A 95,088-nucleotide genomic window follows, 5' to 3' on the forward strand; every position below is an offset into this window, starting at 1 on the left:
CCCCGCCCGTCTGCGTTTGGGCTTTCGTCATTGCCGCGCCGGGTTGGTGCAACTGTGTGCGCTACTGCCATCTTCGTCGAAGGCGAGCGCCGTCCAGGCCCCGCCTTCGGTGGGGTTGGGGTTTGGCGTCCGATTCCGATTCCGATTCCGGGTCTGGGTCTGGGCCAGGGCCAGGGCCAGGGCCAGGGCTGGGGCTGGGGCTGGGGCTGGGGCTGGGGCTGGGGCCAGGGCTGGGGAGGCCTGTTGCGCCTGGGGGAACTACAAATTCGGCATACGGACGCGGTGCTCGCAGATGTCAGGGCGGCGGTGGGGTAGCGGGGCGGGCTAGGCTAGGGCCGCTCAGCGCCCGGATCTCCTGCGCCGCGCGGACGCCGGCCCCGCCATTCGCGGTTGCCCGAGCGGTGCCTGAGCGAAACATGGCCGGTCGTTTCCTGTCCGCCGCGGCCTGCGCCCGCAGCTGACCCGGATGCCAGTCGTGCCCACGCCTGGCCGGGAGCGCCCGCGCCGGTGCCACGCGATGACCAATGGCTGCCAGGAAACTGCGATCCATGTCGTGTCATGTCCGTTTGTGCCAGCTTGTCACGTTTTGGCAACAAAACGGCCCTATGGTGTTAAACTCACGTTAACCCTTGCGGGGGATCCAGCAAGGGGGCATGAACCCACATTCCGCTGCCGTGCGCGCACCAGGACGGCTAGCTATGCGCATTTCGCCAAACTCCATCGAGGCTATTGCAATGACTCAACCCCGCCGTCTCCGGATGTCCAAGCTCACCCTTGGCCTCGTTGCTGCGCTCGCCGCCGCCCCCGTGTTCGCCCAGAGCACCTCCGCCGGCGTCGGCGGTCTGGTCACCCACGACGGCCAGCCGGTGATGGGCGCCGACGTGACCATCACCCACGTCGAATCGGGAACGGTCAGCCGCGCCACCACGGACGCCAGCGGTCGCTACAACGCGCGCGGCCTGCGCGTCGGTGGCCCGTACACCATCACCATCACCAAGCCCGGCGAAGGCACCAAGACCGAAGACGGCGTCTTCCTGGGCGTCAACCAGACCGCCAGCGTCAATGCGGCGCTGACCGGCGACTTGACCACCCTGGAGACGGTCAATGCCGTTGCCGTGGCCGGCGGTTCGGAAGTGTTCCGCGCCACCAACACCGGCTCGGGTACCCAGATCAGCCAGGAAACGATCACGGCGCTGCCGTCGATCAACGGCAACATCCAGGATTACATGCGCCTCGATCCGCGCGTGGCCTTCGTTGACCGCGCCTCGGGCTCCATCTCCGCCGGCGGCCTGAACCCGCGCTACAACTCGATCAACATCGACGGCGTGGCCGCGAGCGACACCTTCGGCCTGGAAGGCAACAACATGGCGACCCGTCGCCAGCCGGTGTCGATGGAAGCCATCGAAGCCCTCGACATCAACCTGTCGAACTACGACGTCAGCATCGCCAGCGCCGCCGGCGCCACCGTCAATGCCGTGACCAAGTCCGGTACCAACGAATTCCACGGTTCGGTGTATGGCAGCTATCGCGACGGCGACTGGTTCGGCGACAACCCGGACGGTACCCCGTTCAACGGCTTCACCAAGGAAAAGACCTACGGCATGACCCTGGGTGGTCCGGTCATCAAGGACAAACTGTTCTTCTTCGCCAACTACGAGAAGTTCGAGCAGGGCGCTCCGGGCGCCGACCTGGCCAGCACCGCGTACGGCAAGGCCAATGCGGTCATCAATGACGCCTACATCGCCCGCGCCCAGCAGATCGCCCAGAACTACGGCATCGACGCCGGCTCGCTGAACAGCAACGGCAACACCGACCTCGAAGAGTACGCGCTGAAGCTGGACTGGAACATCAACGACCAGCACCGCGCCAGCCTCCGTTACAGCAAGCTCGACCAGAGCAAGCTGCGCATCAACGGCATGGCCAGCAGCTCGGTTTCGCTGAGCTCGTACTGGTACCAGCACGACAAGTCGATCGAAAGCTACGTCGGCCAGCTGTTCTCCGACTGGAGCGACAACTTCTCTACCGAGTTTAAGGTGTCCTACCGCGACTACTCGGCCATTCGCAACACTCCGACCACCGCGCCAAGCATCCAGATCCAGCAGGGCACCGACTCGTTGTATCTCGGTACCGAGCTGAGCTCGCAGAACAACATCCTGACGACCAAGACCTGGAACTACTACGGTGCCGGTACCTGGACGCTGGGCGACCACGACCTGAAGTTCGGTGTGGATTACAGCACCAACGAGATCTACAACTACTTTGCCCAGAACGGCTGGGGCAGCTATGTCTTCCAGGGCCTGGACAACTTTGCCGCCGGCACCTGGTCCAGTTACCGCCTGGCTGCCGAGACCTCGCCTGGCTCGATCCCCGCCGACTACAAGTACAACAGCCTCGGCCTGTTCGTGCAGGACACGTGGTACGTCAACAGCAACCTGACCCTGACCCTGGGCCTGCGCGGTGACCGTCCGGATACCACCCCGTCGCCGACCTACAACGCCGCCGCGTCGAGCACCTTCGGCTACAACAACAGCAAGCTCTTCAACGGCGACTTCCTGATCCAGCCGCGCGTCGGCTTCAACTACACCTTCGACAGCGAGCGCCCGATGCAGCTGCGCGGTGGCGTGGGCCTGTTCCAGGGCGACTCGCCGCAGGTGTGGATCGGCAACAGCTACTCCAACACCGGCCTGAACTACACCTCGTACAACCAGCCCACCTACAACGCCGCCGTGCAGTTCTCGCCGGATGGCCTGAACCAGCCGATCCCGACCGTGGCGGGTTCGCGGCTGCAGAACGTCAACTTCGTCGGCAACGACTTCAAGCAGCCCTCGCTGTGGAAGGCGAACCTGGCCATCGATGGCGAACTGCCGTGGTACGGCATCGTCGCGTCGGCCGAACTGCTGATGACCAAGGTCAAGGATGGCCTGTACTACCAAGCGCTGAACCTGGGTCCTGGCTACACCGGTCCGGACGGCCGCACCCTGTACTGGACCCCGGGCAAGGTCAGCTGGACTTCGTCGGAAACCGGCAGCAACTCGGCCGCCAGCCGCTCCGGCCGTTACAGCAACTATGACGCCGTCTACCTGATCGACAATACCGACAAGGGCAAGACCTCGCAGTTCACCGTGTCGTTGACCAAGCCGTTCAGCGAAAGCAGCGACTGGTCCTGGACCCTGGGCTACACCTACACGCATGCGACCGAAGTCGGCCCGTTGACCAGTTCCACCGCCAGTTCGGGCTGGGCGTACCAGTACGCCTTCGACGTGAACTCGAACACCGAAACCACCTCGCGCTACGAGATCAAGGATCGCATCAGCGGTTCGCTGGACTGGAAGCACAAGTTCTTCGGTGACTACGAAACCCGCATCGGCCTGGTCTACGAAGGCCGCAGCGGCCGTCCGTTCAGCTACGTCTTCGCCAACGACTTCAATGGCGACGGCCGTACCTACAACGACCTGTTCTACGTTCCCAACGGCGACGTGCTGTTCGGCAGCGTGAGCAGCGCCGGCCGCTTCACCCCGGACGCCGCGATGGCCGCCAACTTCAATGCATGGCTCGCCGCGCATCCGGAAGTGGCGAAGTACGCGGGCAGCTACGCTCCGGCCAACGGCTTCCGCTCCGGCTTCGTGAACACCTTCGACGTGCGCATCAGCCAGGAGCTCCCGGGCTTCTACAAGGGGCACAAGTCGCAGATCTGGCTGGACATCCAGAATGTGGGCAACCTGATCAACAAGGATTGGGGCCACATCGTGGACTACGGCTTCTACGCCGACGCCTCGGTGGCACGCCTGGCCGGCATCTACAACGGCCAGTATGTGTACAACTACACCGGCACCAGCCAGCCGACCGCTGCCAACTCGGACGCCGACGGCTTCAACGTGGGCGTGTCGCAGTGGTCGCTGCAAGTGGGCTTCCGCTACCAGTTCTGATTCGCCGGAACACAGCTGCAACAAGAGACGGCCGGGGCAACCCGGCCGTTTTCTTTTGCGGAGGCTGACGCTAAAGTCGCCGTTGACGACAACGACAAGAATTCCGATATGACGACGAGCAATACGGCGGCGCGGGCGCTGCCGGTAGTGGACGCGCGGATCTACCCGCGCGGCGGCCTGGACATCCTTTCGCGCGCCGAAGTGGCGCGCCTGCGCGATGCCTCCAGCGGCGGCCTGCACGAACTGCTGCGGCGCTGCGCGCTGGCGGTGCTGACCAGCGGCAGCGCCTCCGACGACCCGCGCGCCGCGCGCGACCTGTACCCCGACTTCGACATCCAGGTCGCGCAGCGCGACCGCGGCGTGCGCATCGACCTGCTCAACGCGCCGGCGATGGCGTTCGTGGATGGGGAGATCATCAACGGCGTGGCCGAACTGCTGTTCGCCGTGATCCGCGACCTGGCCTACATGGCCATCGAGCTCGGCCCGGACTCCGCCGCCGATCTCGACTCCAGCGAAGGCATCACCAGCGCCGTGTTCGGGCAACTGCGCAACGCGCGCATCCTGCAGCCGGCCGATCCGAACCTGGTGGTGTGCTGGGGCGGCCATTCCATTTCGCGCGACGAGTACCTGTACACCAAGCAGGTCGGCTACGAGCTGGGCCTGCGCGGGCTGGACATCTGCACCGGCTGCGGCCCGGGCGCGATGAAGGGGCCGATGAAGGGCGCCACCATCGCCCATGCCAAGCAGCGCAAGCGCGACAACCGCTACATCGGCATCACCGAGCCGGGCATCATCGCCGCCGAGTCGCCGAACCCGATCGTCAACCATCTGGTGATCATGCCGGACATCGAGAAGCGCCTGGAGGCCTTCGTCCGCATCGGCCACGGCATCATCGTGTTTCCCGGTGGTGTCGGCACCGCCGAGGAGATCCTGTACCTGCTCGGCATCCTGCTGCGCGAGGAGAACCGTGGCCTGCCGTTCCCGCTGATCCTGACCGGCCCGACCATCGCCGCGCCGTACTTCGAGCAGATCGACCGGTTCCTGCGCCTGACCCTGGGCGAGGCGGCCACCTCCCGCTACCAGATCATCGTCGGCGACCCGGTCGCGGTGGCGCGCAAGATGGCCGAGGGCATTCAGCAGGTGCGTCTGTACCGCAAGGACCAGAAGGACGCGTTCTACTTCAACTGGTCGGTGGACATCCCGCTGGAGTACCAGCGTCCGTTCGTGCCAAGCCACGAGGCGATGGCCGCGCTCGACCTGCATCACGGGCGCCCGCCGCACGCGTTGGCGGCGGACCTGCGCCGCGCCTTCTCCGGCATCGTCGCCGGCAACGTCAAGGAAGACGGCATGCGCCGCATCGAGGAGTACGGCCCGTTCGAGATCCACGGCGACGCGGACATGATGCAGGCCCTGGACGAACTGCTGCGCGCCTTCGTCGAGCAGCGCCGGATGAAGATTTCCGGTGAGTACCGGCCTTGTTATCGGGTTATGGCCTGAGCGCGGAGCGGTGCGGCCGGTCTTGGGCTGTCGGTGTCATCAGGGCGGGGTGGGCAGTTCAAGCAGGCTGACGAAGGTGTCGGTCCCCTGTTGGGTGCTCAAGTGCCCGCTGCTCATGCTTTCCACGCGGGCACGGACCGCATCCAGGCCGATCCTGTGGCCGCTGCCGGCGGCCGCCTCGCCGTTCGCCGGCAGGGAATTGACGATCTCGATCCTGACCCAATGCGCGTCCTGTTCGACCCGAAGGCGGACATAGCCGCCGCTGGTGCTGGGTTCGATGCCATGCCGGATCGCGTTCTCCACCAAGGGCTGGATCGAAAGCGTGGGGACGTCGATCGCCGGAAGAGGATCGGGAAGTTGCCAATCCACGCGCAGGCGTTCGCCCAGGCGCATCTGCTCGATTCCGAGATAGCGCCGGGCAAGCGACAGTTCTTCTTCCAGGCTCAGCCGATCCGGTCCGGCCAACGCTGCTCTGAACAGATCTGCAAGATCCAGCAACAGGTGCTCCGCCTGTTCCGGCCGGAAGCGCGCCAGCGCCGCGCCGGTGTTGAGCGTGTTGAACAGGAAGTGGGGCTGGATGCGCGCGCGCAGCGCTTCGAGCTGGGCTTGCTTGGCTTGCACCGCCAGCTGTTGGACGCGCCAGTGGTTCTGGAATGCCAGCAGCGCCATCAGGCCCAGGGTGAGGGCGATGGCCGCCACTTTGAGCAGGAACGTGTGCCAGCCTCCCTGCAATAGCGACAGCTCTTTCAATGCCGCCCATGCGATCGCGTGCACGGCGACGGCGACGATCACCAGCAGCGCCACTGCCAGATAGGCGACCTGCTGCGGGCGGCAGCGTTCGAGGTAGCCGCGCAGCAGGTACAGCAAGGCCAGCGTGGTCAACGCCGTCCACTGCAGCAGCAGCGAGGCCAGGCCGAAATGGACCCAGCCGCTCGTAGACTGTCCCGGCGCCAGGGTCAGGATGACCGCGACTGCCTCGCCGGCCAGCAGCACCCAGATCAGGGTCGTGGGCTGCCACAGGATGTCGAGCGGCAGGGCGGGATTGGGGGCTGGGCGCATGGGATCGGGCAGGGGACGCTGGGCGCATGATGCCTCGGAATTCCGGTCCGATGTCGCCGGGCCTGCCGTTCAGCTACGATCTGCCACCGCCCATCGGACCCTGCTGGCATTGGTTCGAAGCGGGTTCTAGCTTAGCCTCGGGAAAAAGGGGATACGACATGCAGCGCTTTCACGCCGAGCGACCGCGCTACTCCGGGCGGTGCCGACGGATCGGTGGTTTCAGCTTGATCGAGTTGATGGTGACGGTCGTCGTGCTGGCGGTGGCGATGAGCATCGCCATCCCCAGCTATACCTACCTGGTCAATACCAGCCGGCTGACCTCCGCCTCCAATGAGATGGTGGCATCGCTTCAGCTCGCGCGTTCGGAGGCGATCCGGCTCAACCGGAACGTGGCGGTGTGCCGCAGCGACAATGGCACCAGTTGCGCGGCCGGCAGTGCGTGGAACCAGTGGATCACCATCGTGGTGACCGGCTCGACCGTCCTGCGCGTCAGTGCGGTGAAGGCTCCGGTCCAACTGAGCGTGAGCACCGCGGTCAGCGGCAACAACGATCGCATCGTCTTCAGCCCCGACGGGTTCGCTCGCAGCAGCGCCGGAACCTTGCTCAATGCGGGGTTTTCCAGCTGCATCGCGACCACGCGCCCGAGCGACAACCTGCGGGTCGTGTACATCGTCGGCGGCAGCCGGGTGGGCTTCGTCACTACTCCCGGCAATGTGGCATGCCCTGCGCCATCAGACTCTCCACCTCAGTGAACGCCATGCATATCCTTTTTCCGCGGCCAGCCTCGATCGCATCGCAACGCGGGGTCAGCCTGATCGAAGTGATGATCTCGGTGCTGATCATGGGCATCGGCATGCTGGGCGTGGCCGCCTTGCAAGCCACTGCGCTGCGCAACAACCAGAGCTCCTTCGAGCGCAGCCAGGTGGTGGTGGGCACCACCGGCATCTTCGATGCGATGCGCGCCAACGTGACCGCTGCCCGCAACGGCAACTACAACATGGGCATGACCTGTACCGCGCCGACCGGCACGTCTCAGGTAGTCGTCGACCAGCGCAATTTCCTCAACTCGCTGCAGGCGATCATGGGCGCTTCGGCCTGCGGTGCGATCAGCTGCAACGCCACGGCTTGCCGAGTGACGGTGCAGTGGGACGACAGCAGGGCCAGCCACGCGGCTGCAGATGCGACCGCCGCGCAAACCCAGCAGTTCCAGACGGTGACCAGGCTATGAGCCGCATGCGACGGAGCGGGGCGCCCGCCAGGCGCCGCAGTGCGGGCCTGAGTCTGATCGAGTTGATGATCTCCCTTGTGTTGGGGTTGCTCGTCGTGGGCGCGGCCATCGGTATCTTCCTCACCAACCGGCGCACCTACGCCGCCACCGAGAACCTGGGGCGCGTGCAGGAAAATGTGCGCACCGCGTTCGAGCTGATGACGCGCGACATCCGCGAGGCGAGCGGGAACCAGTGCAACAGCAGCGACAACATGGGCATGTCGAACGTCATCAATAACCCGACGTCGCGATGGTGGACAAACTGGTCGGGCAACCGCTTGGTGGGCGTATCGGCCAGCGGCAGCTTTCCGGATGCCGTGTCCAATCGCGTCGCCAATACCGAAGGCCTGATGCTGCTGTCCTCGGGCGACGCGACCGCGATCGTCACCGCGCATACCCCGGCCTCTGCGCAGTTCACGGTGAACGCGAATACCCACGGCTTCAGGAACGGTGATTTCCTGATCGCTTGCGGCCCAAATTCCGAAGCCACGGGGGTGTTGCGCATCGGCGCGCTGTTCCAGATGAGCAGCGGCCAGGGCAGTACGACCATCGGCCACGCCGCATCGGGTTCGCCAGGGAATTCCAGCAGCAACCTGGGCATCAACGGTGCCGTCTTCACCTACGGGCCGAACACGATGCTCAGCCGGCTCAACGCATCGCGCTGGTTCATCGGCACCAATCCCAGGGGCGGGCGTTCGCTGTACCAGGGTGTGTTGACCAATACAGGCGGTACTCCGGCGATCGTCAATCAGGAAGTAGCCGAGAACGTGCAGAACATGGCGATCACCTACCTGATTCCCAGCGACGGCGGCTACGTCAGTGCCGCGACCGTCGGGACGCGCTGGGACCAGGTCACCGCCATCAATCTGTCCTTGACCTTCCAGACCCAGGACGCGATCGGAACGAACGGCCTGCCGGTGACGCGCACGATCAGCAATGTCATCACCTTGCGGAATCGCAACGAATGAGCACAACTTCATATTCATATCCGGCGCCAGTCGCGCGCCAGGCTGGCGTCTCCCTGATCGTGGTGCTGATGCTGCTGCTGGTGATGACATTGCTGGGGCTGGCGGTCGTGCGTGGAACGCTGATGCAGGAGCGGATGAGCGGCAACCTGCTCGATCGCAGCGTGAACTTCCAGGCTGCCGAGTCGGCCTTGCGCGAGGGCGAGGCGTTGGCGGCGGCGCAAACGGTCGTGCCGACGGGCAACGGGTGCAGCGCTGGCGTGTGCGGTCAACCGGTGGCCACTCAGACCGAGCGCTGGCGCGATCCCAGCTTCAACGGCTGGGTGAACGCCAGCAACACCAGCCGTAGCGCTTCAGCCTCCGCAACGCGTTTCTATATCGAATACATGGGCACGTCCGAAGCCTGGTTCGAATGCAACAGCGACGAGAAATACACGGGGCAGCCGATCTGCGTGCGGCCGATGTACCGGATCGTGGCGCGCAGCCAAGATCCAGGCCGTGCCAGCGTCATCCTTCAATCAAGCTATATCGCGCCGTAAGATGGAGTCACCACCATGAGTCAGTTCCACGACGATCGTCTGCGCAAGCGCGGCTTCTTGCCTCGTCTCAATGCCTTCGCAGCGGCCTTTGCCTGCACCATGCTCGCGCTGCCGGCCAGCGCTGGTGTCGTGGTTCCCAGCTATCCGCTGCAGTCCGGCGGACGCATCGCCCCCAACGTGCTGTTCATCCTGGACGACTCCGGCTCCATGGAAGGCACGGCCATGCCGGATGTAGTGCCGCAAACCACGGTCGATGGCACTAATTACAACATCAGCAACTCCGCCTACACGCGCAACACCATCTATTACAACCCTGCCGTGGATTATGAGCCCTGGGTGGATGCGACGGGTGCATTGATGACGGGGGGCAGGGATTACACGAGCGTCTACAACGACACGCATAATCTGACCAACAATGCGGATCTCTCCACCGCTGTCAGGCAATTTTTCGTTCCAAAGGATCTGCGCAATACGACGGAAGCCTATCTTTCCAATACCGCCAACTACTACCGTTACCAGATCCGGACGGATGGCACGATCATTCGCAGCGAGCTGTTGAATAACGTTGTCAATCAGCAGGGCCTCACCGGCCAGGGTTGCACCAATAGCAGCAATGGGTGGCAGTGGAAGAACTGTACGCGGGCAACGCCGACCGGTCGCAGCGAAGCGGCCGAGCGCACCAACTTCGCTACCTGGTGGTCCTACAGCCGCACCCGCATCAAGGTGGCCAAAGGTAGTGCCGGGCATGCGTTCAGCGATCTCGGCACCAATGTGCGCGTCGGCTTCCGGACGATCTGGCAAAGAGAAAATGCCGGCAACGCCATCACCCAGGCCAAGCCCATTCCGGTGGACCAGAACGATGGCCTGTTCGACAATCCAAACGGCGTCAATGGAAGCAACAATAATCGTAAGCTTTGGTACGATCGCTTGTATGCGGCGTATGGTTCCGGGGCTACCCCATTGCATGGCGCGCTCAACGACGCTGGCCGGTACTTCAGCAGTGCCTCTGCGACTGGTCCGTACGGTCCGCAAACCGGTGCTGCTCAGCTTGCATGCCGGCAGAACTTCACCATCCTCACGACGGATGGTTACTGGAACGGCAAAGACAATTACCCGTCTAGCGCAGGGGGAGGAGTGGCAGGCGAGCAAGACAACGTGGCGGGATCCGTCATTTCAGGGCCGACCCGCAATACGTACACCTATACGCCGACACGGCCTTATGCGAGTTCCGACCCCGATACGCTCGCCGACGTGGCAATGCGTTATTGGAAATCGGATCTGCGCACGGATCTTCCCAATTCCGTTCCAACCAATTCATCCGATCCGGCCTTCTGGCAGCACATGACCACGTTCGCGATTTCCATCGGCGCGAAGGGGACGCTGGATCCGGCGACGGATCTGCCTGCCATCACATCGGGCGCGAAGAACTGGCCGACTCCGGTCAACAACACGATCTACAATATCGACGATCTCTGGCACGCTGCGGTCAATGGCCGCGGTAGCTTCATCGTGGCCAGCAACCCCAACGAATTCACCCAGGGCCTGAAGTCGGCGCTCGGGTCGATCGTGGAGCGCACCGGAACCGCCGGCAATCTTGCCGCCAATTCCAGCAGCCTCACCAGCAGCACGCACGTCTATCAGGCCAGTTTCGTGTCGGGTACATGGACGGGCGCACTGAAGGCGATTCCCGTCACCAGCACCGGTGTGGATGCGACCAATCCCAGTTGGGTAGCGAGCCTCCCGAGCACGGGCCGCAACATTCGCACGTGGGACGGCACTGCCGGTGCCGCTTTTCCCACCTCCGCGCAGCAGACGGCATTGGCGCGCGCGGCGACACCGACCGCTGCCGCGGTGACGGGGGCCAACAATGCGGCCTACATCGCGGGAACCCAGGACCTCGAGCTGAACCGCCCCAACGGTTATCTGCGCACCCGCAGCACCTTGATCGGCGACATCGTCAATTCCTCTCCGGCCTACGACAGCGTCAGCGGGACGATTTTCGTAGGTTCCAACGACGGCATGATGCATGCGTTCAATGCCGGCACCGGCGTCGAGCGCTTCGCGTATGTGCCGGGCGGCCTCAACTTCACCGACTTGGCCACCCTCAGTGCGCCCGACTACGACCATCGCTTCTTCGTGGATGGTCCGATTAGCCTTTCCCGTAGCGATCAGTTGAGCAGCCAGACGATCCTGGTGGGCACCCTTGGGCGAGGAGGCAAGGGGCTCTATGCGCTGGACGTCACCAATCCTGACGGTTTTTCCAACAGCAATGTGCTCTGGGAAAAGGTGGGCGACAATCAAGTGTCCACCACCGCCGACAACAACATGGGCCTGAATCTGGGCGCTCCGGTCATCGCCAAGCTCAACAATGGCGAGCTTGGGGTGATCGTGGCCAATGGACCCAACAGTACAAATGAGCACGCGGTTCTGTTCGTGTACCGGCTCAGCGATGGTGCTTTGCTCTCCGAAATCGACACGGGCGTCGGCTCTTCCGCCTCTCCGAATGGACTGTTCGCGCCGGCTGTGCGCGACGTCGACGGCAACGGTACCATCGACTACGTCTACGCTGGCGACATGCAGGGAAACCTCTGGCGCTTCAATCTTTCCGCCGCGACTCCCTCCAGCTGGAACACCGCGAGCAACCGCCTGCGCATGTTCACTGCGACCAACTCTGCCGGTACTGCGCAGCCCATCACGTCGGCGCCGGCGATCGCGCGTGACCCGGCGACCTTCTCTCTGTGGATCTTCTTCGGTACCGGCCGCTTCCTGACCACCGACGACGTGACCAACACGACCGTGCAGACTGTCTATGGCATCAAGGACTCCACGACGACCGTCGCCAAGTCCGACCTGCAGCGACGGAAGTTCGCGGCCAGCGGCGTGGTCAACAATCAGAACGTGCGGGTCATGGAGGCCAACAGCCCGCTGGGAGCCGGCAAGCAGGGCTGGTATCTGGATTTGATCGATCCGCCTGTGGCCGATCCGGCGCCTGCGACCGCCAGCGGCGAGCGCGTTTATACCGGGGTGAATGTCATTTCCGGCGTGTTGACCTTCACCAGCAACATTCCCGACGACGATCCATGCCTGCCAGGCGGCAAGGGTCAGGATAACGCCATCGACGCTTTCACCGGCTCCAGTCTTGGCCAGTCGTTCTTCGATCTCAATCAGGATGGATCGTATGTCGACGAAACGCTGACGGTGAATGGGGTGAAGATTCCTGTCGCTTCGGTCGCCTTGGGTGGCTTGGGCAGCGCGAGCAACTACTTCACCGGCGGGTCGGGCGGTAGTGGAGGTCTGGCTTGCCTCAACATCAACGATGGCAGTGCGGTGTGTAAGAAGATCCGCGAGATTCGCAAGGTAGGACGTGTGCAGTGGAGAGAGGTGATCCAGGAATGAGTACGCCCACGTCAACCGTCCCCCATATCCAACGGAGCCATGGCATGCGTAGTCGTCGTCGATTTTCAAGTCAGCGCGGTTTTAGCCTGATCGAGATCATGATCACGGTGGTAATCATCGCGATCCTCGCCGGTATCGCCATGGCCAGCTACAGCTGGGCGATGATCAAGGCGCGACGTTCGGCTGCAGCGGGGTGCGTGCAGGAGGCCGCGCAATACATGGAGCGTTTCCACACCACGAACATGAGCTACGTGAATGCGGACAGTAGCGCTCCCACACTCCCGGCATGTAGTGCCGACGTGACCAGCTTTTACACGGTCAGCCTGGCGTCCAGCAATGCGACAAGCTTCAGCATCACGGCAGCGCCGATTGCCGGAAAGCCGCAGGCCAGTGACACGGAATGCGCGACGCTTCAGATCAATCAGCTGGGTACGCGCACGGCTAGCGGTAGCTTGTCCGCCACTCCGGAAAAGTGCTGGTGACGCAAAAAAAAACCGCCGATCAATGGCGGTTTTTTTTCTTTGTATGGCGCCCGAAGTTGGACTCGAACCAACGACCCCCTGATTAACAGTCAAGTGCTCTAACCGGCTGAGCTATTCGGGCGAGGCGCGTATTGTAGGCACATCTTTCCTGGCTGGCAAGCGCTCGGTGTCCGCTGCTCACGGCGTGCAGGGCGGCCCGTCATTTGGGCGTATTGCGCGTGCCCGCCCGGTGGCGCTGACCACCACCTCGGCCACGACAGTCTGGCGGCCGCAGAGCCGGAACGTGAGGTTGTTGCCCGAACCTCTGCCGTCGGGGAGATAGCGCATCTGCGGGCGTCCGGAGGACGACAGTATGCGCAGGCTTGGGCTTCCGGGCGCTGGCGATGCGGTCAGGATGTCGCTGTCGCGGTCCGGTTGCCGATTTCCGTCCGGATCGGCGTAGATGATCCATTCGCCGCTCCACTCGATGCGGCGATCGCATTGTTGGCGGTTGGTGGACGGGCACAGGGCGACCGGCTGTCCCCTGGAGATCGCCCAACTCCGAGCGAGCGCCAGTTGCGCGAGCATCTCGTTGGTGGCGGCAAGCTGCCGGTGCCTGTCCAGCATCTGGCCGAGGCTGGGCAGGCCGATGCAAAGCGCGACCGCGGCGACCGCCATGGCGGTCAGTATCTCCATCAATGTGAAGCCTCGTGTCCTTGCGTTCATGGCGCCTCCTCGATTGGCAAGGCCAGCCTGGACTTGGGCGCGGGGCAAGGACATCGCCAGGATGCCGGCCGGCTTGTAGGAATTTTCCAGACGCGGCTGTCATCCGGTGCTGGCTATACTCATCTGTCGACTCAAGGTGATGATCCATGTCCGACCGTTTCCAACTCGTATCGCCGTATTCCCCGGCCGGCGACCAGCCGCAGGCGATCGAGAAGCTGGTGACCGGCTTCGAGGCCGGACTGGCCAAGCAGACCCTGCTCGGGGTGACCGGTTCGGGCAAGACCTACACCATCGCCAACGTGGTCGAGGCGATCCAGAAGCCGACCCTGGTGATGGCGCCGAACAAGACCCTGGCGGCGCAGCTGTACGGCGAGTTCAAGGCGTTCTTCCCGAACAACGCGGTCGAGTACTTCGTCAGCTATTACGACTACTACCAGCCGGAGGCCTACGTGCCGTCGTCGGACACCTTCATCGAGAAGGACAGTTCGATCAACGAGCACATCGAGCAGATGCGCCTTGCCGCGACCAAGACGCTGCTGTCGCGCCGCGACGCGCTGGTGGTGGCCACGGTGTCGGCGATCTACGGCCTGGGCGCGCCGGAGGACTACCTGTCGCTGCGCCTGATCCTGTCGATCGGCGAGCACATCGAGCAGCGCCAGCTGATCAAGCACCTGACCGACCTGCAGTACACCCGCAACGAATACGAGCTGCACCGCGGCACGTTTCGCGTGCGTGGCGAAGTCATCGACGTGTTTCCTGCCGAGTCGGACAGCGAGGCGCTGCGCATCGAGCTGTTCGACGGCGACGTCGAGCAGCTGACCCTGTTCGATCCGCTGACCGGCGAGACCCTGCGCAAGCTGCAGCGTTACACGGTCTATCCGAAGACCCACTACGCCACCACCCGCGAGCGCACGCTCAGCGCCGTGGACACGATCAAGATCGAGCTGAAGGAGCGGCTGGAGCAGCTGTACGCGCAGAACAAGCTGGTCGAGGCGCAGCGGCTGGCGCAGCGCACCCAGTTCGACCTGGAGATGATGGCCGAGGTCGGCTACTGCAACGGCATCGAAAACTACTCGCGGCATCTCACCGGCAAGGCCGCGGGCGAGCCGCCGCCGACCCTGTTCGACTATCTGCCGGCCGATGCGCTGCTGGTCGTCGACGAATCGCATGTCACCGTCCCGCAGATCGGTGCGATGTACAAGGGCGACCGCTCGCGCAAGGAGACGCTCGTGGAATTCGGCTTCCGTCTGCCTTCGGCGCTGGACAACCGGCCGCTGCGCTTCGAGGAATGGGAGGCGCGTTCGCCACGCAGCATCTATGTCTCGGCCACGCCCGGTCCGTACGAGCTGCGCGAGTCGGCCGGCGAGATCACCGAACTGGTGGTGCGCCCGACCGGACTGATCGATCCGGAAGTGGAGATCCGACCGGTCGGCACCCAGGTCGACGACCTGCTGTCGGAGATCGGGCTGCGCGTGGCGTTGGGCGATCGCGTGCTGGTCACCACGCTGACCAAGCGCATGGCCGAGAACCTCACTGAGTACCTGGGCGAACACGGCGTCAAGGTGCGCTACCTGCACTCGGACATCGACACGGTCGAGCGCGTGGAGATCATCCGCGACCTGCGCCTGGGCAAGTTCGACGTACTGGTCGGCATCAACCTGCTGCGCGAGGGCCTGGACATGCCCGAGGTGTCGCTGGTGGCGATCCTGGATGCGGACAAGGAAGGCTTCCTGCGTTCCACCGGTTCGCTGATCCAGACCATCGGCCGAGCCGCCCGCAACCTGCGCGGCAAGGCGATCCTGTACGCGGACCGGATGACCCGCTCGATGCAGGCGGCGATCGACGAGACCGGACGTCGCCGCGAGAAGCAGGTGGAGTACAACCTCGAGCACGGCATCACCCCGAAGTCGGTGGCGCGGCCGATCGTCGACATCCTGGAGGGCGCGCGCGCCGACGGCGCGGTCGAGGCCAAGTCCGGCAAGGGCAAGGGACGCCGGGTGGCGGAGGAGCCGGCCGACTACCGGATGCTGGAACCGGCCGAGGTGGCGTCCCGGCTCAAGGCGCTGGAACAGAAGATGTACCAGCACGCCCGCGACCTGGAGTTCGAGGACGCGGCGCGGGTGCGCGACCAGATCAAGAAGCTGCGCGACGCCAGCCTGGTCAGCTAGCCGCACGACAGCTGGCCTCGTCCTCGCGGCTATTGTTCTTGGCCGCAAGGTGGGCTAAGATTCGCGCCCCTGCAGCGGTATGTCCGCAGCAGCGATGGGCGGTTAGCTCAGCGGTAGAGCACTACCTTGACATGGTAGGGGTCACAGGTTCGAACCCTGTACCGCCCACCACGACATGCAGGCGATGCACTCGTGGAGCACAACAGGCCGGCGCTCGCCGGCTTTTTTGTTGCCTATCGTCCAGCGCAGGGCAGGGCGATCGCGCGCTGGCGGCGGGTGGCCCTGGCGCCCGGCTTGCTTTAGCATCAGGCCGACGATCAGGCGAGGAGGCCGTACGCATGATGGAATATCATCATACGATTCAAGTCAAAGGACGTTACCAGCTGGTGGCGTTGACGCGCGAACCGGAATACAGCCCCGCCAACGTGGTCGGCTATACCGTCACCACCGCGGGTGGCGCGCGCCTGGACTCGCACGACATGTCCTGGGACGAGGCGCGGGTCTGGATGGATACCCTGGTCGAGCAGGACGGCGGCGGCGTCAGCGTCGAAAAAAAGCCGTCGAAGAGCAAGTCGAGCACCCGGCGCCGAAGCTAGAATAGCCGCCAAGGTGCATCAGGGAGGATAGGGGCTTGTCGAATCGTAAGATCGTTGCGGCTGTGGTCGTCGTCGCACTCACTGCCGTTGTCGGCTATTTCCTGTCCGGCTACCTGGTGCTGCTGCTGCTCAAGCTGGATACGCGCCTGTTCGGACTGGGCACCTATTACGAATACGTGCATGCCATCGGCTTGCCGCAGGTCGCGCCCTTCGTCGGCAAGATCAAGTGGGCCGGCTACCTGGGCTTCGGCTTGCCCGGGTTGCTGTGCCTGCTGACGCTTGTACTGATGTTCAAGCCGCGCAAGCAGGCCTTGCACGGCGACGCCCGTTTCGCCGGTGCCGCCGACCTGGCCAAGCACGGCCTGTTCAAGCAGAGCGGCAACGGCATCGTGGTCGGCAAGTTCCGCGGCAAGCTGGTGCGCCTGAGCGGTCAGCAGTTCGTCATCCTGGCCGCGCCCACCCGTTCGGGCAAGGGCGTCGGCGTGGTGATCCCGAACCTGCTCGAATATCAGGAATCGGTGGTGGTCCTGGACATCAAGCAGGAAAACTTCGACCTCACCAGCGGTTGGCGCGCCAGTCAGGGGCAGGAGGTGTTCCTGTTCAACCCGTTCGCCGAGGACCGACGCACGCATCGATGGAATCCGCTCAGCTACGTGTCCGACGACCCCGCGTTCCGCGTCTCGGACCTGATGAGCATCGCCGCGATGCTGTATCCGGATGGATCGGACGACCAGAAATTCTGGGTCAGCCAGGCGCGCAACGCGTTCATGGCCTTCGCGCTGTACCTGTTCGAGAACTGGGACGACGAACGCAACATCGGCTTCCCGGGCGGCCTGGGCACCCCGACGCTGGGGGCGATCTACCGCCTGTCCTCGGGCGATGGCAGCGACCTGAAGAAATACCTGAAATCGCTGTCGGAACGGCGCTTCCTCAGCAGCAACGCCAAGTCGGCGTTCTCCAACATGCTGTCGCAGGCCGAGGAGACCTTCGCATCGATCCTGGGCACGCTGAAGGAGCCGCTCAATGCCTGGATCAACCCGGTGCTCGACGCGGCCACCAGCGACAACGACTTCCTGCTGACCGACCTGCGCAAGAAGAAGATGACCATCTACATCGGCATCCAGCCCAACAAGCTGGCCGAGAGCCGCCTGATCATCAACCTGTTCTTCAGCCAGATCATCAACCTCAACACCAAGGAACTGCCCAAGAGCAATCCGGCGTTGAAGTACCAATGCCTGCTGCTGATGGACGAGTTCACCGCGATCGGCAAGGTCGACATCATCGCCTCGGCGGTGTCATACATGGCCGGCTACAATGTCCGGCTTCTGCCGATCATCCAGAGCATGGCGCAGCTGGACGCAACCTATGGCAAGGACGTGTCGCGGACCATCATCACGAACCATGCACTGCAGATCCTCTACGCTCCGCGCGAGCAGCAGGACGCCAACGACTACTCGGAGATGCTCGGGTACACCACCTTCCGCAAACAGAATGTGACGCGCGGCAAGGACGTGACCCGCAGCGTGTCGGAAGAGAGGAGGGCGCTGATGCTGCCGCAGGAACTGAAGGCGATGGGGAACGATCACGAGGTGTTCCTGTACGAGGGCATCCCGCATCCGGTGAAGTGCGACAAGATCAAGTACTACAAGGACAGGCACTTCACCGCAAGGCTGAAGCCGAAGGTCAATGTGCCGACACTTTCCTTGTGACATAGGGTGACGTGGTTCGCAAAATTATTGGCAATCTGGCTGGATTGAACGCTTTTTTGCCAAAAGCTTGACGTGAGCATGGCCCTGCGGCACATTCTCGCGATGCTGGTGCGGGGCAATTGGCAATAGGAACAGGGGCGTGGGTTCCCAGGACGCACGCGAGGGTGACATGGAAAGTTTTCTGACAAATTCCGTTTTTCTCGGCGCTGAAAGCCTGTCCTCGGACGTCCTTCGTCTGCAGGAGCGCGTGCGTGCGCCGGATTTACGCGATCCCCGACGCTGTCATCGGGCTCTTGCGCCGACTGTGCCTCGCGCCGTGCCGTCCCTGTGGCGAAACCTGCAGTTCTCAGACCGTCGGCCGTTTGCCGGCCGTCCATCAAAAAACGTTTCCGCAATTTAGAGGCTCGCGTGAAAAGAACGCATATGTTTCGGATGATCGCCACTCTGAGCGCCGTTGCGCTGCTGAGCGCCTGTGCCACCAGGCCGGCGCCTGATTTCCGCGGCAGGTGGAAGCCGGTCAACCGGTTCTCCGAGTCGACGATGGAGATCCCGCTGTACTCCTCGTACGTGTATCAGGCGGTGCCGATGGACGGCACCCTGAAGACGATGCTCGAGCGCTGGGCCAAGGACTCGAACATGCAGTTGAGCTACAGCATCCAGTCCGACTACACGCTCTATGCGCCGGTGGCCAAGATCAACACCACGAGCATCCAGCAGGCGGTCGCCGAACTCAGCGTGGTCTATGCGCAGGAAGGCGTCACCGTCTCCGCTGCGGGCAACCGCATTCTCGTGCAGCCATCTTCTTCGCTGAGCGGGACTGCGGCGCCGGCCGGCGACGGCAACGCGAAGTGACTTTACTTTCGGAGGCCGTCCATGTGCCTCCGCAGCCACATTACGTAACTTGGTGAAGTCTGATGTTCGGTAAAAAACCAGTTGAGAGCGAAAGCGTCAACAAGGCGGTTGCAAAGGCTGTCAACTACGAGATCAGCATCGCTGATCTGGCGCGGCGCAGCGAGCGCCGCGCGTGGTGGGTCGCGTTCGGCGCGATCGTCATGTGCCTGCTGTTGGGCGGCGGCTATTACTACATGCTGCCGTTGAAGGAGAAGACTCCCTACCTAGTGATGGCCGATGCCTACACCGGCACTGCAACGGTCGCCGTTCTGCAGAACACCGGCGATGTGCGCAACATCACTGCAAGCGAGGCGCTGGCCAGAAGCAATGTGTCGCGCTTCATCACTGCTCGCGAATCCTACGATTTCGAGATGATGGGGCTCAACGACTGGAACACCGTCTTTGCGATGTCGGAGAAAGATGGCGCAGTTGCCAACGAGTATCGGGCGCTGCATGCGCCGAACAATCCATCTGCGCCTTATTTCATCTATGGCAAGGTCAGGTCCATCCGCGTCAATATCCTGAGCATCACCTTGCTGGGTGGTGCCGGCAAGCCCTATACCGGCGCCAATGTCCGCTTCCAGCGCAGCATATACGACAAGAAGTCGGGGCAGACCACGCTGCTGGACAATCGGTTCGCGATCATGGGCTTTCGCTACAACGGCAATCTGGCCATGTCCGATAACCTGCGAGTAGAGAATCCGCTGGGTTTTCAGGTGACTGATTACCGCGTCGACACGGACTATGCCTCGATTCCTGCACCGCCGCCGGCAGCGTTGCAGGCACCGGCAGTGCAGGCGGCACCCGTCGACCAGGCCATGCCGGCAGGCCAGCAACAGGTCATGCCGGGTCAGGTGCCGGGCCAGCCGATGGCGCAACCTGGTGCGCCGGGTGTCAATGGAACGGTCCCCGCTCAGCAGCAGGCTCCGGTAATGAACGCTGCCGGCGTGCCTGTGTATCCGGGCGCACAGCCCGCCCAAGCAGCGCCCGTGCCCAACGCTGCACCTCAGAACAATGGCAATGGAGCGAACGTTAGATGAGTTTCATGACTAAAAACGGCTCGGCGCGTCTGGCGTTGGCGGCCCTGGCTTTGGTTGCGCCGCTCGCGTCCGCTCAAGTTGTCCAGCAATACGAGTACGAAGCGGACAAGATCTACCAGGTGCGTACCGGACTCGGCATTACTACGCAGGTCGAGCTGAGCCCGAACGAAAAGATCCTCGATTACAGCACTGGTTTCACCAGTGGTTGGGAGTTGAGCCGTCGCGAGAACGTCTTCTATCTGAAGCCGAAGAACGTCGACGTCGACACCAATATGATGATCCGCACCGCGACCCATTCCTACATTCTGGAATTGAAGGTCGTGGCGACCGATTGGCAGCGGCTTGAGCAAGCCAAGCAGGCCGGCGTCCAGTACAAGGTGACCTTCGTCTATCCCAAGGACACCAGCTTCGCGGCTGCCAGCGAAGAGGTGAAGGACGAGTCGCAGATCGATACCAGGCTGTCCAAGGACAGGCACTACTACTTCGATTACGACTACTCGACGCGCTCGAAGCAGACCTGGATCGTGCCCAACAGTGTGTATGACGACGGCAAGTTCACCTATATCAAGATGGATCTCACCAGGTTCCCCACCGGCAATTTCCCGGCTGTGTTTGCGCGCGAAAAGGAAAATGACGAGGACTTCTTGGTCAACACGACGGTCGAGGGCAATACGCTGATCGTCCACGGGACCTATCCTTTCCTGGTTGTTCGCCACGGCAAGAACGTTGTCGGCTTGCGTAGGAATAAGCAAAAGTGAACTCAAACATACCTCCGTCTGACGAAAATAACGGCCACAACGAGGGCCAGCTTCCTCGTTCTCCGCAAGGCGGAGATGTGGGCAAGGAAAATCCCTACTTCGCCCGGCAACAGCAAACAGCGGATCCCGACCTCGATGCCAACGAACCGGTTCTGAGGTCCAGCGACCTGCAGAAGCTCAACCGGAAGGCGTTGCTGTTCCTGGGCGGCATCGCGTTGCTGCTGATCGTGGCCATTTTCTGGCTGGTTGGCGGAAGCGACTCGAAAGAGCCGCCGCCGAAGCCGCGCCAGGAGGCCGTGGTGGCGCCTGCGCTTCCGCAGACGGCACCATTGCCGACGCAACCCGCCGAGCCTGTGCCGTTGGCGCAGGAGCAGAGCCTGCCGCCGCTGCCACCAATGCCCACCGACAGCGATATCCGTAACGCGCCTGCTGCGCAGCAGGAGCGCGGTCCGTCGCTGCTCGAGCGGCGCATGGCGGGGATGCAGGATCCGGCTCAGGTAGGCGGCGGGCAGCAAGGGTTTGGCGGGATCCTGCCTCCTGGCGCGCAGCAGCCCGGCGCCGGCCAGGGACAGGACCAGGAAACCTCGGCGAAGCCGATCGCCAATCCTGACGGCCTGCTGGTGCGTGGCACCTATATCCGCTGCGTGCTCGAGACACGCATCATCAGCGATTTTGCGGGCTTCACCTCCTGCATCATCACCGAGCCGGTGTACTCCATCAACGGCAGGCGTTTGCTGTTGCCGAAGGGCTCCAAGCTGTTGGGTAAATACGATTCGGTCGAACCGACCGGGCCGCGCATGGAGGTCATCTGGGATCGGATCACCACGCCCACCGGTATCGATGTGTCGCTGATGGGGCCTGGTATCGACAACCTCGGCAGCTCAGGCCATCCGGGCCAGTACAACGCGCATTGGGCCAGCCGTATCTCTTCCGCCCTGATGATCAGCATGCTCAGCGATGCGTTCAAATGGGCGGCAGCCGAGCACGGTCCGCAGACCACGACGGTCGGTCTCAACTCCGGCCTGGTGACCGAGCAGCCGTTCGAGAGCAACACGGCGCGCGCGGTGCAGCGCATGGCCGACCAGGCGCTGGAGCGCTCGGGGCGCCGTCCTGCGACGGTGACGATCAACCAAGGCACCGTGGTCAGCGTCTATGTCGCCAAAGACGTGGATTTCACTGCCGTGCTCGCCCGCTGACAGCGAAGAGACAATCACGTGACGCTCGACGATTCACCAACCGCGCAGATATCTTCGGATTTCCTGGATTACCAGTACTCGGTGCTGGGCATCCTGGATTATCTGAATTCGCCGGAAGTGACGGAAATCTGCATCAACCGTCCCGGTGAGCTGTATCTGGAAACGCTGCGCGGTTGGCAGAAACTGGATATTCCGTCGCTGACCTTCGATCGTGCGCGCCAGTTCTGCACCGCGGTAGTCAACGAGAGCAACACGGGGCAGCGCATTACCGATACCGATCCGGTCGTGTCGCTTACGTTTCCGACCGGGCAGCGTGCGCAGTTCGTTATTCCGCCTGCGTGCGACGCGGGCAAGGTGTCGATCACGATCCGGTTGCCGTCCAAGCACACCAAGACCCTGGAGCAGTATCAGGAAGACGGCTTTTTCAAGGAGATCCTCGAGCAGGAAGCGGGTATCGGCGAGCAGGATCACGAACTGCTGGAACTGCGCAGGCAGCGCAATTATTCGGAGTTCTTCAAGAAGGCTGTGCTGTTCAAGAAGAACGTCGTCGTCGCCGGCGCCACCGGTAGCGGCAAGACCACATTCATGAAGTCGCTGGTGAATCATATTCCCAACGAAGAGCGCCTAGTCACGATCGAAGACGCGCGCGAGTTGTTCATCAGTCAGCCCAATACCGTGCATTTGCTCTACTCGAAAGGTGGACAAAGTGCGAGTAACGTGACGGCGAAAAGCTGCATGGAGGCTTGCCTGCGTATGAAGCCCGATCGCATCATCCTGGCGGAGTTGCGCGGCGACGAATCGTTCTACTTCATCAGAAATTGCGCATCCGGCCATCCGGGGTCGATCACCAGCTGTCACGCAGGCAGCATCGGCCAGACCTGGGACCAGCTCGCGTTGATGGTCAAGGCGTCGGCAGAGGGCTCGGGGCTGGAGTTCTCGGTCATCAAGCGCTTGCTGATGATGACGATCGATATCGTGGTGCATATTAAGTCGCATGCGGGTCGTCGCTATATCACGGGTATCGATTTTGATCCGGAGCGCACCCTTCATGGAAGCAAGTGAATTTGTTCACGAAAGTGATTGCTGAATCCTTGTCGGATTGACTTTGATTTTCTCTTCAGACACTATTAATTTGCGTGATCTGCGGCTGTATGGTTCTCAGGCCAATAGTCGACGGATATAGGAGGAATGACGGCATGTTGCCAGGCATGGAACTACTGAGCTGTCCCGAAATGGCAGTTCCGGCTGAAGTGATGCAGCACGTCGTGCGCGTCGAGTCGTCGCACAATCCGTTCGCGATCGGTGTCGTCGGGGGCCGCCTGGTGCGCCAGCCGCAGAATCTCTCCGAGGCCGTCGCCACGGCACGGATGCTCGAAGACAAGGGTTACAATTTTTCTCTCGGCCTGGGCCAGGTCAACCGCTACAACCTGCTCAAGTATGGGCTCGATTCGTACGAGAAGGCGTTCAAGACCTGCCCCAACCTGCAGGCGGCCTCACGGATTCTGGCCGAGTGCTATGGCCGCTCCGGCGGCAACTGGGGCAAGTCCTTCAGTTGCTATTACTCGGGCAATTTCGAGACCGGCTACAAGCACGGCTATGTGCAGAAGGTCTACGCATCCATCAATCAGGGCAGGGCGCTCGCCGTCGCGTCCGCCGAAGCCATCGCCGTCGTGCCGAACGGCGTTCACCGCCCGGCCCAGGCCGCCAAGGCCTCCGTCGTCCGCGAAATCGATTCGGTCGTCTCGCGTCGCATCGCAGGCGCCAACCAGCTTGCCAACGGTCTGGCTGCCCAGGTCCAGCCTTCTCCAGCCGCGGCTGCAGCGCCTGCCCAAGTGCATCCAGCAGCGCAGCTTTCCAATGCAGCACCGAATGCCGCCGCAGTGCGAATGGGTCAAGCGGCCGGCACCGATGCGGAACTATATGTAATACGCCCGACAAGCGCCGGCAAAGGAGTGGCGGTGCCTGCTGGTGGCGGAGCCGATCCAGCTTCGCAAGCATCTGTGGCCAGGGGTTCGGCCCTTGGTGGTTCCGCAGAGCCGGCCGTCCCGAGCTTGAATTCGCCACCGCTGGCCCCCGGCGATGGCGCCTTTGTCTTCTAGCGTAGGGAAGCAGCACCGCCATGGGAATGGCGTTTCCATCACCACCCCTCTGTTCCAATCAGGAGATACACCATGATGTCCAAGAAGAGCGAAATGACCACGGGCGCCAAGATGGCCGGCATGGCCGCGCTGAAGGCCGCCATTTTCGTAGGTTCGTTGCTGGTCGCCGGTGCGGCGATGGCGACGGGCGCGACCGATTACGCCGGTACCGACGGCAAGGTCTGTGGCTTCCTCACCAAGACCAACAATCTGCTCAACATGGGCTCGATCGCGGTCGTGACCATCGCCGTCATCGTCGCCGGCTACCAGATCGCGTTCGCACACAAGCGCATCTCGGATGTTTCGTCGATCCTGATCGGTGGCGTATTGATCGGAGCCGCGGGACAGCTGGCCAAGATGCTGATCGGCGACACCGGTTCCACCTGCTCGGCCACGACCATGAATCTCGTCCAGCAGGCGCTGCAGCACTATGCATAAAAACGTACTTTTCCGTGGCTGCACGCGCCCCGCCATGTTCATGGGGGTGCCCTACATCCCCTTTTTCATCGGCGCAGGTGGCGGCTTGCTGGCGGGAATGTACTTCGATCTTTGGTATCTGTTGTCGATCCCGGTGATTATCTTTGGGTTGCAGCAGATGACCAAGCGTGACGAGATGATATTCAGGATGCTTGGGCTGCGTTGGTTGTTCAGGATGCGCGTGCGCAACCTGCAGCGCTACTCCGGCGCCTGGGTGTTTTCCCCTAACGAATATCGGAGAAACGTGCCTGGCGCCAAGCCGTAAGTTCGGCATTGTGTCGGTGCCTGAACCCCATGCACGAACGAGTCGTTTCGTGCGTGGGGTTGTTCGGTTTTACCGTGTTGCATAAATTTTGTAGTAGGTACGCGTTCGACTACTCCCGGTTCGTCCGAATCGGGCCTTGGCAAGACGAAATGGATTCAGAGTAATTCCCTATGTTCATCCCAGACAGTTCGATCAGCGAGTTCATTCCCATCTCTACGCATGTAGCGCCATCGGTGCTCAAGACGACGGGTGGGGACTACATGTTGACCTGGCATTTGGGCGGGCTGCCTTTCGTCGGCCGCGAAGAGTGGGAAATCGAGCACCGCCACAACACCTTCAACCGCATGCTTCAGACCTTGCGCGCTCCCGACTTCGCCAACGTGGCCTTTTGGGTGCACGACGTGCGGCGTCGCCGCCGCATCAAGTCCCGCGGCAAGTTCCAGCAGACGTTCAATCAGGAATTGTCGGATCAGTACTACAGCGCGCTCTCATCGCAGAAGATCATGCAGAACGAGCTGTATCTGACCATGCTGTATCGCCCGGTCGTCACCGGGAAGCGCTTGATGGAAAAGTCGGCCAACCTGGCGCAGCTGCAGTCGGAGCAGGATCAGTCCATTGCCAAGATCGTGGAGCTGGCCGGCAACGTCGAGGCCGTGCTCAAGGACTACTCGCCGTATCGGCTGAGCATGTACGAGGCCAGCAACGGCGTCGTCTTTTCCGAAGCGCTGGAATTCTTCGGCTATCTGATCAACCGGATCGACGAGCCGGTGCCGGTCCTGCAGGCGCCGGTGCCTGCATACCTGCCGGTGAGCAAGCATATGTTTGCGAACAAGACCGGCGACTTCGTCATCAAGACACCCGAAGGCACCAATCATTTCGGCGCCATCCTGAATATCAAGGAATACACCGACGGTACGTATCCGGGCATTCTGAACGGGCTGAAGTACCTCGATTTCGAATACGTGGTAACGCATTCCTTCAGCCCGATGGGGCGTCACGATGCGCTGAAGGTGCTGGATCGGACCAAGGGCATGATGATCTCGTCCGGCGACAAGGCGGTCAGCCAGATCCATGAGCTGGACCTGGCGATGGATCAGCTGTCCTCGGGCAATTTCGTGCTCGGCGAGTACCACTTCACCATTGCGGTCTACGCCGACACCCAGGAAAAGCTTTCGCAACAGATCGCGACCACGCGCGCCGAACTGTCCAATGCCGGCTTCGTCTCTTCGAAGGAAGACCTGGCCATCGCCTCGTCGTTCTATTCGCAGCTTCCCGGCAACTGGCGCTATCGCACCCGTCTGGCAAACGTGAGTTCGCTGAACTTCCTGGGCCTGTCGCCGTTGCACAACTTCGCGCAGGGCAAGCGCGACAACAATCCGTGGGGCGAATGCGTCACCACTCTGCAGACCACCAACGGCCAGCCGTACTACTTCAATTTCCATGCGACGCACCCTGCGGAGAATTCGCTGGGCGAAAAGGCGATCGCCAATACGATGGTCATCGGCAAGTCCGGTACCGGTAAGACGGCATTGATCAACTTCCTGCTCAGTCAGGTGCAGAAGTTCGATCCGATCCCGACGATCTTCTTCTTCGACAAGGATCGCGGCGCCGAGATCTTCGTTCGCGCCTGCGGCGGCAATTATCTCGCGCTGGAGAATGGTCGCCCCACCGGCTTCAATCCGTTCCAGTGCGAGCGCAGCGAAGCCAACGTGCAGTTCCTGGCGGACCTGATCAAGGTGCTTGCCGGCAAGGCCGAGTACAGCTCGCGCGACGACGAGGACATCTTCCGTGCCGTCGAGGGCATGCTGGATACGCCGATGCAGCTGCGCAGCATGACCAATTTCCGCAAGAGCCTGCCCAACATGGGCGACGACGGCCTCTATGCGCGCATGCGCAAATGGACCGCGGGCAACTCGCTGGGTTGGGTATTCGACAATCCGGTCGATACCATCAATCTGGAAAAGGCCAGCATCATCGGCTTCGACTACACCGACGTCATCGATAACCCGGAAGTGCGCGTACCGGTCATCAACTACCTGTTGCACCGGCTCGAGGCTTTGATCGACGGGCGTCCGTTGATCTACGTGATGGACGAGTTCTGGAAGATCCTGGACGGCAAGGGCGGCCTCAAGGAATTCGCCAAGAACAAGCAGAAGACCATTCGTAAGCAGAACGGCCTGGGCATCTTCGCCACGCAGAGTCCGGAAGATGCATTGGCCAGCGACATTTCCGCGGCGCTGGTCGAGCAGACCGCCACGATGATCCTGCTGCCCAATCCGAACGCGAGCAAGGAAGACTACATGGAGGGCCTCAAACTGACCGAGGCCGAGTACCAGGTGGTCGTCAATCTGGACGAGCGCTCGCGCTGTTTCCTGGTCAAGCAGGGCCACGGCTCGTCCGTCTGCCAGCTCAACCTGAGGGGCATGGACGACGCGCTGTCGGTCATTTCGGCATCCACCGACAACATCGAAATCATGCACCAGGTGCTCGAGCAGAAAGCGGCCGAGCACGGGGTGGCGCAGAATGACTTGCGGCCCGAGCAATGGCTAAGCGAGTTCTATGCCAAGCGGAAGGGGTCGGGCAAGTCTGCGAATAGGCCCTCGGCATCCGACAGCAAGGGCGCCGCGGCGCTCGCCTGATCGATGCATTCCCCGAAAAATCGTTTCGTTCTACATGACTGGCTGTGAGGTCTATATGGACAACAATATGAAATCCTTCGCTCGATTCCGTCTGCTGACGATTGCTTGCGTTCTGTGTGCTTCGGCGCCGTCGACCGCGTTCGCGCAGTGGTGGGTGCAAGACGACAAGCAGATCGAGGAGAACAAGACCAACACGGATACACTCGACAAGAAGCTCGACAAGATCCGCGAAGACAACCAGATCGGCGCCAAGCCCTCTGGGGATAAGCCCAGCGGCGAGGAGGTTGAGGCGTTGAAAGATGGCGACACGAAGCCGAAAAAGGTCGAGGAGGACTACGGCATCGCCAACTGTGCAGGAGCCCAGGGCACACCAGTCTCAGACGAGCAAAAGACCAACTGCGAGCTGATGCAGAAGACTAGGAACGCTCAGTACAACTACATGGTTGCCATGTACGAGATCACGACCAAGCGGCTGCAGCGCCTCCGCGATCTGGAGAAAGAGCGCAACAACATCGCAGAGAACGAGATCGGCAAGCTGGAGGACAACACCAACAAGCTGATCGCGCTTAAGACCTTGATGGATATCGATCGTCAGCAGATGGAATCTGCGATGTTCGCGTACGAGATCCGGCTCAAGTATCTGCAGAAAGAGCAGGCCGACCAGACCGATGCCGCGATGAAGGGCAAGAAGAAGAGCCCCAATGGTTGGTTCGAGGACTTGCCTGGTCCGATCGCCGATCTGGCCAAGGCATCTGTGGCCGGTATGGTGATGAAGGGAGCGCTCGAAGGTGTCAAGAGCAGCAAGCCGTCCGGGATGCAAACGCTGAGCTTCGAAAAGTGAAGCGAAACCGCTTGAAATATGTCGCTCGCTCATTGTGCATGGATGTGCCGCCCAAGCCCATCTCCGAATTGAACAAAGGTTCGGGTGCTACCTCGCCCGCATGGAAGATCCAACATGTTTAACACGACCACTGGTTTTATGGATGCCGCACTTGGTGGGGCGCTCAGCTCCTTTCTTGGCAACATGGCCAACTATGCGTTCTTTTCGCTGATCAACGATTATTTGCGCGACGAGATCGACATCTTCCAATGGGCGCTTCTGCAGCGCACCACGATGTGGATGGGTGCCATCGCATTGACCGTGCTGACCTTGTGGATCCTGTTGCAGGGGTATCGGATTGTCACAGGCCAGGCGCGCGATTCGGCGATGGCGATGGTGGTGACAGCGCTGCGCGCCACGTTGATCATCGCCTTGGCAACCAGCATGGCAACTGGCTCCTCCAAGCTGTACTGGACGCTGACCGATGGACTGAGCAAGGAGATCACCCAGGTAGTCACCGGTGATGACGACAGTCCTTACGACAAGATCGACCAGAACCTTCTGCTCATGCAGACGGCATTGGCGAGTATCGATGCGTTGCAAGCGGCCGGCAACAAGGAGCAGGAGGACGACAAGACCCGGGCGCGCTGGTTCATGGGTCTGGGCATCGCCGGACCGGGCGTGGTCGCCGGCTCGATGCTGCTGCTGAACAAGATCGCGATGGCGCTGTTCATTGGTTTTGGGCCGCTGTTCATCATGTGTCTGCTATTCAATGCCACGAAGCAGCTCTTCAGCAAATGGCTGTATTACGGAATCGGTACGGTTTTTTCGTTGTCGGTATTGAGCGTGATGGTCGCGATCACCACCAAAGTGGTGGGGGCAGTGGCTTTGGCATTCGTTACCAAATGGGCTGCAAATGGTTGGAGTCTTTCCGGCGAGGGCATCAGCAGCATGTCGCTGCAGCAAGGAGGGTTGGGCTTGGTGATGACGACACTGGTTGTGACTGCGCCCCCGATGGCGGCTGCATTCTTCCAAGGCGTGCTGGGCCAGTTCAGTCCGTACTCGGCGATGGGTGCTGGTGGTGGTGCGGCTGCTGTGCCGGCTGGGCCTGGAGGTTCGTTCGTCCCTCGGACTCCTCAGGCTCAAAATAACAACCTTTCAGAATTGAATTCTGGGCAACAGCCGCAAGGGCAAGGTGCGCGAGTCGCCATGAATACTTCTACGCCCGATTCAGGTTCTACTGGAGTTATGGGGGCTGCAAATCGACCTCGGAATCAAGATTTAGGTTAATTGTATGAATAGGTTATGCTTTTTTTCAAATGCATGTTTATTGGTGATAATTTCGTCATTTAGTTTTTTTGCCAATGCCCAAACAGCTTGTCCCACGGGAGTAGCTCCTGGTAGTGCTCTCTGTGGACCTGGTCCTGGCGCAAGCTATGTAGAACCGCCGCCTCCTACGCCATCTGGTGAGTGGGAGACGAAATGGGGAGCTGTTGCTAGTGATACGACTGGAACAGGCAACATCGGAGTTGCGGAAAAAAAGGAATCGAAAGAGGAGGCGCTAAAAGAGGCGCTGGCCCAATGCAAGTCTCTTGGTGGAGGTCAGTGCAAGGTTGACATGTGGTACGCAAATCAGTGCGCAGCTATCGCTTCTCCATACCATAATGGTTCGCCTGCCAAGGGAAATCCGGCTTCGAGGTCTGGAAAGGACAGTTCTGTCGCGCAACAAGCGGCAAAATCTGCATGCATGAAATATAATTCTTCTAATGTGGATAGTTGTGTAATTATATATTCTGGATGCAGTCAGGCTGTTTTTCATAAATACTGATTTAGGTGGTGTCTTATTTGTTGTGTTGCTGTGTTGCTGTGTTGCAGTTTGCTGGGTGCAAGGAATTGTTTGATAGCCTGTTAAATATTTCTCGCATTTTGATTTTTGGCGGAAAATGGCTATTAAGTTAAATTTTTATGTTTTATCCTTTTTGTCGCCTTCATTCCGTTATGGGCGTTCGCGCAAACTGCGTGTCCTGTTGGTGTCGCTGTGGGTTCGGCGCAATGTGGCCCTTCGTCAATCCTCGGGAGTGAAATTGTGCAACCTCCTCCCTCCCCTAGTGGTGAGTGGATTAAAACCTGGGGTGCAATCGCCACGGCTCCTAATGGCGACACTGGGGTCAGTTCCAAGATGCTTTCAAAGGAGGATGCGGAATCAAAGGTATTGAATAACTGCATTACTGGTTGTGCTGCGCCCCCGATGGCGGCTGCATTCTTCCAAGGCGTGCTGGGCCAGTTCAGCCCGTATTCGGCGATGGGTGCTGGTGGTGGTGCGGTGCCGGCTGGGCCGGGAGGGGCTTATGTACCTCGCCAAACGCAAGGTGCCTCGGATCTGGGGCAGGCGCAAGTTCAAAATAATGGCGTGGGTACTAATCCAGTCAATACTTATGGAAGCCGAGTAGCGGGCTCCGATGGTCCGGATCTCAATTATAATAATAGAAACATGGGGTTGGCTGGAAAGAAGCCAGGTGGTGATGTTGGGTAATGGCGTTTTTCTGAGGTGATTTATATGAAAAATTTTCTTGCGGTTTTTTTATTTGCCTCAGGTTATTTTGCCGGAAGTGCACTAGCACAAACTGCCTGCCCGGTTGGTACGACAGCAGGCAGTGCAACATGTGGGCCTTCGGTTAGCTATGTGGATCCACCGCCCCCTCAGCCTGCTGGAGAATGGGACAGTAGATTCGGTGCTGTTGCTGCCGATATGTCTACTTCGGGAAATACAGGAGTGGCAGCCAACAAGACTTCGAAAGAAGACGCCATCAATGATGCTTTGGAAAAATGCCGGTCTTTGGGTAGCGCGAACTGCGGCATTGTGATGTCGTATTCTAATCAGTGTGTCGCCATACTTGCGCCTTCGGTGAATGGGGTGGAGCGTGGTGGCGCTCCTGTGACTCGACCAGGAAAAAATGTAAAAGTCGCAACTGCAATAGCTGAAAAGGATTGTAAGAAAGCCAATAAATCTTCAGAATGTTCCGTGATTTATTCGGCTTGTAGTATGCCTGTGTTTCGTCGCTATTAGGTGATGCCAATTGGGTTGGTAAATTAAATTGGTTAACTGCGGCGACCATGGAAATTGCATCACAGAGAGCGATGGATAAATGCGGGGTCGAGACGGCGGGTAAGTATTGCAAGGTTACCGTTTCAGAGTGTTCAAATCCTGTTTTTAGAAGCTATTGATTTTTGGTGCTATGCCTGATTGAGGCTGCGGTAGAGATCAGCAGCTGAACCAGAAGCTATGATTTTTGATCCGCTCGCCCAATCCGTAACGACTGCTAGCGGCTGCGTTGAATTTTTTGCATCGGCGCCGACATCGTAGGCGCTAGCATGTTGTCCTTGCCGCCGATTGGGCCAAAGGACGATGGCCTTACGCACCAGCCATCGATACGCTGAATACGTATGCAAGCACCTTTGCAATTCGCACATCGACGTTACCCTAACGCAGCTTTCCGCGTGCCCACTGCGCGCGCGATCTCTGCCCGAAGGGGGGCGTTGCATGACTCAGGCTCCATGGTGGCGCGGTGCCGTCATCTATCAGATCTATCCGCGTAGCTTTCTCGATGCGAACGGCGATGGTATCGGCGATCTGCCCGGCATCGTTCGCAAGTTGGACTACATCGCATCGCTTGGCGTTGACGCGATCTGGATCTCGCCGTTCTTCAAGTCGCCGATGGCCGATTTCGGCTACGACATCGCCGACTATCGCGAGGTCGATCCGCTGTTCGGCACGATGGACGACTTCGATCGCTTGCTGGCCAAGGCGCATGCGCTGGGCTTGAAGGTGATGATCGATCAGGTGCTCAGCCACACGTCGGTGGAGCATGCGTGGTTCAAGGAAAGCCGCCAGAGCCGCGACAATCCCAAGGCCGACTGGTACGTCTGGGCGGACGCGCGCGAGGATGGCACCCCGCCGAACAACTGGATGTCGATCTTCGGCGGCGTCGCCTGGCAGTGGGAGCCGCGTCGTGGCCAGTACTACCTGCACAACTTCCTGTCGTCGCAGCCGGACCTCAACTTCCACAATCCCGAGGTGCAGCAGGCCACGTTGGACAATGTCGAGTTCTGGCTTGCGCGCGGGGTGGATGGGTTCCGGCTGGATGCGATCAATTTCTGCTTCCACGATCCGTTGCTGCGGGACAATCCGCCAAAGCCCCCGGAAAAGCGCGTGGGGCGGGGCTTCAGTCCCGACAATCCGTATGCGTTCCAGTACCACTACTACAACAACACGCAGGCGGAGAACCTGCCGTTCCTGCAGAAGCTGCGCGGTCTGCTCGATCGCTATCCCGGGACGGTGAGCCTGGGCGAGATCTCGTCCGAGGACTCGCTCGCCACCACCGCCGAATATACGCGGGCCGGGCATCTGCACATGGGCTACAGCTTCGAGCTGTTGACCGACGATTTCAGCGCACGCTACATCCGCGAGACGGTGTCGAGTCTCGAAGTGGCGATGACCGAAGGTTGGCCGTGTTGGGCGATTTCCAACCACGATGTGCAGCGTGCGGTAACGCGCTGGGGGCAGGGCGCGCAGACGCCTGCGTTCGCGCGGCTGCTGATCGCGTTGCTGTGCTCGTTGCGCGGTTCGGTGTGCGTCTATCAGGGCGAGGAGTTGGGCCTGGGCGAGGCCGAGGTCCCGTTCGAGGCGCTGCAGGACCCGTATGGCATCGCATTTTGGCCGAGCTTCAAGGGGCGCGATGGATGCCGTACGCCGATGCCGTGGGACGACAGCGCACAAGCCGGCTTCAGCACCGGGAAGCCATGGCTACCGGTGGCGCCAGCGCATCGCGCGCAGTCGGTGGCGGCGCAACTGGCCGATCCGCATTCGGTGTTGATCGCGTTCCAGCAGTTCCAGGCCTGGCGCAAACGGCATGCAGCTTTGCGCGAAGGCGATATCGCGTTCGTCGAGACCGCCGAGCCGGTGTTGATGTTTCAGCGCCGGCATGCGCGGCAGACGCTGCTGTTGGCGTTCAATCTGTCGGCACAAGCCACCGAAGTGGCGCTGCCCGCGGGGCAATGGCGACAGCTGGCAGTGCCTGGCATCGACCCAGGCAAGGTCGAGGGTGGCCTGCAGCTGCCCGGTTACGCGATGGTGTGTCTGGAAGGCGTGTAGCCACCGCGCAGTCCGCTGGTTCGGCTGCCTGCGTGACAGGCAGCCGAAAGCGGCATGGATGCCAACGTCGGGCCATGGGAGTGTAGATTTCCTCCCTGGCACAGGACGTTCGCCTGTCTCCTGGATGTCACCGCATTGGATGTACACGAACCGCTTGCTACTCGCGGTTCCATATCCAAATCCCGCATGTTGCCGCCATTGGGGCGCCTAGAGCGCGACCAGGTTGCAAATCATCGGCTCGCGTTGCCCTACAGTGCACAAAAGCCGTTGCCCTGATTGAAGCGCGCGTGTCCATGATCCATGGGTGAAAGCGTTTCTTGCGGCACCTATGGCCGTTTCGTTGCGAACGACACCGGCACTGGTACTGACACAACCCTGGGCATTGGTGCGTGTGGCATGGGCAACGCATGCGCGCCACTCGCTACGTCATTCAGTGTTCGTGCGTGGGCATTGCCGTTTGCGCAGTTGGGCTGGCAGGCCGATGCGTTTCGCCGGGCGCTGCTGCGCAGCGTACTGGGCACAAAAAAGCCCGCCGGCATCACGCCGACGGGCTTGCTGCAGGCACGGAGGGTTGGCCTAGAACTTGTAGTTCACCCCGAGCACATAGGTGCGGCCCCACTCGATGTATTCCAGCGGGCGATCCTTGGTCTCGGCATAGGTGCGGTAGGGCGAGTTGCTCAGGTTGCTCGCCTGCAGCAGCAGGCTCAGGCCTTTCAGGCTGCTCAGATCGCCGAAGGTATAACTGATCTGCGCGTCGGTGATGTTCTCGCCGACCACGTAGCGCAGGGTGCGGTTGCCGTTGAAGTTGCCGATCTCGCCGATGAAGTCCGAGCGCCGGCGCTGGCTGACGCGTGCTTCGAAGCCGTTGCGCTCGTAGTAGGCGGTGAGGTTGTAGACGCGCTTGGACAAGCCCGGCAGGCTGATCTCGCCGTCGCCCACGCTTGATGCGCTTTCCGGGTCGCGGATCTTGACGTCGCTGTCGTTGAAGGTGGCGCTGGCCTGGATGCCGAATCCTTCCAACGGGGCGAACAGCATGTCCAGTGGCAGCGAGGCGGTCAGTTCCAGGCCGCGAAGGGTGCCGCCCTTGCCGTTGAACGGCGCGCTGAAGGTGCCGGTGGTCTGCACCGGCGCCGAGCCCGGCGGCGGCACGTAGCCGGCGACCAGGGCGGAGAAGTCGTAGTCGTCGCGGGTCTGGGTGTAGATGTAGCTCTTCAGGTCCTTGTAGAAGAACGCGGCCGCGACATAGGCCTTGGCGCCGAAGTACTTCTCGTAGGAGATGTCCAGGGCGTTGGCGCGCCACGGATCGAGGGTTGGGTTGCCGCCGCTGGCGCCGGGCTTGCCGGTGGCGTTGTCCACGCCGAATTCCAGCGAGGCGCGCAGCTGGTCCACGCGCGGACGCGCGACCTGCTTGGCCAGCGCGAAGCGCAGGGTCTGCTCGTGCGGGAACTGGAAGGCCAGATTCAAGCTCGGCAGCCAGTCGTTGTAGGTCTTGCCTTCGTCGATCGGCCGCACTTCGCTGCCGACGGGCTGCGAGGCATCCCAGTAATTCGCCTGCGACGACTGGTCTGCGTGCTGCAGCTGTACGCCGATGTTGCCGCGCACGCCTACCGCGCCCCATTCGGTGTCGATGTTGGCGCGCATCCAGGCAGTGGTGATTTTTTCCTGCACAGTCCAGGCCTTGGAGACCAGGTACGAGGCATCCTCGCTGGGATCGAACACCATGTAGCGCGAGACCGCGCCCGGCACGTTCCAGGCGGGGATGTAGCCGATGCCGGCGAAGCCCAGGTTCACCGGCGCGTACTGCAGGTCGGAGGCGATGGTGGTGTCGCCTTGCGCGCCCAGGGTGATGTTGCCTTCGGGCTGGTGCTTTTCCTTCTCGCGGTTGGCGTAGTTCACGCCCACGTCCAGATCGGAGAACCAGCGCAGCGCTTCGGGCATCGGGAAGCTTGCCTGCAGGCGCGCGCCCTTCAGCACGTCCTCCACGCGCGGCGCCTTGCCGTAGCCGGAGCCGTAGATGGTGTTGGTGATGTACAGCGCATCCGGGTTGGAATAGTCCAGCCCGGGCGAAAGCTGCGAGAAGCCGTTGTTGCGGTAGGTAAGGCCGACCGTGTCCAGCTGCGGCATCGGCGTCAGCTGCAGGTTGTTCTCGAGATTGAGCTCCTTGCGCGTAGCCTTGGAGTAGTTCACGTCGGTGATGATCCGCACGGCGCCGGCGTTGATTTCGTTGTTCCAGCCGAACGCGTCGATCTTGTCCTCGCGCTTGTTGTACATGCCGCGTACCAACGGATAGACACCGCTGGCGGTGCCGCCGGTGAAGGTGCCGTTGCCGTTGACCTGGGTGCCGGCGATGGCCAGACCCGGGGTGTAGCCGCCGTTGTAGTTGCTGAGGTTGAGCTCGAACTGGTTGGCGGTGTCGATCTGCTCGGCTTCGGTGTGGAAGGCATCGAGCGTGCTGGTCCAGGCATTGGAAGGGCGGTACTGCAAGGTCGCCATCACGCCGTCGCGCTTGGAGTCGCCGGTGCGGCGCAGCGCCTTGATGCCGTCGGAGAAGTAGGTGCCGGCGGCCACACCCGGGCGCGCGCCGCTATCGGTGTTCTGTGTGCTCCAGGGTTCGTACAGGCCCACCTGGTTCTCCTGAATGGGCGTGTCGGTATGCGCGTAACCGATCGCCAGGCCGATGGTGCGATCGGCGAACTGGTCGATGTAGCTGGCGCTGAAACGGTTGCCATAAGGATCGGTATCGGCGGCCTTGCCCAGCGAATTGCGCTGGTAGCGGCCGCCGATCGCGATCACCCGCTCGCCGAAGCTGAGCGGGCGCGCGGTCTGCATGTCCACCGTACCCGACAGGCCCTGGCCGACCAGGCCGGCATCGGGGGTCTTGTAGACGGTGACGCCGCTGACCAGTTCGGACGGGTACTGGTCGAATTCGACGCTGCGGTTGTCGCCGGTGCTGACCACCTCGCGACCGTTCAGCAGGGTGGTGGAGAAGTCCGGCGACAGGCCGCGCACACTGATGACCTGGGCGCGGCCGGCCACGCGCTGTGCGGCCAGGCCGGGTAGGCGCGCCAGCGATTCGGCGATGCTGACGTCGGGCAGCTTGCCGATGTCCTCGGCCGAGATCGCCTCGACGATGGACGTGGAATCCTTCTTGATCGCGATCGCGTTCTCGATGCCGCGGCGGATGCCGGTCACCTCGACCTTGTCCAGATCGGTGACCTGACCGTCGGCGGCTGCGGTGGCGGACTGCGTCTCGGACTGTGCGGCGGCCAGCATCGGTGTCATGGCGATGGCTACGGCCAGCGTCAGCGCATTGCGCTTGTGGTTCAACATTTTCCCCTCCCAGGCAATGTTGTCGTGCAAATTTTCTGATCCGGAAGATCGGCCGGATGTAGGGATCGCGCTGCCGATGTTCGGTAACGCGACTGCGACGTATGGTAGACACGGCAATCCGCCGCGAACGCGGCCTGCATACGTATTCACTGGGTTTCATCGCATTGGAATCGATTCCACGGTGGCGATGGCGTACGGCGATAAAGCGTGGGCGCGTCGTGATCGCAAAGGCGGTGTGCGGGAATGTGCGGCGCAGCGCGCTGCGAAGTGCGTGGATGCGGGGCATGCAGGCAGTCGCGGCAGTCCGACGCATGCCGATGGGGAGAGCAGATGCCTGGGAGACAGATGCGGATACCAGGCGCGACGAGCGTTATGGGCCAGGGCGGCACGCGTTCGCGCGCAGCATGCGCGGGGAACGGAAAAGGCGGCGCTGCATGGATGCGTCAGTCATCCGTCCGAAGCAGACCGTTGCCGATCGCCTGAGCCATTGCAGGTTGTCTGGCGACTTGGGTCGTGGCGGGCCTTGTCGGTGAAGTCCGTCGCGGCCGAGGCCGCTCCTGCAGGTAACGTCATCCAGCGATCCGGTCCGGAGCGGGAATGGGCTAGCGCCGTGCCGCTGGATCGCCGTCGGCGGCGGCCGCCGCCGCGTCCAGCGGCGTGAAGCGGATCGCCTGGCCGCCGCCCGGCGCCAGCTTCAGTTCCAGGGAATCGGCGCTGCCGACCTCGCGTTGCTCGCGTACGAAGTCGAACGGGTTGTGCCGGTAGTCGGCGGCGTCGCCGTCGCGGTAGATCTCGGCGCGGTAGCGCACGCCCGGCTCCAGGAACGACAGCGACACCGGCAGCACCCGGCCGTGTTCGTCGGTGATGCTGCCCAGGTACCAGTCGCGGCTGTGGCGGTCCTTGCGCGCGATGGTCACGTAGTCGCCGACCTCGCCGTCGAGGACGCGGCTGTCGTCCCAGTCCACCGCCACGTCCTCGATGAAGCGGAACGCGTCGCGGTGCTGCAGGTAGTGCTCGGGCAGGTCGGCGGCCATCTGGATCGGGCTGTAGATCGCCACGTACAGCGCCAGCTGCCGCGCCAGCGTGCTCGGGATCGGCTGGCCGTCGCGGCCTTTCAGGCTGAGGATGCCCGGGGTGTAGTCCATCGGACCGGCTAGCATGCGGGTGAAGACCAGGTTGACCTCGTGTTCGGGCGGGTTCGGCGGCTGTCCCCAGGCGTTGTATTCCATGCCGCGCGCGCCTTCGCGCGACAGCCAGTTGGGATAGGTGCGGCGCAGGCCGGTGTCCTTGATCGGCTCGTGCGCGTTGACCGACAGGTGCCGCGCCGCGGCTTCGCGCACCACCTTCAGGTGATGCTGCGCCATGAACTGGCCGTCGTGCCATTCGCGCCACAGCGGCCTGCCGGCCGGATTGCGCCGGTCCACCTGGCCGTCGTCGCAGACGTAGCCGGTCTTGAAGGTGTCCACGCCCAGGCGTGCGTACAGGTCCAGGGCGGCATCGAGCTGGTCTTCGTAGTGCTGCACCGCGCAGCCGGTCTCGTGATGGCCGATCAGGTGCACGCCGCGCTTGGCGGCATAGGCGCTGAGCGCTTCGAGGTCGAAATCCGGGGTGGGCCGGGTGAAGTCGAAGCCGCCGCCGTTGCCGAACCATTCGCCGTTCCAGCCGGGATTCCAGCCTTCCACCAGCACGCCACGGAAGCCGTGCGCGGCGGCGAAGTCGATGTAGCGGCGGGTGTTGGCGGTGGTCGCGCCGTGCTTCGGCCCGGTCGCCCAGGTTTCCTGGTTCAAATGCATCGACCACCACACGCCCACGTACTTGGCCGGGTGCACCCAGCTCACGTCGCCCAGCGCATTGGGCTCGTTGAGGTTGAGGATCAGATTGGAGTCGACCAGGCCGCCGGCGTGGTCGGCGATCTGCACGGTGCGCCACGGCGTGTCGAACGGCAGGCGGCGCTTGACCTTCCAGCCTTGCGCCGACGGCGACAGCTGCGCGTGCAGGCGCTGGCCGTCGCCGCGGCGCAGCCACATCCCGGCGTAGTCGACCAGGGCGGCCTCGTGCAGGGCGATGTGCAGTCCGTCGCGGCTGCGCATCGTGATCGGCGTATGCGCCAGCGCGACCTGGTTCAGCGGCGTCTGCCGGTACAGGTATTCGTAGTGGATCGGCTCGCCGGCCGGGATCCACCAGGCGGACGCCTCCGGCACGATGTCGAATTCGGTCAGTTCCTCATCGATGATCGCCTCGCGCAGGCCCGCTTGCTGCGGGAAGCTGTAGCGGAAGCCCAGGCCGTCGTCGTAGACCCGGAACAGCATCGTGAAGCGGCGCCGCTGGCCGCCGCGCTCGCCCAGCTCCACGCGCAGTTCGTTGTAGTGGTTGCGCACATAGCGGCGTTCGCCCCACGGTTGCTCCCAGGTCTCGTCCACGCTGCGCGTGGCCTGCCCCAGCACCGCCAGATCGCGATCCAGGCGCCCGTCGCGCAACTGGAAGCCCAGCCTGGACTCGCCGATCACGGTGTCGCCCAGGCGCTGCACGCGGTAGCTCGGCTTGCCGTCGTCCAGTAGCAACGCGACCTGCAGTACCTTGCCCGGCGAGTCCACGCTGGCCACGGTCTTCGGTTCCGCGCGCAGCAGCGGTGCGGTGCACAACAGCGCGGCCGCGAACAGCAGCGGCAGGCGCAGGGTCCGGCGCGCGCGTGGCATGGCATGAAACTGCGGCATGTCCCCTCCCAAGGCGGCCGTTGCAGCTGCGGCGACTATAGCGAGGCGCTGCGGCGCCGCTGCGGCCTGCGCGATGAATACGTATGCAGATGCGCGCGATGCGGTGCGGCGCGTCTACCATGTCGGCAGCGCTTCTCGAAGAAGAGGCCGCGACCGCGGTGCCGGCATGCCGGTGCGGCGAACCCACAATGCAGGCAAAGAGGGAGGGAGGCCGACGGGCGCGAGCCGGTCCGCCGCTTCGATGCTGAAGATGATCTGCTTGGCCGCCACCTTGGGTGCTGCGGTGTCGGCGTCTGCGTGGCAGACGTCGTTGCAATGGCGCGGCCAGACCGCGCAGGCCGCGGCCACCGCCGACGGCGGCTTCGTGCTGCGTTCGGCGCAGGGCACGCGCACGCTGGCGGCGCAGCCGCTGCGCAGCGACACCGCCAGCCCGCTGTTCGATGCGCTGTTCGCGCTGGCGCAGCAGGAGTTGCGCGACGACCAGGTCGACGCGATCCGCGATCCTGCCTTCGACCACGGCAAGCCGCTGCCCTGCGACTGCTACCAGACCGGCGAACGCTGGCCCTACGTGTGGACCCGCGACGTCAGCTATGCCGCCGATTTGGCGCTGGCGCGGCTGGACCCGCAGCGCACGCGGCGCTCGCTGCGCTTCAAGCTGTCGGCGATGCGCGGCGCGGATGCGCTGCCGGGCCTGTTCGTGGCCCAGGACACCGGCTCGGGCGGCAGCTGGCCGGTGAGCAGCGACCGCGTGGTCTGGTTCCTGGCTGCGCGGCATCTGCTCGACGATGCGCAGTTCGCCGCCGACACCCGCGCCGCGCTCGATGCGACCCTGGCGCAGGATCGCGCATTCGCGTTCGACCCGCGCATCGGCCTGTACCGCGGCGAGACCTCGTTCCTGGACTGGCGCGAGCAGACCTATCCGGCCTGGACCCGCAACGACGTGCGCTTCATCGCCGAGTCGTTCGCGCTGTCCACCAATGTGCTGCATTACCAGGCGTTGCGCCTGGGCGAGCGGCTGGCGCGCGAGCACGGCGACACCGCGGTGGCGGCGCGCTATGCCGGTTGGGCGGATGCGCTGCAGCAGGCGATTGCGCAGCGCTTCTGGCGCGAGGACCGTGGCACCTACGTCAGCTATCTCGGCAGCGCTGCGCATCCGGTGGCCTACGAAAGCTATGACCTGCTGGGGCTGTCGCTGGCGGTGCTGGCCGACGTGCTGCCGCGCGAACGCGCGCGCCAGGCGCTGGCGCGCTATCCGGCGGTCGAGGCCGGCAGCCCGGTGGTCTGGCCGCAGCAGCGAGATGTGCCGATCTACCACAACCGCGCGATCTGGCCATTCGTCAGCGCCTATGCGCTGCGCGCGGCGCGGCATACCGACGACAGCGCGCGCATCGCCTTCGAAGTGCGCTCGCTGCTGCGCGGCGCCGCGCTGGCCGGCTCGAACATGGAGAACTACGAATTCCTGAGCCAGGCCGCGCATGTGGACGATGGCCCGCTCAGCGGGCCGGTGGTCAATTCGCCGCGGCAGCTGTGGTCGGTGGCCGGCTACCTGGCGATGGTGATCGAAGGCGTGTTCGGGGTGGAGGACGACGGAACGGTGGCACCGAAGTTGCCGGTGGGCCTGGTGCCGATGTTGTTCGGCGAGCGCGACGAGATCGCGCTGCAGCTGCGCGAGCGGCGCATCGTGCTGCGGCGGCCTGCGCAGCTGCATGGCGACCTGCTGGTGGCCGGCGACACGCGCACCCATGATGGCGTGACCACCGTGCAATTGGTCGCGCGCGACACGGCGAGCACGCCGGTGCCGCTGCTCGCGGCCGCCGATGCGTTCGCCCCGCTCGCGCCGCCAGCGCCGCGTGTCGAGCGCGATGCGCAGGGCTGGCGCGTCGCGGCGGCCGCCGACGCGGTGCTGTACGTCGATGGACAGCGCCGGCCAGGCGCCGCCGACGGCGTGCGCCTGCCGTTGCGCGAGGACGTGCAGTGCCTGAGCCTGACCCGCCGCGATGCGCATTGGGAGTCGCTGCACAGCCCCACGGTCTGCATCGGCGACGTGATCCGCCTGCGCGGACCCGACGACTGGCGTTGGACCGCGCCGCGCGATGGCGAGTACCGGCTGAGCCTGCGCTACGTCAACGCGCACGGCCCGATCAATACCGGTGTCACCGCCGCGGTGAAACAGCTGCAACTGCAATGCGGCGATGCCGCGCCGCAACGCATGCCGGTGGTGATGCCGCACAGCGTCGGCGAACAGGAGTCCACTGCCGCCGTGTTCGCGCTCAAGGCCGGGCAGGCCTGCCGCATCCGCCTGGCGCCTGCGGCCAACATGAGCGCGTTGCAGCACTTCGCGCGCTATACCGGCGGCCAGGGTGGCGCCGACGGCGTGGTCAATGCGGCCGATGTCGCCGCGCTGCTGATCGCGCCGGCCGGCGCCGCGAAGGTGAGCCGATGAGGACCGCGCCGCGCGCCAAGCCGGCGCTGTCGTTCTGGCAGATCTGGAACATGTGCTTCGGCTTCCTTGGCATCCAGTTCGGTTTCGCGCTGCAGAACGCCAATGCCAGCCGCATCTTCCAGACCCTGGGCGCGGACATGGAGCAGGTGCCGGGGCTGTGGATCGCCGCGCCGCTGACCGGGCTGATCGTGCAGCCGATCGTCGGCTATCTGTCCGACCGCACCTGGAACCGCTTCGGCCGGCGCCGCCCGTATTTCATGGTCGGCGCGCTGTTCACGACACTGGCGCTGCTGGTGATGCCGAACTCGCCGGCACTGTGGGTGGCGGCCGGCACGCTGTGGATCCTGGATGCGTCGATCAACATCTCGATGGAGCCGTTCCGCGCCTTCGTCGGCGACCAGTTGCCGCAACGCCAGCGCGCCAGCGGCTATGCGATGCAGAGTTTCTTCATCGGCGTCGGCGCGGTGGTGGCGAGCATGCTGCCTTGGCTGTTGGCGCAGTGGGGCGTGAGCAATACCGCCGCGCCCGGCCACGTGCCGGCGACGGTGCGCTACGCGTTCTACCTCGGCGGCGCGGTGCTGTTCCTGTCCATCGGCTGGACCGTGCTGCGCACGCGCGAGTATCCGCCCGAAACGCTGCAGGAGTTCGACGACGCGCCGCCGTCGCACGCCGCCGAACACGCGACAGCCATGCCGCGTTCGGATGCCGCCGCGGCGATCTGGCTGCTGCTGGGCCTTGCCGGCGCGGCGGCGATCTTCTGGAGCCGCGGCGACCGCATGCTGTACGTGTTGGCCGGCCTGGTCGCCGGCTATGGACTGTTGCAATGGCTGGCGCCGCGACTGAGGCCGCACCACATGCTGGCGGCGATCATGCGCGACGTGCAGGCGATGCCGCAGGCGATGCGACGCCTGGCCTGGGTGCAGTTCTTCTCCTGGTTCGCGCTGTTCGCGATGTGGATCTACACCACCGCGGCGGTGACGCAGACGCACTACGGCGCCACCGACACCGCCTCGGCGGCGTACAACGACGGCGCAAACTGGGTGGGCGTGCTGTTCGGTGCGTACAACGGCTTCGCCGCGCTCGCGGCGATCGCCATTCCGCTGCTGGTGCGCGCGGTCGGCCTGCGCGTCAGCCATCTGCTCAACCTGTGCCTGGGTGCGATAGGGCTGCTGTCGTTCCTGTGGATCCGCGATCCGCAGTGGCTGCTGTTGTCGATGCTGGGCGTCGGCTTCGCCTGGGCCTCGATCCTGTCGCTGCCGTACGCCTTGCTGTCCGACAGCGTGCCGGCGGCGAAGATGGGCGTGTACATGGGCATCTTCAATTTCTTCATCGTGATCCCGCAGCTGGTCGCGGTCAGCGTGCTGGGTTTCGTGCTCACGCACTGGCTCGGCGGCCGGCCGCTGTACGCGCTGGGCATCGGCGGCGCCAGCCTGCTGCTGGCGGCGCTGTGCGTGCTGCGGGTTCCCGCCGAACACGGAGCAACGCAATGACGTATCGGATTTCGCTGCTGGCGCTGGCCTTGTTGGGTGCCGTTGCGCCACCGGCGCGTGCGCAGGCAGCGGCGGAGTACTACGGCACGCTGGAACCGTTCGCCAGCGAGGCGGTGTATTTCGTGGTCACCGATCGCTTTGTCAACGGCGATCCCGGCAACGATCATCGCGACCAGGGGGGCGCGCACCGCACCTTCGACATCCCGCTGCCGGCGCCGCCGGGCGAGAGCGACAACATCGGCTACCTGGGCGGCGACTTCAAGGGCGTGGTCGACAACGCCGGCTATATCCGCGGGCTGGGCTTCGGCGCGGTGTGGATCACCCCGATCGTCGACAATCCGGACGAAGCGTTCACCGGCGGCAAGCCGATCAGTTGGGGCAGCAACCTGAGCGATCGCGGCAAGACCGGCTATCACGGCTATTGGGGCGTCAATTTCTACAAGCTGGACGAACACCTGCCCAGCCCGGGCCTGGATTTCGCCGGCTTCACCCAGGCGATGCATGCGCAGCGGCTGAAGGTGGTGCTGGACATCGTCGGCAACCATGGCTCGCCGGCGTACACGATGCCGAAGCGGCAACCGATGTTCGGCCAGGTGTTCGATCGCGACGGCAAGCTCGTCGCCGATCACCAGAACCTGCCGCCGGCCAGGCTGGATCCGGCGCACAACCCGCTGCATGCGTTCTACAACACCGGCGGCGGCCTGGCCGAGCTGTCGGATTTCAACGAGCGCAATCCGGCGGTGATGGAGTATCTGGTCGGCGCCTATTCGCAATGGCTGGGGCAGGGCGCGGACGCCTTCCGCATCGACACCATCGGCTGGATGCCGGACAGCTTCTGGCACGAGTTCGTGCGCCGCATCCGCGCGCAGCGGCCGGGCATGTTCATGTTCGGCGAGGCCTTCGACTACGACGCGCGCAAGATCGCCGGGCACACCTGGGCGCGCAACGCCGGGGTCAGCGTGCTGGATTTCCCGCTGAAGCAGGCGCTGTCCACGGTGTTCGGGCATGCGCGCGGCGGCTTCGAGCAATTGCAGGCGCCGCTGTACCTGGAGCGCGGCCCGTACGCCAACCCGTACGAATTGATGACCTTCTACGACAACCACGACATGGCGCGGCTGGACGCCAGCGACGCCGGCTTCATCGATGCGCACAACTGGCTGTTCACGGCGCGCGGCATCCCGGTGATCTATTACGGCTCGGAAACCGGCTTCATGCGCGGCCGCGCCGAGCATGCCGGCAACCGCAACTATTTCGGCCAGGCGCGGGTGGACGCGGCGCCGCAGAGCCCGATCTTCGCGCCGTTGCAGCGCATCGCGCTGCTGCGGCAACGCACGCCGGCGCTGCAGCGCGGGCTGCAGCTCGACCTGCGCCTGTCCGGCGACGAGGCGGTGTTCTATCGCGTGTTCCAGTATGCCGGCGGCACCCAGACCGCGCTGGTGCTGCTGAACAAGGGCGACGCGCCGAAGACACTGGAAGTGCGCCGTTACCTGCAGCCGGGTACCTGGCGCGACGGTTTCGACGGCAGCGCGGTCGAGGTCGCGGACAGCTTGCGCGCCGAGGTGCCGGCGCACGGCGTGCGCGTGTTCCTGTCCGATGCGCCGATCGTTCGCTCGGATCTGCGCGCGCGGCTGGATTGGCTGATGGCGGCGAAGGATGGCGTGGAGCCGCCACTGTAGGAGCGGCTTCAGCCACGACCGGGCGTTATCGGTAATACCTGGTCGCGGCTGAAGCCGCTCCTACAAGAAGCTGGCAGTGTTCACGCGACCGACGGCTGCGGCTCGGCCCACACGCTGTTCGGTTCGCCATGCCGGGCGCGGCGCGCAGTTGCGCGTGCCAGCGCGGCGAAGCCCACTGCCATCGCCACGGCCATGCCGTCGACCCAGAACAATGGCCATTGCCCGGCGGCGGCGGCGCTCCACATCCACCAGCCGCTGGCCAGGCCGTGCGCCAGCGGGATCGCCGCGGTCACCGCGGCGGCGGCCCACAACAGCTCGCGCGCGGCCTGCGCCGGCGCGCGCAGCGCCGCCCACAGCGCGCACAGCGCCCAGCTGCCGAAGCAGGTCCAGCGCATGCCGGCATCCACCGCGTCCGGCGCGATCCGTTCCAGCACCTGCACCGCGACGAATGCCGCCGAGATCGCCACGCACAGGCCGATGCACACGCCGACCGTGGCCCGCGCCATGTTGATCTGCGCGCGGCCTTGCTGCGCCTGGCGGCGCTTGCGCCGCGATTCGATCCACAGCAGGTTGCCCGAGTAGAACAGGAACGCGCCGCCGATGCCGAGCAGGAAGTACAGCCACGGCACCAGCGCATTGCCGTATTCGCCGAAATGCAGCGCATAGGCCGAGGTCAGCGTGGCATGGTTGGCGTCGCGGCGGCCGGGCAGCTGGGTGGCGATCACCTTGCCGCTGGCCGCGTCCAGCGCCACCGTCCCGGTCGGTCCCAGCGTGCCGGGCGACTCGCCGCTGATTTCCACCGTCGCGTTGCGGTCGCCGGCGTGCTGCAGCTTCATGTACACCGGCGCGAAATCGTGCAGTCCTTGCCGCCGCGCCTCGGCGACGGCACGCGTGCTCCAGTCGGCCAGCGTGCCCACCGGCGCCGGCGTGCCGCTGGCGCTGCGCACCGGCGCGGTGTCCATCGCCACCGGCACCGCGTCCTGCACCTTGCCGTCGAAGACCAGCGGATTCAGCGCCGCCATCAGGACCAGCGACAGACACAATATCGCGCCGGTCACCGCGAACATCAGGTGCAGCGGCAGGCTCAGCACCCCGACCACGTTGTGCGCATCCAGCCAGAACTGCTTGAGATTGCGGCCCGGGCGCAGCGCGAACAGGTCCTTGAGCAGCTTCGGCAGATGGATGATCACCCCGGACACGATCGCCACCGCATACAACAGGCTGACGATGCCCATCAGATAGACGCCGGCCACCGGCAGGCCCAGCGTGTAGTGCAGTTCGTTGACCAGGGTGGCCAGACCCGCCTGCGGCAGTTCCGGCCCGCCCTCCAGGTCGTCGAGCGTGGCCATCTGCCACACGCCCTCGGCATCGGGCCAGTAGATCAGCGCCTTGGGAAATTCGCTGCTGGGGAACAGCATGCCGAGCATCGGCTTGGCTTGCGGATGCCGCGCCAACGTCGCGTCGAGCAGGCGCTGCGCATCGTCCACGGTCTGCACCGGCACCACCTGTTGCGATTGCCAGCGCGGCAGGTCGTGGTGGAACACGGTGATCGCGCCGGCATAGAAGGCGACGAACAAGGCGAAGCCGGCGACCAGGCCCATCCAGGTGTGCAGGGCGGTGAAGGTCCGCAGCGTGGCGGCTTGCAGTTTCATGCGGATGTCCTCATTGCGCCCAGCCCAGCGCCTTCAGCGCCCACAGCAGGGCGAAGCCGGCCACTGCCAGCGCGCTCAACCAACTCCAGGCGCGGCGCCCGCTGGCGCAGCAATAGGCGCCGATCGCCACGCCCACCCACAGCGGCACGAACGCGATCAGCGCGGGGACCAGCGCCTGCTGCCACGGCCCCGGCGGCAGCCAGCAGACCAGGCCGGTCAGCGCGGCGGCCAGGAAGAAGCCGGGAATCAGCCCGGCCAGCCCGCGGCTCCACATCATCGCGGCCGGCTCCGTGTGGTATCGCCCGTCTCGCCGCGCAGGGCGCCGACGGTCGGTACCAGCATCAGCGCCAGCATCCAGCTGGCGAGCATCGCGCACAGCCCGGCGCCGACGCCCAACTGCGCGATCCACGCCGCCAGCGAGGCACCGGCCAGCGCCAGGCCCAGCCCGTTGCCGAACCGGCGCAGGCGCCGCAGCGGTGCCAGGCGGCAGTTCGGCGAGCCGGCGTACAGCGCCAGCGCGGACAGCGCCGCGCATACGGCGGCCAGGACAATCCCGGCAATGGCCGTACTCATCGGGTGCCGCTCCATGCTGCCGATCGCGGCGGCCTGCCGCCTGCGGCGGTTGCCGGCGGGAGGGCGGAGGTCGGGTGGGACGCGGGACGGGCAGGGGGCATCGGCATTCCAGGCGGCGGCGTGCAGCCGCGGCGATCCGCGGCACTCTCTCGCGGATGATAATCATTCTGCTTTCGTAAGGAAAACGCGGCGGATGCGCGTGGCGTGTCTGCCCGGCGCGAATGGAGCGTCTGCGGCTGCGTCCGCGCGCCGGTGAGGGATCAGCTGCGCAGCGACGAACCGCGCAACGCCAGCGTCACCGGCAGGGTGCGGCTCTCGACCGGTCGGCCGGCGATCTGCGCCAGCAGGGTCTCGACCAGCACCGCGCCGGCCAGCTTGGTGTCCTGTTGCACGGTCGACAGCGCCGGCGCCACACAGGCGGCGATCGGGATGTCGTCGAAGCCGGCCAGGGCCACGTCCTCGGGCACGCGCAGGCCGTGTTCGCGCAATGCCTTCAGCGCGCCGATCGCGATCAGGTCGCTGGCGGCGAACACCGCGTCGAAGCGCTCCCCGCCGCGCAGCAGCGCCTGCGCCGCTTCGTAGCCGGACTGCTCGGTGGTGATCGCGTCCACCTGCAGGCCGGGCGCGAGCTCCGATCCGGCCGCATGCAGCGCCTGGGCATGGCCGCGGTAGCGCTCGAGAAACTCGGGGTAGTGGTTCGAGGCGTCGCCAAGGAACGCGATGCGCCGGCAGCCCTGTTGCAGCAGATGCGCGGTGATGTCGTGGCCGCCCTGGAAGTTGTCGCTGCCGATCGACACCCCCGGCTGCCCGGGCAGCACCGCGCCCCAGCGCACGAAGTGGGTGCCTTGCTCGACCAGATGCTGCAGCCGCTGCTGCGCCTGCAGATAGTCGCCATAGCCGAGCAGGATCAGGCCGTCGGCCTTCTGGCTGTCGCCGTAGTCGGCGCGCCAGTTGTCCGACAGCTGCTGGAACGACACCAGTAGGTCGTAGCCGTGGCGCGCGCAGGCGCGGGTGATCGAGCCCAGCATCGAGTGGAAGAACGGGTTGATCAGCGAGTCGTCGGTGGTCGGGTCTTCGAAGAACAGCAGCGCCAGCGTGCCGGCATTGCGCAGGCGCAGGCTGGAGGCGTGCTTGTCGACCTTGTAGTTCAACTCGTTGGCGATCGCCAGGATCTTGCGCCGGGTCTGCTCGTTGACCGCCGGGCTGCCGCGCAGTGCGCGCGAGACGGTGGGCTGCGATACGCCCGCCAGGTAGGCGATATCGAGCGATGTGGCCTTGCCTTTGATGACGGGCGCTCGCAGTGCAGGGGAAACAGGCCGAAGCATGCCATGGCGTACGGGATAGCACTTGCTGCGGCGCAGCGTGGGGTGGGGCGCGGGACTCGGGACCGGGGACCCGGAAGAGCACAGCCCGTGCAGCTTCGTTGCCACCGCGCTGCAGGCCTTGACCGTCGATTGCCACGCACACCATCAACGCCAGCCAAGCGCCTTTCCGAGTCCCCGGTTCCGGGTCCCGAGTCCCGCGCTTCCACCCCCTTCAAATCCACAAACCACCCAAATGCGTTACCATTTGGTCTCTCTTCAATGCGGAACTACGGGTGGCCCGCGGCAACGCCGGCCGAGCGTGCGACATGAGCACTACCACCGCCCCAGCATGAAACCCCGTCCAAGGCTGTCCGAGCAGGCGCCCTTGTGGCGCCTTCTTTGTATCCCGCGCCTTGTGCCGCCGGCTTCCGGCGCGCCGCGGGAAACGCCCAGCCCGCCTCGCTTTCCTTCTTGCCGACTCCCATGATCACGATCACGCTCCCCGACGGCAGCCGCCGCGAATTCGAACATCCCGTCAGCCCCATGGACGTGGCCCAGTCCATCGGCCCGGGCCTGGCCAAGGCGACCATCGCCGGCCAGGTCGACGGCCGCCTGGTCGACGCCTGCGACCTCATCGAGCACGACGCCAGCCTGCGCCTCATCACCGCCAAGGACGCCGAGGGCGTGGAGATCATCCGCCACTCCTGCGCGCACCTGGTCGGCCATGCGGTCAAGCAGCTGTATCCCGAGGTCAAGATGGTGATCGGCCCGGTCATCGCCGAGGGCTTCTACTACGACATCTACAGCGAGCGCCCGTTCACCCCCGAGGACATGGCGGCGATCGAAAAGCGCATGCAGGAGCTGATCGCGCAGGACTACGACGTGGTCAAGAAGGTCACCCCGCGCGCCGAGGTGATCGAGCTGTTCCGCCAGCGCGGCGAGGACTACAAGCTGCGCCTGATCGAGGACATGGCCGACGACGTCACCGCGATGGGCCTGTACTACCACCAGGAATACGTGGACATGTGCCGCGGCCCGCACGTGCCCAACACGCGCTTCCTCAAGGCGTTCAAGCTGACCCGCATCTCCGGCGCCTACTGGCGCGGCGATGCCAAGAACGAGCAGCTGCAGCGCATCTACGGCACCGCCTGGGCCGACAAGAAGCAGCTGGACGCCTACATCCTGCGCATGGAGGAAGCGGACAAGCGCGACCATCGCAAGATCGGCAAGCAGCAGGGCCTGTTCCATCTGCAGGAGGAGGGCCCGGGCCTGGTGTTCTGGCATCCGAAGGGCTGGTCGATCTGGCAGGTGGTCGAGCAATACATGCGCCGCGTGTACCGCGACAGCGGCTACGGCGAGGTGCGCTGCCCGCAGATCCTGGACGTGTCGCTGTGGCAGAAGTCCGGCCACTGGGACAACTACCAGGACAACATGTTCTTCACCGAGTCGGAGAAGCGCACCTACGCGGTCAAGCCGATGAACTGTCCCGGCCACGTGCAGGTGTTCAACCAGGGCCTGCACAGCTACCGCGACCTGCCGATCCGCTACGGCGAGTTCGGCGCCTGTCACCGCAACGAGCCGTCCGGCGCGCTGCACGGCATCCTGCGCGTGCGCGGTTTCACCCAGGACGACGGCCACATCTTCTGCACCGAGCAGCAGATCGAGGCCGAGGTCACCGCGTTCCACCAGCAGGCGCTGAAGGTGTATGCCGACTTCGGGTTCGACGACATCCAGATCAAGATCGCGCTGCGCCCGGAAAAGCGCCTGGGCGACGACGCGACCTGGGACAAGGCCGAGGCCGCGCTGCGCGCCGCGCTCGGCGCCTGCGGCGTGGAATGGCAGGAGCTTCCGGGCGAGGGCGCGTTCTACGGCCCCAAGATCGAGTACCACCTGAAGGACGCGATCGGCCGCACCTGGCAGCTGGGCACGATGCAGGTCGACTTCATGATGCCCGGCCGCCTCGGCGCCGAGTACGTGGACGAGAACAGCCAGAAGCAGCACCCGGTCATGCTGCACCGGGCCATCGTCGGCTCGATGGAGCGGTTCATCGGCATCCTGATCGAACACCATGCCGGCGCGTTCCCGGCCTGGCTGTCGCCGGTGCAGGCAATGGTGATGAACATCACCGATGCCCAGGCCGACTATGTAGACAGCGTGCGGAAACTCCTTGCAAATCAAGGCTTCCGCATCGAGGCCGATTTGCGGAACGAAAAAATCGGCTATAAGATTCGCGAACACACGCTGCAGCGGGTGCCGTACCTGCTGGTGGCGGGCGACCGCGAGAAGGAAAACGGCGCCATTGCAGTCCGCACGCGATCGGGGGAGGATCTGGGAACCATGTCGGTTGCCGCCTTCGCCGAACGGCTGCGCGCCGAGCAACTGGCGTAAGACAACCCCGATGCGGGCGGAGCCTCCGCCCGCGTCGGTCCGATTCCCCTGGGAGATTGCAACATCAGTACCCCTGACAACAAACAGAACCGCAAGAACCAAGAGATCCGTGTCCCGCGCGTTCGCGTGATCGGCAAGGACGGCGAGATGGTCGGCGTGTTGACCCGCGACGAAGCGTTGGCGCTGGCCGAAGAGGATGGGCTCGACCTGGTCGAGATCCAGCCGCAGGCCGATCCGCCGGTCTGCAAGATCATGGACTTCGGCAAGTTCAAGTTCGAGCAGCAGAAGAAGGCGAACGAAGCCAAGAAGAAGACCAAGCAGGTCGAGATCAAGGAAATCAAGTTCCGTCCGGTCACGGACGAGGGCGATTACCAGATCAAGCTGCGCAACATGCGTCGCTTCCTCGAAGAGGGCGACAAGGTCAAGGTCAACATCCGTTTCCGTGGCCGCGAGATGAGCCACCAGGAACTCGGGCGCGAAATGGCGTCGCGGATCGAAGCCGACCTCGGCGAAGACATCGTCATCGAATCGCGTCCGCGCCTGGAAGGCCGGCAGATGGTGATGATGATCGCGCCGAAGAAGCGCTGACCAGCAGTTCAGGATCGCGCCCCCGCCCATGTGCGGGAGCGCGGCCGCTGCCGGGCGCCTGCTGGCGCCCTTCGTGTTTTCCGATCGTCGCTTGCTGCCGCCGCCTGGCGGTGGCAGCGCGTGGATGCGCGCTGTCCGGGGGCAAGTCGCCCGCCATGCGTCCGGTGCCCATGCATGGCGGGGCCGGCATCCGTTCGAGGCAGCAGCGCACTGCGAGCGCGTCCCCGTCTGATGGCGCAAGCACCCGCGATGCCGCAGCCTTTTCGATTCCCGATTCCCGATTCCCGATTCCCGATTCCCGATTCCCGGCGCCCGGGAAATCCATGATTTGCAAGGCATTCCAAGCCCTGGCATAATGCGCGGCCCAGTACATCGGGTTTGCCGTCAACGCGGCAATAGGACCCGCCCTGATTCTTTGAGGATCAAGGGCTTACAAGCCGGTACGGGCACGGACGGAAAGCGTGGCGCAGCCACCGCCCTGACCAGTGACAAAACACCATCAAGGACATTGCAATGCCCAAGATCAAGACCAACCGGGCGGCGGCCAAGCGTTTCCGCAAGACCGCCTCCGGCAAGTACAAGTGCGGCCACGCCAACCGTAGCCATATCCTCACCAAGAAAGCGACCAAGCGGAAGCGCAACCTGCGGCAGACGAACCATGTTCGTGCCGAGGACGCTGGCCGTCTTGACCGTATGCTGCCTTACCTCTGAGGACTGAACCATGGCTCGAGTAAAACGTGGCGTCCAGGCACGCCGTCGTCACAAGAAAGTTCTGAACCTGGCCAAGGGCTACTACAACGCCCGTCGCAAGGTCTTCCGCGTCGCCAAGCAGGCGGTGATCAAGGCGCAGCAGTACGCCTACATCGGCCGCAAGCAGAAGAAGCGCGTGTTCCGTTCGCTGTGGATCACCCGCATCAACGCGGCGGCCCGCATCAATGGCCTGAGCTACAGCCGTTTCATGAACGGCCTGCTCAAGGCTGGCATCACCCTGGATCGCAAGGTGCTGGCGGACATCGCCGTGCACGACGCGCAGGGCTTTGCCGCCTTGGCTGAGAAGGCAAAGGGCGCGCTGGCGGCATAAGTGCGAGTCCCTCGCAGGAGCCCGCGCATCCATGTGCGGGTATTCGGCGAGGGAGCCATCGCAGACATGCAGGGGAAGGGCGCGAGTCCTTCCCCTTTTTGCGTTTTGTGCATCCCGATTGCGGGATCGATCCTGTCGCGGGGTGTCTCCCGGGCGCAGGATCCGGGTCGGGGTGGTCGGCTGAAGTGAGGCGCGAGTGCAATGAGTGAGATCGAATCCCTGAGCGGGCAGGCGCTGGCGGACATCGCCGCGGCGGCCAGTCCCGAAGCGCTGGAGCAGCTGCGTGTCGCGCTGCTGGGCAAGAGCGGCAGCATCACCGCGCAGCTGAAACAGCTCGGCGCGCTGCCGCCCGAGCAGCGCAAGCTGGCCGGCGAGGCGATCAACCAGGCGCGCGATGCGGTCTCCGCGGCGCTGGCCGAACGCCGCGCGTTGCTGGAAGGCGCGGCGCTGGATGCGCGCCTGGCCGCCGAGCGCATCGACGTGACCCTGCCGGGCCGGCGCGGCGAACGCGGCGGGCTGCATCCGGTCACGCGCACGCTGGAGCGCATCACCGAGATCTTCGCGCGGCTGGGCTACGAACTGTCCGACGGCCCGGAGATCGAGGACGACTGGCACAACTTCGAAGCGCTGAACTTTCCACCGCACCATCCGGCGCGGGCGATGCACGACACCTTCTACTTCGGCGACGGGCGCCTGCTGCGCACCCATACCTCCGGCGTGCAGGTGCGCTACATGGGCGAGCACGCGCCGCCGCTGCGCATGATCGCCGCCGGCAAGGTCTACCGCAGCGACAGCGACCAGACCCATTCGCCGATGTTCCACCAGGTCGAAGGCCTGCTGGTCGACGAACATTCCACCTTCGCCGACCTCAAGGGCACCTTGTCCGAGTTCGTGCGCGCGTTCTTTGAGCGCGATTTCGAGATGCGTTTCCGCCCCAGCTATTTCCCGTTCGTCGAACCCGGCGCGGAAGTGGACATCGCCTGGCAGCAGCCCGACGGCAGCGCCCGCTGGCTGGAAGTGCTCGGCTGCGGCATGGTCCATCCGAACGTGCTGCGCAGCGTCGGCATCGATCCGGAACGCTACACCGGCTTCGCCTTCGGCATGGGCGTGGAGCGCTTCGCGATGCTGCGCTACGGCGTCAACGACCTGCGCGCGTTCTTCGAGAACGATGTGCGGTTCCTTAGGCAGTTCGCCTGAGGGCCGGGATTGGGGAGTCGGGATTGGGGATTCGCGAAAGCGGGTTCCTCCCGATTGCACCAGTCCCGCATGAACCCGCTCTTGCGAATCCCCAATCCCGACTCCCCAATCCCGGCCTCTCATGAAATTCAGCGAAAACTGGCTGCGCAGCCACGTCCCCACCCAGGCCACGCGCGATGAACTGGCCGCGACCCTGACCGCCATCGGTCTGGAGGTCGAAGAGGTCACGCCGCTCGGCGAATCGCTGCAGCAGGTGGTGGTGGCGCGCATCGTCGAAGCGGTGCGGCATCCGGAAGCCGATCGGCTGCAGGTGTGCCAGGTCGATGCCGGGCAGGGCGGCTTGCTGCAGATCGTCTGCGGCGCGCCCAACGCGCGCGCCGGGCTGGTCGCGCCGCTGGCGCTGGTCGGCGCCCAGGTCGGCGGCATCGCGATCAAGGCGGCCAAGCTGCGCGGCGTGGAGTCCAACGGCATGTTGTGCTCGGCCAAGGAGCTGGGCCTGGACAGCGATGCGTCGGGCCTGTTCGAGCTGCCCGACGACGCGCCGATCGGCCAGGCGCTGGCCGAGTACCTGGGCCTGCCCGACGCCAGCATCGAGATCAAGCTGACCCCGAACCGCGCCGATTGCTTCGGCGTGCGCGGCATCGCCTACGACGTGGCCGCGGCCTGCGCCAGCGAAGTGCTGCCGTTCGCGGCCGAGCCGGTCGCCATCGCCAGCGAGCGCCACCTCGAGGTGCGCCTGCAGGCGGGCGGCGATGCGCCGCGCTACTGCGGCCGCGTCGTCGAGGATATCGACCCGGCGGCGAAGACGCCGCTGTGGATGGCCGAACGCCTGCGCCGCAGCGGCGTGCGCCCGGTGTCGCTGCTGGTCGACATCACCCAGTACGTGATGCTGGAACTGGGCCAGCCGATGCATGCCTTCGACCTGGAGACGCTGCGCGGCCCGGTCGGCGTGCGCCGCGCGCGTGCCGGGGAAACGCTGAAATTGCTCGACGGCCGCGACGCGACGCTCGACGACAGCTTCCTGGCCGTCACCGACGGCGACCGCGTGGTCGCGCTGGCCGGCTTGATGGGCGGCCACGACACCCGCGTCACCGATGCGACCCGGCATGTGTTCCTGGAGGCCGCGCACTTCGCGCCGGCGGCGATCATGGGCCGCGGCCGCAAGCTCGGCCTGCACACCGATGCCGGCCACCGTTTCGAGCGCGGCGTGGATCCGGCGCTGCCGCGGCCGGCGCTGGAACTGGCGACGCGGCTGGTGCTGGAACTGGCCGGCGGCCGCGCCGGCCCGGTGGTGGAGGCCGAGCTGCGCGAGCACCTGCCGACGCCGGCGCCGATCACGCTGCGCCGCGCGCGCATCGTGCGCGTGCTCGGCATCGAGATCGTCGACGCCGACGTCGAGCGCATCCTGCGCGCGCTGGGCATGGAGGTCGTCGCAACCGGCAATGGCTGGCAGGTCACGGCGCCCAGCCGCCGCTTCGATATCGCCCTGGAAGAAGACCTGATCGAGGAGCTGGCGCGCATCCACGGCTACGACCGCTTGCCGACCACGCTGCCGGGCGGCGCCTCGCGCATTGCCATGGGCAGCGAGACGCAGCTGGACGAATCCAGCGTGCGCCGCCAGCTGGTCGCGCGCGAGATGCTGGAAACCATCAACTACGCCTTCGTCGATGCGGCGCTGCTCGACCAGTGGGGCCTGGACGCCGGACGCGTGGCGCTGGCCAACCCGCTCAGCGCCGAACTGGCGGTGATGCGTCCGTCGCTGTTGCCGGGGCTGGTCGCGGCGCTGGGCCGCAACGTCGCCCGGCAGGCCGGGCGGGTGCGCCTGTTCGAGCTGGGCAAGGTGTTCGAGGCCGCGGCGACGGCCGGCGCCGCGCCAACCGAGACGCAGCGCGTGGCCGCCGCGGTGTGTGGCGATGCCGACGCGCTGCAGTGGGGCGTGCCGGCGCGCAAGGTCGACTTCCACGACCTGAAGGGCGACCTGGACGCGCTGGCCAGCGCCGCCGGCGCGCGCCTGGACTACCGTCCGTCGGCGCTGCCGTTCGCGCATCCGACCCGTTCCGCCGACGTGTACCGCGATGGCGCGCGGATTGGCTGGATCGGCCAGTTGCATCCGCGCCTGCTGCAAGCCATGCAGGTCGACGTGGAGGTGCTCGGCTTCGAGCTGGATCTGGCGCCGCTGGCGGCGCGCGCGCTGCCGCGTGCCGCCGAGCTGTCGCGGTTCCCGTCGGTACGCCGCGACCTGGCCTTCCTGGTGCCGGAGGCGGTGGCCTGGTCGGCGCTGGCGAGCAGCGTGCGCGGCGCGGTCGGTCCGCTGCTGCGCGACGTGGTGCTGTTCGATCGCTACGTCGGGCCGGGGGTCGAGGCGGGTTTCAAGAGTCTCGCTATGGGCTTGATTTTGCAGGACAACTCGCGCACTCTGACGGATCGCGATGTGGATGCCGTGGTCGCCGATGCGGTGGCGGCGCTGGCGCGCGAACACGATGCGCGGATTCGCGGCTGAGACGTAGGGGATAGCAGGGCAATGGCGTTGACCAAAGCGGAAATGGCCGAACGGTTGTTCGACGAAGTCGGGCTGAACAAGCGCGAGGCCAAGGAATTCGTCGATGCTTTCTTCGATGTGCTGCGCGATGCGCTGGAGCAGGGACGGCAGGTGAAGCTGTCCGGTTTCGGCAACTTCGATCTGCGCCGCAAGAACCAACGGCCCGGTCGCAATCCCAAGACCGGCGAAGAAATTCCGATCTCGGCGCGGACGGTGGTGACCTTCCGCCCGGGACAGAAGCTCAAGGAGCGAGTGGAGGCTTATGCTGGACCCGGGCAGTAACCGCGAACTTCCGCCGATTCCGGCCAAGCGCTACTTCACCATCGGTGAGGTCAGCGAGCTGTGCGACGTCAAACCGCACGTGCTGCGCTACTGGGAAACCGAATTCCCCAGCCTGGAACCGGTCAAGCGCCGCGGCAACCGCCGCTACTACCAGCGCCACGACGTGCTGATGGTGCGGCAGATCCGCAGCCTGCTGTACGAACAGGGCTATACGATCGGCGGCGCGCGTCTGCGCCTGGAAGGCGAGGGCGCGCGGCAGGAGTCGGCGCTGAGCAACCAGATCATCAAGCAGGTGCGGCAGGAACTGGAAGAAGTGCTGCAGTTGCTGCGGCGCTGAGCGGCAACCGCGCGACCGGCTAGGAATGGCCGCGCCAATCCCGCTATAATTGCCAGCTCGCCGCGAGGCGGGACCGCCGCAACGGCGGAGTTTTTACCGGGGTATAGCGCAGCCTGGTAGCGCACTAGTCTGGGGGACTAGTGGTCGTCGGTTCGAATCCGGCTACCCCGACCATCTTCGAAGGCCCATGTCAGCGACATGGGCCTTTTTCGTTTTGCGGTGGGTGGGCCGTCCGGGCCGCCACAAACATGCGGCCGGCGTATCAACGATCGGCAGGCAGTCGCCGCAGTGCTCGCCCCAGCGGCGACGCTGGCGGCGCGCGCCACTGGTGCCGTCCCATCGCGGATCGGCTGCAGGACCGTTCGGACGAGGGTGTAGACAAACGCGCTCGGGTCGATGCGATGCCTGCTGCGGCCGCCGCGGGGCCTGCGACGACCGGGACGGAAATCCGGCAGCGAACTGCGGACGAGGACCGTCAACGCCTTGACATGCGTCACGTTAACGTCGTGTATTTTGCGACGTGGCTTCGTTGAACATGCTGAATATTCGGACATGTACTTGAATCCACGCGGTATAGCGTCAAAAAAATGCCGCAAGATGTCTTGGTGAGGGCGGGTAGCTGTGCCATAGTGCACTGCAACACGAGGCTTCGCTGTTGGCCTGGGCGGTCGTCCCAGGCAGGAAATGACACTGCAATCGTCTTACCCGACCGGTGATGGAGCGCTGGCCGGATAGAGGAGTGCGGCGTTCCCAAAACCACTCGACAGAGGGCGTCTGCATCGCGCATGGGTAAACTCTCCGGTACGCTCAACTGGGCATTGTGTCTGGCCCTTTCTTGTCTGGTCTTCCTGTCCGGGTGCAGCAGCACCGGGCCGAAGATGCTGACGGAATTGCCGGCAGGCGATCCGCTGGCCGCCTCCATGGGGCAGCCGGAGTACCTGCTCGGCCCCGGCGACCTGCTGACGGTCAAGGTGTTCCAGGTGGACGACCTGGAGCGCCAGGTGCGGGTCGACAACGAGGGCCGCATCTCGCTGCCGCTGGTCGGCGACATCAAGGCCGCCGGACTCAGCGTCAACGCATTGCAGAAGGACATCACCCAACGCTACCGCAACGGCTATCTGCAGAACCCGCAGGTGTCGGTGCTGGTCGACGAGTTCACCGGCAACCGGGTGACCGTCACCGGCGCGGTAGGCGAGCCGGGCATCTACCCGATCGCCGGTTCGGCGCTGACCCTGCAGCAGGCGCTGTCGCTGGGCAAGGGCGTCAGCGATGTGGCCAGCCGCGGCAACGTGGTGGTGTTCCGCAACGTCGGCGGTCAGAAGATGCTGGCCCGTTTCGATCTGCGCGATATCCAGAAGGGCGTCTCGCCGGATCCTGAAATCTATGGCGGCGACATCGTCGTGGTGTACCGCTCCGATGCGCTCGTCGTGCTGCGCACGATGGTGCAGCTGACCCCGTTCGTCATGGTCTGGCGGGCATACCGATGAGTTCCTCGAGCATGCACACCCGCACCTCCTCGGCGCCGCTGAGCCCGGCCGACATCAGCCTGCTGGACTACTGGAACGCCTTGTACCGGCAGCGCTGGCTGATCGTCGGCCTGACCGTGGCGGTCGTCGCGCTGGCGCTGCTGGTAACGTTATTGATGACGCCCAAGTACCGCGCCACCAGCGTGCTGCAGATCGAGCGCGAGTCCTTGAACGTCACCAACGTGGCCAACCTGATGCCGGTGGAATCGCCGCAGGATCGCGATTTCTACCAGACCCAGTACGAGCTGCTCGGCAGCCGTTCGCTGGCGCGGGCGGTGATCCGCGAGGCGCGGCTGACCCAGGACCCGACGTTCAAGCCGCTGGTCGACGAGGCGCTGGAGAAGCTGCAGGGCAATGGCGATGGCCGTGCTCCGTCGCCGGAGGCGCGCGCCGCCGCGGCCGAGAATGCGCTGGTCGGCCCGGTGCTGGACGCGTTGACGATCGAGCCGGTGCGCGATTCGCGGCTGGTGCGGATCAACTTCGATTCGCCCGACCGGGTGCTGGCCACGCGCGTGGCCAACACCTACGCCAAGATGTTCATCGCCTCGACCCAGGAGCGGCGCCTGCAGGCGTCCTCGTTCGCCGCCAAGTACCTGTCCGAGCGGCTGGAGCAGCTGCGCGACAAGGTGGAAGAGTCGGAGAAGAACGCGGTCGACTACTCCAGCAAGGAGCAGATCGTGTCGCTGGGCGACGACAAGCCGTCGCTGCCGACGCAGAACATGAGCGAGTTGAACGTGCGCCTGGCCGCCGCGCAGGATGCGCGGATCAAGGCCGAGTCGGCCTGGCGCCAGGCCGGGATCGGCGACGGCATGGGCCTGCCGCAGGTGATCAGCAGCCCGCTGATCCAGAGCCTGCGCGCCGAGCAGGCCAAGCTGGCGGCCGACTACCAGCAGAAGCTGGCCACCTTCCAGCCGGGCTACCCGGAGATGCAGCGCCTGCAGAACCAGATCGCCGAGACCAAGCGCCAGATCGGCAACGAGATCGCCAACATCCGCAGCGGGCTGAAGAACGATTACGAAGCGGCGCGGCAGCAGGAGACGCTGTTGTCCGAACGCATCTCCAGCCTGAAGAACGACGAGCTGGATCTGCAGACCCGCAGCATCCGCTACAACATGCTGCGGCGCGAAGCCGATACCAACCGCCAACTCTACGACGCGCTGCTGCAGCGCTACAAGGAGATCGGCGTGGCCGGCAACGTGGGCACCAACAACGTGTCGATCGTCGACCGCGCCGACGTGCCGGGCAAGCCGAGTTCGCCGAAGACCTTGCTGAACCTGGCGCTGGCGTTCGTGTTCGGCCTGTTCTCGGCGATCGCCATCGCCCTGATCCGCTACTTCCTGCGCGAAGCGCAGGCGGCGGCCGCGGCATGAAGCGCGCGGCGCGACGTCTGCTGCGATGCGCCGTGACCGCGGTCGCGACCGATGCGACGACGCAGGCACATCGTCATGTTTCCTACGCAAATTCTTCAGTGAGGTGATACGTGGTTCAGCTAAGTACAGAGGTGTTCCATTATTTTCCTGACCGGTTGTACGCAGTCGCGGTTCTGTTGAAATAAACATGGGCTGCCGTGGACCTGGGGTCGGTGAGGAAGGCACCGCAGCGGTCCACTGGCAGATGAGATCGAGGCTCGCATACGTCGCATGTTCCCCCGCATGCCACCGACCGAGTTTGGATAGGAATCCCGACCATGCTTCTGGCAGACCTGAGTAGCGCCACCTATACAACGTCGTCCCCCCGCCTGCTGTCCAAATATGCAGCCGCGGCGGATATCCTGCTACGCGTATCGGATCTGACGGTCATCGTCGCCGGTGCGCTGCTGACCCACCGGCTGCTGTTCGGCAACTGGATGCCGGAAGCGTCCTACCGCGTCGCGATCGGCACCACGTTGCTGTACGCGGTGATCTGTTTCGCGCTGTTTCCGCTGTATCGCAGCTGGCGCGGACGCGGCCTGATGCGCGAGATGATGGTGCTGAGCCTGGCCTGCGGCGGCGTGTTCGCGCTGTTCGCGGTGCATGCCTTCGTGGTGCAGTTCGGGCAGCAGGTCTCGCGGCTGTGGATCGGCCTGTGGTTCGCCACCAGCCTGGCCACCCTGCTGGTCTCGCGCACCATGGTGCGCGGCGTGCTCAACCACCTGCGCTCGGAAGGCGTGGACGTGCAGCGCGTGGTGGTGGTCGGCCTGCGCCATCCGGTGGTCAAGATCCACAACTACCTGAGCCGCAATCCGTGGGTGGGCATGCAACTGGTCGGCTATTTCAGCAGCGACTACGACCTGTCGGTGGCCGATCATCCGAAGAAGCTGCAGTGCCTGGGGGCCGGCACGCCGGAGTCGCTGATCGACTACCTCAACAACAACGAGGTCGAGCAGGTATGGATCTCGCTGCCGCTGGGCGAGCGCGACCACATCAAGCAGCTGCTGCAGCAGATGGACCGCTATCCGATCCAGGTCAGGCTGATCCCGGACCTGTTCGACTTCGGCATGCTCAACCAGTCCGGCGACCAGATCGGCAACGTGCCGGTGATCAACCTGCGCCAGGGCGGGGTGGACCGCAACACCTACTTCGTGGTCGCCAAGGCGCTGCAGGACAAGCTGGTCGCGCTGGCCGCGCTGGCGATGCTGTGGCCGGTGATGCTGGCGATCGCGGTGGGCGTGAAGCTGAGTTCGCCGGGTCCAGTGTTCTTCCGCCAGCGCCGCCATGGCCTGGGCGGGCGCGAGTTCTACATGTACAAGTTCCGCTCGATGCGCGTGCAGCAGGAACCCAGCGACGTGGTGGTGCAGGCCAAGCGCGGCGACAGCCGGGTCACCCCGTTCGGCGCGTTCCTGCGCCGCAGCAGCCTGGACGAGCTGCCGCAGCTGTTCAACGTGCTCGGCGGCAGCATGTCGGTGGTGGGGCCGCGGCCGCATGCGGCGCAGCACAACACCCACTACGAAAAGCTGATCAACCATTACATGCAGCGGCACTACGTCAAGCCGGGCATCACCGGTTGGGCCCAGGTCAACGGGTTCCGCGGCGAGACGCCGGAGCTGCGGACGATGAAGAAGCGCATCCAATACGATCTGGATTACATCCGCCGCTGGTCGCTGTGGCTGGATACGCGGATCATCGTGCTCACCGCAGTGAAGGTGCTCGGGCAGAAGACCGCCTACTGATGCGCCCGATGTACCGTTATCGCGCCGACCGTCCCCACTGCCGGCGCCGCCCCGTCGTCGCCGCCGGTGGCGGGGACGGCGGCGGCTGGGCCGCGGGCCGCGGCGCCATCGAGGTCGCTTGCCGCCGTGTCGTGCACGCGGGGCGTTCCGCCATGGGCACGTTGCGGTCGCCGTTGTCGCAACCCGTGGCGCGTCGCGTCGCGCAGCGAGGTGCCGCGTGCTGAACACCGCCATCGATGCGCCGCCGATGACGCTGCGCGAGCAGCGCCACAATCTTCTGATCGAACTGGTGCTGCTGTTCGCCATCGGCTACAACTTCCTGCTCGCGGTGGTGAACGCCAAGGTGTTCCGGGTCAGCCCGGCGATGACCTATGTCGCGGAACTGGCGATCTACGGCGCCTGCTTCCTGATCGGCCTGTGGTCGCTGGACCGCAAGCGCACGGCGATGGTGTTCACCGGCATCGGCCTGCTGGCGCTGCTGATGCTGGTGCGGCTGTTCCTGGTCTGGTCGATCGATCCCAAGTTCTTCCGCGACGCGCTGATCCCGTTCGCGTTCCTGGTGCTGGGCGCGGCCTATACCGGTTCGTTGCCAAAACTTTTTCTGCGCATGGCGCTGATCGTGTCGCTGGTGGCGGCGTTCGAGCTGGCCCTGCCCAAGGTCTACGGCGACGTGGTCAACCCGAAGAGCTACTTCGTCAATGCGCGCGGCGCCAGCGCGTCGAGCTTCTGGAACCAGGACAGCAACCTGTTCGTCAGCGCGACCCGGCCGGGCGCGCGCAACTTCCTGCCGTCCTCCAACCTGCCGCGCGCCTCCTCGGTGTTCATCGAGCCGGTGACGATGGGCAACTTCATCATCTTCTTCACCGCGATCCTGCTGACCTTCTGGCGCTGGATGCGGCCGGTGGGGATCGCCGCGTCGGTGGCGATGATCGGCTTCCTGATCGTGGCTTCGGACGGGCGCCTGGCCGCCGGCACCTGCGTGATGATGGTGGCGCTGACCCCGCTGCTGCTGCGCATGGACCAGCGCCTGGGCTTCCTGATCTTCTTCGGCGTGTTGCTGGGCGCGTGGCTGATGGTGTGGGCGTCCGGCATCCAGAGCTACGAGGACACCACCCTGGGGCGGGTGTTCTTCACCGTGTATTCGATCCGCAACATGACCGCCGAATCGTGGCTGGGCCTGGATTTCGACACGCCGTACAAGTATTTCGACAGCGGCATCGCCTATTTCATCTCCTCGCAGTCGGTGGTGCTGGTGCTGGCGTTCCTGCTGGCCTATTCGTTCGCGATGCTGATGCGCACGATCGAGGGCCAGCTGTTCAAGAACCTGCTGATCTTCGCGTTCGCGTTGAGCCTGCTGGTCTCCAACGGCTACTTCTCGATCAAGACCGCGGCGCTGTGGTGGTTCGTCTGCGGCTGCCTGTGGCAGATGGTGCCGCGCCGCGCAGCGGCGGCGTTGCCGCCGGCAACCGATACCACGCCGTGTGCGGCGGTGGCGACATGAGCGCCTCCACGCAGGTACTGCAGACGGTGCTGGCCGAGCAGCCGGCCCGCAGCGGCGTGCGCGGCACGCGCGATGCGCGCATCGACGCGGCCAAGGCGCTGGCGATCCTGCTGGTGGTGTTCGGCCACGCCAAGGGCATCCCGCATGCCTATGTGATCCTGGCCTACAGCTTCCACGTGCCGATGTTCTTCGTGCTGTCCGGCTGGGTCGGCGAGGCGTTCGGCAAGCGGCCGCTGGGCATGGCGACCTGGACCAAGCTGGCGCGCAGCCTGTTGCTGCCGTATCTGGCGTTCTTCCTGGTCGCGTACGCGTACTGGATGCTGACCCGCAACATCGGTTCCAAGGCGCAGCTGTGGGGCGACCGGCCGTGGTGGGAACCGTTGCTGGGCCTGGTCAGCGGCATCGGCCCCAAGCTCTACGTGATGCCGGCGCTGTGGTTCCTGCCGGCGCTGTTCGTGACCACGCTGAGCTATCTGTACCTGCGCCGGCGCCTGTCGCTGGAGGTGCTGGCGGTGTTGTCGCTGCTGCTGGCCTGGGGCTGGGCGATCTGGTTCCCGACCCAGGATTACCGGCTTCCGTTTGCGCTGGATGTACTACCGGTGTCGCTGTGTTTCTTCGCGGTCGGCGCGGCCGCGGCCAAGCGCAGCGGCCTGCTTCCGACCAGCCGCACGGGCAACGCGCTGGCGGCATTGCTGCTTGGCGCGGCGTGGTTCGCGATCGCCTGGAACAACGGCCGGGTGGACGTGAACATGATGAAGTTCGGGCATTCGCCGCTCGGCTTCCTCGCCGCCAGCCTGCTCGGCAGCGCGATGGCGCTGTGCGTGGCGCGGCTGGTGCAGGAGTGGGCGTGGCTGCAGTGGATCGGACGCAACACCTTGCTGATCCTGTGCACGCATACGTTGCTGTTCTCGGTCATGGCCGGCGTGGCCAGCCGTACCGGCCTGGTCCGCGGCGATGCCTGGGGGCCGGCATGGGCGGTGTCGGTGAGCGTGCTGGCGGTGCTCGCCAGCGTGCCGATACGCGCGGTGATCGTGCGCGTGGCGCCGTGGATGATCGGGCTGCGGCGCGAGCCGGCACGGCAGGAGGCGTCCTGATGGCGCTGTCGCAATGCGGTGCGCTGGCACACGGGAGCGTTCAATGAAGGTGGTTCACGTCGTGCGCCAGTTCCATCCGTCGGTGGGCGGCATGGAGGAGGTGGTGCTGAACATCGCGCGGCGGCACCTGCAGCAGGGCCGCGATCAGGTCGAGGTGGTCACCCTGGACCGGGTCTTCACCCGGCCGCAGGAGCGGCTCGCGCAGCGCGATGCGTATCAGGGCGTGCCGATCGTGCGGCTGCCGTACCGCGGGTCCTCGCGTTATCCGCTGGCGCCGAAGGTCCTGGCCGCGCTGCGCGGCGCCGATCTGGTGCACGTGCACGGCATCGATTTCTTCTACGACTTCCTGGCCTTGACCCGGGTGCTGCACGGCACGCCGATGATCGTCTCCACCCATGGCGGCTTCTTCCACACCACCTATGCCTCGCGGCTGAAGATGCTGTGGTTCAAGACGCTGACCCGGGCCTCGGCCCGGGCCTACGCGCGGGTCGTGGCGACCAGCGAGAACGATGGCCAGGTGTTCTCGGCGGTGGTCGCGCCGCAGCGCCTGCGGGTGATCGAGAACGGCGTGGACGTGAGCAAGTTCGCCGGGCAGGGCAGCGCCACGCCGGGACGCACGCTGATCTATTTCGGGCGCTGGTCGGTCAACAAGGGCTTGCTGGAAACGCTGGACCTGCTGCGCGCGCTGGCGGCGCAGGATCCGGCCTGGCAGCTGATCGTGGCCGGGCGCGAATACGATTTCACCCAGGCCGACCTGCTGCAGGCGATCGCCGAACGCGGCCTGCAGGACCGCGTGCAGCTGCGCGTGGCGCCGTCGCAGGAGGAACTGGCGCAGCTGCTCGGCAGCGCGCAGTACTTCGTGTGCCTGTCGCGTCACGAAGGCTTCGGCCTTGCCGCGGTCGAAGCGATGAGCGCCGGTCTGTTGCCGGTGCTGAGCGACATTCCTCCGTTCGCGCGCCTGGTGCGCGAATCGGCGCAAGGCGTGCTGCTGGATCCGGCCGATCCGCAGCGCGCCGCCACTGCGGTACAAGCCTATGCCGCCGCCACCGACGCGGCGTTCCCCGCGCAGCGGCAGGCGGCCATGGCCTACGCGCAGCGCTACGACTGGGAGCATGTGGTCGGCGCCTATCTGGACGAATACCGCGCGGTGCTGGGCAAGACGGAGGCGGGGCGATGAGCGACGAACCGCGTTGCAGCGGCGATGCGCGCGTGCCGGGACCGCCGATCACCGTGCTGCTGTCGACCGAGCGGCCGGGCGCGACCACCAATCCGTACCTGACCCAGTTGTACGCGGCATTGCCGCAGCAGGTGCAGTTGCGTTTCTTCTCGATGCGCGCGGCGCTGCTGTCGCGCTACGACGTGCTGCACGTGCACTGGCCGGAATACATGATGCGGCACCCGACGGCGGTGGGCACGCTGGCCAAGCAGGCGTGCATGGCGCTGCTGCTGCTGCGGCTCAAGCTCGGCGGCGTGCCACTGGTGCGCACCTTGCACAACGTGGCCCCGCACGAGGACAAGGGCTGGCGCGAGCGCCTGCTGCTGCGCTGGACCGATCGCCTGACCGCGCGCTGGATCCGCATCAACGCGACCACGCCGGAGCGTGCGCCGGCCACCGACACCATCCTGCACGGCCACTACCGCGACTGGTACGCGGCGATGCCGCAGCCGCCGCGGGTGCCGGGACGCCTGCTGCATTTCGGCCTGCTGCGCCCGTACAAGGGCGTGGAAACCCTGGTCGCGACGCTGCAGGCCTTGCCCGATCCGGCGCTGAGCCTGCGCATCGCCGGCAATCCGATCGATGCGCAGATCCGCGCTGTGGTCGAACAGGCCTGCGCCGCCGATCCGCGGATCAGCGCGCGGCTGCAGTACGTGGAGGACGAGGTGCTGGCGCGCGAAGTCGGCGAGGCCGAACTGGTGGTGCTGCCGTACCGGCAGATGCACAACTCCGGCACGCTGCTGCTGGCGCTGTCGCTGGCGCGGCCGGTGCTGGCGCCGTGGAACGAGGCCAATGCGGCGATCGCCGAAGAGGTCGGGCCGCAGTGGGTGCTGCTGTATCGGGGCGAACTGGATGCGGCGCAGCTGGCCGACGCGCTGGCGCAGGCGCGGCGCCTGCCCGCCGACGCGGTGCCCGACTTGTCGCGGCGCGACTGGAGCGCGATCGGCGTGCAGCACTACCGCAGCTATCTGGATGCGCGCGGCGTGCGCAGCGAGGCACGGGCATGAGCGCGACCGAAACCCCCGGCCCCGCAGCGCCGCCGGAACGCAGCCTCGGCTCGCGCGCGGCCGGTGGCGCCGCCGTCACCATGGCCGGGCAGTTGGCGAAGATGGTGGTGCAGTTCGGCGGCATCGTGCTGCTGGCGCGCTTGCTGACGCCCTACGACTACGGGCTGATGGCGATGGTCACCGCGATCGTCGGCATGGCCGAGATCCTGCGCGACTTCGGCCTGTCCTCGGCTGCGATCCAGGCCAAGCACGTCAGCCGCGAGCAGCGCGACAACCTGTTCTGGATCAACAGCGGCATCGGCCTGGTGCTGGCGATCGTGGTGTTCCTGTCCTCGTCGTGGATCGCGCACTTCTATCGCGAGCCGGCGCTGCTGGGCATCTCGCAGGCGCTGGCGGTGACCTTCCTGCTCAACGGCATGACCACCCAGTACCGCGCGCATCTCAGCCGCGGGCTGCGCTTCGGCCAGGTGTCGCTGAGCGATGTCGGCGCGCAGGTGATGGGCCTGGTCGCCGGCGTCGGCGTGGCCCTGGCCGGCTACGGCTACTGGGCGCTGGTCTGGCAGCAGGTGGTGCAGGCGCTGGTCAACCTGGCGATCGCCGGCGCCTGCGCGCGCTGGCTGCCGCGCGGCTATCGCCGCGACGCGCCGATGCGCGCGTTCCTGAGCTTCGGCTGGAACCTGATGGCCGCGCAGTTGCTCGGCTACGCCAGCCGCAACGTCGGCCAGGTGATCATCGGCCACCGCATCGGGGCCGAGGCGCTGGGCCTGTACAACCGCGCGTTCCAGCTGCTGATGATGCCGCTGAACCAGATCAATGCGCCGGCCACCTCGGTGGCGTTGCCGGTGCTGTCGCAGCTGCAGGACGATCCGCCGCGCTTCGGCAGCTTCCTGCTGCGCGGGCAGACGGTGATGGTGCACCTGATCGTGGCGCTGTTCTCCTGCGCCTGCGCGCTGGCGCTGCCGCTGATCGTGCTGGTGCTCGGCGAACAATGGCGGCCGGCGGTGCCGCTGTTCCAGGTGCTGACCCTCGGAGGCATCTTCCAGACCGCGTCCTACGCCACCTACTGGGTGTTCCTGGCGCATGGCCTGATGCGCGAGCAGTTGGTGTATTCGGTGGTCGGGCGGGTGATGCTGATCGCCTGCATCTTCGCCGGCTCGGCCTGGGGCGTGATGGGCGTGACCATCGGCTACACCCTGGGCCTGCTGGTGATGTGGCCGCTGTCGGTGATCTGGATCGCCAAGGTGGCGCCGCAGGTGCCGGCGCTGGAATTGTTCAACAACGGCCTGCGCGCGATCCTCGGCTACGGCGCGGCCGGCGTGGCGGCGTACTTCGCCGCGCAGCAGTGGGGCGGCAGTTCGCTGTGGCAGCAGCTGGCGGTGGGCGGCGCGGCGATGGCGCTGGGCTGCGTGCTGGTGTTCGCGCTGTGGCCGGCGTTCCGCCGCGACGTGATGGCGATCCTCAACATGCGCACGTTGCTGCGCGACGCCAGGGCCAAACGATGACCCGCGATCCGGCGATCTTTCCCGACACCCCTCTACCGCAAAGGAGCGATGGCATGAGCGATTCTTCCGCAGCGGCGACGCTCGCCGCGGCACCGGCCGCGGCCCTTGCCGGACGCCCGCCGTGCTATCTGGTGCTGTCGGCGCACGACTACCGCACGCCGCGCCGCGCCAACATCCACTTCATCGCCGACGAGCTGGCCAAGCGCGGTACCACGCGCTTCTTCTCGCTGCGCTACAGCCTGCTGTCGCGGATGAAGGGCGACCTGCGGTTGCCGCTGGACGCCACCGCCAACACCGTGGTCAAGCACAACGGCGTGGACTGCTACCTGTGGCGCGCGCCGCTGCATCCGTTCAACACGCGGCGGCGCTGGCTGCGGCCGCTGGAAGACCTGATGTTCAAGCTGTACGCGGCCAAGCCGCCGGCCACGCTGCTGCGCTGGATGCAGGAAGCGGATGTGATCGTGTTCGAAAGCGGCATCGCGGTGGCCTTCATCGAACTGGCGGCACGCATCAACCCGACCGCGCGCAAGGTCTACCGTGCCTCCGACGGCCTGAGCACGATCAACGTCGCCGACTACATCGAGCGCGAATTCGACCGCGTGGCGCCGAGCCTGGACGTGATCGCGCTGGTGTCGCCGGCGATGGCCGAGGAGATTTCCAGCCGCCACAACGTGTTCCATGTGGGCCATGGCGTGGACCACAACCTGGACACGCTCGGCGATCCGTCGCCGTACGGCGAGGGCATCCATGCGGTGGCGGTCGGCTCGATGCTGTTCGATCCGGAATTCTTCGTCGCCGCCAGCCGCGCCTTCCCGCAGGTCACCTTCCACGTGATCGGCTCGGGCATGGGCCGCGCGCCGGGCTACGGCGACAACGTGGTTGTGTACGGCGAGATGAAGCACGCCGAGACCATCGGCTACATCAAGCACGCGCGCTTCGGCATCGCGCCGTACGCGTCGGAGCAGGTGCCGGTGTATCTGGCCGACAGCTCGATGAAGCTGCTGCAATACGATTTCTTCGGCCTGCCGGCGGTGTGTCCGAACGCGGTGGTCGGCAGCTACCAGTCGCGCTTCGGCTATACCCCGGGCGACGAGGCCTCGATCGTCGCGGCGATCGAAAAGGCGCTGCACGCCCCGCACGTGCGCCATCGCCAATGCCTGAGCTGGTCCGAGACCACCGACCGAGTCCTGGATCCGTCGGCCTATCCGGAAACCCGGCTTTTCGCAGGCGATACCGCCTGACACGGAGCCGCTCGCCCGCGAACGGCGTTCGCGTACACAAGGGAGGATGTCGCATTGTCCGCACTGCAAAAATGGATCGACTACGAAGAACGCCGCGCGCTGTTCTGGTGGAAGCCGAAGAACGGCGAGATCAACGTCGGCGACCACCTGTCCAAGATCATCGTGTCCAACGTGCTGGCGCAGCGCGACCGGACCCTGCTGGACAAGCGCGACAAGCGCAAGCGCCTGATCGCGATCGGTTCGGTGCTGCATTTCGCCAGCGACGGCGACACGGTGTGGGGCAGCGGCATCAACGGCAAGATCCCGGCCGACCGGCATCGCTTCCGCACGCTCGACGTGCGTGCCGTGCGCGGACCCAAGACCCGCGCCTTTCTGCAGGAACGCGGGCTGCAGGTGCCGGAGATCTACGGCGATCCGGGACTGCTGATGCCGCTGTTCTTTCCGCTCGACGCGCTGGCGCCGCCGGCCGTGCGGCAGCCGTTCCTGATCGTGCCGCACTTCAACGAGCCGTCGGACAAATACGCGCGCTACAAGGACCAGCTGGTGCTGCCGAACCGGCAGCCGGCCGGGTTCGTGCGGCAATTGCTGGGCGCGGAACTGGTGGTTTCCAGTTCCCTGCATGGCCTGATCCTGGCCGAAGCCTACGGCGTGCCGTCGGTGTACCTGGACTGGGGCAACGGCGAGGACCGCTTCAAGTACGACGATTACTACTACGGCACCGGACGCACGCAGTGGCATGCCGGCCACAGCGTCGAGGAGTGCCTCGCCCTGGGCGGCAACGTCCCGTTCGACCTGCATACCGTGCAGCGCGGTCTCTTGGACAGTTTCCCTCATGACCTCTGGTGATGCCCATTCCGAGCCGCAGGAGGTGATGGCGCTGGGCGGCTATCCGATCCTGCGCACCACCGAAGCGGCGTTCGCGCACGCGCTGTTCCAGGCGCAGGCGCGCGGCGAGCAGCGCCAGGTGTTCTTCGCCAACACCAACTTCGTGGTGCAGTGCCAGGCGCTGCGTACGCGCCTGCGCGCGCCGGGCGTGCGCATCGTCAACGACGGCATCGGCATGGACCTGGGCGCGCTGCTGGTGCATCGCCGCCGCTTCGCCGGCAATCTCAACGGTACCGACCTGATTCCGTACCTGTGCCGGCACAGCCGGCGGCCGCTGCGCTTCTTCCTGCTCGGCGGGCGGCCCGGCGTGGCCCAGGCCGCCGCGCAGACGCTGCGGCAGACACTGGGCCAGCACGTGGTCGGCACCTGCGACGGCTACGCCGAGTTCGCCGCCGCGGGCACGGCGCTGACCGAGCGCATCAACGCCAGCGGCGCCGACGTGGTGCTGGTGGCGTTCGGCAATCCGCTGCAGGAAACCTGGATCCTCGACCATGCCGCGCAGCTGGACGCGCGCTTGCTGTTCGGGGTCGGCGCGCTGCTGGATTTCCTGTCCGGCAACGCCCAGCGTGCGCCGGCCTGGGTGCGCCGCCTGCACATGGAGTGGATGTACCGCCTGCTGCGCGAGCCGCGGCGCCTGCTCAAGCGCTACAGCTGGGACCTGCTGGTGTTCTTCCGCGTCTGCCTGCGCAACGGCCGGCGCCTGGTGGGCTAGCCTAGCCAGGCAAGGCGGGCCGGCACCCGCCGGCGCCCATCAACCGCCAGGGCGGCCCGCGTCGGTGGTCTAGCCCAAGCCGGCCGACAGGCCCTAAACTGGGCCATGTCTACGAAATCGTCCACTCGTATCGCCACCTTGGTGCGCGACCTGTCGCTGCTGCCGCACCCGGAGGGCGGGCGCTATGCGCGCGTGCACACCTCCGCGCTGCAGGTCCAGCACGAGGGCATCACGCGTCCGGCCTGCACCGCGATCCGCTTCCTGCTGGTGCGCGGCGAGTGCAGCGATTGGCACCGGATCGATGCCGACGAAACCTGGCAATGGGAGGAGGGCGGCGCGCTGGAATTGCTGAGCTTCGATCCGCAGCATGGCCTGCAGCGCTACCGGATGGACGCCAGCGAGCGCGGGGGCCTGCCGTCGGTGGTGATCCCGGCCGGCAGCTGGCAGGCGGCGCGGCCGCTGGACGACTACAGCCTGGTGCGCTGCGTGGTGGCGCCGGGGTTCCTGTGGGAGCGCTTCCAGCTGCTGCCCGTCACCGATCCGCTGGCCGCGTACCTGCCCAAGCTGTCGGGCTGATATCGTCGCGACGCGCTGGATCTTCGGCGTCGGTCCGAATTCCTGGAGAGTGTCGCGATGCCCTGGACGAGTGCGGTGAGAGGCGTGTGTGCGGCAATGCTGCTGGCGTTCGCGGGCCTGGCCGCCGCGCATCCGGCGGTACCGCCGGCGGCGCCGGCCGCCGCGCCGGTGGTCGATCTGGAGGCGGTGCTGGTGACCGGCCAGCAGCCCGGTCCCGGACTGTGGCAGGTGCGCCGCGGCGACCACGTGCTGTGGATCCTGGGCACGGTGTCGCCGTTGCCCAAGCGCATGCAGTGGGCGTCGGGCGAGGTGGAGCGGGTGATCGGCCAGTCGCAGCAGGTGATCGCGGCGCCGACGCTGTCGCTGTCCTCGAACCTGGGCGTGTTCCGCAGCCTGCTGTTGCTGCCGTCGCTGCTGAAGGCGCGACGCAACCCGGACGGCCAGACCCTGCAGCAGGTACTGCCGGCCGACCTGTACGCGCAATGGCTGCCGCTGAAGGCGCGCTACCTGGGCCGCGACGCCAGCGTGGAAACGTGGCGGCCGGTGTTCGCCGCGCAGGAGCTGTACGAAGCGGCGATGCGCAAGTCCGGGCTGAGCATGGCCAGCGTCACCGCGCCGGTGATCGAGCGCGCGGCCAAGCGCGCCAAGGTGCCGATCGTGCCGGTGGTGGTGGAAGTGAAGGTGCCCGACGCCAAGCGCGCGCTGCAGGAATTCCGCGCGACGGCGCTGAACGACCGCAACTGCTTCGCGCGCACGCTGCAGGTCATCCAGGGCGACCTGGAAACGATGCGGCAGCGCGCCAATGCCTGGTCCGAGGGCGATCTCGACGCGCTCGGCAAGCTGCCGGGCAACGATCAGTACCGGGTGTGCATGGACGCGGTCGGCGAGGCGGCGATCGCGCGCAAGCTGGGCCTGGGCGATGTGCGCCAGCGCGCGCTGGGCAAGTGGCTGGAAACGGCGGAGCGGGCGCTGGCGCAGAACCGCTCCAGCTTCGCGGTGCTGTCGATGCAGGGCCTGCAGGAGGCAGACGGTCCGCTGGACCGGCTGCGCGCACGCGGTTACGAGGTGATCGCGCCTTGAGCGGGTGAGGTGCGACGCGCTGCCTACCTGCCCGCGCCGCACCTGCCGTTCACGCCGTGGCCAGGCGCGCCGCGGCGTCAGCCGGCCGCGGTACGCGCTGCGTTGGCGCCGGTCGCCAGCTGCGGCCAGCGCGCCAGGATCGCCGCGCGGATGCCGGCGGCGTCGATCCCGGCTTCGGCCAGCAACTGCTCGCGGCTGGCGTGGTGCTGGAATGCGTCGGGCAGGCCCAGGTGCAGCACCGGGCGCAGCACGCCTTCGGCATTGAGCAGCTCGGCCACGCCGGAACCGGCGCCGCCGGCCACCACGTTGTCCTCGATGGTCACGAAGCCGTCGTGGCTGCGCGCCAGCTCGAGCAGCAGCGCGCGGTCCAGCGGTTTGACGAAGCGCATGTTGACCACGCTCAGGCCGAACTCGCGGCCGACCTGTTCGGCCGCCGCCACGGTCGCGCCGAACGCCAGCAGCGCCAGCGTGGCGCCGTTCGCGCGGACCTGCGCCTTGCCGATCGGCAGCGTGTCCAGCGCCGTGCCGGGCGCCACGCCGGGACCGGTGCCGCGCGGATAGCGCACCGCGGCCGGACCGGCGTGCTGCAGGCCGGTGCTGAGCATCTGCCGGCACTCGGCCTCGTCGGCCGGGGCCATCACCACCAGATGCGGCACGCAGCGCAGGAAGCTCAGGTCCAGGTTGCCGGCATGGGTGGCGCCGTCCGGGCCGACCACGCCGCCGCGGTCGATCGCGAACAGCACGTCGAGCTGCTGCACCGCCACGTCGTGCACCAGCTGGTCGTAGCCGCGCTGCAGGAAGGTCGAGTAGATCGCCACCACCGGCTTGGCGCCCTGCGTGGCCATGCCCGCCGCCAGCGTCACCGCATGCTGCTCGGCGATCGCCACGTCGAAGTAGCGCTGCGGGTATTCCTTGCTGAAGCGCACCAGGCCCGAGCCTTCGCGCATCGCCGGGGTGATCGCCAGCAGCGTCGGTTCGGCGGCGGCCATGTCGCAGATCCAGTCGCCGAACACGTCGGTATAGGTCGGCGCCTTGGCGCCCGGCTTGGACACCAGACCCTTGCTGGGATCGAACGGGCCGACCGCGTGGTAGCCGATCTGGTCGCCCTCGGCCAGTTCGTAGCCCTTGCCCTTGGTGGTGATCACGTGCAGCAGTTGCGGACCCTTGAGCGTCTGCAGCGTCTTCAGCGCGCCGATCAGGGCCGGCAGGTCGTGGCCGTCGATCGGCCCGGTGTAGTGGAAGCCCATCTCCTCGAACAGCGTGGAGGGCACGAACATGCCCTTCCAATGCTCCTCCCAGCGGCGCACGAAACGCGCGGTGGGATTGCTCTTCTTGTCGCCGAGGATCTTCTTGCCGCCTTCGCGGATCGCATTGAGGGTCTTGCTGCCGCTCATCCGGCCGAGCATCTTGGTGACCCCGCCGACCGCTTCGGAGATCGACATGCGGTTGTCGTTGAGGATCACCAGCAGGTTCGGTTCCGGGTCCATGCCGCCGGCGTGGTTCAAGGCCTCGTAGGCCATGCCGGCGGTCATCGCGCCGTCGCCGATCACCGCCACCACCTTGCGCTCGTCGCCGGCGCGCTGCAGCGCGATGGCCATGCCCAGCGCCGCGGAGATCGAGGTGGAGGAATGGCCGACGCCGAAGGTGTCGTACTCGCTCTCCTCGCGCTTGGGAAACGGTGCCACGCCACCGGCCTGCTTGACCGAATGGATCTCGTCGCGCCGCCCGGTCAGGATCTTGTGCGGATAGGTCTGATGGCCGACATCCCACACCAATCGGTCGACCGGGGTGTCGTAGAGATAGTGCAGGGCCACGGTGAGTTCGATCACGCCCAGGCCGGCGCCGAAATGGCCGCCGCTCTTGCCGACGCACTCGATCAGGTAGGCGCGCAGTTCCTCCGCGATCGCCGGCAGCTCCGACTCCTCGAAGCGGCGCAGTTCGGCGGGGATCTGGATGCGCGAGAGGCGCGGATAGCGGGTGGGATCGATCATCGGGATTAGGGTTCAGCGGACCGTCCATTTTCCTCCCCATTCCGGGCACGGGCAAGCAACCCGTTCAGTTGCGCACGGGCGCAGGCCACGCTGGCAGGGAGGTGCGGCAATCCGTCGCAGTGCGCGGCGCGTTGCGCGCCGGCCTGGCGGTCAGACCGACAGCTTGGAACGCTTGGGCAATTGCGCCTTCAGGAACGACATCTGGTCGGCGAGGATGTTGCGGTTGGACAGGATCAGGTGCTCGATCCAGCTCGGCCGGTACGGGACCGCCAGCAGCGGCATCGACGCCTGCTGCGGGGTGCGGTTGCCCTTGCGCGAGTTGCAGTGGAAACACGCGGTGACCACGTTCTCCCAGGTGTCGCGGCCGCCCTTGGAGACCGGCAGCACGTGGTCGCGGGTCAGTTGCGGGCGGCTGAACTGCTGGCCGCAGTACAGGCACAGCTGCGCGTCGCGGGCGAACAGCGCGGTATTGGTCAAGGTGGGCGTGGGATCGAGCGCGCGCGAGCGGGCATGGCCGCGCGCGGCGATGATCGGATGCAGGTGCAGCACGCTGCGCTCGCCGCTGGCGCGCGACATGCCGCCATGGATGTGCATGCACGGCTCGCCCAGGGTCCAGGCCACCGCGCCGCGCGCATACAGGCAGGCGGCCGATTGCCAGTTGATCCAGTCCAGCACCCGGCCATGCGCATCCAGCGACAGCAGGCGCACCGAAGGCAGGTGGGTAGGGGGCGACGAAAACGACGCGTCGCCGGCCGAAGCGGCGAAGGCTCCGGTATCGATCAGACCACGCGTTGTTGTGTCTGTCTCCATCGGGAAAACAGCTTATACCCGATTGTTGACGATTTGTGTATCGAAGCGGGACGGATCTGCGCGGCCGGCGCAGTGCGCCGCCGGTCGCGCAGCGCACCTTGCTCAGAAGTGCGCGTCGGCCATCGCCATCAGCGGTTCGGCACCGGCCTCGATCACCGCGGCGTGGGTCAGCGTGCGCGGAAGGAGCTTGGCGTAGTAGAAGCGCGCGGTCTCGCGCTTGGACTGCTTGAACGCTTCGCTCTGCGCCGATGCATCCGCGGCGGCGACGCTGCGCGCCCACCAGTAGGCCAGCACCACGTAGCCGGAATAGAACACGTAGTCGTAGCTGGCCGCGCCCAGCTCGTCGGCATTGCCGGCGGCGCGCTGCAGGATGCGCTTGGTCAGCGCCGCCCATTCGCCGGCCTTCTCGCGCAGCGGGCCGACGAACTCGGCCACGGCCGGATTCTCGGCATGCTCGGCGAGGAAGGCCTCGATCTGCGCCAGGAACAGCTTCAGTCCCGCGCCCTGGCTGGACGCGGTCTTGCGCCCGATCAGGTCCAGCGCCTGGATGCCGGTGGTGCCTTCGTACAGCGTGGTGATGCGGGCGTCGCGCGCCAGCTGTTCCATGCCGTGCTCATGGATGTAGCCGTGGCCGCCGAAGCACTGCAGCGCGTGATAGGTGTTCTCCACGCCCCATTCGGTCTGGCAGGCCTTGGAGATCGGGGTCAGGAAACTGACCAGCACGTCGGCCTGCTCGCGCTCGGCCGGGTCCTGCGCGTGGTGGGCGATATCGATCAGGGTCGCCGCGTGCAGCGCCAGCAGGCGGCTGCCTTCGGTCAGCGCCTTCACCGTCAGCAGCATGCGGCGCACGTCCGGATGCACCAGGATCGGGTCGGCCGGCTTGTCCGGCAGCTTGGCGCCGGTCAGCGAACGCGACTGCAGGCGTTCGCGCGCATAGCGCAGGGCGTTCTGGTAAGCGCGCTCGGACAGGCCGATGCCCTGCAGGCCGACGCCCAGCCGCGCCGTGTTCATCATCGTAAACATGGCCTGCAGGCCCTTGTGCGGCTGACCGACCAGGTAGCCTTCGGCGCCGTCGAAGTTCATCACACAGGTGGCCGAGCCGTGGATGCCCATCTTGTGCTCCAGCGAGCCGCAGCGCACCGCGTTGCGCGCGCCGACGCTGCCGTCGCGGGCGACCTTGAACTTGGGCACCACCAGCAGCGAAATGCCCTTGGCCCCGGCCGGCGCATCCGGCAGCCGCGCCAGCACCAGGTGCACGATGTTGTCGGTGAAGTCGTGCTCGCCGGCGGTGATGAAGATCTTGGTGCCGCTGACCGACCAGCTGCCGTCGGCATTGGGTTCGGCGCGGGTCTTGAGCAGGCCCAGGTCGGTGCCGCAGTGCGGCTCGGTCAGGCACATGGTGCCGGTCCAGCGGCCATCCACCAGTGGCTTCAGGAACACTTCCTGCTGCCAGGCCTCGCCATGCTGCTTCAGCGCCTCGACCGCGCCATGCGACAGCAGCGGGAAGTTGCCCCAGGCCAGGTTGGCGGCGTTGACCATCTCGTTGAGCGGCACGCCCAGGGTATGCGGCAGGCCCTGGCCGCCGAACTCGGTGGCCGCGGTCAGGCCGGTCCAGCCGCCGTCGGCGAACTGCCGGTAGGCCTCGCGAAAGCCGGGTGCGGTGGTGACCGCGCCGGTAGCCGCGTCCAGCGTGCAGCCGTGTTCGTCGCCGACCCGGTTCAGCGGCGCCAGGACGCTGCCGGTGAAGCGCGCGGCTTCCTCCAGCACGGCATCGACCACGTCGGTGGTGGCCTCGGCATAGCCGAGGCGGGCGAACAGCGCTTCCACCTGCAGCACGTCGTGCAGCGCGAAGCGCAGGTCGGTCAGCGGGGCTTGGTAGGTGCTCATGCGGTCGCTCGAACAGAGGCCGCGGCGCGGCCGAGGTGCGCAGGATACTACGGCGTATGGATGTGGGGCGGGGATTCGGGATGGGGGATTCGGGATTCGCAACGGCCGTCGCGCGGCGGAAGATCGGAACCGGCTGTCGCTTTTACGAATCCCCAATCCCGAATCACGGCTCCCCATGCACCGTAACCGTCGCGGTCATGCCGGCGGCCAGGACCGTGCCGCGCGGCACGCTGGCCGGATCGATGCGCACCCGTACCGGCACCCGCTGCGCCAGGCGGATCCAGTTGAAGGTGGGGCTGACGTCGGCGAGCAGCGAGGCGCTGGTCGGGTTGTCGCTGTCGGCGATGCCGCGGGCGATGCCTTCGACCTTGCCGTGCAGCATCACTCCGCCGCTCATCAGGCGGATATCGGCGCGATCGCCGACGTGCACCCGCGGCAGCTTGGTTTCCTCGAAGTAGCCGTAGATCCACATCGCGTCGTCGCGTACCAGCGCCAGCCGCGCGCTGCCGGCCTGGGCGTAGTCGCCGACGCGCACGTCCAGGTTGGTGACGTAGCCGTCGGCAGTGGCGCGCACCTGGGTGCGTTGCAGGTCCAGTTCGGCCAGATCGACCGCGGCCTGCGCCTGCGCCACCGCCGCCAGCGCCTGCGCCTGTGCGGCGCTGGCCTGGCCGCGCACGGCGGCGGTGCGGTGCACGTCGGCCTGCGCCGAGCGCGCGGTGGCCTCGGCATCGGAACGGGCCTCGGCCGAGATCACCGACGCGGCGCGGGCGCGGCGTTCGGCCTGCGCGCGGCGCATCTGGAATTCGGCCTCGCTGGCGGCCTGGCTGGCGGCCGCGGCGGAGATGCTGGCACCGGCCGAGCGCGCCTGCGCCTGCGCCGCGGCCAGGTCGGCGCGGGCCTGCGCCAGGGCCAGCTCGAAGCGCCGGCGGTCGACGCTGAACAAGACGTCGCCGCGCTCGACGTGCTGGTTGTCGGCCACCGCGACCGCATCGACCAGGCCGGACACGTCCGGGGCGATGCGCACCACCTCGGCACGCACGCGGCCGTCGCGGGTCCACGGCGACAGCATGTAGTGCCGCCACAGGGCGTGCGCGAGCAGGGCGGCGATCAGCACGATCGCGGCGGTCAGGGCGAAACGGATCAGGGCGGATGTCTTCATGGCGGGACTCACGGCAAAAGGAGCAGGCCGAGCGCGGCGAACACGCCGACGTACAGGGCCAGACGGAACAGCGGCGGATGCCAGGCGTAGCGGTACAGCCCGGCGCGGCCGGCGAGCGCATCCACCGCCCAGGCGGCGAACAGCAGCGCCACCGCCAGCACCAGCAGGCCGGGCACGTACACGCCGGCGATCGAGATTTCAGCGGGCAGCGCCATCGGCGGCTCCTGGCGAGGTCGGGGCGGGCGCATGCCCGGCAGCGAGGGCGGCGAGCACCGAGTCGGCATCGAGCAGTGCGCCACGCAGCAGGTGCAGGTGTTCGCGGGTGCGCTTCCAGCGCAGCGGCACCGCGCCGTCGAGACGGCTCGCCGCCAGCGCCGCATCGATGCGCTGCAGGGCCAGCCGATGGCGTTCGGCCGAAGGTGCCAGGTACAGCTCGGCCAGTGACTGCACCGCAGCGTCCACATCGGTGGCCAGCGCGTGCGGCAGGTCGCCGTCGGCCGCGTCGCGGCGCAGCTCGACCAGGGTGCGCCCGGTCTCGTGCACCGACAGCGCCCAGCCCAACAGGTCGCGCAGCTCGTCGCTGCCCGGCGGGGTATGCGCGACGATCTGCTGGAACAGGTCGCGGTTGACGCTCTCCAGGCGCAGGTGCAGGCCGGGCAGCGGCGCGCGTGCGGCCAGTGTGGTCTGCCGGCGCAACTGTTCCAGCAGGCGCTGGCGATGCCAGCGCGTGCCGATCACCGGCGGCACGAAAACGAACGCCACGCTCACCGCCAGCGTGCCCAGCAGCAGCGGCACCACGCTGTTGAAGGTGGTGACGGCATTGAAACTCGGCGTCGGCTGCACCGCCAGGATCGAGACGAAGGCCAGATTGGTGCCGGTGGCGAAGCCGAACAGCGCCGGCTTGGAGGCCAGGTACAGGGTCAGCAGCAGGAACGGCGCGGTGCCGGCGACGAACAGGCCGTAGCCATCCATCTGCGGCAGCACCAGCAACTGGCAGACCGCGCCCAGCGCGGCGCCGAACACGAAGCCCTTGAACAGCGAACGCGCCGCCGCCGGTGCGTTGGCGCTGGACGACAGGATCGCGCTCAACGCCACCGCCTGGAACACCGCGGTGGCGCCGCTGATCCAGCCGGCCTGGATCCATAGCCAGCACATCGCCGCCACCAGCAGCGCGCTGCGCAGCGCGGTCAGCGCGGCGGCCGCGTAGTCGTTGCCGCGCAGGAACACGGCGGTGTCGCCGCCGGCCTGCGGCGTGCGCCACTGCTGCGGGGCGACCAGCGCGGCCTCCGCGGCGACGTAGTCGTGCAGCTCGCCGAAGAAGCGCCGCAGCAGCGACACGCCGGTGTCGAAATCTTCGTGGCGCGCGCTCGGCAGGGTGTCGCGCACTGCGGCGGCTCGCGGCGCCAGCGCATCGCGGCATTCGGCCAGCCGGCGCGCGGTCTCGACGGTGCGTTCGCGGCCGCCGCGTTCGCTCAGCGCGGCTTTCAGCGGCCGGTACAGGCCGATCAGCGCTTCGGCGACATCGCCTTCGGCCTGGCGCAGCAGGCGGTTGATGTAGTGATGCAGCGACTGGAAGCTGGTGGACACCGCCATGAAGCGCTGGTTGAGCAGGCGCAGGCGGCCGCTGCGCACGCGTGCCTCCGGGTCCTCGAACACCACCGAACTGCGCAGGTCCTCGATCTGCACCGCGTCGCGGACGAAGCGCAGGTGCGCCTGTTCCATCGACGCGCGCGACAACTGGCCGCCGGTGGCGTCGCGGACGAAATCCAGGAAGCCGTCGTAGGCGCGGCGCACCGTGTCGCGCAGGGTCTGGCGCAAGCGGCTGGGGAACACCACGTCGCTGATCACGCCGGTCACCAGCAGCCCCAGCAGCACCTCGGTGACGCGCGCGGTGACCAGCGCGAACACGTTCTGCGGCTGGTTCACCGCCGGCAGCGCGATCAGCGCCACGGTGTAGCCGGACAGCACGAACGCGTACGCCTTGAAGTTGCGGTACAGCAGCGCGCCGCCGGTGCACAGGCCGATCCAGATCGCCAGCACCAGCACGAACAGCACCGGTTCCTGCGGGAACAGCGCCACCATCGCCAGCGCGGCGACGCTGCCGATCAGCGTGCCCAGCACGCGGTAGAAGCCTTTCGCGAACACCATGCCGGTCTGCCGGTGCATCACCACCACCACGGTGATCATCGCGGTCATCGGCGAGGACAGGTCCAGGCGCAGCGCGATCCAGCCGGCCAGATAGATCGACAGCAGCGTGCGCAGCACGAACAGCCAGGCCTCGCCTTCGCCGCGCAGGGCGTCGGCCAACACGGCGCGCAAGCGCGGCGGGGCCGCGGCGGCGTTGGCTGCGACATCGGTACCGCGCGCGCTCATGCGTCGCCTTCCACGCTGCGCAGCAATTGCTTCAGCAAGGCTTCCAGCTGCGCCAGTTCGGCGCTCTCCAGGTGCTGCGTGTAACCGCGCAGCTGCGCGAACACGTCGGGCATGAATGCCTGGATCAGGCGCTCGCCCTCGGCGGTCAGGCGCAGCAGCAACATGCGCCGGTCCTCGGCGCTGGGGGTGCGCTGGATCAGGCCCTTGTCGACCAGGTGGCTGGTCAGGCGGGTGATGTTGGCCGACTTCTCGCTGGCCGCGTCGCTCAACTGCGACGGGTTCAAGGTCCCGTCCGGGCTGGCGTCGATCATCATCAGCACGTTGTATTCGGAGTAGTTCAGGCCGTAGGCGCGCAGCATGTCGTTGCCCTGATCCAGGATCAGCTTGTGCAGCAGCTTGATCAGGCGCACCACCGCGGCCGCGTCGCGAGGGAACCCCGGATGCTTCTGGCCGGTGACGTCCAGGCGCTGCTCGGTGGCGGTGAAGCGGCTCATGGCTGGCTAGGCATTTGGTACATATATATATATTACATTTGTGTATTAAATGCGCGGTAATGGCAGCTGAACGCGTGCTCGGCGGGACGGCGCTCTTGGGTCGGAGATGGGGCGACGGCAGCGGTCGCGAAGCGGCCCGGGCAATGGCGGGCCTGCCAGCGCAGCGGTTGCGGGGGCTGGCTGAAGCGCCGATCGACCGGCACGGCGTCGCTGCCCCTAGGTCACAGCGGGCGTACGAAGTGAAGGCGGGACCGCGCCGCGCTGGCGCGGCGGGATGCGGCTAGCGCAGGACGCCGTCCAGTCCGGGCGCGGGGGTGAGCATATTGCGCGTATCGATCTCGAACGTGCGCTGCTTCTTCTCTTCCGGGGTGGCGTCGATGCTGCCCTTGAGGGTGTAGTCGAGGCTGCGGCGGCCGGCCAGGGCATCGGCGATGGCGATGCGCGCGGCCGAACTCGGGCGCAGCGCGACGCTGACCACGTCCGCCGTTTCCGGCCCGATCGAGATGCCGGGTGCGAGCTGCAAGGTCCCCGCGGCTTCGCCGCCCACGCCCAGGTCCAGGCGTACGCCGTCGTAACGCATCGGGATGCTGCTGTAGTTCTGCAGGCGCAACTCCACCTTCCAGCTGCCGTCCATGTTGACGGTGAGCTGCTGCAGGCTGGCCGCGGGGTCGGACACGCGCCGCACCATGCCGTCGCCGCAGGCGGCCAGCAGCGCAGTGCACAACACGAGCAAGCCGAAGCGAAGCCGCTGACGCATGACCGATTCCAGGACGTGAAGACCGGCGAAGAATACTACGGCGCCCAGGGACCCGGCGTGGCGAGCGCCGGGCCACCGTCGCGCGTCGCCTGCGGCGAGCCGCCAGCCGCGCGCACCTTGGTGGCGCGGTTTCTCTGGAAGCCACGCCGTCTCCAGCCCGGCGTTGCGGTCGTTGCCCGAGTGCTTCGGCGCTCCGCTGTCCCGGCGCTTCGACGCGCTCAGGTGCTTCGACACGCTCGGGTGCGGCGCCGCTCCAGTGCCACCGCGGCACGTCATCGGCTGCACCGCCTTGCGGGCTGCAGGTCGGCGGCGTTCGCGGCTTCCGGGCGAAGGCGTCCGCGGCCAGCTTTGCGGCAGGGCCGGCTGGCCGGTCACCGGCATGGACGCCCTACGGCAGCGTCGTCGACCCAGCGGCGAACGCGCCGGATCTGCCAGCGCCGCGGTGTCCTTGGCTGCCTGGCCTATGACCATCACCAGCGGCATCCGTGCCCGTGCATAGGCCAGGCGCCGAGGACGCCTTCAGCATGCGCGGCGGCGGAATCCGGCGCAGTCGGCGCGGGCCGTGTCGTCCGGTAGGAAAATTCCGAAATGCCGCACTTGCCCAATCCCGAACGCATCGCTATGATGCGCGTCCCCGCACCGGTCCTGCCGCGTTGCGCAGTGGCCGAGTAGCTCAGTTGGTAGAGCAGGGGATTGAAAATCCCCGTGTCGGCGGTTCGATTCCGTCCTCGGCCACCATTCCATGAAAGGCCTGCAGAAATGCAGGCCTTTTTCTTTGCGCTGCCGTGTCCCGCGGCGCGATGACGGGTGTCTCGCAGGGGAGGGCGCGCCCGGCCGGTGGAACGCGGGCCCGCGATGCCCAGCACCTGCGACGGGCCGGGCGAGCACACGCATTGTGTGCCGACTTCCGCATTGGAGCTGGCCTATTCATGCTATCGCCCGAGGAAGCGACTGCGTTTACGCTCGTAGACAAGTGCGGCAATTCTCAGGTTTGCCGTGATGTAACGCTCAACTATGCGGGGCCGATGTCGTAATCATGTGCACATGGTTAATCTGAGAGCGGGCCAGTGCACAAGGAATTGACGCGGCTATGTGTACTGGCCCTTGCATTGGCGGTGGCCGGTGGCGCCGGCGCCGCGCCGGCGTTGAGCAAGCTGGATCCCGCCTATCAGGCCGGTCACGATCCGGCCGCGCCGTATATCGAGCAGGTCGGCTCCGAGTGCGTGATGGTCAACGTGTACCTGGAGCAGCGCGACGGTGTCGTCCAGCAAGTCATCCTGCGCGAGCCGGTGGAATGCAGTAACAGCAGCCAAGGCCAGGACCTTGCCGTGGCCGACCTTTCGCCCTAGCGCGTCGGCGTGGCACGTTTGCGGCTTCCGTTCCTGGTCGTCGCAGCGGGCGGCACCTGTTTCGCCAGTTGCCGGGTAGGCGAGGCGCCGTGTTGAATGCGCTGCGCCCACACGTCGCGCGGACTGCGTAATTCGTGCACTGCTTTCTTGCGTAGCGCTGGCCTGCCGCCGCGGCGCGCGCCTTCGGTTGTGGTGTTGTCATGGCATGCCGCCGCAATGGCGGTTCGTCGCAGGCCTGCACGAAGGCTGCGCTTTACATCGCCGCGCCGCTCCTGCATAAGGCTGGTCTTCTCCTTTTTTGCAGGAACGTCCGCATGCGTCCTCCATCGCTCGCGATGCTGCTGGCCTGCCTGCTGTGCCTGGCGCTGCCGGCACGGGCCGCGCAACCGGTGACGTCGGTCGCCGAGTTCGATCTCGGCCGCTATGCCGGGCAGTGGCACGAAATCGCGCACCTGCCGGTGTCGTTCCAGAAGAAATGCGTCGCCGACATCACCGCGGCCTACGTGCTGCGCGACGACGGGCTGATCGGCGTGCGCAACGCCTGCCGTACCGGCAAGGGCGACATGCTCGCCGCCGAGGGCGTGGCGCGGCGGGTGGCCGGCCATCCCGGGCGGCTGCAGGTACGGTTCGCGCCGGATTGGCTGGCCTGGGTGCCGCTGGTCTGGGCCGACTATTGGGTGATCGCGCTGGATCCGGATTACCAGTGGGCGCTGATCGGCGAGCCGGATCGCAAGTATCTGTGGGTGCTGTCGCGTTCGCCGCGGATGCCTCGCGCGCTTTTCGAGCAGGTCAAGGCCAAGGCGCGGGCGATGGGCTACGACCTGGATCCGCTGTTGGTCGTCGCGCCGCTGGAGTGAGCGGCCTGCCGGTCGGCGCGCAAGAGCGGCGCAGCGCCGCTAGCCGGCGAAGCAGGCGCGGGCAGCATCGAGCAGCCGCGCGCTGGCGCCGTCCCGCAGCAGTTGCCGCGGCGTCTGTCCGCCGAGCTGCGCGTGGCTGCCGTTGAGCCACTGCGACAGCGCGGCACGGTCGCCGCCGCAGCCGTTGCAGACGATGCAGATCGTCTCGCCGACATCGAGCAGGTGCTCGCTGCGCAACGTTGCCAACGTGTCCGCATCGCGCCCTAGCCAGTCGAGCACGCGTTGCGCGTCCTCGGTGGAGCCGTAGCTGGCGCCGTCGATCAGCGACAGCGTGTCGGTCGAACGCGATAGCCGGCCGGCCTTGTCGCGCTCGGCGCGGCGCATGCCTTGCAGCACGGCCTTGATACGTTGTTCGTTTGAAGCTGGCTGCGACATGGAAATGCACTGGCGATGAGTAGCGGTCGACAGGTGTACCGCAGTCATTCTGTACGTAGCGTCACCTCGCCGTCGGCAAGCCGCGCGCGCAGGCGGTCGCCGGGCGCAACCTGCGTGGTCGAGCGCACCAGCGTGCCGTCGTCGACCCGGGTCAGGATCGCGTAGCCGCGCGTCACGGTGGCCAGCGGGCTGACCGTCTCCAGCGCGCGGGCCAGCGCGCGCAGGCGCTGCGTGTCGGCCTGCAGCTGCCGCGCCATCGCCGCTTGCGGGCGCCTGCCGAGCGCGAGCAGGCGCTCGTGCAGTGCGGCCAGGCGCCGTTGCGGCTGGGCTGCGCGCAAGACCGCGGCGGCGTGACGCAGGCGCGCGCCGCGGCGTTCCTGCTGTTGCCGCCACAATGCCAGCAGGCGGCGCGCGGCATCCTGCTGGCGGCGCTTCAGCATTTGCAGTTGCGCCTGCGGACTCTGCGCCTGCAGTCGCAGCGAGGCGCGATCGGCGCGCTGCATCGCCTGGCGCAGGCGGTGCTGCTGCCACTGCAGCAGCCGCGCGTGCTGGCCGCGCAGGCGTGCGGCGAGGTCGCGCTGGTCGGGGGCGAGCAGTTCCGCGGCGACCGATGGCGTCGGCGCGCGCAGATCGGCGGCGAAGTCGGCCAGGGTCACATCGGTCTCGTGGCCGACCGCCGACACCACCGGCGTGGCCGCGGCGGCGATCGCCCGCGCCAGGCGTTCGTCGTTGAACGCCCACAGGTCTTCCAGCGAGCCGCCGCCGCGGGTCAGCAGGATCGCGTCGTAGCGACCGCTGGCATCGGCGCGCTGCAGCAGCGAGGTGAGTTGCGCGGCGGCGCTGTCGCCCTGCACCAGGCTCGGCAGGATGTCCACTTCCAGCAGCGGCAGGCGCCGGCCGAGCACGCTCAGTACGTCGCGCACCGCCGCGCCGCTGGGCGAGGTGATCACCGCCAGGCGGCGCACGAAGGCGGGCAGGGCGCGTTTGCGCTCGCTGGCGAACAGGCCCTCGGCGGCGAGCCTGGCCTTGAGTTCCTCGAACGCGCGGCGCAACGCGCCTTCGCCGGCTTCCTCCAGGTGATCCAGCACCAGTTGGTAGTCGCCACGCGCCTCGTACAGGGTCAGCCGGCCGCGCGCGAGCACGCGCAGGCCTTCGCGCGGAACGAACTTCAGCCATTGGCTCTTCGGCTTGAACATCGCGCAGCGCACCTGCGCGCGCGCGTCCTTCAGGGTGAAGTACAGATGTCCGGACGAGGGTCGGGTGACGTTGCCCAGCTCGCCTTCCACCCAGGCCAGCGGGAACGCGCTTTCCAGCAGGTCGCGCGCCAGCGTGTTGAGCTGGCTGGGGCTGAGGATCTGGTCGTCGCGATCGGGCATGCGGGCGGTGCGTGGGCGTGCGGGGCGCCTATCCTCGCACGTCGCCGTGAGCGGCCGGTCGCGGCAACGCGACCTCGCCGGCAGACGCCCGGTCCGCATGCTGCGCCAGCGCCCACTGCACGTGTTCGCGCACCAGCGGCGAGGCGTGCTGCGCGCGCGTGCCCAGCGCGGCCAGCACCTGCGGTGTGCTCGGCGCATTGCCCAGTGCCACCGCCAGGTTGCGCAGCCAGCGCTCGTGGCCGCTGCGGCGGATCGCGCTGCCTTCGGTGCGGCGCAGGAACTCGTCCTCGTCCCAGGCGAACAGCTGCGCCAGCGTGGCCCGGTCGAGATCGTTGCGCGCGCGGAAATCAGGTTCGTCGCTGCGCTTGGCGAACTTGTTCCAGGGGCACACCAGCTGGCAGTCGTCGCAGCCGAAGATGCGGTTGCCGATCGCCGGGCGCAGCTCCTCGGGAATCGCGCCGTCGTGCTCGATGGTCAGATAGGCGATGCAGCGGCGCGCGTCCAGCCGGTACGGGGCGACGATCGCCTGGGTCGGGCACACGTCGATGCAGCGCGTGCAGGTGCCGCAGTGCGCGCTGGCCGGCGGATCGATCGGCAACGGCAGGTCGACGTAGATCTCGCCGAGGAAGAACCAGGAGCCGCCGTTGCGGTCGATCAGGCAGGTGTGCTTGCCGATCCAGCCCAGGCCGGCGTCGCGCGCCAGGGCGCGCTCCAGCACCGGCGCCGAATCGACGAAGACGCGATGGCCGAACGGGCCGATCTCGGCCTGGATACGCTCGGCCAGTTTCTGCAGGCGGTTGCGCATCAGCTTGTGGTAGTCGCGGCCCAGCGCGTAGCGGGCGACGTAGGCGCGCTCGCCATCGTGCAGCGTGTCCCAGGCCGAATCGTCGTCGTTGCGTCCGTAGTCCAGGCCGACCGAGATCACCCGCAGCGTGCCTGGAATCAGTTCGGCCGGACGTGCGCGCTTGTCGCCATATTGCGCCATCCATTGCATCGTGCCGTACAGGCCTTGCGCCAGCCAGTCGCGCAGATGCGCTTCGTCCTGCTGCAGCTCGATCCCGGCGATGCCGCAGCGCTGGAAGCCGAACTCGCGCGCCAGCGTGCGGATGCGCGCGGCAACGGTGTGGGGATCGGCGGGGGCGACGCTGCTGGACATGGCGCAAGTATAGAATCCCGCGCATGTCCGACTCGTTCGATCTCTACGATACCGCCGCCGCGCGGCGCATCGATGCGCAGGCCACGGCCTTGCTCGGCGGCGACGGCTACACGCTGATGCAGCGTGCCGGCCAGGCCGCCTGGCAGACGCTGCTGCAGCATTGGCCGCAGGCGCAGCGCATCCTGGTGGCCTGCGGCACCGGCAACAATGGGGGCGATGGCTACGTGCTGGCGCGGCTGGCGCATTGCGCCGGACGCCGCGTGCGCGTGCTGCATCTGCCTGGGCGTGGCCCGCAATCGGCGTTGGCGCAACGCGCCTGTACCGACTACATCGGCGTCGGCGGCCGTATCGAGGTGTTCGATGCGGCGCTGGACCAGGCCGACGTGGTCGTCGACGCGTTGCTCGGCATCGGCCTCAATCGCGCGCCCGACGCAGAACTGGCCGCGCTGCTCGGCGCGCTCGCCGGACTCGGTGCGCCGGTGTTGGCGCTGGACGTGCCCAGCGGCGTGGACGCCGAACACGGCACCGTGCCGGGTGCGGCATTGCCGGCGACGCTGACCGTGCAATTCATCGTCGCCCATGCCGGCTTGCATACCGGGGCGGCGCTGAACCATGTCGGCGCCACTGCGTTGGCGACGCTGGAGGTGCCGGCCGCCGCATTCGACGGCTGCGCGGCGCAGGCCCAGGCCTGGACCGGCGCGGCGCTGGCCGCGCGCCTGGCGCCGCGGCGGCGCGACAGCCACAAGGGCGATTCCGGGCATGTGCTGTGCATCGGCGGCAACCTCGGCAGCGGCGGTGCGGTCATGCTCGCCGCCGAATCGGCGTTGCGCAGCGGTGCCGGCCTGGTCAGCGTGGCGACCCGCGACGCGCATGTCGCGCCGTTGCTGGCGCGGTGTCCGGAGGCGATGACGCACGCGGTCGAGGACGGCGCCGCGCTGGCCCCATTGCTGCGCAAGGCGAGCGTGGTCGCGCTGGGGCCCGGGCTGGGCCAGGACGAATGGGCGCAGGGCCTGTGGCGGCTGGCGCTGGCGGCGGAGCTGCCGTCGGTGATCGACGCCGATGCGCTGAACCTGCTGGCGCAGGCGCCGCGCGCGTTGCCGAACGCCGTGCTGACCCCGCATCCGGGCGAAGCCGGGCGCCTGCTCGGCATCGCCACCGTCGAGGTGCAGCGCGACCGCTTCGCCGCCGCCGCGGCACTGGCCGAGCGCTACCAGGCCGTGGTGGTGCTGAAAGGTGCCGGCAGCATCGTCGCCGCGCCGGGGCGGGTCCCGCGGGTCATCGCCGCCGGCAATCCGGGCATGGCGGTCGGCGGCATGGGCGATCTGCTGACCGGGGTGATCGCGGCGCTGCGTGCGCAAGGCCTGGCCGCCTTCGAAGCGGCCAGCGTCGGTGCGTTGCTGCATGCGGCCGCCGGCGATCGCGCCGCCGCCGCCGGCCAGCGCGGCCTGCTGCCGTCCGACCTGCTGCCGGCGCTGCGCCACCTGGCCAATCCGGAAGCGAACCGATGATGCGGCTCCATCTGCAAGACAGCGACGCCACCGAGCGCCTCGGCCAGGTCCTGGCCGCCACGCGTCCGGCGCAGGCGATGGTGCATCTGCGCGGCGATCTGGGTGCCGGCAAGTCGACCCTGGCGCGGGCGCTGCTGCGCGCGCTGGGCGTGCAGGGCGCGATCCGCAGTCCGACCTACACATTGGTCGAGCGCTATCCGTTGCCCGACGGCGAAGCCTGGCACCTGGACCTGTATCGCATCGGTGCCGCCGGCGAACTGGATTTCCTGGGGTTGGACGAGGCATCGGCGACCCTGTGGCTGGTGGAATGGCCGGAACGCGGCGGCGATGTGCTGCCGCCTGCCGACCTGGTCGTGGCCCTGGCGCTGCACGACGAGGGGCGCGCCGTGCAGCTGCAGGCCGGCACGGCGGTGGGCTCGGCCTGGCTGTCGCGGATGGCCGAACGGGATGACTTGCGGGGTTTTTCTGCCGGCTGACACTAGGAAGTGCAGGCAGGTTATGGATTATTAAGGGAAAACCGCTTGTGTTTATGTGCGCGGGATGCTTGAATCGCCTCCATGCGCCTGGGGACCCGTTTTTTCGCCTGTTCCGCCATCGCCGCAGGCTGGTGCCTAGCGGCGCAATCGGCGTTTGCGGGTCAGGTCCAGGCGGTTTCGCTCGGTAATGGCGCCACCGGCACGCGTGCCGAGATCCGGCTGCAGGGCAGCGGTGGCTTCACCACGCTGACCCTGGCCAACCCCAACCGGTTGGTCGTCGATCTGCCCGAATCCTCCGCCGCGCAGGGCCTGAAGCTGCCTGCCGGAAACGGGGTGGTCACGGCCGTGCGTACCGGTCATCCGGTCCCCGGTACCTTGCGCATCGTGTTCGACCTGAGCAGCCCGGTGGTGGCGTTCAAGCCGCAGATGCAGACCGTGGCCGGCAGTTCGGTGCTGGTGATCGAATGGCCGGGCGATGCGTCGTCGGCCAAGCCGGTGGTCAATGCCGGCAATGGCGCGGCAACGCCCGCGCCGACGGCATCCACGGCGCCCACCGCTGCGGCGGTTGAACCCAAGCCGACGCCCGATCCGCGCCTGGAAGCGGCGCGCGCGACGGCGGCCCTGACCTCGTCGGTGGTGCAACGCGCGGCACCGCCGCAGCCGCCGACACCAGTACAGACACCGACGACGACCGGGGCGGTTCGCCCGGGCGTCGTGCCGGCACCACCGGCCGCTGCACCAGGGACTTCCGTTACCTCGATGGCACCGACCGCATCCGCATCCGCGTCGGTCGGCGCCGCCGTGCCGGCGCAGCAAGGCGTCGTCGCGCCGACGCCGACGCCCGACCGGCCCGACGCGGCCAGCATCGACGATGTGGCCGCCGCTGCTGCCGCCGAGGCGCGCCCGGTGATGCCGAGCGCACCGTCGCGGGTGGCGATGAAGCCGGGCATGCGGCCGTTGATCGTGGCCATCGATCCTGGCCATGGCGGCCAGGATCCCGGCGCGATGGGGCCGACCGGCAAGCGCGAGAAGGATGTGACCCTGGCGATCGGCCGCGAACTGGCGCGGCAGATCAACGCCACGCCGGGCATGAAGGCCTACATGACCCGCGATACCGACGTGTTCATTCCACTGCCGATGCGCGCGCAGAAGGCGCGCGCGGCCAAGGCTGACATCTTCATTTCGATCCACGCCGACGCCGCCGAGAACCGCAGCGCGACCGGCTCTTCGGTGTATGTCCTCTCGACCAAGGGCGCCTCCTCGCAGCGCGCGCGCTGGCTGGCGGACAAGGAAAACGCGGCCGACCTGGTCGGTGGCGTGCGTCTGCAGAAGACCGACAGCACCCTGGCCAGCGTGTTGCTGGACCTGGCGCAGAGCGGGCACATGAAGGCCTCGGAAGACGCGGCCGGACATGTGCTGGGCGGGCTCAAGCGGATCGGCAACAACCACAAGCCGGAGCTGGAGCGCGCCAACTTCGCGGTGCTGCGCACCTCGGACATGCCGGCGATGCTGGTCGAGACCGCCTTCATCTCCAATCCCGACGAAGAGCGCCGGCTGACCGATCCGGGCTACCAGCGGCGCCTGGCCGGCGCGGTGCTGGACGGCGTCAATACGTTCTTTACCCGCCAGCCGCCGCCGGGCACGCTGTTCGCCGCGCGCGCGCAGGCCGAGGCGGAAGCGGCCAGCACCGTGGCCGGCGGCAGCCGCTGAGGCGCTCGGCTATCATCGCCGGCTGATCCCGATGGCGGCGTCCGCGCCGTGAGCCGTGCCGATGTCCTGTAACCGTTTCTGCTCTCCCGTTTCCGAATCCGGCGCGATCGCGCTGCGCCCGCATGGCGCTTGCGCGCCGCAGTGTGGGCGGGAGTCGGCATGAGCATTCGCCAATTGCCCGAGATCCTGATCAACCAGATCGCCGCAGGCGAAGTGGTGGAGCGTCCGGCCTCGGTGGTCAAGGAACTGGTCGAGAACGCGCTGGATGCCGGCGCGCGCCGCGTCGACATCGACCTGGAAGAAGGCGGCGTGCGCCTGATCCGGATCCGCGACGATGGCGGCGGCATTCCCCCCGAGGAACTGCCGCTGGCGGTGTCGCGGCACGCGACCAGCAAGATCGCCTCGCTCGACGACCTGGAATCGGTCGGCACGCTCGGGTTCCGCGGCGAAGCGCTGCCGTCGATCGCCTCGGTCAGCCGCTTCACCCTGGCCTCGCGCCGCCCCGGCGACGAGCACGGCGCCGCGCTGCAGGTCGATGGCGGCAAGGTCGGGCAGGTGCAGCCGCGCGCGCAGGCGCCGGGCACCACGGTCGAGGTGCGCGAACTGTTCTACAACGTGCCGGCGCGGCGCAAGTTCCTGCGCGCCGAGCGCACCGAACTGGGCCATATCGAGGAATGGCTGCGCTCGCTGGCGCTGGCGCGCCCGGATGTGGAACTGCGCGTGTCGCACAACGGCAAGCCGTCGCGGCGCTACAAGCCGGGCGACCTGTATTCGGACGCGCGACTGGGCGAGACCCTGGGCGAGGACTTCGCGCGGCAGGCGCTGCGCGTGGACCACAACGGCGCCGGGCTGCGCCTGCACGGCTGGATCGCGCAGCCGCATTATTCGCGCGCCAGCGCCGACCAGCAGTACCTGTACGTCAACGGCCGCTCGGTGCGCGACCGCAGCGTCGCGCATGCGGTGAAGATGGCCTATGGCGACGTGCTGTTCCATGGCCGGCAGCCGGCCTATGTGCTGTTCCTGGAACTGGAGCCGTCGCGGGTCGACGTCAACGTGCATCCGGCCAAGCACGAGGTGCGCTTCCGCGATGCGCGGCTGATCCACGACTTCGTCTATCGCACGCTGCAGGACGCGCTGGCGCAGACCCGCGCCGGCAGCACGCCGACCGCGGGCGATGCCGCGCAGGCGGCGGCCCTGGCGTACGCCGGCGGCGCGCAGCCGATGTCCGGCAACGCGAGCGGCGGTGGCTCCGGCGGCCAGGGCTACGGCGCGCAATGGCGCCCGGCGCAGTCGCCGCTCGGCCTGCGCGTCAACGAGGCGCCGGCCGCCTACGCCGCGCTGTACGCCGCGCCTGCAGGCGCGGCCGATGCCGCAGCGGGCATGCCGCTGCAGGCCCAGGATGCGGCCGGCGGCCTGCCGCCGACCTCGCCCGACAGCGGCGTGCCGCCGCTCGGCTATGCCATCGCGCAGCTGCACGGCATCTACATCCTGGCCGAGAACGCCGAAGGCCTGATCGTGGTGGACATGCACGCCGCGCACGAGCGCATCGGCTACGAGCGGCTGAAGAACGCGCACGACGGCATCGGCCTGCATGCGCAGCCGCTGCTGGTGCCGATCACCCTGGCGGTGGGCGAGCGCGATGCCGATACCGCCGAGCGCGAGGCGGAAACGCTGGCCGCGCTCGGCTTCGAGATCACCCGCAGCGGCCCGCAGTCGCTGCATGTGCGCAGCATCCCGGCGTTGCTGGCGCAGGCCGAGCCGGAAGCCCTGCTGCGCGACGTGCTGACCGATCTGCGCGAGCACGGCCACAGCCGCCGCGTCGCCGGCGCGCGCGACGAACTGCTGTCGACGATGGCCTGCCACGGCGCGGTACGCGCCAACCGGCGCCTCACCGTGCCGGAAATGAACGCGCTGCTGCGCGACATGGAGGCCACCGAGCGCTCCGGGCAGTGCAATCATGGGCGTCCGACCTGGGCCCGTTTCACGCTGGGCGAGATCGATCGTTGGTTCTTACGGGGGCGCTGATGGGCAAGCGGGGAAGGGCGGCGGCGCTGCTGGCAGCGCTGCTCGCGGTGGGTGCATGCGGCAAGCAGGCACCGGTGCCGGCCGCGCCGGCGGTCGCCGACAAGGCATTCCTGGCCGATGAGCAGCGCTGGCGCGAGCAGCGCAAGCAGGAGCTGCAGGCCGCCGATGGCTGGACCAGCCTGGTCGGCCTGCACTGGCTGGAACTGAAGGAGCATTACATCGGCAGCGGCCCCGGCAGCGGTATCCGCCTGGCGGTCGGGCCGGCACGGATGGCGCTGGTGTCGCGGGTGGGCGCCCAGGTGTTCCTGACCCCCGAACCCGCCGCGGCGCTGAGCCTGGACGGCAAGCCGTTGCTGCGGCGCACCCGCCTGTACAGCGACCACGATGCCACGCCCAGCGTGATCGAGTTCGACGGCGGCAAGGGCAAGCTGAGCCTGATCGAGCGCGGCGGCCGCTATGCGCTGCGGGTCAAGCACGCCGATGCGCCGACCCGGATCGGCTTCGCCGGGCTGCACTATTGGCCGATGGCCGAATCCTGGCGCATCCGCGGCCGCTTCGTGCCCAACGCGCCGGGCAAGACCCTGCCGATCGTCGACATCATCGGCGTCACCACCGAATCGCCGAACGCCGGCGCGCTGGAGTTCGAGCGCGACGGCAAGCGCTTCCGCCTGGAAGCGATCGGCGAACCCGGGCGCCCGCTGTTCGTGGTGTTCGCCGACCGCACCAGCGGCCGCGGCAGCTATCCGGCCGGGCGCTTCCTGGACGTGCCGGCGCCGAACGCCGACGGCAGCGTGGTGCTGGATTTCAACCGCGCCTACAACCCGCCGTGCGCGTTCACCCCGTTCGCGACCTGTCCGCTGCCGCCGCCGGAGAACCGGCTGGACCTGGCGGTGGAGGCCGGCGAGCAGGCCTATGCCGCCGCACACTGAACCGAGAGCCCCGACGATGCCGATCCCGCGCCTGCTGCGCTGCCTGCTGTTGTGTCTGACCCTGTTCGCCGCCGCGCCGGTGCCGGCGCGCACGCCGCCTCCGACGGCAACACCCAGCGCGACGCCTGCGCCGCCGACGCCGCTGTTGTGGAAAGTCAGCGGGCCGCGCGGCGCGCTGTACCTGCTCGGTTCGTTCCACCTGCTCAAGCCGGACGACTATCCGCTGGCGCACGAGGTGGATGCGGCCTACGCCGCGTCGCCGCGGCTGCTGTTCGAGCTGTCGCCGCAGGACGTGGAGTCGCCGCAGCTGGGCGCGCAGATGCTGCAGGCGGCGCAGCGCCAGGACGGTAAGCGCCTGCAGGACGATCTGGACACGGCCACCTGGCAACGCCTGCGCCGCTATGCCGCCGGCCACGGCCTGCCGCTGGAGCAGATGGGCGGATTCGAGCCGTGGTTCGTCGGCCTGAGCATCAGCATCGCCGAGATGAAGGCGCAGGGACTGCAGGCCGACGCCGGCCTGGACCGGCATTTCATGAACATGGCGGTGCAGGCCGGCAAGGCGGTCGAGGGCCTGGAAACCGCGCAGGCGCAGATCGCGATGCTCGACGGCATGGAGCCGGTGGAGCAGAAGCAGATGCTGATCGAAGCGCTGGACGACGCCGAGCAGGGCGCGGCGCAGACCCAGCGCCTGCACGATGCCTGGCGTCGCGGCGACGAGCGCCTGCTGTGGCAGGACATGGGCATGGAGATGAAGCGCGACTACCCGCGGCTGTACCAGCGCATCAACGTCGATCGCAACCAGGCCTGGGTGCCGCGGCTGGAGCAGCGCCTGCGCGACGGCCAGGGCGACACCCTGGTGGTGGTCGGCGCCTTGCATCTGCTCGGCCCCGATGGCGTGGTCGAGGCGTTGCGCGCGCGCGGCTACAAGGTCGAGCGGATCTGTACCGGTTGCCGGACGTCGCCAGCGCCGCGTTCGCGCTGAGCCCGCAGCGCGGTCGTGTGAGTGACATGTGTAGGAGCGGGGGGGGG

Annotated in this window: 77 protein-coding genes and 4 tRNA genes; 61 read left to right on the forward strand and 20 right to left on the reverse strand. The window is 66.3% G+C overall.

Annotation, left to right across the window (positions count from 1 at the left end; translation table 11 throughout):
• Positions 1-758 precede the first annotated feature (758 nt).
• Together H9658_RS00205 and ppnN are read left to right on the forward strand one after the other, a co-directional pair.
• Complete coding sequence (locus tag H9658_RS00205; protein WP_191823952.1) at positions 759-3,926, forward strand: TonB-dependent receptor; 3,168 nt, start codon at positions 759-761, stop codon at positions 3,924-3,926.
• A gap of 108 nt (positions 3,927-4,034) precedes the next feature.
• A complete protein-coding gene (gene ppnN / locus H9658_RS00210) occupies positions 4,035-5,423 on the forward strand; it encodes a nucleotide 5'-monophosphate nucleosidase PpnN (RefSeq protein WP_191823953.1) in 1,389 nt (462 codons plus the stop codon).
• A gap of 39 nt (positions 5,424-5,462) precedes the next feature.
• Here ppnN and H9658_RS00215 read toward each other — a convergent pair whose 3' ends face one another.
• The gene (locus H9658_RS00215; RefSeq protein ID WP_318241159.1) at positions 5,463-6,416 is read right to left on the reverse strand and encodes a sensor histidine kinase; all 954 of its coding nucleotides are present in this window, start codon (positions 6,414-6,416) and stop codon (positions 5,463-5,465) included.
• A 224-nt stretch (positions 6,417-6,640) separates the two neighbouring features.
• On the opposite strand from H9658_RS00215, the gene H9658_RS00220 reads away from it, so the two are divergent.
• Genes H9658_RS00220 through H9658_RS00245 form a run of 6 tightly spaced genes read left to right on the forward strand, consistent with a single transcriptional unit; the run spans position 6,641 to position 13,131 of the window.
• Complete coding sequence (locus tag H9658_RS00220) at positions 6,641-7,234, forward strand: GspH/FimT family pseudopilin (RefSeq protein ID WP_191823955.1); 594 nt, start codon at positions 6,641-6,643, stop codon at positions 7,232-7,234.
• Positions 7,235-7,239: 5 nt separating this feature from the next.
• On the forward strand, positions 7,240-7,710 hold the full coding sequence (gene pilV, locus H9658_RS00225) for a type IV pilus modification protein PilV (RefSeq protein WP_191823956.1): 471 nt from the start codon (positions 7,240-7,242) through the stop codon (positions 7,708-7,710).
• 5 nt (positions 7,711-7,715) lie between these two features.
• Positions 7,716-8,717, forward strand: a complete 1,002-nt coding sequence (locus H9658_RS00230) for a prepilin-type N-terminal cleavage/methylation domain-containing protein (protein ID WP_191824254.1) — start codon at positions 7,716-7,718, stop codon at positions 8,715-8,717.
• Entirely contained in the window at positions 8,714-9,253 is a 540-nt protein-coding gene (locus H9658_RS00235) for a pilus assembly PilX family protein (protein WP_191823957.1), read from the forward strand. The genes H9658_RS00230 and H9658_RS00235 overlap by 4 nt, the downstream gene beginning before the upstream one ends.
• Before the next feature lie 15 nt (positions 9,254-9,268).
• Entirely contained in the window at positions 9,269-12,649 is a 3,381-nt protein-coding gene (locus tag H9658_RS00240; protein ID WP_191823958.1) for a pilus assembly protein, read from the forward strand.
• Between the two features lie 44 nt (positions 12,650-12,693).
• Positions 12,694-13,131, forward strand: coding sequence for a type IV pilin protein (locus H9658_RS00245; protein WP_191823959.1), 438 nt, complete (start codon positions 12,694-12,696; stop codon positions 13,129-13,131).
• Between the two features lie 44 nt (positions 13,132-13,175).
• On the opposite strand, the gene H9658_RS00250 is transcribed toward H9658_RS00245, so the two are convergent.
• Together H9658_RS00250 and H9658_RS00255 are read right to left on the reverse strand one after the other, a co-directional pair.
• Positions 13,176-13,252: transfer RNA gene (locus tag H9658_RS00250), tRNA-Asn, on the reverse strand.
• A gap of 56 nt (positions 13,253-13,308) precedes the next feature.
• Positions 13,309-13,836: a GspH/FimT family pseudopilin gene (locus H9658_RS00255; RefSeq protein WP_191824255.1), complete on the reverse strand. Its 528-nt coding sequence runs from the start codon at positions 13,834-13,836 to the stop codon at positions 13,309-13,311.
• A 146-nt stretch (positions 13,837-13,982) separates the two neighbouring features.
• Between H9658_RS00255 and uvrB the strand changes: the two genes are divergently transcribed.
• The 19 genes from uvrB (at position 13,983) to H9658_RS00350 (ending at position 33,685) form a co-directional block, all read left to right on the forward strand.
• The gene (gene uvrB / locus H9658_RS00260) at positions 13,983-16,004 is read left to right on the forward strand and encodes an excinuclease ABC subunit UvrB (protein WP_191823960.1); all 2,022 of its coding nucleotides are present in this window, start codon (positions 13,983-13,985) and stop codon (positions 16,002-16,004) included.
• A gap of 96 nt (positions 16,005-16,100) precedes the next feature.
• Positions 16,101-16,175 (forward strand) — tRNA-Val (locus H9658_RS00265).
• A 167-nt stretch (positions 16,176-16,342) separates the two neighbouring features.
• A complete protein-coding gene (locus H9658_RS00270) occupies positions 16,343-16,600 on the forward strand; it encodes a hypothetical protein (RefSeq protein WP_191823961.1) in 258 nt (85 codons plus the stop codon).
• A gap of 35 nt (positions 16,601-16,635) precedes the next feature.
• Positions 16,636-18,309 (forward strand): type IV secretory system conjugative DNA transfer family protein, encoded by a 1,674-nt coding sequence (locus H9658_RS00275; RefSeq protein ID WP_191823962.1) that lies wholly within the window; start codon positions 16,636-16,638, stop codon positions 18,307-18,309.
• Between the two features lie 423 nt (positions 18,310-18,732).
• Entirely contained in the window at positions 18,733-19,161 is a 429-nt protein-coding gene (locus H9658_RS00280; protein WP_179565412.1) for a hypothetical protein, read from the forward strand.
• Positions 19,162-19,223: 62 nt separating this feature from the next.
• Positions 19,224-20,240, forward strand: a complete 1,017-nt coding sequence (locus H9658_RS00285; protein WP_191823963.1) for a virB8 family protein — start codon at positions 19,224-19,226, stop codon at positions 20,238-20,240.
• On the forward strand, positions 20,237-20,998 hold the full coding sequence (locus H9658_RS00290; RefSeq protein WP_179565408.1) for a TrbG/VirB9 family P-type conjugative transfer protein: 762 nt from the start codon (positions 20,237-20,239) through the stop codon (positions 20,996-20,998). Before H9658_RS00285 ends, H9658_RS00290 begins: the two co-directional genes overlap by 4 nt.
• The gene (locus H9658_RS00295) at positions 20,995-22,194 is read left to right on the forward strand and encodes a TrbI/VirB10 family protein (protein ID WP_179565406.1); all 1,200 of its coding nucleotides are present in this window, start codon (positions 20,995-20,997) and stop codon (positions 22,192-22,194) included. Before H9658_RS00290 ends, H9658_RS00295 begins: the two co-directional genes overlap by 4 nt.
• An 18-nt stretch (positions 22,195-22,212) precedes the next feature.
• On the forward strand, positions 22,213-23,256 hold the full coding sequence (gene virB11 / locus H9658_RS00300) for a P-type DNA transfer ATPase VirB11 (protein ID WP_179565404.1): 1,044 nt from the start codon (positions 22,213-22,215) through the stop codon (positions 23,254-23,256).
• A 146-nt stretch (positions 23,257-23,402) separates the two neighbouring features.
• Positions 23,403-24,293 carry a lytic transglycosylase domain-containing protein gene (locus tag H9658_RS00305; protein ID WP_191824256.1) on the forward strand — a complete coding sequence of 297 codons (891 nt, stop codon included), beginning with the start codon at positions 23,403-23,405 and terminating at the stop codon, positions 24,291-24,293.
• Between the two features lie 75 nt (positions 24,294-24,368).
• The gene (locus tag H9658_RS00310) at positions 24,369-24,770 is read left to right on the forward strand and encodes a TrbC/VirB2 family protein (protein ID WP_179565684.1); all 402 of its coding nucleotides are present in this window, start codon (positions 24,369-24,371) and stop codon (positions 24,768-24,770) included.
• Positions 24,763-25,074 (forward strand): type IV secretion system protein VirB3, encoded by a 312-nt coding sequence (locus H9658_RS00315; RefSeq protein ID WP_179565400.1) that lies wholly within the window; start codon positions 24,763-24,765, stop codon positions 25,072-25,074. Before H9658_RS00310 ends, H9658_RS00315 begins: the two co-directional genes overlap by 8 nt.
• A gap of 170 nt (positions 25,075-25,244) precedes the next feature.
• Positions 25,245-27,713, forward strand: a complete 2,469-nt coding sequence (locus H9658_RS00320; RefSeq protein ID WP_179565398.1) for a VirB4 family type IV secretion/conjugal transfer ATPase — start codon at positions 25,245-25,247, stop codon at positions 27,711-27,713.
• Positions 27,714-27,780: 67 nt separating this feature from the next.
• Positions 27,781-28,554: a hypothetical protein gene (locus tag H9658_RS00325; RefSeq protein WP_179565396.1), complete on the forward strand. Its 774-nt coding sequence runs from the start codon at positions 27,781-27,783 to the stop codon at positions 28,552-28,554.
• 114 nt (positions 28,555-28,668) lie between these two features.
• Complete coding sequence (locus H9658_RS00330; protein WP_406848090.1) at positions 28,669-29,823, forward strand: type IV secretion system protein; 1,155 nt, start codon at positions 28,669-28,671, stop codon at positions 29,821-29,823.
• Between the two features lie 4 nt (positions 29,824-29,827).
• The gene (locus H9658_RS23255) at positions 29,828-30,361 is read left to right on the forward strand and encodes a DUF4189 domain-containing protein (RefSeq protein ID WP_191823964.1); all 534 of its coding nucleotides are present in this window, start codon (positions 29,828-29,830) and stop codon (positions 30,359-30,361) included.
• 258 nt (positions 30,362-30,619) lie between these two features.
• Entirely contained in the window at positions 30,620-31,066 is a 447-nt protein-coding gene (locus H9658_RS00340) for a hypothetical protein (RefSeq protein ID WP_191824287.1), read from the forward strand.
• A gap of 24 nt (positions 31,067-31,090) precedes the next feature.
• The gene (locus tag H9658_RS00345; RefSeq protein WP_191823965.1) at positions 31,091-31,600 is read left to right on the forward strand and encodes a DUF4189 domain-containing protein; all 510 of its coding nucleotides are present in this window, start codon (positions 31,091-31,093) and stop codon (positions 31,598-31,600) included.
• A 474-nt stretch (positions 31,601-32,074) separates the two neighbouring features.
• The gene (locus H9658_RS00350) at positions 32,075-33,685 is read left to right on the forward strand and encodes an alpha-glucosidase (RefSeq protein WP_191824258.1); all 1,611 of its coding nucleotides are present in this window, start codon (positions 32,075-32,077) and stop codon (positions 33,683-33,685) included.
• Positions 33,686-34,261: 576 nt separating this feature from the next.
• Here the strand turns inward: H9658_RS00350 and H9658_RS00355 are convergent.
• Together H9658_RS00355 and H9658_RS00360 are read right to left on the reverse strand one after the other, a co-directional pair.
• On the reverse strand, positions 34,262-37,015 hold the full coding sequence (locus tag H9658_RS00355) for a TonB-dependent receptor (protein WP_191823966.1): 2,754 nt from the start codon (positions 37,013-37,015) through the stop codon (positions 34,262-34,264).
• A gap of 602 nt (positions 37,016-37,617) precedes the next feature.
• Positions 37,618-39,711, reverse strand: coding sequence for a glycoside hydrolase family 97 protein (locus tag H9658_RS00360; RefSeq protein WP_191823967.1), 2,094 nt, complete (start codon positions 39,709-39,711; stop codon positions 37,618-37,620).
• Between the two features lie 259 nt (positions 39,712-39,970).
• Here H9658_RS00360 and H9658_RS00365 point away from each other — a divergent pair, with 259 nt between their 5' ends.
• Genes H9658_RS00365 through H9658_RS00375 form a run of 3 tightly spaced genes read left to right on the forward strand, consistent with a single transcriptional unit; the run spans position 39,971 to position 45,338 of the window.
• Positions 39,971-42,172 (forward strand): alpha-L-rhamnosidase-related protein, encoded by a 2,202-nt coding sequence (locus H9658_RS00365; RefSeq protein ID WP_191823968.1) that lies wholly within the window; start codon positions 39,971-39,973, stop codon positions 42,170-42,172.
• Positions 42,169-43,662, forward strand: a complete 1,494-nt coding sequence (locus H9658_RS00370) for an MFS transporter (protein WP_191823969.1) — start codon at positions 42,169-42,171, stop codon at positions 43,660-43,662. Before H9658_RS00365 ends, H9658_RS00370 begins: the two co-directional genes overlap by 4 nt.
• Positions 43,659-45,338 (forward strand): alpha-amylase family glycosyl hydrolase, encoded by a 1,680-nt coding sequence (locus H9658_RS00375; protein ID WP_225209650.1) that lies wholly within the window; start codon positions 43,659-43,661, stop codon positions 45,336-45,338. Before H9658_RS00370 ends, H9658_RS00375 begins: the two co-directional genes overlap by 4 nt.
• An 80-nt stretch (positions 45,339-45,418) precedes the next feature.
• Here H9658_RS00375 and H9658_RS00380 read toward each other — a convergent pair whose 3' ends face one another.
• The 4 genes from H9658_RS00380 to H9658_RS00395 form a co-directional block, all read right to left on the reverse strand.
• Positions 45,419-46,990, reverse strand: a complete 1,572-nt coding sequence (locus tag H9658_RS00380) for a PepSY-associated TM helix domain-containing protein (protein ID WP_191823970.1) — start codon at positions 46,988-46,990, stop codon at positions 45,419-45,421.
• Between the two features lie 10 nt (positions 46,991-47,000).
• Entirely contained in the window at positions 47,001-47,264 is a 264-nt protein-coding gene (locus H9658_RS00385) for a hypothetical protein (protein WP_179565676.1), read from the reverse strand.
• Positions 47,264-47,563, reverse strand: a complete 300-nt coding sequence (locus H9658_RS00390; RefSeq protein ID WP_191823971.1) for a hypothetical protein — start codon at positions 47,561-47,563, stop codon at positions 47,264-47,266. Before H9658_RS00390 ends, H9658_RS00385 begins: the two co-directional genes overlap by 1 nt.
• Before the next feature lie 260 nt (positions 47,564-47,823).
• Positions 47,824-48,888 carry a LacI family DNA-binding transcriptional regulator gene (locus H9658_RS00395; RefSeq protein ID WP_191823972.1) on the reverse strand — a complete coding sequence of 355 codons (1,065 nt, stop codon included), beginning with the start codon at positions 48,886-48,888 and terminating at the stop codon, positions 47,824-47,826.
• Positions 48,889-49,350: 462 nt separating this feature from the next.
• Between H9658_RS00395 and thrS the strand changes: the two genes are divergently transcribed.
• From thrS to H9658_RS00505, 22 genes are all read left to right on the forward strand, one after another.
• Complete coding sequence (gene thrS, locus H9658_RS00400; RefSeq protein WP_179565376.1) at positions 49,351-51,255, forward strand: threonine--tRNA ligase; 1,905 nt, start codon at positions 49,351-49,353, stop codon at positions 51,253-51,255.
• 48 nt (positions 51,256-51,303) lie between these two features.
• Positions 51,304-51,843: a translation initiation factor IF-3 gene (gene infC, locus H9658_RS00405; protein WP_080601535.1), complete on the forward strand. Its 540-nt coding sequence runs from the start codon at positions 51,304-51,306 to the stop codon at positions 51,841-51,843.
• 513 nt (positions 51,844-52,356) lie between these two features.
• Entirely contained in the window at positions 52,357-52,554 is a 198-nt protein-coding gene (gene rpmI / locus H9658_RS00410; RefSeq protein ID WP_002811096.1) for a 50S ribosomal protein L35, read from the forward strand.
• Between the two features lie 10 nt (positions 52,555-52,564).
• Positions 52,565-52,924: a 50S ribosomal protein L20 gene (gene rplT, locus H9658_RS00415; RefSeq protein WP_003466653.1), complete on the forward strand. Its 360-nt coding sequence runs from the start codon at positions 52,565-52,567 to the stop codon at positions 52,922-52,924.
• Between the two features lie 201 nt (positions 52,925-53,125).
• A complete protein-coding gene (gene pheS, locus H9658_RS00420; protein ID WP_191823973.1) occupies positions 53,126-54,121 on the forward strand; it encodes a phenylalanine--tRNA ligase subunit alpha in 996 nt (331 codons plus the stop codon).
• 121 nt (positions 54,122-54,242) lie between these two features.
• Positions 54,243-56,621 (forward strand): phenylalanine--tRNA ligase subunit beta, encoded by a 2,379-nt coding sequence (pheT, locus tag H9658_RS00425; protein ID WP_191823974.1) that lies wholly within the window; start codon positions 54,243-54,245, stop codon positions 56,619-56,621.
• Between the two features lie 21 nt (positions 56,622-56,642).
• Entirely contained in the window at positions 56,643-56,942 is a 300-nt protein-coding gene (locus H9658_RS00430; protein WP_003466661.1) for an integration host factor subunit alpha, read from the forward strand.
• On the forward strand, positions 56,923-57,279 hold the full coding sequence (locus H9658_RS00435; protein WP_009597860.1) for a MerR family transcriptional regulator: 357 nt from the start codon (positions 56,923-56,925) through the stop codon (positions 57,277-57,279). The genes H9658_RS00430 and H9658_RS00435 overlap by 20 nt, the downstream gene beginning before the upstream one ends.
• A gap of 97 nt (positions 57,280-57,376) precedes the next feature.
• Positions 57,377-57,453, forward strand: a tRNA-Pro gene (locus tag H9658_RS00440).
• Between the two features lie 611 nt (positions 57,454-58,064).
• Positions 58,065-58,766, forward strand: coding sequence for a polysaccharide biosynthesis/export family protein (locus H9658_RS00445; protein WP_191823975.1), 702 nt, complete (start codon positions 58,065-58,067; stop codon positions 58,764-58,766).
• A complete protein-coding gene (locus tag H9658_RS00450; protein WP_179565674.1) occupies positions 58,748-60,175 on the forward strand; it encodes a GumC family protein in 1,428 nt (475 codons plus the stop codon). Before H9658_RS00445 ends, H9658_RS00450 begins: the two co-directional genes overlap by 19 nt.
• A gap of 317 nt (positions 60,176-60,492) precedes the next feature.
• Complete coding sequence (locus H9658_RS00455; protein ID WP_179565367.1) at positions 60,493-61,953, forward strand: undecaprenyl-phosphate glucose phosphotransferase; 1,461 nt, start codon at positions 60,493-60,495, stop codon at positions 61,951-61,953.
• 247 nt (positions 61,954-62,200) lie between these two features.
• Entirely contained in the window at positions 62,201-63,454 is a 1,254-nt protein-coding gene (locus H9658_RS00460) for a polysaccharide biosynthesis protein GumE (RefSeq protein ID WP_191824260.1), read from the forward strand.
• Entirely contained in the window at positions 63,451-64,548 is a 1,098-nt protein-coding gene (locus H9658_RS00465) for an acyltransferase family protein (protein WP_191823976.1), read from the forward strand. Before H9658_RS00460 ends, H9658_RS00465 begins: the two co-directional genes overlap by 4 nt.
• Before the next feature lie 43 nt (positions 64,549-64,591).
• Positions 64,592-65,725, forward strand: coding sequence for a glycosyltransferase family 4 protein (locus H9658_RS00470; RefSeq protein WP_191823977.1), 1,134 nt, complete (start codon positions 64,592-64,594; stop codon positions 65,723-65,725).
• Positions 65,722-66,771, forward strand: coding sequence for a glycosyltransferase (locus H9658_RS00475; RefSeq protein ID WP_191823978.1), 1,050 nt, complete (start codon positions 65,722-65,724; stop codon positions 66,769-66,771). The genes H9658_RS00470 and H9658_RS00475 overlap by 4 nt, the downstream gene beginning before the upstream one ends.
• The gene (locus H9658_RS00480; protein WP_191823979.1) at positions 66,768-68,273 is read left to right on the forward strand and encodes a lipopolysaccharide biosynthesis protein; all 1,506 of its coding nucleotides are present in this window, start codon (positions 66,768-66,770) and stop codon (positions 68,271-68,273) included. The genes H9658_RS00475 and H9658_RS00480 overlap by 4 nt, the downstream gene beginning before the upstream one ends.
• A gap of 53 nt (positions 68,274-68,326) precedes the next feature.
• Positions 68,327-69,514 carry a GumK N-terminal domain-containing glycosyltransferase gene (locus tag H9658_RS00485; protein ID WP_225209651.1) on the forward strand — a complete coding sequence of 396 codons (1,188 nt, stop codon included), beginning with the start codon at positions 68,327-68,329 and terminating at the stop codon, positions 69,512-69,514.
• A 54-nt stretch (positions 69,515-69,568) separates the two neighbouring features.
• On the forward strand, positions 69,569-70,360 hold the full coding sequence (locus tag H9658_RS00490) for a polysaccharide pyruvyl transferase family protein (RefSeq protein WP_191823980.1): 792 nt from the start codon (positions 69,569-69,571) through the stop codon (positions 70,358-70,360).
• Positions 70,347-71,111 carry a WecB/TagA/CpsF family glycosyltransferase gene (locus tag H9658_RS00495; RefSeq protein WP_191823981.1) on the forward strand — a complete coding sequence of 255 codons (765 nt, stop codon included), beginning with the start codon at positions 70,347-70,349 and terminating at the stop codon, positions 71,109-71,111. Before H9658_RS00490 ends, H9658_RS00495 begins: the two co-directional genes overlap by 14 nt.
• Before the next feature lie 105 nt (positions 71,112-71,216).
• On the forward strand, positions 71,217-71,687 hold the full coding sequence (locus tag H9658_RS00500) for a cupin domain-containing protein (RefSeq protein WP_191823982.1): 471 nt from the start codon (positions 71,217-71,219) through the stop codon (positions 71,685-71,687).
• 96 nt (positions 71,688-71,783) lie between these two features.
• Entirely contained in the window at positions 71,784-72,767 is a 984-nt protein-coding gene (locus H9658_RS00505) for a TraB/GumN family protein (RefSeq protein WP_225209652.1), read from the forward strand.
• A 77-nt stretch (positions 72,768-72,844) separates the two neighbouring features.
• On the opposite strand, the gene dxs is transcribed toward H9658_RS00505, so the two are convergent.
• The 8 genes from dxs to H9658_RS00545 all read right to left on the reverse strand — a co-directional run bounded on the left by dxs (position 72,845) and on the right by H9658_RS00545 (position 82,238).
• A complete protein-coding gene (dxs, locus tag H9658_RS00510; protein ID WP_191823984.1) occupies positions 72,845-74,758 on the reverse strand; it encodes a 1-deoxy-D-xylulose-5-phosphate synthase in 1,914 nt (637 codons plus the stop codon).
• Between the two features lie 150 nt (positions 74,759-74,908).
• Positions 74,909-75,568 (reverse strand): HNH endonuclease, encoded by a 660-nt coding sequence (locus H9658_RS00515; RefSeq protein ID WP_191823985.1) that lies wholly within the window; start codon positions 75,566-75,568, stop codon positions 74,909-74,911.
• Positions 75,569-75,670: 102 nt separating this feature from the next.
• Positions 75,671-77,455, reverse strand: coding sequence for an acyl-CoA dehydrogenase C-terminal domain-containing protein (locus H9658_RS00520; protein WP_191823986.1), 1,785 nt, complete (start codon positions 77,453-77,455; stop codon positions 75,671-75,673).
• A gap of 163 nt (positions 77,456-77,618) precedes the next feature.
• Complete coding sequence (locus tag H9658_RS00525; RefSeq protein ID WP_191823987.1) at positions 77,619-78,614, reverse strand: biotin/lipoyl-binding protein; 996 nt, start codon at positions 78,612-78,614, stop codon at positions 77,619-77,621.
• A gap of 8 nt (positions 78,615-78,622) precedes the next feature.
• Positions 78,623-78,829 carry a DUF1656 domain-containing protein gene (locus H9658_RS00530; RefSeq protein WP_179565340.1) on the reverse strand — a complete coding sequence of 69 codons (207 nt, stop codon included), beginning with the start codon at positions 78,827-78,829 and terminating at the stop codon, positions 78,623-78,625.
• Positions 78,813-80,987: an FUSC family protein gene (locus H9658_RS00535; RefSeq protein ID WP_191823988.1), complete on the reverse strand. Its 2,175-nt coding sequence runs from the start codon at positions 80,985-80,987 to the stop codon at positions 78,813-78,815. Before H9658_RS00535 ends, H9658_RS00530 begins: the two co-directional genes overlap by 17 nt.
• Complete coding sequence (locus H9658_RS00540) at positions 80,984-81,481, reverse strand: MarR family winged helix-turn-helix transcriptional regulator (RefSeq protein WP_191823989.1); 498 nt, start codon at positions 81,479-81,481, stop codon at positions 80,984-80,986. The genes H9658_RS00535 and H9658_RS00540 overlap by 4 nt, the downstream gene beginning before the upstream one ends.
• Positions 81,482-81,761: 280 nt before the next feature.
• A complete protein-coding gene (locus H9658_RS00545; protein WP_191824261.1) occupies positions 81,762-82,238 on the reverse strand; it encodes an NDR1/HIN1-like protein in 477 nt (158 codons plus the stop codon).
• Positions 82,239-82,900: 662 nt separating this feature from the next.
• Between H9658_RS00545 and H9658_RS00550 the strand changes: the two genes are divergently transcribed.
• The 3 genes from H9658_RS00550 (at position 82,901) to H9658_RS00560 (ending at position 84,444) form a co-directional block, all read left to right on the forward strand.
• Positions 82,901-82,976 (forward strand) — tRNA-Phe (locus tag H9658_RS00550).
• A 329-nt stretch (positions 82,977-83,305) separates the two neighbouring features.
• On the forward strand, positions 83,306-83,587 hold the full coding sequence (locus H9658_RS00555) for a hypothetical protein (protein ID WP_241092830.1): 282 nt from the start codon (positions 83,306-83,308) through the stop codon (positions 83,585-83,587).
• A 314-nt stretch (positions 83,588-83,901) separates the two neighbouring features.
• Positions 83,902-84,444 carry a lipocalin family protein gene (locus H9658_RS00560; protein ID WP_191823990.1) on the forward strand — a complete coding sequence of 181 codons (543 nt, stop codon included), beginning with the start codon at positions 83,902-83,904 and terminating at the stop codon, positions 84,442-84,444.
• A gap of 39 nt (positions 84,445-84,483) precedes the next feature.
• Here H9658_RS00560 and H9658_RS00565 read toward each other — a convergent pair whose 3' ends face one another.
• The 3 genes from H9658_RS00565 to queG all read right to left on the reverse strand — a co-directional run bounded on the left by H9658_RS00565 (position 84,484) and on the right by queG (position 87,411).
• On the reverse strand, positions 84,484-84,840 hold the full coding sequence (locus H9658_RS00565; RefSeq protein ID WP_318241160.1) for an antitoxin Xre/MbcA/ParS toxin-binding domain-containing protein: 357 nt from the start codon (positions 84,838-84,840) through the stop codon (positions 84,484-84,486).
• Between the two features lie 83 nt (positions 84,841-84,923).
• The gene (xseA, locus tag H9658_RS00570; RefSeq protein WP_191823991.1) at positions 84,924-86,255 is read right to left on the reverse strand and encodes an exodeoxyribonuclease VII large subunit; all 1,332 of its coding nucleotides are present in this window, start codon (positions 86,253-86,255) and stop codon (positions 84,924-84,926) included.
• 28 nt (positions 86,256-86,283) lie between these two features.
• A complete protein-coding gene (gene queG / locus H9658_RS00575; RefSeq protein ID WP_191823992.1) occupies positions 86,284-87,411 on the reverse strand; it encodes a tRNA epoxyqueuosine(34) reductase QueG in 1,128 nt (375 codons plus the stop codon).
• Between the two features lie 23 nt (positions 87,412-87,434).
• Between queG and H9658_RS00580 the strand changes: the two genes are divergently transcribed.
• From H9658_RS00580 to H9658_RS00605, 6 genes are all read left to right on the forward strand, one after another.
• Positions 87,435-88,919, forward strand: coding sequence for an NAD(P)H-hydrate dehydratase (locus H9658_RS00580; RefSeq protein WP_191823993.1), 1,485 nt, complete (start codon positions 87,435-87,437; stop codon positions 88,917-88,919).
• Positions 88,916-89,395, forward strand: a complete 480-nt coding sequence (gene tsaE / locus H9658_RS00585) for a tRNA (adenosine(37)-N6)-threonylcarbamoyltransferase complex ATPase subunit type 1 TsaE (protein ID WP_191823994.1) — start codon at positions 88,916-88,918, stop codon at positions 89,393-89,395. Before H9658_RS00580 ends, tsaE begins: the two co-directional genes overlap by 4 nt.
• Positions 89,396-89,476: 81 nt before the next feature.
• Positions 89,477-91,105, forward strand: a complete 1,629-nt coding sequence (locus tag H9658_RS00590; RefSeq protein WP_191823995.1) for an N-acetylmuramoyl-L-alanine amidase — start codon at positions 89,477-89,479, stop codon at positions 91,103-91,105.
• Between the two features lie 159 nt (positions 91,106-91,264).
• Positions 91,265-93,130 carry a DNA mismatch repair endonuclease MutL gene (gene mutL / locus H9658_RS00595; RefSeq protein ID WP_191823996.1) on the forward strand — a complete coding sequence of 622 codons (1,866 nt, stop codon included), beginning with the start codon at positions 91,265-91,267 and terminating at the stop codon, positions 93,128-93,130.
• Positions 93,130-94,059, forward strand: a complete 930-nt coding sequence (locus H9658_RS00600) for a DUF1684 domain-containing protein (protein ID WP_191823997.1) — start codon at positions 93,130-93,132, stop codon at positions 94,057-94,059. The genes mutL and H9658_RS00600 overlap by 1 nt, the downstream gene beginning before the upstream one ends.
• 16 nt (positions 94,060-94,075) lie before the next feature.
• Positions 94,076-95,041, forward strand: a complete 966-nt coding sequence (locus tag H9658_RS00605; RefSeq protein WP_191823998.1) for a TraB/GumN family protein — start codon at positions 94,076-94,078, stop codon at positions 95,039-95,041.
• Positions 95,042-95,088 lie beyond the last annotated feature (47 nt).

The organism is Xanthomonas bonasiae, assembly GCF_014836395.1.
Taxonomy (GTDB): Bacteria; Pseudomonadota; Gammaproteobacteria; order Xanthomonadales; family Xanthomonadaceae; genus Xanthomonas_A; species Xanthomonas_A bonasiae.

Coding starts and splice junctions, on each gene's coding strand:
- queG (WP_191823992.1), bottom strand. CDS start 87,411: ATGTCCAGCAGCGTCGCCCCCGCCGATCCCCACACCGTTGCCGCGCGC.
- H9658_RS00515 (WP_191823985.1), bottom strand. CDS start 75,568: ATGGAGACAGACACAACAACGCGTGGTCTGATCGATACCGGAGCCTTC.
- H9658_RS00455 (WP_179565367.1), top strand. CDS start 60,493: ATGCTTCTGGCAGACCTGAGTAGCGCCACCTATACAACGTCGTCCCCC.
- xseA (WP_191823991.1), bottom strand. CDS start 86,255: ATGCCCGATCGCGACGACCAGATCCTCAGCCCCAGCCAGCTCAACACG.
- uvrB (WP_191823960.1), top strand. CDS start 13,983: ATGTCCGACCGTTTCCAACTCGTATCGCCGTATTCCCCGGCCGGCGAC.
- H9658_RS00590 (WP_191823995.1), top strand. CDS start 89,477: ATGCGCCTGGGGACCCGTTTTTTCGCCTGTTCCGCCATCGCCGCAGGC.
- thrS (WP_179565376.1), top strand. CDS start 49,351: ATGATCACGATCACGCTCCCCGACGGCAGCCGCCGCGAATTCGAACAT.
- tsaE (WP_191823994.1), top strand. CDS start 88,916: ATGATGCGGCTCCATCTGCAAGACAGCGACGCCACCGAGCGCCTCGGC.
- H9658_RS00545 (WP_191824261.1), bottom strand. CDS start 82,238: ATGCGTCAGCGGCTTCGCTTCGGCTTGCTCGTGTTGTGCACTGCGCTG.
- H9658_RS00345 (WP_191823965.1), top strand. CDS start 31,091: ATGAAAAATTTTCTTGCGGTTTTTTTATTTGCCTCAGGTTATTTTGCC.
- H9658_RS00255 (WP_191824255.1), bottom strand. CDS start 13,836: ATGAACGCAAGGACACGAGGCTTCACATTGATGGAGATACTGACCGCC.
- H9658_RS00395 (WP_191823972.1), bottom strand. CDS start 48,888: ATGCTTCGGCCTGTTTCCCCTGCACTGCGAGCGCCCGTCATCAAAGGC.
- H9658_RS00470 (WP_191823977.1), top strand. CDS start 64,592: ATGAAGGTGGTTCACGTCGTGCGCCAGTTCCATCCGTCGGTGGGCGGC.
- H9658_RS00605 (WP_191823998.1), top strand. CDS start 94,076: ATGCCGATCCCGCGCCTGCTGCGCTGCCTGCTGTTGTGTCTGACCCTG.
- H9658_RS00360 (WP_191823967.1), bottom strand. CDS start 39,711: ATGCCACGCGCGCGCCGGACCCTGCGCCTGCCGCTGCTGTTCGCGGCC.
- H9658_RS00220 (WP_191823955.1), top strand. CDS start 6,641: ATGCAGCGCTTTCACGCCGAGCGACCGCGCTACTCCGGGCGGTGCCGA.
- H9658_RS00280 (WP_179565412.1), top strand. CDS start 18,733: ATGTTTCGGATGATCGCCACTCTGAGCGCCGTTGCGCTGCTGAGCGCC.
- H9658_RS00370 (WP_191823969.1), top strand. CDS start 42,169: ATGAGGACCGCGCCGCGCGCCAAGCCGGCGCTGTCGTTCTGGCAGATC.
- H9658_RS00355 (WP_191823966.1), bottom strand. CDS start 37,015: ATGTTGAACCACAAGCGCAATGCGCTGACGCTGGCCGTAGCCATCGCC.
- H9658_RS00290 (WP_179565408.1), top strand. CDS start 20,237: ATGAGTTTCATGACTAAAAACGGCTCGGCGCGTCTGGCGTTGGCGGCC.
- H9658_RS00330 (WP_406848090.1), top strand. CDS start 28,669: ATGTTTAACACGACCACTGGTTTTATGGATGCCGCACTTGGTGGGGCG.
- H9658_RS00460 (WP_191824260.1), top strand. CDS start 62,201: ATGACGCTGCGCGAGCAGCGCCACAATCTTCTGATCGAACTGGTGCTG.
- H9658_RS00310 (WP_179565684.1), top strand. CDS start 24,369: ATGTCCAAGAAGAGCGAAATGACCACGGGCGCCAAGATGGCCGGCATG.
- ppnN (WP_191823953.1), top strand. CDS start 4,035: ATGACGACGAGCAATACGGCGGCGCGGGCGCTGCCGGTAGTGGACGCG.
- H9658_RS00270 (WP_191823961.1), top strand. CDS start 16,343: ATGATGGAATATCATCATACGATTCAAGTCAAAGGACGTTACCAGCTG.
- H9658_RS00540 (WP_191823989.1), bottom strand. CDS start 81,481: ATGAGCCGCTTCACCGCCACCGAGCAGCGCCTGGACGTCACCGGCCAG.
- H9658_RS00315 (WP_179565400.1), top strand. CDS start 24,763: ATGCATAAAAACGTACTTTTCCGTGGCTGCACGCGCCCCGCCATGTTC.
- H9658_RS00380 (WP_191823970.1), bottom strand. CDS start 46,990: ATGAAACTGCAAGCCGCCACGCTGCGGACCTTCACCGCCCTGCACACC.
- H9658_RS00385 (WP_179565676.1), bottom strand. CDS start 47,264: ATGTGGAGCCGCGGGCTGGCCGGGCTGATTCCCGGCTTCTTCCTGGCC.
- H9658_RS00390 (WP_191823971.1), bottom strand. CDS start 47,563: ATGAGTACGGCCATTGCCGGGATTGTCCTGGCCGCCGTATGCGCGGCG.
- H9658_RS00285 (WP_191823963.1), top strand. CDS start 19,224: ATGTTCGGTAAAAAACCAGTTGAGAGCGAAAGCGTCAACAAGGCGGTT.
- mutL (WP_191823996.1), top strand. CDS start 91,265: ATGAGCATTCGCCAATTGCCCGAGATCCTGATCAACCAGATCGCCGCA.
- H9658_RS00235 (WP_191823957.1), top strand. CDS start 8,714: ATGAGCACAACTTCATATTCATATCCGGCGCCAGTCGCGCGCCAGGCT.
- H9658_RS00205 (WP_191823952.1), top strand. CDS start 759: ATGTCCAAGCTCACCCTTGGCCTCGTTGCTGCGCTCGCCGCCGCCCCC.
- H9658_RS00480 (WP_191823979.1), top strand. CDS start 66,768: ATGAGCGCGACCGAAACCCCCGGCCCCGCAGCGCCGCCGGAACGCAGC.
- H9658_RS00445 (WP_191823975.1), top strand. CDS start 58,065: ATGGGTAAACTCTCCGGTACGCTCAACTGGGCATTGTGTCTGGCCCTT.
- H9658_RS00530 (WP_179565340.1), bottom strand. CDS start 78,829: ATGGCGCTGCCCGCTGAAATCTCGATCGCCGGCGTGTACGTGCCCGGC.
- H9658_RS23255 (WP_191823964.1), top strand. CDS start 29,828: ATGAATAGGTTATGCTTTTTTTCAAATGCATGTTTATTGGTGATAATT.
- pheS (WP_191823973.1), top strand. CDS start 53,126: ATGAGTGAGATCGAATCCCTGAGCGGGCAGGCGCTGGCGGACATCGCC.
- H9658_RS00435 (WP_009597860.1), top strand. CDS start 56,923: ATGCTGGACCCGGGCAGTAACCGCGAACTTCCGCCGATTCCGGCCAAG.
- H9658_RS00505 (WP_225209652.1), top strand. CDS start 71,784: ATGCTGCTGGCGTTCGCGGGCCTGGCCGCCGCGCATCCGGCGGTACCG.
- H9658_RS00600 (WP_191823997.1), top strand. CDS start 93,130: ATGGGCAAGCGGGGAAGGGCGGCGGCGCTGCTGGCAGCGCTGCTCGCG.
- H9658_RS00485 (WP_225209651.1), top strand. CDS start 68,327: ATGAGCGATTCTTCCGCAGCGGCGACGCTCGCCGCGGCACCGGCCGCG.
- H9658_RS00500 (WP_191823982.1), top strand. CDS start 71,217: ATGTCTACGAAATCGTCCACTCGTATCGCCACCTTGGTGCGCGACCTG.
- H9658_RS00305 (WP_191824256.1), top strand. CDS start 23,403: ATGGAACTACTGAGCTGTCCCGAAATGGCAGTTCCGGCTGAAGTGATG.
- H9658_RS00520 (WP_191823986.1), bottom strand. CDS start 77,455: ATGAGCACCTACCAAGCCCCGCTGACCGACCTGCGCTTCGCGCTGCAC.
- H9658_RS00475 (WP_191823978.1), top strand. CDS start 65,722: ATGAGCGACGAACCGCGTTGCAGCGGCGATGCGCGCGTGCCGGGACCG.
- pilV (WP_191823956.1), top strand. CDS start 7,240: ATGCATATCCTTTTTCCGCGGCCAGCCTCGATCGCATCGCAACGCGGG.
- H9658_RS00465 (WP_191823976.1), top strand. CDS start 63,451: ATGAGCGCCTCCACGCAGGTACTGCAGACGGTGCTGGCCGAGCAGCCG.
- H9658_RS00245 (WP_191823959.1), top strand. CDS start 12,694: ATGCGTAGTCGTCGTCGATTTTCAAGTCAGCGCGGTTTTAGCCTGATC.
- pheT (WP_191823974.1), top strand. CDS start 54,243: ATGAAATTCAGCGAAAACTGGCTGCGCAGCCACGTCCCCACCCAGGCC.
- H9658_RS00325 (WP_179565396.1), top strand. CDS start 27,781: ATGAAATCCTTCGCTCGATTCCGTCTGCTGACGATTGCTTGCGTTCTG.
- H9658_RS00525 (WP_191823987.1), bottom strand. CDS start 78,614: ATGAAGACATCCGCCCTGATCCGTTTCGCCCTGACCGCCGCGATCGTG.
- rplT (WP_003466653.1), top strand. CDS start 52,565: ATGGCTCGAGTAAAACGTGGCGTCCAGGCACGCCGTCGTCACAAGAAA.
- H9658_RS00430 (WP_003466661.1), top strand. CDS start 56,643: ATGGCGTTGACCAAAGCGGAAATGGCCGAACGGTTGTTCGACGAAGTC.
- H9658_RS00560 (WP_191823990.1), top strand. CDS start 83,902: ATGCGTCCTCCATCGCTCGCGATGCTGCTGGCCTGCCTGCTGTGCCTG.
- H9658_RS00375 (WP_225209650.1), top strand. CDS start 43,659: ATGACGTATCGGATTTCGCTGCTGGCGCTGGCCTTGTTGGGTGCCGTT.
- H9658_RS00365 (WP_191823968.1), top strand. CDS start 39,971: ATGCTGAAGATGATCTGCTTGGCCGCCACCTTGGGTGCTGCGGTGTCG.
- dxs (WP_191823984.1), bottom strand. CDS start 74,758: ATGATCGATCCCACCCGCTATCCGCGCCTCTCGCGCATCCAGATCCCC.
- H9658_RS00535 (WP_191823988.1), bottom strand. CDS start 80,987: ATGAGCGCGCGCGGTACCGATGTCGCAGCCAACGCCGCCGCGGCCCCG.
- H9658_RS00230 (WP_191824254.1), top strand. CDS start 7,716: ATGCGACGGAGCGGGGCGCCCGCCAGGCGCCGCAGTGCGGGCCTGAGT.
- H9658_RS00350 (WP_191824258.1), top strand. CDS start 32,075: ATGACTCAGGCTCCATGGTGGCGCGGTGCCGTCATCTATCAGATCTAT.
- H9658_RS00240 (WP_191823958.1), top strand. CDS start 9,269: ATGAGTCAGTTCCACGACGATCGTCTGCGCAAGCGCGGCTTCTTGCCT.
- H9658_RS00320 (WP_179565398.1), top strand. CDS start 25,245: ATGTTCATCCCAGACAGTTCGATCAGCGAGTTCATTCCCATCTCTACG.
- H9658_RS00495 (WP_191823981.1), top strand. CDS start 70,347: ATGACCTCTGGTGATGCCCATTCCGAGCCGCAGGAGGTGATGGCGCTG.
- H9658_RS00580 (WP_191823993.1), top strand. CDS start 87,435: ATGTCCGACTCGTTCGATCTCTACGATACCGCCGCCGCGCGGCGCATC.
- rpmI (WP_002811096.1), top strand. CDS start 52,357: ATGCCCAAGATCAAGACCAACCGGGCGGCGGCCAAGCGTTTCCGCAAG.